The organism is Bacillus sp. FSL K6-3312 (genome assembly GCF_038007485.1).
Classification (GTDB): Bacteria; Bacillota; Bacilli; order Bacillales; family Bacillaceae; genus Bacillus; species Bacillus pumilus.
In genome coordinates this window covers 519,045-633,865 of sequence record NZ_JBBOXI010000001.1, presented here as the reverse complement: position 1 = coordinate 633,865, position 114,821 = coordinate 519,045, and the positions used below count along the sequence as shown (strand labels likewise).

The 114,821-nt window shown below is 41.0% G+C and carries 115 protein-coding genes, 11 tRNA genes, 3 rRNA genes and 3 pseudogenes (2 of these 132 cut by a window edge); 31 read left to right on the top strand and 101 right to left on the bottom strand.

Features of this window, described 5'->3' with window-relative positions:
* The 9 genes and pseudogenes from MHI11_RS03165 to MHI11_RS03125 form a co-directional block, all read right to left on the bottom strand.
* Positions 1–548: the 5' portion of a hypothetical protein gene (locus MHI11_RS03165; RefSeq protein ID WP_340960410.1), read on the bottom strand. Its footprint begins 910 nt before the window's first position; the window shows 548 of its 1,458 coding nt (coding positions 1–548); the start codon lies at positions 546–548; the stop codon falls past the left edge of the window.
* Positions 548–787: pseudogene (locus MHI11_RS20880) on the bottom strand (nucleotidyltransferase domain-containing protein); the annotation flags it as partial. The gene MHI11_RS03165 and the pseudogene MHI11_RS20880, both read right to left, overlap by 1 nt.
* A 693-nt stretch (positions 788–1,480) precedes the next feature.
* Complete coding sequence (locus tag MHI11_RS03155) at positions 1,481–1,948, bottom strand: hypothetical protein (protein ID WP_340960408.1); 468 nt, start codon at positions 1,946–1,948, stop codon at positions 1,481–1,483.
* Positions 1,949–2,504: 556 nt separating this feature from the next.
* A complete protein-coding gene (locus tag MHI11_RS03150) occupies positions 2,505–2,996 on the bottom strand; it encodes a hypothetical protein (protein ID WP_340960406.1) in 492 nt (163 codons plus the stop codon).
* A 507-nt stretch (positions 2,997–3,503) separates the two neighbouring features.
* Positions 3,504–5,045, bottom strand: coding sequence for a glutamine-hydrolyzing GMP synthase (gene guaA / locus MHI11_RS03145; protein ID WP_012009093.1), 1,542 nt, complete (start codon positions 5,043–5,045; stop codon positions 3,504–3,506).
* 186 nt (positions 5,046–5,231) lie between these two features.
* Entirely contained in the window at positions 5,232–7,433 is a 2,202-nt protein-coding gene (locus MHI11_RS03140) for a transglutaminase TgpA family protein (RefSeq protein WP_065099128.1), read from the bottom strand.
* A 9-nt stretch (positions 7,434–7,442) separates the two neighbouring features.
* Positions 7,443–8,528 (bottom strand): DUF58 domain-containing protein, encoded by a 1,086-nt coding sequence (locus tag MHI11_RS03135; RefSeq protein WP_340960402.1) that lies wholly within the window; start codon positions 8,526–8,528, stop codon positions 7,443–7,445.
* Between the two features lie 101 nt (positions 8,529–8,629).
* Positions 8,630–9,592 carry an AAA family ATPase gene (locus tag MHI11_RS03130; protein ID WP_119124491.1) on the bottom strand — a complete coding sequence of 321 codons (963 nt, stop codon included), beginning with the start codon at positions 9,590–9,592 and terminating at the stop codon, positions 8,630–8,632.
* 103 nt (positions 9,593–9,695) lie between these two features.
* Positions 9,696–10,595: a cation diffusion facilitator family transporter gene (locus tag MHI11_RS03125; RefSeq protein ID WP_044141457.1), complete on the bottom strand. Its 900-nt coding sequence runs from the start codon at positions 10,593–10,595 to the stop codon at positions 9,696–9,698.
* Between the two features lie 482 nt (positions 10,596–11,077).
* Here MHI11_RS03125 and gabP point away from each other — a divergent pair, with 482 nt between their 5' ends.
* From gabP to MHI11_RS03110, 3 genes are all read left to right on the top strand, one after another.
* Positions 11,078–12,466: a GABA permease gene (gene gabP / locus MHI11_RS03120; protein ID WP_340960398.1), complete on the top strand. Its 1,389-nt coding sequence runs from the start codon at positions 11,078–11,080 to the stop codon at positions 12,464–12,466.
* Positions 12,467–12,563: 97 nt separating this feature from the next.
* Positions 12,564–14,093, top strand: coding sequence for a multicopper oxidase family protein (locus MHI11_RS03115; protein WP_340960396.1), 1,530 nt, complete (start codon positions 12,564–12,566; stop codon positions 14,091–14,093).
* A 289-nt stretch (positions 14,094–14,382) separates the two neighbouring features.
* Positions 14,383–14,757, top strand: a complete 375-nt coding sequence (locus MHI11_RS03110; protein WP_003214068.1) for a carboxymuconolactone decarboxylase family protein — start codon at positions 14,383–14,385, stop codon at positions 14,755–14,757.
* A 216-nt stretch (positions 14,758–14,973) separates the two neighbouring features.
* On the opposite strand, the gene MHI11_RS03105 is transcribed toward MHI11_RS03110, so the two are convergent.
* Complete coding sequence (locus MHI11_RS03105) at positions 14,974–16,023, bottom strand: hypothetical protein (RefSeq protein ID WP_340960394.1); 1,050 nt, start codon at positions 16,021–16,023, stop codon at positions 14,974–14,976.
* Between the two features lie 73 nt (positions 16,024–16,096).
* Positions 16,097–16,465: a septal ring lytic transglycosylase RlpA family protein gene (locus MHI11_RS03100; RefSeq protein ID WP_044141453.1), complete on the bottom strand. Its 369-nt coding sequence runs from the start codon at positions 16,463–16,465 to the stop codon at positions 16,097–16,099.
* Positions 16,466–16,989: 524 nt separating this feature from the next.
* On the opposite strand from MHI11_RS03100, the gene MHI11_RS03090 reads away from it, so the two are divergent.
* Together MHI11_RS03090 and MHI11_RS03085 are read left to right on the top strand one after the other, a co-directional pair.
* Positions 16,990–18,342: an IS1182 family transposase gene (locus tag MHI11_RS03090; protein WP_340960392.1), complete on the top strand. Its 1,353-nt coding sequence runs from the start codon at positions 16,990–16,992 to the stop codon at positions 18,340–18,342.
* 211 nt (positions 18,343–18,553) lie between these two features.
* Positions 18,554–19,021 (top strand): hypothetical protein, encoded by a 468-nt coding sequence (locus MHI11_RS03085; protein WP_340960390.1) that lies wholly within the window; start codon positions 18,554–18,556, stop codon positions 19,019–19,021.
* A gap of 48 nt (positions 19,022–19,069) precedes the next feature.
* Here the strand turns inward: MHI11_RS03085 and MHI11_RS03080 are convergent, their stop codons facing one another.
* The gene (locus MHI11_RS03080; RefSeq protein ID WP_340960388.1) at positions 19,070–19,507 is read right to left on the bottom strand and encodes a hypothetical protein; all 438 of its coding nucleotides are present in this window, start codon (positions 19,505–19,507) and stop codon (positions 19,070–19,072) included.
* A gap of 240 nt (positions 19,508–19,747) precedes the next feature.
* On the opposite strand from MHI11_RS03080, the gene MHI11_RS03075 reads away from it, so the two are divergent.
* Positions 19,748–20,898, top strand: a protein-coding gene (locus tag MHI11_RS03075; RefSeq protein WP_106030396.1) for an IS3 family transposase whose coding sequence is annotated in 2 segments (ribosomal slippage) — positions 19,748–20,021 and positions 20,021–20,898 — 1,152 coding nt in all. Because the reading frame shifts where the segments join, the coding sequence is not laid out codon by codon here.
* Between the two features lie 470 nt (positions 20,899–21,368).
* On the opposite strand, the gene MHI11_RS03070 is transcribed toward MHI11_RS03075, so the two are convergent.
* Positions 21,369–22,976, bottom strand: coding sequence for an AlwI family type II restriction endonuclease (locus MHI11_RS03070; RefSeq protein ID WP_340960386.1), 1,608 nt, complete (start codon positions 22,974–22,976; stop codon positions 21,369–21,371).
* Between the two features lie 511 nt (positions 22,977–23,487).
* On the opposite strand from MHI11_RS03070, the gene MHI11_RS03065 reads away from it, so the two are divergent.
* A complete protein-coding gene (locus MHI11_RS03065) occupies positions 23,488–24,681 on the top strand; it encodes a DNA cytosine methyltransferase (protein ID WP_340960384.1) in 1,194 nt (397 codons plus the stop codon).
* Positions 24,682–25,100: 419 nt separating this feature from the next.
* Here MHI11_RS03065 and MHI11_RS03055 read toward each other — a convergent pair whose 3' ends face one another.
* The 6 genes from MHI11_RS03055 to groES all read right to left on the bottom strand — a co-directional run bounded on the left by MHI11_RS03055 (position 25,101) and on the right by groES (position 31,287).
* Positions 25,101–25,877, bottom strand: coding sequence for a DUF6339 family protein (locus MHI11_RS03055; protein WP_340960382.1), 777 nt, complete (start codon positions 25,875–25,877; stop codon positions 25,101–25,103).
* Positions 25,878–25,905: 28 nt separating this feature from the next.
* A complete protein-coding gene (locus MHI11_RS03050) occupies positions 25,906–26,769 on the bottom strand; it encodes a hypothetical protein (protein ID WP_340960380.1) in 864 nt (287 codons plus the stop codon).
* On the bottom strand, positions 26,766–28,598 hold the full coding sequence (locus MHI11_RS03045; protein WP_340960378.1) for a hypothetical protein: 1,833 nt from the start codon (positions 28,596–28,598) through the stop codon (positions 26,766–26,768). Before MHI11_RS03045 ends, MHI11_RS03050 begins: the two co-directional genes overlap by 4 nt.
* Positions 28,599–28,618: 20 nt before the next feature.
* The gene (locus MHI11_RS03040) at positions 28,619–28,849 is read right to left on the bottom strand and encodes a hypothetical protein (RefSeq protein WP_340960376.1); all 231 of its coding nucleotides are present in this window, start codon (positions 28,847–28,849) and stop codon (positions 28,619–28,621) included.
* Positions 28,850–29,312: 463 nt separating this feature from the next.
* Entirely contained in the window at positions 29,313–30,947 is a 1,635-nt protein-coding gene (groL, locus tag MHI11_RS03035; protein ID WP_340960374.1) for a chaperonin GroEL, read from the bottom strand.
* Between the two features lie 55 nt (positions 30,948–31,002).
* On the bottom strand, positions 31,003–31,287 hold the full coding sequence (gene groES / locus MHI11_RS03030) for a co-chaperone GroES (RefSeq protein ID WP_003214120.1): 285 nt from the start codon (positions 31,285–31,287) through the stop codon (positions 31,003–31,005).
* A gap of 230 nt (positions 31,288–31,517) precedes the next feature.
* Here groES and MHI11_RS03025 point away from each other — a divergent pair, with 230 nt between their 5' ends.
* From MHI11_RS03025 to MHI11_RS03015, 3 genes are read left to right on the top strand one after another with little or no spacing between them, the layout of a single operon-like run.
* Complete coding sequence (locus MHI11_RS03025) at positions 31,518–32,252, top strand: CPBP family intramembrane glutamic endopeptidase (RefSeq protein WP_126741865.1); 735 nt, start codon at positions 31,518–31,520, stop codon at positions 32,250–32,252.
* Positions 32,249–32,443 (top strand): YdiK family protein, encoded by a 195-nt coding sequence (locus tag MHI11_RS03020; protein WP_034320377.1) that lies wholly within the window; start codon positions 32,249–32,251, stop codon positions 32,441–32,443. Before MHI11_RS03025 ends, MHI11_RS03020 begins: the two co-directional genes overlap by 4 nt.
* A gap of 56 nt (positions 32,444–32,499) precedes the next feature.
* Positions 32,500–33,126: an NUDIX hydrolase gene (locus MHI11_RS03015; RefSeq protein WP_340960371.1), complete on the top strand. Its 627-nt coding sequence runs from the start codon at positions 32,500–32,502 to the stop codon at positions 33,124–33,126.
* 38 nt (positions 33,127–33,164) lie between these two features.
* Here MHI11_RS03015 and tatC read toward each other — a convergent pair whose 3' ends face one another.
* Genes tatC through moaC form a run of 4 tightly spaced genes read right to left on the bottom strand, consistent with a single transcriptional unit; the run spans position 33,165 to position 35,303 of the window.
* Entirely contained in the window at positions 33,165–33,929 is a 765-nt protein-coding gene (gene tatC / locus MHI11_RS03010; RefSeq protein WP_106066622.1) for a twin-arginine translocase subunit TatC, read from the bottom strand.
* Positions 33,930–33,935: 6 nt separating this feature from the next.
* Positions 33,936–34,115, bottom strand: a complete 180-nt coding sequence (locus MHI11_RS03005; RefSeq protein WP_012009077.1) for a twin-arginine translocase TatA/TatE family subunit — start codon at positions 34,113–34,115, stop codon at positions 33,936–33,938.
* Positions 34,116–34,142: 27 nt separating this feature from the next.
* A complete protein-coding gene (locus MHI11_RS03000; RefSeq protein ID WP_012009076.1) occupies positions 34,143–34,796 on the bottom strand; it encodes a redox-sensing transcriptional repressor Rex in 654 nt (217 codons plus the stop codon).
* Between the two features lie 15 nt (positions 34,797–34,811).
* Positions 34,812–35,303 carry a cyclic pyranopterin monophosphate synthase MoaC gene (gene moaC / locus MHI11_RS02995; RefSeq protein ID WP_003214058.1) on the bottom strand — a complete coding sequence of 164 codons (492 nt, stop codon included), beginning with the start codon at positions 35,301–35,303 and terminating at the stop codon, positions 34,812–34,814.
* A gap of 139 nt (positions 35,304–35,442) precedes the next feature.
* On the opposite strand from moaC, the gene MHI11_RS02990 reads away from it, so the two are divergent.
* Positions 35,443–37,365 carry an ABC-F family ATP-binding cassette domain-containing protein gene (locus tag MHI11_RS02990; RefSeq protein ID WP_340960367.1) on the top strand — a complete coding sequence of 641 codons (1,923 nt, stop codon included), beginning with the start codon at positions 35,443–35,445 and terminating at the stop codon, positions 37,363–37,365.
* A 271-nt stretch (positions 37,366–37,636) separates the two neighbouring features.
* Here MHI11_RS02990 and tsaD read toward each other — a convergent pair whose 3' ends face one another.
* From tsaD to MHI11_RS02930, 12 genes are all read right to left on the bottom strand, one after another.
* Positions 37,637–38,665 (bottom strand): tRNA (adenosine(37)-N6)-threonylcarbamoyltransferase complex transferase subunit TsaD, encoded by a 1,029-nt coding sequence (gene tsaD, locus MHI11_RS02985; RefSeq protein ID WP_340960365.1) that lies wholly within the window; start codon positions 38,663–38,665, stop codon positions 37,637–37,639.
* A complete protein-coding gene (gene rimI, locus MHI11_RS02980) occupies positions 38,658–39,086 on the bottom strand; it encodes a ribosomal protein S18-alanine N-acetyltransferase (RefSeq protein WP_003214231.1) in 429 nt (142 codons plus the stop codon). The genes tsaD and rimI overlap by 8 nt, the downstream gene beginning before the upstream one ends.
* Before the next feature lie 25 nt (positions 39,087–39,111).
* Positions 39,112–39,801 (bottom strand): tRNA (adenosine(37)-N6)-threonylcarbamoyltransferase complex dimerization subunit type 1 TsaB, encoded by a 690-nt coding sequence (gene tsaB / locus MHI11_RS02975; protein ID WP_340960364.1) that lies wholly within the window; start codon positions 39,799–39,801, stop codon positions 39,112–39,114.
* Complete coding sequence (gene tsaE, locus MHI11_RS02970; RefSeq protein WP_340960363.1) at positions 39,782–40,258, bottom strand: tRNA (adenosine(37)-N6)-threonylcarbamoyltransferase complex ATPase subunit type 1 TsaE; 477 nt, start codon at positions 40,256–40,258, stop codon at positions 39,782–39,784. The genes tsaB and tsaE overlap by 20 nt, the downstream gene beginning before the upstream one ends.
* A gap of 13 nt (positions 40,259–40,271) precedes the next feature.
* Positions 40,272–41,249: a thiamine-phosphate kinase gene (gene thiL / locus MHI11_RS02965; RefSeq protein ID WP_340960362.1), complete on the bottom strand. Its 978-nt coding sequence runs from the start codon at positions 41,247–41,249 to the stop codon at positions 40,272–40,274.
* Positions 41,250–41,527: 278 nt separating this feature from the next.
* A tRNA-Asp gene (locus tag MHI11_RS02960) sits at positions 41,528–41,604 on the bottom strand.
* 48 nt (positions 41,605–41,652) lie between these two features.
* Positions 41,653–41,729, bottom strand: a tRNA-Met gene (locus tag MHI11_RS02955).
* An 18-nt stretch (positions 41,730–41,747) separates the two neighbouring features.
* Positions 41,748–41,863, bottom strand: a 5S ribosomal RNA gene (gene rrf, locus MHI11_RS02950).
* A gap of 61 nt (positions 41,864–41,924) precedes the next feature.
* A 23S ribosomal RNA gene (locus MHI11_RS02945) occupies positions 41,925–44,855 on the bottom strand.
* 182 nt (positions 44,856–45,037) lie between these two features.
* Positions 45,038–46,586 (bottom strand): 16S ribosomal RNA (locus tag MHI11_RS02940).
* The 16S, 23S and 5S rRNA genes sit together here with 4 tRNA genes alongside, the layout of an rRNA operon.
* A 181-nt stretch (positions 46,587–46,767) precedes the next feature.
* Positions 46,768–46,841, bottom strand: a tRNA-Gly gene (locus MHI11_RS02935).
* An 11-nt stretch (positions 46,842–46,852) separates the two neighbouring features.
* A tRNA-Arg gene (locus MHI11_RS02930) sits at positions 46,853–46,929 on the bottom strand.
* Between the two features lie 369 nt (positions 46,930–47,298).
* On the opposite strand from MHI11_RS02930, the gene gltP reads away from it, so the two are divergent.
* Positions 47,299–48,549 carry a glutamate-aspartate/proton symporter GltP gene (gltP, locus tag MHI11_RS02925; protein WP_034666069.1) on the top strand — a complete coding sequence of 417 codons (1,251 nt, stop codon included), beginning with the start codon at positions 47,299–47,301 and terminating at the stop codon, positions 48,547–48,549.
* Positions 48,550–48,746: 197 nt separating this feature from the next.
* Here the strand turns inward: gltP and MHI11_RS02920 are convergent, their stop codons facing one another.
* Together MHI11_RS02920 and MHI11_RS02915 are read right to left on the bottom strand one after the other, a co-directional pair.
* On the bottom strand, positions 48,747–49,766 hold the full coding sequence (locus MHI11_RS02920) for a S66 family peptidase (protein ID WP_340909093.1): 1,020 nt from the start codon (positions 49,764–49,766) through the stop codon (positions 48,747–48,749).
* A gap of 73 nt (positions 49,767–49,839) precedes the next feature.
* On the bottom strand, positions 49,840–50,715 hold the full coding sequence (locus MHI11_RS02915) for a DMT family transporter (protein ID WP_065097481.1): 876 nt from the start codon (positions 50,713–50,715) through the stop codon (positions 49,840–49,842).
* Between the two features lie 293 nt (positions 50,716–51,008).
* Here MHI11_RS02915 and MHI11_RS02910 point away from each other — a divergent pair, with 293 nt between their 5' ends.
* Both MHI11_RS02910 and MHI11_RS02905 read left to right on the top strand, forming a co-directional pair.
* Positions 51,009–51,734 carry an AzlC family ABC transporter permease gene (locus tag MHI11_RS02910; protein ID WP_340909090.1) on the top strand — a complete coding sequence of 242 codons (726 nt, stop codon included), beginning with the start codon at positions 51,009–51,011 and terminating at the stop codon, positions 51,732–51,734.
* Positions 51,731–52,051 (top strand): AzlD domain-containing protein, encoded by a 321-nt coding sequence (locus tag MHI11_RS02905; protein ID WP_111913392.1) that lies wholly within the window; start codon positions 51,731–51,733, stop codon positions 52,049–52,051. The genes MHI11_RS02910 and MHI11_RS02905 overlap by 4 nt, the downstream gene beginning before the upstream one ends.
* Before the next feature lie 36 nt (positions 52,052–52,087).
* Here the strand turns inward: MHI11_RS02905 and MHI11_RS02900 are convergent, their stop codons facing one another.
* The 3 genes and pseudogenes from MHI11_RS02900 to MHI11_RS02890 all read right to left on the bottom strand — a co-directional run bounded on the left by MHI11_RS02900 (position 52,088) and on the right by MHI11_RS02890 (position 54,227).
* A complete protein-coding gene (locus tag MHI11_RS02900; protein WP_340909085.1) occupies positions 52,088–52,750 on the bottom strand; it encodes an O-methyltransferase in 663 nt (220 codons plus the stop codon).
* Between the two features lie 148 nt (positions 52,751–52,898).
* The gene (locus tag MHI11_RS02895) at positions 52,899–53,084 is read right to left on the bottom strand and encodes a CsbD family protein (RefSeq protein ID WP_065097483.1); all 186 of its coding nucleotides are present in this window, start codon (positions 53,082–53,084) and stop codon (positions 52,899–52,901) included.
* A gap of 152 nt (positions 53,085–53,236) precedes the next feature.
* A pseudogene (locus MHI11_RS02890) lies at positions 53,237–54,227 on the bottom strand (aldo/keto reductase family protein).
* 162 nt (positions 54,228–54,389) lie between these two features.
* Between MHI11_RS02890 and MHI11_RS02885 the strand changes: the two are divergent.
* Both MHI11_RS02885 and MHI11_RS02880 read left to right on the top strand, forming a co-directional pair.
* Complete coding sequence (locus tag MHI11_RS02885; RefSeq protein ID WP_034620209.1) at positions 54,390–55,283, top strand: LysR substrate-binding domain-containing protein; 894 nt, start codon at positions 54,390–54,392, stop codon at positions 55,281–55,283.
* Positions 55,284–55,405: 122 nt separating this feature from the next.
* Positions 55,406–55,957: a GNAT family N-acetyltransferase gene (locus MHI11_RS02880; RefSeq protein ID WP_340960360.1), complete on the top strand. Its 552-nt coding sequence runs from the start codon at positions 55,406–55,408 to the stop codon at positions 55,955–55,957.
* Between the two features lie 4 nt (positions 55,958–55,961).
* Here MHI11_RS02880 and MHI11_RS02875 read toward each other — a convergent pair whose 3' ends face one another.
* Entirely contained in the window at positions 55,962–56,549 is a 588-nt protein-coding gene (locus MHI11_RS02875) for a LysE family transporter (protein ID WP_003214091.1), read from the bottom strand.
* 111 nt (positions 56,550–56,660) lie between these two features.
* Here MHI11_RS02875 and MHI11_RS02870 point away from each other — a divergent pair, with 111 nt between their 5' ends.
* Entirely contained in the window at positions 56,661–57,224 is a 564-nt protein-coding gene (locus MHI11_RS02870) for a helix-turn-helix domain-containing protein (RefSeq protein WP_044140611.1), read from the top strand.
* A 33-nt stretch (positions 57,225–57,257) separates the two neighbouring features.
* On the opposite strand, the gene MHI11_RS02865 is transcribed toward MHI11_RS02870, so the two are convergent.
* The 5 genes from MHI11_RS02865 to MHI11_RS02845 form a co-directional block, all read right to left on the bottom strand.
* Positions 57,258–57,551: a hypothetical protein gene (locus MHI11_RS02865; RefSeq protein ID WP_044140610.1), complete on the bottom strand. Its 294-nt coding sequence runs from the start codon at positions 57,549–57,551 to the stop codon at positions 57,258–57,260.
* 348 nt (positions 57,552–57,899) lie between these two features.
* Complete coding sequence (locus tag MHI11_RS02860; protein ID WP_044140609.1) at positions 57,900–58,952, bottom strand: LLM class flavin-dependent oxidoreductase; 1,053 nt, start codon at positions 58,950–58,952, stop codon at positions 57,900–57,902.
* Positions 58,953–58,969: 17 nt separating this feature from the next.
* Positions 58,970–59,593 (bottom strand): nitroreductase family protein, encoded by a 624-nt coding sequence (locus tag MHI11_RS02855; protein WP_003214133.1) that lies wholly within the window; start codon positions 59,591–59,593, stop codon positions 58,970–58,972.
* Positions 59,577–60,050: a MarR family winged helix-turn-helix transcriptional regulator gene (locus tag MHI11_RS02850; protein WP_065097488.1), complete on the bottom strand. Its 474-nt coding sequence runs from the start codon at positions 60,048–60,050 to the stop codon at positions 59,577–59,579. The genes MHI11_RS02855 and MHI11_RS02850 overlap by 17 nt, the downstream gene beginning before the upstream one ends.
* A gap of 108 nt (positions 60,051–60,158) precedes the next feature.
* A complete protein-coding gene (locus tag MHI11_RS02845) occupies positions 60,159–60,701 on the bottom strand; it encodes a dihydrofolate reductase family protein (RefSeq protein WP_340960359.1) in 543 nt (180 codons plus the stop codon).
* 192 nt (positions 60,702–60,893) lie between these two features.
* On the opposite strand from MHI11_RS02845, the gene MHI11_RS02840 reads away from it, so the two are divergent.
* The gene (locus tag MHI11_RS02840; RefSeq protein WP_003214262.1) at positions 60,894–61,289 is read left to right on the top strand and encodes a VOC family protein; all 396 of its coding nucleotides are present in this window, start codon (positions 60,894–60,896) and stop codon (positions 61,287–61,289) included.
* Positions 61,286–61,825 (top strand): GNAT family N-acetyltransferase, encoded by a 540-nt coding sequence (locus MHI11_RS02835; protein ID WP_003213822.1) that lies wholly within the window; start codon positions 61,286–61,288, stop codon positions 61,823–61,825. The genes MHI11_RS02840 and MHI11_RS02835 overlap by 4 nt, the downstream gene beginning before the upstream one ends.
* On the opposite strand, the gene MHI11_RS02830 is transcribed toward MHI11_RS02835, so the two are convergent.
* Positions 61,822–62,091: a YesK-like family protein gene (locus MHI11_RS02830; RefSeq protein WP_111913382.1), complete on the bottom strand. Its 270-nt coding sequence runs from the start codon at positions 62,089–62,091 to the stop codon at positions 61,822–61,824. The genes MHI11_RS02835 and MHI11_RS02830 overlap by 4 nt on opposite strands.
* A 54-nt stretch (positions 62,092–62,145) precedes the next feature.
* Here MHI11_RS02830 and MHI11_RS02825 point away from each other — a divergent pair, with 54 nt between their 5' ends.
* Positions 62,146–62,619, top strand: coding sequence for a GNAT family N-acetyltransferase (locus tag MHI11_RS02825; protein WP_106066405.1), 474 nt, complete (start codon positions 62,146–62,148; stop codon positions 62,617–62,619).
* Here MHI11_RS02825 and MHI11_RS02820 read toward each other — a convergent pair.
* From MHI11_RS02820 to MHI11_RS02810, 3 genes are all read right to left on the bottom strand, one after another.
* A complete protein-coding gene (locus MHI11_RS02820; protein WP_243632632.1) occupies positions 62,614–62,817 on the bottom strand; it encodes a GNAT family N-acetyltransferase in 204 nt (67 codons plus the stop codon). The two genes, MHI11_RS02825 and MHI11_RS02820, sit on opposite strands and share 6 nt — an antisense overlap.
* Positions 62,818–62,919: 102 nt before the next feature.
* Complete coding sequence (locus MHI11_RS02815) at positions 62,920–64,119, bottom strand: MFS transporter (protein WP_340909058.1); 1,200 nt, start codon at positions 64,117–64,119, stop codon at positions 62,920–62,922.
* A 31-nt stretch (positions 64,120–64,150) separates the two neighbouring features.
* Positions 64,151–64,756 carry a TetR/AcrR family transcriptional regulator gene (locus tag MHI11_RS02810; protein WP_340909055.1) on the bottom strand — a complete coding sequence of 202 codons (606 nt, stop codon included), beginning with the start codon at positions 64,754–64,756 and terminating at the stop codon, positions 64,151–64,153.
* Positions 64,757–64,961: 205 nt separating this feature from the next.
* Here MHI11_RS02810 and MHI11_RS02805 point away from each other — a divergent pair, with 205 nt between their 5' ends.
* Together MHI11_RS02805 and MHI11_RS02800 are read left to right on the top strand one after the other, a co-directional pair.
* Positions 64,962–65,414 (top strand): MarR family winged helix-turn-helix transcriptional regulator, encoded by a 453-nt coding sequence (locus MHI11_RS02805; RefSeq protein WP_065097490.1) that lies wholly within the window; start codon positions 64,962–64,964, stop codon positions 65,412–65,414.
* Positions 65,415–65,470: 56 nt separating this feature from the next.
* A complete protein-coding gene (locus MHI11_RS02800; protein WP_340909050.1) occupies positions 65,471–66,370 on the top strand; it encodes an alpha/beta fold hydrolase in 900 nt (299 codons plus the stop codon).
* Between the two features lie 33 nt (positions 66,371–66,403).
* On the opposite strand, the gene MHI11_RS02795 is transcribed toward MHI11_RS02800, so the two are convergent.
* The 8 genes from MHI11_RS02795 to MHI11_RS02755 form a co-directional block, all read right to left on the bottom strand.
* Positions 66,404–67,552 (bottom strand): type II asparaginase, encoded by a 1,149-nt coding sequence (locus MHI11_RS02795; protein WP_340960356.1) that lies wholly within the window; start codon positions 67,550–67,552, stop codon positions 66,404–66,406.
* A 639-nt stretch (positions 67,553–68,191) separates the two neighbouring features.
* Positions 68,192–69,202: an alpha/beta hydrolase family protein gene (locus tag MHI11_RS02785; RefSeq protein ID WP_340960353.1), complete on the bottom strand. Its 1,011-nt coding sequence runs from the start codon at positions 69,200–69,202 to the stop codon at positions 68,192–68,194.
* On the bottom strand, positions 69,199–69,951 hold the full coding sequence (locus MHI11_RS02780) for a helix-turn-helix domain-containing protein (protein ID WP_340960351.1): 753 nt from the start codon (positions 69,949–69,951) through the stop codon (positions 69,199–69,201). Before MHI11_RS02780 ends, MHI11_RS02785 begins: the two co-directional genes overlap by 4 nt.
* A gap of 105 nt (positions 69,952–70,056) precedes the next feature.
* Positions 70,057–70,818, bottom strand: a complete 762-nt coding sequence (locus MHI11_RS02775) for an SDR family NAD(P)-dependent oxidoreductase (protein ID WP_283924172.1) — start codon at positions 70,816–70,818, stop codon at positions 70,057–70,059.
* A 105-nt stretch (positions 70,819–70,923) separates the two neighbouring features.
* Positions 70,924–71,289, bottom strand: a complete 366-nt coding sequence (locus tag MHI11_RS02770; RefSeq protein ID WP_003213869.1) for an MmcQ/YjbR family DNA-binding protein — start codon at positions 71,287–71,289, stop codon at positions 70,924–70,926.
* 139 nt (positions 71,290–71,428) lie between these two features.
* The gene (locus MHI11_RS02765) at positions 71,429–72,322 is read right to left on the bottom strand and encodes an alpha/beta hydrolase (RefSeq protein ID WP_106066409.1); all 894 of its coding nucleotides are present in this window, start codon (positions 72,320–72,322) and stop codon (positions 71,429–71,431) included.
* Between the two features lie 190 nt (positions 72,323–72,512).
* Positions 72,513–73,952, bottom strand: coding sequence for a DHA2 family efflux MFS transporter permease subunit (locus tag MHI11_RS02760; protein ID WP_340960349.1), 1,440 nt, complete (start codon positions 73,950–73,952; stop codon positions 72,513–72,515).
* Positions 73,953–74,024: 72 nt separating this feature from the next.
* On the bottom strand, positions 74,025–74,603 hold the full coding sequence (locus MHI11_RS02755; protein WP_065097496.1) for a TetR/AcrR family transcriptional regulator: 579 nt from the start codon (positions 74,601–74,603) through the stop codon (positions 74,025–74,027).
* Positions 74,604–74,908: 305 nt separating this feature from the next.
* Between MHI11_RS02755 and bglS the strand changes: the two genes are divergently transcribed.
* Positions 74,909–75,640: a beta-glucanase gene (bglS, locus tag MHI11_RS02750; RefSeq protein ID WP_340960347.1), complete on the top strand. Its 732-nt coding sequence runs from the start codon at positions 74,909–74,911 to the stop codon at positions 75,638–75,640.
* A gap of 42 nt (positions 75,641–75,682) precedes the next feature.
* On the opposite strand, the gene MHI11_RS02745 is transcribed toward bglS, so the two are convergent.
* Positions 75,683–76,084, bottom strand: a complete 402-nt coding sequence (locus MHI11_RS02745; RefSeq protein WP_340960345.1) for a MerR family transcriptional regulator — start codon at positions 76,082–76,084, stop codon at positions 75,683–75,685.
* 188 nt (positions 76,085–76,272) lie between these two features.
* Between MHI11_RS02745 and MHI11_RS02740 the strand changes: the two genes are divergently transcribed.
* Both MHI11_RS02740 and MHI11_RS02735 read left to right on the top strand, forming a co-directional pair.
* Entirely contained in the window at positions 76,273–77,322 is a 1,050-nt protein-coding gene (locus tag MHI11_RS02740; RefSeq protein WP_340960343.1) for an NAD(P)-dependent alcohol dehydrogenase, read from the top strand.
* Positions 77,323–77,570: 248 nt separating this feature from the next.
* Complete coding sequence (locus tag MHI11_RS02735; protein WP_044140588.1) at positions 77,571–78,032, top strand: CarD family transcriptional regulator; 462 nt, start codon at positions 77,571–77,573, stop codon at positions 78,030–78,032.
* A 281-nt stretch (positions 78,033–78,313) separates the two neighbouring features.
* Here MHI11_RS02735 and MHI11_RS02730 read toward each other — a convergent pair whose 3' ends face one another.
* The 4 genes from MHI11_RS02730 to MHI11_RS02715 form a co-directional block, all read right to left on the bottom strand.
* Entirely contained in the window at positions 78,314–78,517 is a 204-nt protein-coding gene (locus MHI11_RS02730) for a cold-shock protein (protein WP_003214229.1), read from the bottom strand.
* Positions 78,518–78,865: 348 nt separating this feature from the next.
* Entirely contained in the window at positions 78,866–79,243 is a 378-nt protein-coding gene (locus MHI11_RS02725; protein ID WP_340909022.1) for a hypothetical protein, read from the bottom strand.
* A 413-nt stretch (positions 79,244–79,656) separates the two neighbouring features.
* On the bottom strand, positions 79,657–80,457 hold the full coding sequence (locus MHI11_RS02720) for an alpha/beta fold hydrolase (RefSeq protein WP_340909019.1): 801 nt from the start codon (positions 80,455–80,457) through the stop codon (positions 79,657–79,659).
* 145 nt (positions 80,458–80,602) lie between these two features.
* Positions 80,603–80,938, bottom strand: coding sequence for a winged helix-turn-helix transcriptional regulator (locus MHI11_RS02715; RefSeq protein WP_044140585.1), 336 nt, complete (start codon positions 80,936–80,938; stop codon positions 80,603–80,605).
* Between the two features lie 308 nt (positions 80,939–81,246).
* On the opposite strand from MHI11_RS02715, the gene MHI11_RS02710 reads away from it, so the two are divergent.
* Positions 81,247–82,083, top strand: coding sequence for an NAD(P)-dependent alcohol dehydrogenase (locus tag MHI11_RS02710; RefSeq protein WP_340960341.1), 837 nt, complete (start codon positions 81,247–81,249; stop codon positions 82,081–82,083).
* Between the two features lie 301 nt (positions 82,084–82,384).
* Positions 82,385–82,729 carry a hypothetical protein gene (locus MHI11_RS02705; protein WP_034620217.1) on the top strand — a complete coding sequence of 115 codons (345 nt, stop codon included), beginning with the start codon at positions 82,385–82,387 and terminating at the stop codon, positions 82,727–82,729.
* Between the two features lie 96 nt (positions 82,730–82,825).
* Here the strand turns inward: MHI11_RS02705 and MHI11_RS02700 are convergent.
* The 13 genes from MHI11_RS02700 to MHI11_RS02640 form a co-directional block, all read right to left on the bottom strand.
* Positions 82,826–82,909 (bottom strand) — tRNA-Leu (locus MHI11_RS02700).
* A gap of 48 nt (positions 82,910–82,957) precedes the next feature.
* A tRNA-Leu gene (locus MHI11_RS02695) sits at positions 82,958–83,040 on the bottom strand.
* Positions 83,041–83,047: 7 nt separating this feature from the next.
* Positions 83,048–83,123, bottom strand: a tRNA-Lys gene (locus tag MHI11_RS02690).
* Between the two features lie 30 nt (positions 83,124–83,153).
* Positions 83,154–83,228: transfer RNA gene (locus tag MHI11_RS02685), tRNA-Gln, on the bottom strand.
* Positions 83,229–83,248: 20 nt separating this feature from the next.
* Positions 83,249–83,320 (bottom strand) — tRNA-Glu (locus MHI11_RS02680).
* Positions 83,321–83,329: 9 nt separating this feature from the next.
* Positions 83,330–83,420: transfer RNA gene (locus tag MHI11_RS02675), tRNA-Ser, on the bottom strand.
* Positions 83,421–83,424: 4 nt separating this feature from the next.
* A tRNA-Asn gene (locus tag MHI11_RS02670) sits at positions 83,425–83,499 on the bottom strand.
* Between the two features lie 209 nt (positions 83,500–83,708).
* Positions 83,709–85,556: a sigma-54-dependent Fis family transcriptional regulator gene (locus MHI11_RS02665; RefSeq protein WP_340960339.1), complete on the bottom strand. Its 1,848-nt coding sequence runs from the start codon at positions 85,554–85,556 to the stop codon at positions 83,709–83,711.
* A 108-nt stretch (positions 85,557–85,664) separates the two neighbouring features.
* Positions 85,665–87,044: a dihydrolipoyl dehydrogenase gene (gene lpdA, locus MHI11_RS02660; RefSeq protein WP_340960337.1), complete on the bottom strand. Its 1,380-nt coding sequence runs from the start codon at positions 87,042–87,044 to the stop codon at positions 85,665–85,667.
* An 18-nt stretch (positions 87,045–87,062) separates the two neighbouring features.
* Positions 87,063–88,208, bottom strand: a complete 1,146-nt coding sequence (locus MHI11_RS02655) for a dihydrolipoamide acetyltransferase family protein (RefSeq protein WP_340960335.1) — start codon at positions 88,206–88,208, stop codon at positions 87,063–87,065.
* 17 nt (positions 88,209–88,225) lie between these two features.
* Positions 88,226–89,263 (bottom strand): alpha-ketoacid dehydrogenase subunit beta, encoded by a 1,038-nt coding sequence (locus MHI11_RS02650; protein WP_340960334.1) that lies wholly within the window; start codon positions 89,261–89,263, stop codon positions 88,226–88,228.
* Between the two features lie 20 nt (positions 89,264–89,283).
* Positions 89,284–90,261: a thiamine pyrophosphate-dependent dehydrogenase E1 component subunit alpha gene (locus tag MHI11_RS02645; protein WP_113768721.1), complete on the bottom strand. Its 978-nt coding sequence runs from the start codon at positions 90,259–90,261 to the stop codon at positions 89,284–89,286.
* A 191-nt stretch (positions 90,262–90,452) separates the two neighbouring features.
* Positions 90,453–90,926: a SprT family protein gene (locus MHI11_RS02640; RefSeq protein ID WP_111913362.1), complete on the bottom strand. Its 474-nt coding sequence runs from the start codon at positions 90,924–90,926 to the stop codon at positions 90,453–90,455.
* A gap of 99 nt (positions 90,927–91,025) precedes the next feature.
* On the opposite strand from MHI11_RS02640, the gene cmpA reads away from it, so the two are divergent.
* Positions 91,026–91,160 (top strand): cortex morphogenetic protein CmpA, encoded by a 135-nt coding sequence (cmpA, locus tag MHI11_RS02635; RefSeq protein WP_113768720.1) that lies wholly within the window; start codon positions 91,026–91,028, stop codon positions 91,158–91,160.
* 19 nt (positions 91,161–91,179) lie between these two features.
* Here cmpA and MHI11_RS02630 read toward each other — a convergent pair whose 3' ends face one another.
* The 14 genes from MHI11_RS02630 to acpS all read right to left on the bottom strand — a co-directional run bounded on the left by MHI11_RS02630 (position 91,180) and on the right by acpS (position 102,372).
* Positions 91,180–93,339, bottom strand: a complete 2,160-nt coding sequence (locus tag MHI11_RS02630; protein WP_044140575.1) for a Tex family protein — start codon at positions 93,337–93,339, stop codon at positions 91,180–91,182.
* A 76-nt stretch (positions 93,340–93,415) separates the two neighbouring features.
* Positions 93,416–94,015 carry a PP2C family serine/threonine-protein phosphatase gene (locus MHI11_RS02625; RefSeq protein ID WP_044140574.1) on the bottom strand — a complete coding sequence of 200 codons (600 nt, stop codon included), beginning with the start codon at positions 94,013–94,015 and terminating at the stop codon, positions 93,416–93,418.
* Positions 94,015–94,803, bottom strand: a complete 789-nt coding sequence (sigB, locus tag MHI11_RS02620) for an RNA polymerase sigma factor SigB (RefSeq protein ID WP_012009000.1) — start codon at positions 94,801–94,803, stop codon at positions 94,015–94,017. The genes MHI11_RS02625 and sigB overlap by 1 nt, the downstream gene beginning before the upstream one ends.
* Positions 94,769–95,257, bottom strand: a complete 489-nt coding sequence (rsbW, locus tag MHI11_RS02615; protein ID WP_044140573.1) for an anti-sigma B factor RsbW — start codon at positions 95,255–95,257, stop codon at positions 94,769–94,771. The genes sigB and rsbW overlap by 35 nt, the downstream gene beginning before the upstream one ends.
* Positions 95,254–95,583 (bottom strand): anti-sigma factor antagonist, encoded by a 330-nt coding sequence (locus MHI11_RS02610; protein WP_044140572.1) that lies wholly within the window; start codon positions 95,581–95,583, stop codon positions 95,254–95,256. The genes rsbW and MHI11_RS02610 overlap by 4 nt, the downstream gene beginning before the upstream one ends.
* A gap of 59 nt (positions 95,584–95,642) precedes the next feature.
* The gene (locus MHI11_RS02605) at positions 95,643–96,650 is read right to left on the bottom strand and encodes a PP2C family protein-serine/threonine phosphatase (protein ID WP_044140571.1); all 1,008 of its coding nucleotides are present in this window, start codon (positions 96,648–96,650) and stop codon (positions 95,643–95,645) included.
* Positions 96,651–96,660: 10 nt separating this feature from the next.
* Positions 96,661–97,062, bottom strand: coding sequence for an anti-sigma regulatory factor (locus MHI11_RS02600; protein WP_003214085.1), 402 nt, complete (start codon positions 97,060–97,062; stop codon positions 96,661–96,663).
* Positions 97,063–97,064: 2 nt separating this feature from the next.
* Entirely contained in the window at positions 97,065–97,433 is a 369-nt protein-coding gene (gene rsbS / locus MHI11_RS02595) for an RsbT antagonist protein RsbS (protein WP_003214235.1), read from the bottom strand.
* Positions 97,434–97,437: 4 nt separating this feature from the next.
* Complete coding sequence (locus MHI11_RS02590; RefSeq protein WP_044140569.1) at positions 97,438–98,268, bottom strand: RsbT co-antagonist protein RsbRA; 831 nt, start codon at positions 98,266–98,268, stop codon at positions 97,438–97,440.
* 113 nt (positions 98,269–98,381) lie between these two features.
* A complete protein-coding gene (gene ndoA, locus MHI11_RS02585; RefSeq protein WP_003214169.1) occupies positions 98,382–98,732 on the bottom strand; it encodes a type II toxin-antitoxin system endoribonuclease NdoA in 351 nt (116 codons plus the stop codon).
* A gap of 4 nt (positions 98,733–98,736) precedes the next feature.
* A complete protein-coding gene (locus MHI11_RS02580) occupies positions 98,737–99,018 on the bottom strand; it encodes a hypothetical protein (RefSeq protein WP_003214273.1) in 282 nt (93 codons plus the stop codon).
* A 294-nt stretch (positions 99,019–99,312) separates the two neighbouring features.
* Complete coding sequence (alr, locus tag MHI11_RS02575) at positions 99,313–100,494, bottom strand: alanine racemase (protein WP_340960331.1); 1,182 nt, start codon at positions 100,492–100,494, stop codon at positions 99,313–99,315.
* A 335-nt stretch (positions 100,495–100,829) separates the two neighbouring features.
* Entirely contained in the window at positions 100,830–101,846 is a 1,017-nt protein-coding gene (locus MHI11_RS02570; protein WP_113754968.1) for a LolA family protein, read from the bottom strand.
* 160 nt (positions 101,847–102,006) lie between these two features.
* On the bottom strand, positions 102,007–102,372 hold the full coding sequence (acpS, locus tag MHI11_RS02565; RefSeq protein WP_044140566.1) for a holo-ACP synthase: 366 nt from the start codon (positions 102,370–102,372) through the stop codon (positions 102,007–102,009).
* Between the two features lie 94 nt (positions 102,373–102,466).
* On the opposite strand from acpS, the gene MHI11_RS02560 reads away from it, so the two are divergent.
* Positions 102,467–103,072 carry a rhomboid family intramembrane serine protease gene (locus tag MHI11_RS02560; protein ID WP_340960330.1) on the top strand — a complete coding sequence of 202 codons (606 nt, stop codon included), beginning with the start codon at positions 102,467–102,469 and terminating at the stop codon, positions 103,070–103,072.
* Between the two features lie 56 nt (positions 103,073–103,128).
* Here MHI11_RS02560 and MHI11_RS02555 read toward each other — a convergent pair whose 3' ends face one another.
* The 7 genes and pseudogenes from MHI11_RS02555 to MHI11_RS02525 form a co-directional block, all read right to left on the bottom strand.
* The gene (locus MHI11_RS02555; protein ID WP_340908970.1) at positions 103,129–104,628 is read right to left on the bottom strand and encodes a PH domain-containing protein; all 1,500 of its coding nucleotides are present in this window, start codon (positions 104,626–104,628) and stop codon (positions 103,129–103,131) included.
* Positions 104,618–105,097, bottom strand: coding sequence for a PH domain-containing protein (locus tag MHI11_RS02550; protein ID WP_044140563.1), 480 nt, complete (start codon positions 105,095–105,097; stop codon positions 104,618–104,620). The genes MHI11_RS02555 and MHI11_RS02550 overlap by 11 nt, the downstream gene beginning before the upstream one ends.
* Positions 105,098–105,409: 312 nt before the next feature.
* Positions 105,410–106,900 (bottom strand): degradosome RNA helicase CshA, encoded by a 1,491-nt coding sequence (gene cshA / locus MHI11_RS02545; RefSeq protein WP_044140562.1) that lies wholly within the window; start codon positions 106,898–106,900, stop codon positions 105,410–105,412.
* A 165-nt stretch (positions 106,901–107,065) separates the two neighbouring features.
* A pseudogene (locus MHI11_RS02540) lies at positions 107,066–107,405 on the bottom strand (n-acetylglutamate synthase).
* A 127-nt stretch (positions 107,406–107,532) separates the two neighbouring features.
* Positions 107,533–108,225, bottom strand: coding sequence for an alpha/beta hydrolase (locus tag MHI11_RS02535; RefSeq protein WP_044140561.1), 693 nt, complete (start codon positions 108,223–108,225; stop codon positions 107,533–107,535).
* A gap of 27 nt (positions 108,226–108,252) precedes the next feature.
* Positions 108,253–109,617 carry a UDP-N-acetylmuramoyl-tripeptide--D-alanyl-D-alanine ligase gene (locus MHI11_RS02530; protein WP_044140560.1) on the bottom strand — a complete coding sequence of 455 codons (1,365 nt, stop codon included), beginning with the start codon at positions 109,615–109,617 and terminating at the stop codon, positions 108,253–108,255.
* 81 nt (positions 109,618–109,698) lie between these two features.
* Complete coding sequence (locus MHI11_RS02525; protein ID WP_044140559.1) at positions 109,699–110,781, bottom strand: D-alanine--D-alanine ligase; 1,083 nt, start codon at positions 110,779–110,781, stop codon at positions 109,699–109,701.
* A gap of 183 nt (positions 110,782–110,964) precedes the next feature.
* Here MHI11_RS02525 and MHI11_RS02520 point away from each other — a divergent pair, with 183 nt between their 5' ends.
* Positions 110,965–111,285 (top strand): thioredoxin family protein, encoded by a 321-nt coding sequence (locus MHI11_RS02520; RefSeq protein WP_034663973.1) that lies wholly within the window; start codon positions 110,965–110,967, stop codon positions 111,283–111,285.
* A gap of 346 nt (positions 111,286–111,631) precedes the next feature.
* Positions 111,632–111,781, top strand: a complete 150-nt coding sequence (fbpB, locus tag MHI11_RS02515; protein ID WP_065097549.1) for a Fur-regulated basic protein FbpB — start codon at positions 111,632–111,634, stop codon at positions 111,779–111,781.
* 99 nt (positions 111,782–111,880) lie between these two features.
* On the opposite strand, the gene MHI11_RS02510 is transcribed toward fbpB, so the two are convergent.
* The 4 genes from MHI11_RS02510 to MHI11_RS02495 form a co-directional block, all read right to left on the bottom strand.
* Entirely contained in the window at positions 111,881–112,216 is a 336-nt protein-coding gene (locus MHI11_RS02510) for a hypothetical protein (RefSeq protein WP_003214381.1), read from the bottom strand.
* Between the two features lie 117 nt (positions 112,217–112,333).
* Positions 112,334–113,101: an ABC transporter permease gene (locus MHI11_RS02505; protein WP_044140558.1), complete on the bottom strand. Its 768-nt coding sequence runs from the start codon at positions 113,099–113,101 to the stop codon at positions 112,334–112,336.
* Entirely contained in the window at positions 113,079–114,005 is a 927-nt protein-coding gene (locus MHI11_RS02500) for an ABC transporter ATP-binding protein (protein WP_044140557.1), read from the bottom strand. The genes MHI11_RS02505 and MHI11_RS02500 overlap by 23 nt, the downstream gene beginning before the upstream one ends.
* A 126-nt stretch (positions 114,006–114,131) precedes the next feature.
* Positions 114,132–114,821: the 3' portion of a dicarboxylate/amino acid:cation symporter gene (locus MHI11_RS02495; RefSeq protein ID WP_044140556.1), read on the bottom strand. It continues 552 nt past the right edge of the window; the window shows 690 of its 1,242 coding nt (coding positions 553–1,242); its start codon lies off the right edge, out of view; its stop codon occupies positions 114,132–114,134.

Here is a 114,821-nt window from a genome sequence, read left to right as displayed (position 1 = left end):
TCCGCTTCACTAAAGTATGTCTTATTATCACTTTCCAAATATTCCATTATTGCTTGATGATAATTTAGTAAAGTATAAAATGCAGGAATAAATAGTTCAGTTTCATCAATATCTTTTTGCACTAATTTCTGCATTGCTCTTAATAAACCACTTTTTCCCCTACTAAAAAAATATTCATCTTCAGAACTCCCCGTAACTTCATCATTTAAAATTTGTAATCTCATAATATTTATATCTAAATTCACCTTAAAAGTAGCTTTTGATATTTCTTCCGCATCTGATTTTTCAAATTTTTTCGGTAAATAATAAAAACTCGAATAGTAAAATATTCTCTCTCCTGTATACAGGATATTATTAAATTTGATAAAAAGTCTTTTTATTAATGCTTTTTCATAAGCTTTAAATTCAAAACTATTAATTATATCCAGTAATAAAAAGGAATATTCATTTAATATTTTGAGGTCATATGAGGATAAATTACTTTTATTTAACATTGATACATATTTGGTTAAAGTCTTTTGAAATGATTGTATAAAAAAACTTTTCATTATAACACCTCTATCATCATTTCTTTTAATAAAATCTCTCTCTTTTCATTTATTGCTTTATTATACTCTTCTTCCGTTAAACAAATACAGTCAATGACATTATCTATTTTATCTTGAAAAATTTTTTTAGCTATTTCTTTTCTTCTAATTATTGAAACACTAATAAAATCACTAGAAATAATCAAGAGGTCAATATCAGATTCTATCTGGTATTCCCCTCTTGCATAAGAACCTCTTAGGTATGCTTTTTGACATTATATGTAATTATTATCCATTAAGATGCATTTTAAATTATATATTAATTCCAACCATTAGCCCTCTATCCTCTTTAATGTATAAGTCATCATTTTCTTTGTATGTATGGTTTTATACAATTATATCACGTTCAAACTCTCTGAACGCTAACGTAACACACAATATTTTAATCTTCCAGTTAGTGTATCTTCTACAATGCCCGTATTTAATACATGTACCTTTACACCTTATACTTGAAGAACAGTTGAAAACCTTGCGTACCCGTATTTCATTGTTATATCCTCGCTTTTCACTACTGATTAATTGCTCAATGTTTTTACGCCATATAAAACCTTATATCAAGATCATAAAATAGTACAATGACTAAAGAATTTGCACTTTAAGTCGTATTGTAACAATATCATTGAATTAGGGATATAATTTTTTAAGGCAGTTCTTATTAGGATATATTTATTATGTTGAGAAATTCACTTCGACAACGTGTCTCGAACAAAATCAGGGTTTCACTAACTCATTTAAATACAGCGATTAATTGAGGTTTCGGACATTTTGACTTGTATTGGACCTTCTCTAATATTTTCGTTACCACAACACAATAAAAAGCGTTCCTGCTTATTACAGAAACGCACCCGTCACTTTATGTATTTCTGTTAAATATGCAAGACGCATTATTTTACTTAACTTCGGTAAATCTTTATTTGCCCATTAACCAATCCACCAGCAATTAATACATCGATATTCCTTACTGGTGCATTACCAAGTAAATAACCGTGGGTTTCGTAACCAACGATATCTCCATTTGCTGCTGCAAATACACACAGTCCACTTCCAGTTATTCTTTGAGCGCCGGAATAATATCCGATTGTGTAATCTAAAGAAAATGTTCCATCGAGACCCCAAGCGCTACGACCCACGAAAAGCCCCTCACTTCCTCCCCAGTCCCCATCATTGCCATATCTAACAAAGCTTTTATAGCCACTATTAATCCCATTTATACGCAATAGTAATCTTCTGTCAGCTCCGTTAGACGCTATTTCACCAGTTACTAGAACTTTAATAAATCCACTTTGATCTTCATTGGCAAGGTCACAAACACAATTCACTACATCAGTTCTCGAGAATTGATTGTCAAATACAAGTTTCATTTATAACATATCCCTCCATATATTTTTTATGGTACAGGATTTATTGTTTACATTAATTCTTTTTTTATGCTTGTATCAGTCTAAAACTGTCCTAGGCCAGAGAAAATGACAAGCTAAAAATCTTAAATCATTCTGAAAAAATTTGTATCAATCTATTCTCATATTCTAATAAAAAAGAAAAAGTAGTTATCTCTAGCAAAGGAGACGTTTGTGAAGCTTGTTTTCAAAGTAATTAGTGAAACTAAAAAAGAATAGCTGTTCAAAATCAAGAAATAGATTTAGCCCATCAAAGCTAACCAAAATTTTAGAAAGAGTTAATCAACTAAACAGCCCAAGTACCTTCTAACACAAACGAGAACTTTCCATAGGGGATTTAAGGAATATCACCATTGGTTATAAAATCACTTTGCATTTTATCAAATAAGTTACCTACCCTTGAAATTACTCAGAAGATGAGGTTTTTATCTTTAGTATTTATGACTGTCATGCGACTGCTCCCTTCAAGTATCAACTATTTCCATTCGAATAACTGATTTGATTTAAAAATGCTATTTATTTATAATTTATATCTGACACCAAATCTTTCATATGTTTCTATTTTGATTTTTTCTTTTATTTTAGATAGGACTGGTAGAATACATTGTTCTGAGCAATATTTATGGTTAGATTCATAATCTGGACCATAAATTCTCCACCAACTTTTATCACTTTTACTCGACATTTTTTTTCCACACTTAATACAAGTAAACCCCCAATCCTTTTTTAAATTCTTTCTAAAAAGTGTCTCTAATACTCTAGGTCCATATGACTGAGAATAATTCCAAAGGTCATTTTCAGCATTATATTTTCTAATGTTATTAATTTCAACATCACTTAAATTTATATATGCCTTGGTCATACCTTCGATTATCACTGTTGCAGATTCTGAACTAATTTCGTAACCATGGTTATCTAGGACTCGAATTTTCCCACTATCTTCTTCATACTCAAAAGAAAACGAAATATATTTTGTATCCTCTATAAATTTTTTTATTATATTTTTATCCATAATTCTCCTTCTCGTCATATTCAACAATTATACATATAGGTCAACGATTATTACAATAGATTATCACCTCTCAATAAGTTTGTCTTGCCTTTATAACTTCCTACGACTTACTTTATGCAAATAATTATGTTTGAATATTCGTTCAATTCAGGAGACTGTACAATCGCCCAATCTCCAATATGCTATCTTCTTAAAGTTTTAGTTGCATTTGAGTATCATGTGCCCTAACAATCTGCTTAAGCTGTACACATCAATTCCAATCCTAACTGTTGCTTAGAACCTTTCCCATGAATCAGAATTTTTTTCACTGATTCAGTTTAAAATCATCAAGTAGTTCTACAATTTTTGTCATAGAAAAAGACCCTCTTTTTTTCACAAACAATGTAATAAAAGAGAGTCTCATTTTGAAATTTTGCGGGTGAATGGCTATCCTAACTAAATACAAGCTGTTCAACCCATTGATACAACTGGTTTTAAAGCATTTTTTATCATTCGTTTTTTGGAAGTCTATTCCCACTCAATCGTAGCAGGCGGCTTACTCGTAATATCATACACCACGCGGTTCACATGCTTCACTTCATTCACGATACGAGTTGAGATCTTTTCAAGTACATCCCAAGGGATTCTTGCCCAGTCACTCGTCATCCCATCAATCGAAGTAACAGCACGGATGCCGATTGTGTAGTCGTATGTTCTTGCGTCACCCATAACACCTACGCTGCGGATGTCTGGGAGAACCGTGAAGTATTGCCAGATGTCGCGCTCAAGGCCGAAGTTGGCAATTTCTTCGCGTAGAATCGCATCCGATTCACGGACGATTTCTAGTTTTTCTTCAGAAATTTCACCTAGTACACGGATACCTAGTCCTGGACCTGGGAAAGGCTGTCTCCAGACGATGTCGTCAGGAATGCCTAGCTCTGAACCTAGGGCACGGACTTCATCTTTGAATAGCGTATTCAAAGGCTCAATCAATTCGAACTGCATGTCTTCTGGAAGACCGCCTACGTTGTGGTGAGATTTGATTGTTTGTGCCGTTGCTGTTCCGCTCTCAATGATATCTGTGTAAAGTGTTCCTTGTGCTAAGTAGTCGATTCCTTTTAGCTTGTCCGATTCATCATCGAATACATAGATGAATTCGTTACCGATGATTTTACGTTTTTGCTCAGGATCAGACACACCTTTTAGCTTGTTTAAGAAACGATCTTTCGCATCTACTTTAATCACGTTCATGTTGAAACCTTCGCTAAATGTCTTCATAACCCCTTCTGCTTCGCCTTTGCGAAGAAGACCGTGGTCAACGAAAATACATGTCAGCTGATCGCCGATGGCTTTGTGGATCAATACCGCCACAACAGATGAATCTACACCGCCGCTTAGTGCGCACAATACTTGTTTGTCGCCTACTGTTTCACGGATTTTCTGCATTTCGATTTCAATGAAGTTCTCCATTGACCATTTGCCATCGCAGTCACACACGCCGAAGACAAAGTTTTTCAATAGGTCATTTCCGTACTCAGAGTGACGAACCTCTGGGTGGAACTGAACACCATAGAAATTCTTCTCAGCTAAGCTCATCGCTGAGTTTGGACAATGTGCACTTGTTGCATCAACTGTAAAGCCTTCTGGTACTTCAACAACGAGGTCACCATGGCTCATCCATACGACTTGATCAGTCGGAAGGTCTTTAAATAAAGCAGGGGTTCCATTAATGTGGATATCTGCTTTTCCATATTCACGCTGGCTTGCCGCTTCTACTTTCCCGCCTAAATAGTGAGTCATGAGCTGCATGCCGTAGCAAATGCCTAGAACCGGAATATCTAGATCAAAAATCTTTTCATCACAGCGGAAAGATCCTTCATCATAAACACTGTTTGGTCCGCCAGAAAGGATGATTCCTTTAGGCGCCATTTCTTTAATTTCTTCAGCAGTTAAAGTGTGCGGATGAAGCTCACTGTACACACCAAATTCACGAATACGGCGTGTGATCAGCTGATTGTACTGACTGCCGAAATCTAGAACCAAAATCATTTCATTGACTAAATTTGTCATGGTGTCACCTCTATGTCCAATATAGTTTTTTATAAACGCACAGAAAAAATGAGAGGAGAAAACCTGCTCTCAGTGTGAATCACGCTTTTGAAGCGCCCAGACTCACATCCGAACGCTTCAATTTCATGTATTTTAGAAGGTTTTAATATTCACCTATTCTAACAACAGGAAGGTACGCGGTCAAGACTATCTCCTGTTTATTAAATTTTCCCATAACTTTGCCGATTGCCGCCAAAGCACCGTCGCATCCTCTCGTCGATAGAGTGCCCGCTCATAGAGCTGCGTCAGATCTGACATGCGATGATCTCCTTCGTTGTCATCGATCAAAGAAGCAAATTCTCTTAGCGTCATGCCAGGTTTTTTCTCAATTCCCCTGCGCTTCAGCTGCTTTAATAGAGCAGCATACGCATAGAAGAATGCTTCCTCCTCTGGCAGACGTTTCACCTTTCTCACAATAAAGAATGGTAGCCATCTTGCTCTGAATCGATAAAGAAGCCAGCTTATCAATCCTAGAAGGACCATAGCTCCTATCGCGAAACCCAAGATTGAACCAACATGCACCATATTAGGCTTCGCTTGCGCTGTTTGTTTCTTTGGTTCTGCCGGCTGCTCTGTCTCCTGCTGTGGCTGTTCTGCCTGCTGATCTTCGCTTGCATCAGAGCTAGACTGATCTTCTTCCTTTTGATCATCATCTGTCTGATCGCTAGAAACAGCTTCATTCGTAAATGTTTCTGGGTTCGTAAATCCTTTTGTCGGTTCGAAGGTCACCCAGCCTCTGTTTGGAAAATACACCTCTACCCATGAATGCGCATTGTTATTGGTTACTTCATACACATTGTTTCCATCCATCTGTGTTTCATATAATTGACCTGACGTGTACCCTTTCACCCATCTCGCCGGAATCCCGATCGAACGGAGCATCACAATCATAGAGGATGAAAAATTATCACAGTAACCGATCATCGTATCAAACAAAAATTGATCCACATAATCTTCATTACGACTAGGCACAGCGACATTTTGCGTTTCATATGAAAACTTCGCTGACCCTAAGTAATCCTCAATCGCTTTAGCCTTATCGTACATATTATCCTTCGTTTCCGTTAAGCTGTTTGCCAATGTTTTCACTCGCTCTGGCAATGAGGAAGGAAGCTGCAAGTATTCACGGCCAACCTCCTGATTGACCTGCTTCTTTGTCGGTACTTTGATTCTCTGCAAATCCTCAAGGATAAATGTAGGAGACAAGAAGGTGACTTGGTAGTTCCCTAAATTTTTCGGCGGATTTTGAATGGATGGGACAATTTTCTCCGTTTTCCCCATCATTTGCAACGGGATGTTTTCCATTGGCATCAGCATGATCGTCCCAATCGGATAGACGGCATGATTAAATCGATAGTTTGATTCCAGATCGACTCTCGTTTCGTGCACCTCTGTTTTTACACGCTCGGTAAACCAACGATTCCGCACACTGTTCTCTTTTAGCCGCGTAGGCTTCGTATCATTTGAGGCATCCTCCCAGCCCTTTCCGGTATAGATACTTTTTGTTTCAACACGAAAGTAAGACGGCTCCTTTCCGCTCCATTTAAAGACCGGTGTGCGGTCCTCACTAAACGGTCCGCCAAGCGACGAATCATCTGTACTATATCCCACCTTATTCTGTCCGGCAGAGCCATCTTGATTCGTCACCGCCTTAAAAAATGGGACAGGATCAGGCCATTTCGGATCAGACTTTGGTAAAGAAGCGCCGAGTGTCGCTGACAGAAGAACGAGCGCCAGCATGGGCAAAAACCACTTTAGGCGCGCCTTCTGCGACACCCGAATACCTTCAGCCGAACGCAGTCGGTCGAAATACAGCAACCCAAGCAAACAAAAACCAAACACCATAATGCGAACGATCGCAAAGGTTGCATCATATGGCGTAAACGTATCCAGAATGGTGACATACACAATCGTCATGAGTAAAAAGAAAAAGATACGCTGCTGATAGACCACCCAATAATGAAGCAAGTAGACAAGCAGCCATAGCAAAATATAAAACAATAATGTGCGGAAGGAGGGGTACATGTCACTCCACATGCCTGTGCTCATGAAGGTGATATTATCTTTGATATCAGCAAATAAAGCAGCCGGATAGCTTGGCTCTGCTTGATAAAAGATCAAATATAAGGCGAGCAAAATCAAGCCAGTACAAATAGGAAATGTCACATACCACTTCAAACGAAAGAATGTAAACAAACATGTAAGCCCTATAAAAATGATGAAATAAGACGTATGACTCGTCTCTGTAAAATCTTGAAGCGGTCGAAGCCACTCCCAAAGCAGCAGAAATGCTACAGCATAATAGATGAACAACTCAAAACGGCTTTGCCGCTGATGCGTATGCAGCATAAATGTTTGTCACCTCACAGTTCTTTCGTGTAGCCGGTCTTCAAATAAAACGGTCGTGCGTATTCCAGATGCCTTGAGCCGGTCTACAAGCTGTTTTTCTTTTGTCGTGAATCGATCCACTGCTCTCTTCACTAAAAGAACAATGATGTTCTTTCTGTTTCGATTCCCAAAGAGACTCGCAGCAAGCTCCTCATGAAGCTGACCCGTGACGACATATTTTCCAGAATGCTGATACTCACTCGCTGCTAACGCCTTATATTCTTGTACGCGAGAAGGTTGATGCTGCACTCTTGTTAAATAATAAAGCATGTCCTGTAAATGAAGTTCTCCTTGATCCACTCGAAAGGCATGCGGATCTCCTAGAGGTACAAGACCTGACGGTAACCCTTTTTTCACTGCCGATTGTAGAACAGACGCTGCAATAGACACGACGGTCTCAAATACCGCTTCGTCGGTAAAATCAGCAAACACGACAAGATCCTTTGTTTGATTCTGTTCAAATTCCTTCGTCATCAGCTGACCCCTTCTAGCCGTCGTCTTCCAGTCCACCCAGGCAAAACGGTCGCCTTGCTGATATTCCCTTACGCCTGTTGTCACATGGGTCGGTTCATTTAACCACGAGTGAACCGCTTTGCCTCCATTTTCATTCAATGACTCAGCAGACTCCACCTGAAGATCGAGCATTTTCGGATAAACAAGCAGCTTTTTTTCTAACGGAATGATGACTTCTTTCTCCACAAAACCAAACATATCACCCGTTTTGATTCGAACTGCTGACAAATGATGTTCCCCGCGCATGACATCATTCAATTGATAGGAAAAACGCCACGTTTTCCGAAACCAAGGAAACAGCATTTGCTTCATCTCAATTTGTTCCTTTAAATGAAAGGTGTCTGGTGGATCATCCTCAATCAAGACGTAAACGTATGGAAATGGATTTGTCCGCTTAATTTCAAGGTCAACGGACAGTACGTCTCCCGCCTTCAAGCGGGTTTGCTGTAAAGTCCTTTTCGCTGTCACTTTCAGCGGAACGAGCGCAAACAGCAAAGCATACAAAGTATATGGTAAAAATGCATAAAAAAGGAACCAGCTCACAAACCCTCCCTGAAACATGGCATAACAAAAGACTGTCGTAGTGAGGATGATGAGCATCATCACCCGTAACCATAATGAAAAAGCGAAACGATGACCTAATTTCATTGAGTCATCGACTTTTGAACTGGCACGCCAATTTGCTCAAGCATTTGTCGCAGCAGTGTCTCCGCCTTCTTCCCTTCGTACGTCGCTTCTGAAGTCAAAATCATTCGATGCGGCAATGTATAAGACGCCAAATACTGTACATCATCAGGAATCACATAATCGCGCCGATTCAACAGTGCATACGCCTGAGCCGCTTTCATGAGGGCGATCGATCCCCTTGGACTCACACCTAGATAAACAGATGGATGCTGCCGCGTCGCTTGTGCAATTTCCACAATATATTCTTTAATGGATACATCCACATGAATGGTCTGAACCGCTTGCTGCAACGCATGGATATGATCCTTGGTCATGACTGCTTGGAGCGTATCAATCGGGGACTGCTTTTCCTGCAAGTTGAGCACCTCCAGCTCCTCCAGCATGGTCGGATACCCCATTTGCAGCTTGAATAAAAACCGGTCCATTTGTGCTTCTGGCAGCGGATAAGTCCCTTCATATTCCACTGGATTCTGCGTAGCCATGACGAAAAAAGGATCAGCAAGCAGCATTGTTTCTCCGTCCACTGTAACACTGCCTTCCTCCATCGCTTCGAGCAATGCAGACTGTGTTTTGGGAGAGGTTCGGTTGATCTCATCAGCCAAAATAATCTGCCCCATAATGGGTCCTTGCCTAAATTCAAATTCATTTGTCTTTTTATTATAAATCGACACACCTGTCACATCTGAAGGCAAAAGGTCAGGAGTGAATTGGATTCGCTTAAACTCACAGCCAATGGATTTTGCCAAAGCACGAACCATCATCGTCTTCCCAACGCCAGGCACATCCTCTAGTAGCACATGCCCCTTCGCCAAAATCGCAACAAGGCTTAATATCGCAATGTCTTTCTTCCCAACCATGACTTTATTGATGTTATCTACGATTTTTTGTAAATCTGAATGCATCGGTTCATCAAATGCCATCCTGATCCTCCTATCACGTTTCCGTTAAATTTCATATAGTCTAACTTTACCATACAACGCGCACTTGCATAAAACATCAACACGTAGAAAAAAAGAAGCCTTCTCACGATGGAAAAGACTTCTTCTCTTCTTTTGGCTCACCTGCTGGCTCCATATGAACATGAGAGTGTAAAATATCATGTTCCTTCTTCATTCTACGTTCGATCTCATCTGCAATATCATGGCTTTCTGCAATGTTCAAGTGCGGCTCGACCTCCACTACTACATCCACATGGACCGTACTTCCGAGATACCGTGCCTTAATATCTTTCAAATCGCCCACCCCAGGTGTTGCTTCAATGGTCTCTTTATATTTGGACATATCTTTTATATGAAAACCGTCCGTTAACGAATGAGAAGCATCTCTGAAAATCTCCCACGCCGTTTTACAAATAATGAGGCCAATCACAAACGCTGCAAGCGTATCAATCCATGCCAGTTGAAATTGAGAGGCGATAATCCCTACAAATGTTCCGATACTCACATACGCATCTGATTTATTATCAGCTGCTGCTGCATGAAGAGCTTGGCTATTGATCCGTTTGGACAGATTGCGGTTGTAAATATACACACCATACATCACCACAGCACTTCCTGCTGCCGTCCAAGCTGCGATCATATCAGGCGTTTGATGCTCAGATGAGAAGAGCGACTGGCCTGCACTCAGCAGAACCTGAAGTCCAACAAGCATCATAATAAAGGACGCCACAAGAGACGCAATATTCTCTGCTCTAAAATGACCGTATGGATGATCTTCATCAGGCGGCTTTTGAGAAATACGCAATCCAATCAACACTGCAAGGGATGCAATAATATCCGTCGTATTATTCAATCCATCTGCCGAAAGAGCCTCTGAATGAAACGTATACCCAATTAGAAGTTTCACCGCAGATAAGATCACATAGGCAATGATGCTGACCCAAGCACCTGTTTCACCTTGTCTTAATTCGTTATAGCGCTCCATGTCGAACCGCGCCTCCTCACACATCACTTTTCTATTATTTATCTTACAAAGCAAAGCCCGTGTGGGTCTACAGCAACATGATTCGCTTGTGTCAGCAAAATAGGATACATAGAAATGTGTTGACCTAAGTAAACTTATTTTTATAAGGTCAATTGACCTCAAGACCTACTCCCATCAACCTTTTTCCAATTCACTCTGTGATGATCATATTTGCAATATCACTCTTTCCGGTAAATTATCAGAATAATTTTATTTTGAGACACAACTTCTCCCCATCCGATCTTATGCTATTTTTAAGAATGAACAGCGGAAAAAGAGGGAACATAATCTCTCAAATCCTTTTTACTTTTTAACATCATGTTAAGAGGTTTGAAATGTCAGTTTGATAACCTGTCCAATGCTGAATGACAATTCAGTATGATAAAATTTAAAATATTCTAAAAACAAATTCTCTATGAAGAGAAATGTTTGGAGGTAAAGACATGTCCAACATGACAAACGGTCTTCAAAAAAATCTTAAAACAAGACATATTTCAATGATCTCCATTGCTGGGGTTATTGGCGCAGGGCTATTTGTTGGTAGCGGCGCTGTCATTCATTCTGCAGGACCTGGATCCATTCTTTCCTATTCTTTTGCCGGACTTCTCGTGATCTTTATTATGAGAATGCTTGGAGAAATGGCATGCGCCTATCCGACAAGCGGTTCCTTCTCACAGTATGCGAGCGATGCCATCGGTCCATGGGCCGGTTTTACAATTGGCTGGCTTTATTGGTTCTTCTGGGTGATTGTCATCGCCATCGAAGCCATTGCTGGTGCTGCCATTATTCAGTATTGGTATGGAGATGCACCTGTTTGGCTCACAAGTCTTATCCTCACTATCCTCTTAACATTAACAAATATCTTTTCTGTTAAATCTTTTGGCGAATTTGAATACTGGTTCTCATTAATAAAAGTCGTCAGCATTATTCTCTTTCTACTCATCGGTTTTGCATTTATCTTTGGTTTTGGTGATCATCATACTGTAGGTCTTGCCAATTTAACGGGGAACGGTGGTTTCCTTCCAAATGGATTCAGCTCTGTTTTACTCGGAATTGTCGTCGTCATCTTTTCCTTCATGGGAACCGAGATTGTGGCAATAGCTGCCGGAGAATCAGCAGACCCGGTCAAGTCTGTGACCACAGCTACCCGTTCTGTTGTATGGCGTATCATCGTGTTCTACGTCGGATCCATCGCTGTCGTTGTGACCTTGCTTCCATGGAATTCAGCGAATATTTTAACAAGCCCATTCGTTGCGGTATTAGAATACATCGGCGTTCCATCAGCTGCTCAAGTCATGAACGTCATTGTTTTAACAGCTGTTCTATCTTGCTTAAACTCTGGGTTGTACACAACGTCCAGAATGCTTTATTCATTGGCTGAAAGAGGTGAAGCACCGAAACGCTTTATGAAAATCAGCAAACGTGGTGTTCCTGTAGCGGCTACAGTCGCAGGCACCTTCTTTTCCTACATTGCCGTCATGATGAACTACTTTTATCCTGAAACCATCTTTTTGTTCTTAGTCAACGCATCCGGCGCCATTGCCCTTCTTGTCTATTTGGTCATTGCTGTTTCACAATTAAGAATGCGCCGTAAAATCGAAAAAGAAAATCCAGAACAGCTCAAAATCAAAATGTGGCTGTTCCCATATCTCACGTACTTTACCATTTTGATCATTTGCGCCATCTTGGTATCGATGCTGTTTATCGAATCAATGAGACCGCAGCTCATTTTGACGAGTATCATTACCTTCGGTGTGCTTGCCGCTTATTTCATCTTTAAACCGAATAAAAAAGTGCCTGCAAATGCAGCGCTTGAAAATAAACATCCGTAAAGTTCCCGCTGAAAAGCGGGTTTTTTATTTTATTCACCTATTTTGATGTCCGCACTTATACTGTATCAAATTGGATTTTAAGTGAGGATTAGATAACATGAACCTAGAAAAATTTGTTGACGAGCTGCCAATTCCAGAAATTGCGGAGCCCGTCAAAAAGAACCCAAAACAAACGTATTATGAAATCGCAATGGAGGAGGTATTTCTAAAAGTTCATAGAGACCTGCCCCCAACCAAGCTATGGACCTATAATGGCAGTTTGCCTGGTCCAACCATTCATGCGAATCGAAATGAAAAAGTCAAAGTGAAATGGATGAACAAATTGCCACTTAAGCATTTTCTACCGGTCGATCACACCATTCACGAAGGCCATCATGATGAACCAGAAGTCAAAACCGTCGTTCATTTACATGGCGGCGTCACACCAGCAAGCAGTGACGGCTATCCAGAGGCTTGGTTTTCACGAGACTTTGAAGCAACCGGCCCCTTCTTTGAACGAGAGGTGTACGAATACCCAAATCATCAGCAAGCCTGCACATTGTGGTATCACGATCATGCGATGGCATTGACACGATTAAATGTGTACGCCGGATTAGCTGGATTTTATTTGATTTCAGATGCGTTTGAAAAATCGCTAGAATTACCGAAGGGTGAGTATGATATTCCGCTAATGATCATGGACCGTACGTTTCAGGAGGATGGCGCACTGTTTTATCCAAGCAGACCAAACAACACGCCAGAAGACAGTGACATACCAGATCCGTCCATCGTGCCCTTCTTTTGTGGAGAAACCATTTTGGTCAATGGAAAAGTATGGCCGTATTTAGAAGTAGATCCGCGAAAATACCGTTTTCGTATTTTAAATGCGTCCAATACAAGAACTTACGAGCTGCATCTAGACAACGATGCGACGATTTTGCAAATTGGATCTGATGGCGGCTTTTTACCAAGACCTGTTCACCATCAATCCTTTAGCATTGCTCCTGCTGAACGCTTTGATGTCATCATCGATTTTTCAGCTTATGAAAACAAAACGATCATCCTTAAAAATAAAGCCGGCTGCGGACAGGAAGTGAATCCTGAAACAGATGCGAACATCATGCAATTTAAAGTCACACGTCCGCTAAAAGGGAGAGCACCTAAAACTTTACGGCCGATTTTCAAACCGCTTCCACCGCTTCGTCCTAGTCGAGCTGATAAAGAGCGTACGCTCACACTTAGCGGCACACAGGATAAATACGGCCGCCCCATTTTATTGCTAGATAACCAATTTTGGAATGACCCTGTCACGGAAAATCCTCGTCTTGGTAGTGTGGAGGTTTGGTCTATCGTCAATCCAACAAGGGGCACACATCCCATTCATTTACATCTTGTTCAATTTAGGGTGATAGACAGAAGACCATTTGATACAGAGGTCTATCAATCGACAGGAGACATTGTGTATACAGGACCGAACGAAGCCCCTCCTTTACATGAACAAGGCTACAAGGACACTATTCAAGCGCATGCCGGTGAAGTCATTCGGATCATCGCTCGCTTTGTTCCATACAGCGGTAGGTATGTGTGGCATTGCCATATATTAGAGCACGAGGATTATGACATGATGCGGCCGATGGATATTATTTAATAACATGAAACCGATCTCCCGTCACATGCGTAAACACATGTATTGAGTAACATCATTGGGAAGGGCTAACAGACAGCGATATATTAGCCCTTTCCTTCCTTTTCATTGAATCATTCTAAAATAAAACAATGCATGACTTGAAATGGCATTTATTTGTACATTCAACACTTAAAAAATTGACGCAGCAAACCGATAATACTACTATATACCCATTGCATCTATCAAAAGGCACATAAGCCACAATGAACGAACAAATGGAAAATTGCGATAAAAAACGGAGGAGTTCAATTTGAATGAAGAAAAAGAGACTTGCCAGATCACACAAGAAACAACGGCAGGTAACATAGAGAAGCTTTCAATTCAGAAAAACGAGAGCATTCGGTCAAATATTGAACAGCTAACAATTGAACTCGGTGAACAAAAAGAATTCAACCACTTCATTTTAGATGAAAAACAAAAGGCCATCAGTACATTATCTGCCCTTATTACAAAAGGCGATTGTGATGAAGAATTAAAGACTCATTTTGAACAAGCATTACATATCGGACTTTCTGTCATAGAGATCATGGAGATTATTAAGCACTGTACAAAAGTTGCTGGATTCCCTCACTCCATTAATGCCCTGTTTATCTTTCAAAACTTATTAGACAATAACACCAAATAAATCAGTGAAAACGAGAAGCCATCTGTCCTCTCGTTTTTTTATGTCCACTCATATTACTCTCTTTCCTTTCCTCTGTCACATAAGCAAAATATGAAAATACCACACGTTTCCCACCTTAAAAACTGATTTCCCTTACATAAATTCCTCAATTTCTGCAACATGTCAAACGGTAAAATAAAAAACGTCCAGTTATATAAAAATAACTGAACGTACCTTTTATCGATTGACAGTGAAATTGTTAACAATCCCGCCATCCTTCTCCCAAACGGCTTCCACTGTTTTCTTCTTGATATTGTATTCAAATATCGTTCTTACCTTTGCTTTTCGTCCGGTGTCATCCTTTAATTCCTTTGCGTTTTTAGCAACACCTAAGAAATAAACAGAAGACCCATCCGTAGAAAATTGCGGCTGTGCGGCACTTAAAATATGCACATCCTTACTGTTCTTAACGAGTGTCGCCTGTTTTCCTGTTTCTACATCAAGCATTTTAATAGAGGCTACTTCTTTTTCGTTTCGCACCTTCACTTCTGTATAAATCAATGTCTTATGATCTGGTGAAAATGAAATATCATTAATCGTTTGCGAGATACGTGCAATTCGCTTCCCTTTCGTGCCTGTTTGAACGGTGATCTTCATGGTCGTTGGTTCAGGGTCTCTTCCCTTCTCATTCGCTTCATCGGTTTTCTTGTAATCTTCTTTTAAGGAATAATGCTGGATTGCGAGAAGGTTTGATGCCGGTTCATATGCAAAAGAACTTACTGTGTCATCCTTACTTTTCTCTGGATACAATACCTTCACTTTGTGTGTGTTGACATCAAACATAGCAACATAAAATTGTTCCCCAGAATCCTTATTATACCTAAGATATAACTGTTTCCCGTCTCCAGACAGCCTCATACTGTCGATGGAATCATCACTCGTAAATAGCGTTTTTTCTTCATCCGTTTTTACATTCAGTTCTCGAATACTCACTTTTTGCGTGTCTTCATCCGTATACGTGTAATATAAAAGCTGTTTCGTAGAATCATAAGCAATCGAAGGATAGGCTGTCAGTTTCTCCGTATGAAGCGCCCGGTCATGCAAGTAATACGTATTGTTTAACTGTTGATCTGTAAATGAAACGAGTAATTCGTCTTTTGCATCCTGATTTGTTTTCACTTTTACCGCATGCTTCGGCTCTTGCCCCGGCTTCATCATAAAGAAAATGATGGCCGCAACCACTGCGACTCCGATGACCGTGATGATCCACCATGTTGATTTTTTCATTGTCTTTCAGACCCTCTCTACAAGAAAAGAAGCCAGAAAATGAACTTTTCCCGCTTCTTTGCATGCCTATGTATTAATAAGTGTAATGTCCTTTTACGACACCTTTACTTGTTTTAAACCCTAGTGCTTTGAATGCTTTTGGGCTGACGTCTAATACAGCGTTTGGCATTCTACCTACATCATATTTATATACTGTAATCACTTTATGTGGTTTCGCTTTTGTTGTCACTCTTAGTTTTGTACCTTTTTTTGGTACGTCAAATCCCATTTTAGTTGCTGCATCCCAATGACCGAGTTTTTTTCCATCTGCGCCTTTTTTACCGACACCATTATACCAAGTAATATTGCCGCTTACTTTTTTTGCACTTGCTCCATGTGAGAAACTAAACGCCAAAAATAAACTAGCTACTGTTACGATTGTCGCGATAAGCTTTTTATTCATTAAAAAATCCTCCGTATTTGGTTTCTGCACTTATTATACATGAAGATGCCCCCAGTTATTTTACAGTCACATTACAATTCGAATACAAATTGACCACTTTTTTATGACCGATTTTGTTCACAAAAAATACCAAAATCAGTCAGAACAATGTAAGTAGCCCCTCTCTTTCATTTTATATAATAAAAGGGAATCCAATATATGGAACGAATAGCTATTCACAAGCAAGCTTCTCAAATGTACAGCTTCGTGCGAATACATCAGGAAGTGTCTATAAAAAATGGGATGGGTCCATCAAATCAACGCTTTTACGTAAAAATTTAGAATCTGGTGCTGCAGTTCCTAAATTCACCGTCATTTCTTCTGTTCCATTAAGTACAAGCCTGTCAGCACAATAAGAAATAAAGCACCCGATAGAGGGTGCTCAGGCTGTCGAGAAAATCTTGACAGCCTTATTTTTTCCTTAAAGTTTCCAACTCCTCATTTTATAATAGAGAAAAGCATATTAAAGGAAGGTGTTTTTTCTCATGTTCCACACTAGAAATTCTTCTCAGCACGAAGCCGAATTTGTATTACTAGATCAACTGGTCGAAGAGGATCACCTACTTCGTAAAATTGATCAATACATTGATTTTTCATTTATCGTAGATAAAGTAAAACCGTATTATAGCGAGAATAAAGGTCGTCCTTCTCTTGATCCGCTTATTTTGTTCAAAATGATGTTTATCGGATACCTGTACGGTATCCGTTCTGAAAGACAACTCGAAAAAGAAATTTACTATAACATGGCGTATAGATGGTTCTTAGGTTTGAACATCAATGATCCCGTTCCCCATCACTCCACTATTAGTTGGAATCGTCGTACTCGATTTAAGGATACAACGATTTTTCAAGACATTTTCGATGAGATTGTGCTTCAAGCCATCAATCATGACATGGTAGGAGGCCGCGTTCTTTTTACTGATTCAACTCATCTTAAAGCCAATGCGAATAAACATAAATATACGAGAAAAACGATTGAACAAGATACCCAGAACTATATCAATGAATTAGAAGAAGCAGTCCAAGAAGATCGGGAGGCACATGGAAAAAAGCCCTTAAAGGTAAAAGAGGAGGTGAAAACGGAAAAAGACATTCGTCAAAGTATGACTGATCCTGATAGTGGCTATCTTTATCGCGAAAACAAGCCTGAAGGCTTTTTCTACCTAGACCACCGTACAACAGATATGAAGTACAATATCATCACTGATGCTCATGTCACGCCTGGCAATGTCCATGATTCTGTTCCATATCTTGATCGATTAGATCACCAAATCGCACGATTTGGTTTTCAAGTAGAAGCTGTTGCGCTTGATTCAGGTTATTTGACAACACCAATTTGTAAAGGTTTATCTGATCGACATATTTTTGGTGTCATTGCCCATAGACGTTTTCATCCAACAAGAGGATTATTTGAGAAGTGGAAATTTCAGTATGACTCTGAACATGATCATTACATATGCCCAAAGGGTGAGAAGCTTTTATATACGACAACTGATCGGAAAGGTTATCGATTCTACAAATCAGATCCTAAAAAATGTGCATCGTGTCTTTTCCTTGAAAGATGCACAAGGTCGAAAAATCATCAAAAAGTCATCTCAAGACACATATGGGAAGAATATAAAGAAAAGATCAGACAAAATCGTCTAACTGTCTCTGGAAAAGAGCTGTATAAAAAAAGAAAAGAAAAAATAGAGCGAACCTTTGCAGATTCAAAACAATTGCATGGGCTTCGCTACTGCCGGTTGAGGGGGAAACAAAATGTGAGTGAACAAGTTCTCCTCACAGCTGCGTGTCAGAACATGAAAAAGATTGCCACACACCTAGCAAAGCTGGGCTAGGTGTGTGGGAGGCCTTTTCATTAAATCTCATCCATCATAATTACGATGTAAATAAAAAAGATTGTAGAAAAACATGGATTTCTCTACAATCTGAGCACCCGATAGAGGGTGCTTTTTATTGTTCACAGCTTATCAACACTTCTCTTTTAATCAAAACAAGGATTCGTGGTAACATAAGCATACATACTTCGAAGAAAAAAGGAGATCGAACGTGAAAAAAAGTCTACTTGTTTTCATGAGTCTAGCTGTAATTCTCTGTATCCTAGCAGCTTGCTCAAATACGACGAAAGAACAAAAAACAGAAACTAAGGCACTTCCAACAATTAATGAACGCATTCAAAAGGAAACGAAAGAAGTGATGGAGCAGTCTAAGCTCATCAAAGACACTGACATCACCGTTGATCAAAAGAAAAAAATCATTTCTTTAAACGTAACGGCTTCCTCTGATACCAATAGTGATTACGCTGAAGTCATCGGTTTAAACTTTGCCAAAACACTGGCCATTGGAGCATCAACCGAAAAAGAAAACAATCTTCATAAACCAGAAAACGACAGCCTCGGCGCCCTCTATTCCTTTTATGACCTAAACATCACCGTGAAACAAGAAAACGGCAAAGTGCTCGCAAAAGGAAAGAAAAAAACAAATGAAACAAAAATCACCTGGGAAAGAGCCCAATAACTCCTTTATGGATTTTCTTACAACTAAAAAAGCTTGCAGAGAAGCACTCTACAAGCTTTTTTTAATGTTCATCTCGGTTAAATCGTCTCTCATAACATCGACCAGTTCGTGAATATCTAAGTGAGTTCTTGATGCTAATCGTACCAGTAAATCCTCTAAACACTCATACAAATGATGATCTCTCATTATATACTCCTCATATAACGGAATGACAAAGAAATAGAGCAAATCAGCGAATTCAAGTGCAGCGTCATCTTCATCCTCATCGTCTAACGCCTCTCCAACACTATGAATCAACCAATTTAAATCTTCTTTCTTTTCAATCGGAACATACATCAGCTGATGAATATAATCCGTATCCTTCGCTTGTAAAATCCGCTCCGCTGTTTCTTTTGATAGCGCACCAATCTCTGTAGAAGAAATATTCACAACCGTTAATTCGTCCACTGATCTTACTTGATTCATTTGCAGCAAGTTTTGGTCCATCTCGACTCACTCCCCATTCTCAGATACTCTTATTATAAGGAATTGATCTGATTTTTTATGGAAATAGTGGATTTTTTTATGTAATTTTAAAGAAAAGGTGACAGTATGATCGATGGTATCTCAAAACAAAAAAGCACTCTTGATCGGGACTGACCCCATAAGATGAGACAAATAAAAAACACCTTCAAGTTTGAAAATGGATCGTTGTGATCCGAAATAAAACATGGAGGTGTTTTTTCTATGGGGACAAGAGTGAGTTATCCGGTTGAAGTCAAACAGAAGGCTGTAGAAATGAGATTGGCAGGCGTACCTATGAAAGAGATCATGCAGAAATTGAATATCAAGAATAAGACGCAGGTTCAGACATGGGTGAGGTGGCATAAGGCTGGGGATACACACCGGTTCGAACAGCCTGTTGGAAAACAATATACCTATGGAAAGGGTCCCGAGTACTCTTCCGAATTAGAGAGACTGCAGGCAGAAAATCGCTATTTGAGTCAACAGAATGAAGTTTTAAAAAAGTACAACGAATTGGAAAGGAAGTTGATAAGGAAACGTCAATCAAACTGGTAGAAGAATTGTGCAAAACGATGACGGTACAGGACATCTGTGTCCATTTAGGCATCTTACGTACTTCGTATTATAGATGGAAAAAGGATTTGACTCAGAATCATTCTAAAAGACAACTAGAGAAACAGGTCGGCACGTTGTGCCGAAAGCACAAATATCGATATGGTTATCGAAAAATCACAGCCATACTAAAAAGGAGAATGCGTATTAACCATAAAACTGTTCAACGTATCATGCAGAAAAACCAGTGGCAATGCCGGGTTAAAATGAAAAAGCGTAAGAAGAATGGGCAGCCCTATGCCGTGGCCGGTAATATACTGGATCGGAACTTTCAGTCTGATCGCCCTCTTGAAAAACTAGTAACGGACATCACGTATTTGCCTTATGGACAGAAACAATTGTACCTTTCCAGTATCTTGGATTTATATAATGGAGAAGTGATTGCTTTTACGATTGGTGATAAGCAGGACACAGACTTTATCTTAAACACACTTAATCAGCTCCCAGCACTGCCTGAGAATTGCGTGTTACATAGCGATCAAGGTTCTGTGTATACATCTTACGAGTATCAGAAAGCTGTTCATATAAAAGGCATTACCATGAGCATGTCCCGTAAAGGGACGCCCGCTGATAATGCCTCCATCGAATCGTTTCATTCCTCACTAAAGTCTGAAACGTTCTATCTTAACAGGATTGACCGCACTACGACCAGCATCGTAGAACGCACTGTCAAAGAATACATTTATTATTATAACAACATTCGTATTCAAACGAAACTAAACAACCAATCACCGATAAACTATCGGCAATTGGCTGTATAAAGGTGTTTTGATCCCTGTCTCAAAAACGGGGGTCAGTCCCATCTTAAGAGCGCTTTTTCATTCTGCGCTTGTCCTTGATTTCTTTTGTCGGGATTCCTGCTAATCTCATTTGAACGGCCTCTTCTTTTATGCTAATTGGATAACTAACTCTTTTTCCCATACATAAACACCTCCAAATTGTTTTCAGGTATGCTATACCCGATTTTCAACTTAAAGGTGTTTTTATTTGTCTCACTTTATGGGGTCAGTCCCATTTGGAAGTGGGGTTTTAACTTGTTCTTTAATTATCACGCTTTTTCGCTCCAAACAATCCGAACACGATTGCCAGTGCAACAATAATCGCCACCCAAGTAGTCAAGCCCATATGATCACCGCTTTTCTTTTTTTAAAATAGGAATTGTGTCCATATGATCTCTTATTAAAGATTTTTTACAGTTGTGATAAAAGTGGATCGCTCTGCACTACTCTCATTAATTATGATTCAAAAATATTTGTAAGTCACTAAAACCTTTGTTTTGTATCTTTTCAATAAAGAGTTCAATACGTCTATTTTTTTGAATTTCATTTTCCATACAGTAATCAAGAAAACCTATTAATACTTCTCTTGTCATCATAATCCCCTCAATCTCTGTATTTACTAGTTTACTGCTAAGAGTTGTAATGGATTTAAGCTTTTTGTCTCCTGATAACTTACCGGATGTGACATATCCATAAAAAGATAATTTCTTTCCTTCATATTGAAGGTAATTTGGAATATACTCTGAGGCCATATAATTAGCTAGATTTTGTGAAAGTACAAAACCATTTGGATAATACTTTGTATCGATAATACCACATTTATCCTCATATTTTAGCAAAATTTCAATCTCTGTCTTTTTTCCATTTGCTTTTGGCTGATATAAGGCTTCAAAGCCGATAGCTTCAAATATTTTCAATGTTTCTTTTTCAAATTCTGCTGGTGTTAGTTCACCAAGATACCTCTCCACAAACTCTTCAGGTATGCTTGCAAATTTGTATGTTTCAGAACGAAGCCTATCTACAGCTTTCCGAGCTTCATTTGGCCCTATAGCTGGAATAAAATACGAAAGCAGTTCTTCACGTACCAATTCAGATGCATTTGGAATGCTATTTAGAACAGATTCAATTTTCCTCTGCATCTTGACATTGTTACTCGCAGGTTTCTCATCCCCAAAATCGCTCACTTTATAACTATCTACATCAAGTCCATTATTTTGTGCCATACGTTCGATTGAAATTAGATATCGTGTGTTATAAGGATAGCGGCTATCATAATAATTTAAAATACTCTGCGCTTCTCTCGCTAATGCAGGATCAGTCTTCAAAAATGCCTCTCCACGCTGATATTCGACAAGCGCAGTGTACTCGCATAATAGCATAAACGTATGTGCTACATCAGAATGAGCCTGGTAATAATCACGTGCTGATTTGTCATTTCTATCGCGATGATCATATTCAATAGCAATCTTTTGCTTCATCATCTCTTTTTCATTCTCACAGGCATTACGATAAGCAATAATCTTTTGAGCTATCTCTTCTAGTTGACTGTCCTGCTGTGCCGTCAGAACAAAATAGGTGATTTCTTCTTTTGTCAGACGGTAATTTAAATCAGGACGCTGCACAAGCTTAACTAAAAATCTAGCAGGACGTATGCGGAAGCTCTGATCGAATTTGGGACGGAAGCCAGCTTCCATAAAGTAAGCGTTTGGAATCTGAAGTGTTAAAATCTGCTTTTTTACGTTCTCATATTCTTTTATTCCTTTAATCAATGCCTGTCCTGATTTAGTTGGTTTAACCAGCCCCTCACTATTTATATAGCAGTAGGCAAAAGTCTTTAACATAGCACACCAAGTACGGCCTCCTGATCCATCAGCACTAATATTGTTCCTCTTTAATCCTTTAGAGGCTAATACCGCCTCATAGTGTTTATGTATTTCCCTATTACCCTGCCATTTTACAGTAAATTTTTGCGTTGCTTCAGCCAATGCTTTTATGGCGTCCGCATGAAATTTCGGATCTCTTTCTGGTCTTGTAATAAACCATACTTTTCGTTCTGCCAATTTCCCATCCTCCTTACAATTTTCATTTTAATGCACTTAGAATATCTTTTCTTGTTTTTAAGTTTTTTTGCTGTTTAACCTTTATAATATTTCAAAAATAACCTTTTAATTGCAAGCCTTTTGCTTCCACAGCTAAACCTAGTAAATCTAATTTTAATACATTTCCAGAAGGATTTATATGGAAAATATATGCCATCAATTTAATTGTGGATGCTTATACGATTAATGAAAGAAGCACTGTAATATAAAGGTAATAATTATCTAAAATAAACAATAGTGTTATCGCCATCTTTGATAGCTAGGTTATTGCCTCCACCTAAGTTTTAGTTTTTAATCAGTATGCACATATCTAATGTAGTTTAATTATAGTGAAAAATCTCTAATTTTTTATAAAGCACTTCTTTAGACTTTATTTTTTAAAAAAAACGTGTAAAATAAATAGCGTATCAGTATGCAAGAACATACTTTCGTAAAACGTTGATTATATAAAAATATGAGAAGAGGTTTTGTTATGATTTTTAAAAAGGGCGAACTCTTTAATGGACCCGGCGGCCTCAGTCTTGGTGCTAAATTAGCAGGATTTACACATCCAGAAACGGGCAAAGAATGGCGTATAGAGCATGTCTGGGCAAATGACTTTGATCCAAATGCGTGTAGCACATTTCGTTACAATATTTGCGGTGATTTAGAAGATCAATCTGTCTTTTGCGGACCAGTACAGCAGCTTCCTATTGGCGATAAAACAGTTCTAGAGGAAATTGATTGTTTCGCGTTTGGATTTCCCTGCAACGATTACAGCAATGTTGGTGAAAAGCAGGGATTAAACGGTACATACGGTCCTCTTTATTCATACGGGGTAAAAGTGCTGGAAGAATACCAGCCGAAATTCTTTGTAGCAGAGAATGTTGGTGGACTCCAAAGCGCTAACGAAGGAAAGGCATTCATTAAAATCTTAACAGAGCTTGAGGAATGCGGTTACAAATTAACGCCTCACCTGTACAAATTTGAAGAATACGGTGTCCCACAGGCACGGCACCGTATTATCATTGTTGGTATCAGAAATGACTGGGCTGCAAAAGGTGTAGAGTTCAGAGTACCGGCGCCAACTACACTAGCCTCTACAGACTATGTTACGTCTAAAAAGGCAATTACTGAGCCGCCGATTCCTGAAGATGCACCAAATCATGAAATACCTAAACACACTAAGAAGGTACAGGAAATGCTGAGCTACATTCCGCCGGGCGAAAATGCCTGGTATGCTGGAATTCCAGAAGATCTTCAGCTTAATGTAAAGGGAGCACGCTTAAGTTCAATTTACAAACGTCTTGACCCGGATCGGCCGGCTTATACAGTGACTGGCAGCGGCGGCGGCGGAACTCATATGTATCATTGGAAAGAGCTTCGTGCGCTTACAAATCGGGAACGTGCCCGCCTGCAGACTTTTCCAGATGACTTTGTATTTCAGGGAAGCAAAGAAGCAGTCAGAAAGCAGATTGGCATGGCAGTACCAGTTAAGGGAGCGAAGATTGTATTTGAAGCCATTTTGAAATCATTCGCTAAGATAGATTATGAATGGATAGAACCCGCAAAAAAGCTACAGCTTGAAAATTTACGCGGACAGAGAAAGGTAACAATTGATGAAGTGAAGAATTCACAAGATAAACCGGTTGAAAAATTAGATAGTCAAATAGAACTGAATATATAACAAAAAAGACGGCGCCGATATTAAGGTTCCGTCTTTTGAGCTTTTTATCCCAGTATTCCTGATTGCTTTTTGGACGATTTCATTGTATCTAGTAGCCATGCCAAAAACACGAATCGATGAAAATGACAATCTTATATTTTTATATGGAGATATCTGATTTACCAAATATTTTATATTATTTATGATATAACAAAAACCCAAATATTTTGCCCGTTCATTTTGCTATTAAAATACTAAAAAACAAAGATTGATGCTTTTGAATCAGCGTTCATAAAAATAGAGTGAAAAGAAGACAAACAAGGGAACAAGTAATTTAATCAAAAGAATATCAGAGTTGGACACTCACAAGGTACCCAGCATCATCCATTTCCATCACTTTTATTTGCCCTTTCTTACTTACATTTTACAAGAAAAGACGTTTAAAAAGTTTTTTGAGTTGTAGGCGAAATATAGACATCAATTTCTTTAAGATAAGCATTTACCCACAAAGTCAATTTCTCTTGCGCCTCTTTTGATGATAATATATCCCACATTTCGACAACTCCTGATAAATTAAAGTATTGAGCGGCATCTCGAACAAGATTACGCCGCTGTTTTCCAGTTAAGATTTGAATTATGCCAGCTTTTTGTTGTTTACCAACGTAATCTAGTATTTCAAATAGAGCCCGCATTGCAACTTTGTTACGAGATAAATATTTGTTTTCTATTGTTTGTCCTGCTAAGTCCTGATCTTCTAACAATAGTTTTGTATATTTATAAGGGTCAGCCATTGCTTCGTCATAAGTTAACTCTACATACCACCATAGTCGTGATAAACCATTTCGATACATTCCTTTTTGTCCAAAGAAATATCTTGTTTTTATGAATTTTTCTGGATCTCCTTGAGCTTCTTCGATAGGCCAACGTTCTCGCATAAACTGCCAATATTCAATATGTGTTAACAAAGCCCAATAGTTTTGATCTGAAGCTAAAGTATATGGTAAATCTTTATAGCATGTGTATATTCGAATAGCATTATCTAAGTCATCTGCACTACGTTTTTTAAAATCAGTAACTTTTAATTGAGCAGAATTAGAAGGTGTGACACTTAATTCCTGTCCTAACCAAGATTCATCCGATTTATACAATTCCAAATTTGTTTGTATATTTCCTTTTAATTCTAATAGTTTGTTGTGTTCTAAGTATAATTTTGGCATTCCTATCATCCATTCAAATCAAGATATTTTATTCGCTAACAATTAAATCACTTAACGAATTAAGAGCCTCATCTACAACATCTTTCAAAATTTTATGAGCAATTACAGATGCGCCAGTTTCATTAATTTTTTTTGGCTCTATTTGAAGTTGATCTAGTTGATATAAGATCGAGTTATACCATTCACAGTCCTGCACTGGATCTTCAACATTCCCTTGCTCAACTTCGCATATATAAGTTAATGCATCTATTACCGCCGGTAAATAATACATCGTTATTAATAATGGATTAACTTGTTCATATCGCTGAATATCTGATATTTGGTCATAGACATTTGGTGGCAAATAGATATCAATGATTCCGTTACTAAATGATAATTCATATGGTTCTGGATTCTCGTCTTCTGAAGCACGTAAGTTAAAAATTGATTTTGCAGATACAATAGGATCTTTTTCAATTGGTAAAGATACACCAGGGTCTAATGCTAAGTACGTACCTTTTTTGATAGTTAGTGCTACCCCGTTATAATCTTCATGTAACAGCTCATTCTTATAGTTATTGATAGTTGTATTAGAAACTACCATAAAACTAACATCTACTTGTTTAGTTAGCTTCTTTTGAGGAATGTAGAAAATCACTTCTCTATTTGTTGTTGTGAATACGTCACGGTACATACTAGCTGCACATTCTATATGTGTAACAAATATCGCTTCATGATTATTAATTAGCTCCTGTAAGCGAGTATTATTGAGTTCAAACTTCACTTTAAATTTAACAATTCCTTCATTTTGCGGAGTTACTTCAAGAAGCGTGGCTTTAAAAGAGCTATTTGTATAATCGTCATTAAATTCTGCCAATACAGGATGAGGATAAGCTGTCTTCTTTATTCTCATACTGTATGAACCTCCAATGAATAAGGTGCTAATTCATTCAATGTTACTTGTAATTCACAACGTTCATCTTTTGCAAGCTCTAGTGGACCAATCACATTATCTGTCAATGAAACAGTCGTTAGTTGATTACCTTTTCTCAGCTTTACATCTTTCAATGAAATATCTACATATCTCCCGTTTTCACCCATTGCTTGAATTTGTAACTTTACTTTTCCAGCGACTTTTGGTGTAATTACTACTTTATAAAATTCATTAATCTCATCATAAATTGAGCGTACCTTGGAAATATCAACTTTTTTCTCTCTAGACGACTTTGGAGTTGGGTTTGTTGATTTTGAGGTTGAATTTGGATTATTCTTACGTTTCCTTTTCTTAGTTTTTATTAGTTCACGTTGAGAAAATGAACGAGGTACTATTTTAATAGACTTAATTTTCTCATTTAAAGATTCTTCGCTAATCTCAGCCAAGGGTCTTGATTTGTCACTTTTTTTAGGTAAGATTTGTTCTAAGCCTATTAAATCAATTGATTCCTTTTTAATTTTAGGAGCTAGTCCATGTATATTTTTAGAGATCCATTTGTAAATTGTTTCAATAATATTTTTGATTTCCTTAAGTTTTTTTACTTCTCCATCCTCTGAGTTTTCATTAATATTCACATGCCAACCTTTATGTGTAGCTGTTTCAGTCTCAGATAATATTTCATTTAAGACAGGCCCTTTGATAGTGAAGAAACCTGCAAAGCACACAGGTGGTTTTCTAAAGTTATTTTTATTGAAAATCTTCATACCCGAAGATCGATTCATTGATATAGTGTTACTAAACTCGTCGCCTTTAGTTAAATATAGAAGCACTGGCTGCTGGTCAACTACACCTTTAATATTTATATCAACTTTAAACAACTGTCCCTCAGTTAATGCGGTATAAAACTCTTTAATAATATGGTGTCCAGAAGGTTCAGCCTGACAAATCTCTTCAATAATGTCAGGTAGAGTTTCTTTAGAAATCTCTTTTCCATCTACTTTAACTATTAGTTTTTCTTCATAAAATGCTAAAAGAAAGTTTTCAGAAATAACTTTAACAAAATGATCTTTCCAATTTGCATCAAATTTGAATCCAAAAATAAACTTGTCTGTACCCACTTTTTTCCGTTTAAAATCATCCGGTAAAAAAGATAAATCAGTAATCGGTTTATAACCACTTTTTATCCCATAGTAAATATTTTCACGATATTTTATTCCATCCTTTTTATAAGTGGCAAGTTTTGCTACTCCTTGAAAACCCGTTTCGTCTTGTTTATTAACTGTTCCATACAAAACCATGCTATATTTAGACGCTAAGAAGGGAGCGTGTTTGCCCAACCCGCGTGATCCATTAGAACCGGCTACTTTATCAGAATATCCGCTACTTTTCACTAAGGAATTCCATTTCCCTTCGTCGTCACTAGTAACATCACTTAACCCAATCGTATTAAAATCCCGAACGGCTAAAATCACTATTTCCTCTTCATTTTTTAATGTATTATACACTTTATCGAAATGCCTATAGGTTTTCGGATCATTTTCCCATGAGTCTCGAATTGCTTCGATGATTCCAGTGAATTTATCTAATTCAAACAAGTTCTCGTCTTTTTTCTCTGTAAACATTTTAAATTCTAATAGAACCGGTCCATCTTTTTCAGGATCTTTAGCATCAAGCGCATCTTGCGTCAATTCTCGCGGAACATGATATAAAGGATTGTCTTTAAAATTTTCCATTCCTGCATGATTCAATCCACTGCGTGAGTTATCAGTATTTTCAGCAGAATTCCATCCAATTTTATTTTGTAGCATTTCATACACCTCTTTAATTATTAACGAAACTTAAATGCCGTAGCTTTTTCTTTTTCTCCATCATTAAATTTAATTTTCAATAAACGTAACTCTTCATCTAACTTAGATAATATTTGCTTTACATGTTCATCGGTATAGTCATAATTGTTTCGATTCGCTAGGTTACCAATTAATCGTATTTTCTTTATTATTTCGGTAACCCTCTTTTCAGCAAGTTCTTCAAACTTATCACGTTTTTTATTTTCCGTCATATTATATCCACTCCTAGCCAATGAAATATAAATATTTGTAAATATCTTATTATTCTAACAATAACTAATTATATAGTCAATTATATCTAATATATTTATATATATAATTTTAATATTTCGTTTAAGGAAAAACACAACAATAAATAATGTAAATACAGTACTGACAACAAAAAGAAGATCAATAATGACCTCCTTTTTTCAAGCTTCAGACTTCGTTGATTCTTTATACGAAATAATAGCCTTTTTATTATTGATTGAAGTTGGAGTTGGCTTTAAAGAAATACAACAGCGGCTTGAATTACAGACTACTACAATGAATATCTATGCTCATATGACGGTCAAATGGAAAAAGGCCTCCAACAGTTTAGCAAACTGCTGAAAGACCTTCTCCTATAGTTAGCTTTTTTTGTCAAAAGCATATTATCATTTTAGACGTTTATATCATAAGGTTTTGACACCTTGATTACATCATGCCACCCATACCGCCCATGCCGCCCATATCCGGCATTCCGCCGCCTGAGCCGCCTTCTTCTGGTTTGTCAGCAACGACTGCTTCAGTTGTTAGAAGCATTGCTGCAACAGAAGCTGCGTTTTGAAGTGCAGAGCGAGTTACTTTTGTTGGGTCAACGATTCCTTTTTCGATCATGTTTACCCATTCGTTTGTTGCTGCGTTGAAGCCTACGCCAATTTCTTCGTTTTTCAAGCGCTCAACGATGACTGATCCTTCAAGACCTGCGTTGTGAGCGATTTGGCGGATTGGCTCTTCAAGAGAACGTAGAACGATGTTTACACCTGTTTGAACGTCACCATCTGCTTCGATTGAAGCGACTTTTTTGTATACATTCACAAGTGCTGTACCACCACCGGATACGATACCTTCTTCAACTGCTGCACGAGTTGAGTTGAGTGCATCCTCGATGCGTAGTTTACGCTCTTTTAGTTCTGTTTCAGTTGCAGCACCAACTTTGATGACAGCGACGCCACCAGCTAGTTTTGCAAGACGTTCTTGAAGTTTTTCTTTATCGAATTCAGAAGTTGTTTCTTCAACTTGCGCACGGATTTGGTTCACGCGTGCTGCGATTTGAGCAGAATCTCCTGAGCCTTCTACGATCGTTGTGTTTTCTTTTGTCACAACAACTTTAGACGCGCGGCCAAGCTGACCGATTTCAGTTGATTTTAGATCAAGTCCTAGGTCTTCTGTGATTAACTCTCCGCCAGTTAGAACAGAGATGTCCTCAAGCATTGCTTTACGACGATCACCGAATCCAGGTGCTTTTACTGCCACTGCGTTGAATGTTCCACGAAGTTTGTTTACAACAAGTGTTGCAAGTGCTTCGCCTTCTACATCTTCAGCAATGATCAACAATGGTTTTCCTTGTTGTACAACTTGCTCAAGTACAGGAAGGATTTCTTGAATGTTTGTGATCTTTTTATCAGTGATTAAGATGTAAGGATTTTCAAGAACCGCTTCCATCTTATCAGAATCCGTCACCATGTATGGTGAAGCATATCCGCGGTCAAACTGCATTCCTTCAACCACTTCAAGCTCAGTTGTGAATCCTTTAGATTCTTCGATTGTGATCACGCCGTCATTACCTACACGCTCCATTGCTTCAGCAATTAGGCTTCCCACTTCTTCATCTGCTGCAGAAATAGACGCAACTTGAGCAATTGATTCTTTGCCTTCGATTGGTTTAGAAATCTCGTGCAAGCCTTCAAGTGCTATTTTCACTGCTTCTTCGATCCCTTTACGAACGCCAACAGGGTTTGCACCAGCTGTTACGTTTTTAAGACCTTCACGGATCATCGCTTGAGCTAGAACTGTTGCAGTCGTTGTACCGTCACCAGCTACGTCGTTTGTTTTGCTTGCAACTTCAGCCACAAGTTTTGCACCCATGTTTTCAAATGCATCTTCTAATTCGATTTCTTTTGCGATCGTTACACCATCATTTGTGATAAGTGGAGAACCGAATTTTTTCTCAAGAACCACGTTACGTCCTTTAGGTCCTAAAGTTACTTTTACAGCATCTGCAAGTGCATCTACACCACGTAACATCGCGCGACGTGCTTCTTCACTGAACTTAATATCTTTTGCCATAATAACGAAACCTCCTCAGTCTTTTTAAAAATGTATTTCAATGTTTTTTATGTGATTAACCAATAACAGCTAAAATGTCGCTCTCACGAAGGATTAAATATTCTTTGCCTTCATATTTCACTTCAGTGCCTGCATATTTTGAGAAGATAATGCGGTCGCCTGTGTTTACTTCTAACGCAACGCGCTCACCACTTTCAAGTACACGACCTGAACCTGCTGCAACAATTTTACCTTCTTGCGGTTTTTCTTTTGCAGAATCCGGTAACACAATACCGCTAGCGGTTTTTTCCTCAGATTCAACGAGTTCAATGATTACGCGATCGCCTAATGGCTTTAACATAAGAAACAACCTCCTCAATTTTTATATGTAGTCTTTTTTTAGCACTCATCACCAGTGAGTGCTAACACATTTATTATAATAAAGAATGTCTTCTGCAATTTCAAGTAAAAACCTTTAAAAATTTTTACGCTTTCATGATCTTTTTTCAACTGAGATTCTTTCCTTTTCATCGAAAAAGAAGACTTGTGTTACAATAAATCTAGTTCTTTTAGTAAAGGGGTTTTCGTTACTTGAAAAAACAATATTGGTACATCATCTTAACGTATATATTGGTGCAGGTTTCTGCGATTCCGTATGTGTTCATTATGAAATGGTTAGGTTACATTCAGACACCGATGACACAAGCAGAGCTCTCTAAATTGTCAGGAACATGGACAATCATTAGCTTCTGTGTCGGATTAATCATTATTCTGCTCATTCTTCGGACTGTGCCAAAAGCTTCACTTCGAAATGAAGCACCGGCTCCAGTCGGCGCGGCAATCGCTTGGATCATTGGCGGTTTCTTTCTTTCCCTCTTTGCACAATCAATTGCGGGGGCGATTGAACAATATGCATTTGGCATTGGCCGAGAATCCGAAAATACTCAAAACATTTTATCCATTATGGATGCAGTTCCATGGCTTGTGATCGTCATCGCCCTGATTGGACCGATATTAGAGGAAATCATTTTTAGAAAAATCATCTTTGGTGTGGTTTATGAAAAAACGAATTTTTTCATTGGAGCACTTGTCAGTTCAGTGGTTTTCGCTGCTGTACACAATGATTTTCCCCATATCTTGCTTTATACCGCAATGGGCTTTACCTTTGCCTTTTTATATGCGAAAACAAAACGAATCATTGTTCCAATCGGTGCTCATATGCTGATGAACTCACTCGTCATTCTTGTGCAGATTGAGCCAGTAAGAAAAATGATTGAAGAACAATCTCAAACAATGCAAATGATTATTGGAGGCTTTTTCTCATGAGAAACCCTGTTGTATGGGGCATTATTTATTTTGCCGTAGGTGTGGCTTTCACCTATATGGCCATTCAAAATCCAGGTGACATGTGGTCATTTTACAGCATTTTGCTGATGGTGTTTGCGGCCTATAATATTAATATCGCGTTTAAAATGTTTGCCTTCTCTGTCAAACTCAAAAAACAGCAGCAAAAATAAATCAAAAACCATTTTCCGCACTTGGAAAATGGTTTTTTTATGGAGGACAAGTTTTCATGGAACAAGAAAAACTGAACATCTTAAATGAGCAGCATGAAACGATTGGAGTCGCTGACCGATCAGATATCCACGCCCAAGGCCTTTGGCATGAAACCTTTCATTTCTGGCTTCTCAAAAAAGAACATGACACCATGTATCTCTATTTTCAGCTAAGAAGTCCCGCAAAAAAGGATTTCCCTTCTCTTTTTGATATCACCGCAGCAGGTCATCTTCTTGCAAATGAACAGCCTTCTGACGGTATGAGAGAGGTAGAAGAAGAGCTTGGTCTTACTGTCCCTTTTGAAGATCTAGCCTTTGCAGGTGTTATACAGGATGAAATCCATCTACCCAATTTTACTGATCGTGAATTTTGTCATGTCTATCTTTACGTCCATCAAGAAGAGCAGATGAACATTCAATTACAAAAAGAAGAAGTCGCTGGACTTTACAGAGCAAAACTAATGGATGCACAGCAGCTTTTCACAAGAAAATGTGACAACATGCAGCTGGAGGGCTTTGAAGTTGATGAAGCCGGAGAACGACGTAAGGAAAGCAAAGTAGTCTGTGTACAAGATTTTGTCCCGCATGAACCCGCCTATTATCAGCATCTATTTCAAGCAATCAATCAATTCCTGTCAAAATAGAAAAAACATCGTGACCCTTATTTGGATCACGATGTTTTTTATGAGACATCATCATTTTCTTTCTCCTCTGTCTCTGTTTGCTGCATTTTGCGATAGGTCACTCTCGATATGACAATACTCACTTCGTACAATACGAGCATCGGCAAGGTAACCATGAGGTGAGAAACGATCTCTGGCGGTGTAATCAGTGCGGCAATGACAAGGAGGACAAAATAGGCATACTTCCGTATTTTTGATAAAAACATCGGTGTGATGATGCCAAGTCTTGTGAGAAACATCAACACAACGGGCATCTGAAACAAAAAGCCAAATGGAAGTGTTAACTGCATCAGAAATGTAAAATACTCATGAATCCCAATGACTTGCTCTACATTTAAATCATTCGACATCCGTATCATAAAATCGACGACAAACGGAAACAAAATAAAATAAGAGAATGCCACACCGCTCAAAAATAAAAGCAGTGCAATCGGAATATAAGCAAGTGTCACCTTTCTTTCTTTATCATATAAGCCAGGACTCACAAACGCCCATAGCTGATACAAAATCACGGGACACGTCAAAACCAAAGCAATGACAAATGCGAACTGCATAAACACGTACAGAGGATCTGTGAGCTTAAACGCGTTCAGCGTCAGTGTTGCCGCTTCATCCGTATTTTGTAAATACACAATGACCGGCTTAGCGAGAAAAAAACCTGCCACCATAAAGGCAACAAAAAACATCGCAATGATCACTAAACGTTTTCGCAGTTCCACAATATGCTCCATAAGCGGCATATCTTTGACATTCATGAAGCTCATCCTATTCTACTGATCTTCTTTTTTCTTATTTTCTTCCTGATCATCAGCTAAACCTTTTGTGGCATTTTTGAATTCACGTAATGTATCTCCTGCTGCTCTTCCTAATTGAGGAAGCTTTTTCGGCCCAAAAATAATGAGCGCAACAATCGCAATCAGAACCAAACTTCCAGGACCAATCGGACCCATTTGCTCCACCCCCTTTACCCCTTTTCGTCAATCCTCCTGCGTAATAGAGTAATGCTTTAAGAAATACACAAGAGACTGAAGTTCAACCGCCAAATCTATATGATGAATTCGAATGTGTTCCGGCACATTCAATCGGGCCGGCGTAAAATTAAGGATCCCTTTGATGCCAAGGGCAATCAAACGATCTGTAATGGGTTGAGCTGCTACGGCAGGTACTGTCAAAATAGCAACAGGTATATCCCCTACCTCTTGAACATGCTCTTCAAGCTTATCCAAATCATAGACAGGCACGCCGCCTATCTCACTTCCTATTTTACTCTCATTGACGTCAAAAGCCATCGAAATTTTTGTATTATTGTTTTTGATGAAATTATAGTGTAAAAATGCAGTCCCTAAATTCCCGACACCGATGAGCATGACATTGGTCATTTCATCTTGGTCAAGTGTCTTTCTGAAGAAGGTCAAAAGGTAATCGACATTATAGCCATACCCCTTCTTCCCAAGTGCACCAAAGTATGAAAAATCTCGGCGAATGGTAGCAGAATCCACTTTGACTGCATCACTAAGCTCTGCTGATGACACCCTTTGTTTTCCTGATGCATGCAGATTTTTTAAAAAACGGTAATATAGCGGCAAACGTTTGGCTGTCGCTTGTGGAATTTTTGACTGATCTATATTCATATAAGGTCCTCCAACTTAAATATCAGATGCTCTGTGAAAATCACCGTTTTTCCCGCCTGTCTTTTCAATTAAATAGGTAGGACCGATGATCATGCCTTTATCAATCGCTTTGCACATGTCGTAAACGGTCAGTGCACATACTGAAGCAGAAGTGAGCGCTTCCATCTCAACACCCGTACTTCCTTTTGTTTTCACCTGTACTTGTATGTTCAGAATGTGCGCATTTCCGTCTTCCTCCCAATCAAAGGAGATATCCACGCCTTTTAGTGCAAGCGGATGACACATTGGAATGATGGTAGATGTTTGCTTTGCTGCCATGATGCCAGCAACCTGTGCAACAGACAGCACATCCCCTTTTCCAATTTCACGTTGCTCTATTTTATGAAACACTTCTTTTATCATACGAACACTTGAAGCAGCAACAGCGGTTCTCACGGTAGACGATTTGTCACTAATGTCGACCATCTTTGCTCTTCCCTGTTCGTTAAAGTGGCTAAATTGACTCATCTTTTCAACGCTCCCTCACTCAAATGATACACTATTTTTTCCTATCTGTCTTTCATTTGAATATGGCGATTGTATGTAACATTTGCCGGTTTACTGCTGATAAGCTACACTTAACATATTATAGCAGAGGTGAAGTTACATGATGATTCTACAAGTGAATCAGCTATCCAAATCGTTTGGTGCTGATACCGTTTTAACGAATATAAAATTGGAAGTCAAAGCAAGGGATCGGATTGCCATTGTAGGTCGTAACGGCGCAGGCAAATCCACCCTTTTGAAAATCATTGCCGGTCAATTGTCTTACGAGCAAGGTGAGATCATCAAACCGAAAGACCTATCGATCGGCTATTTAGCACAGCATACCGATGTGACGTCTACACGTACGTTAAAAGACGAATTATTATCGGTTTTTGATCATTTGAAAAAGATGGAACAAGAGATGAGAACCATCGAGGAGAAAATGGCTTCCTCCACAGGTTCTGAGCTGGATTCCCTCATGAAAACCTATGACAGGCTACAGCAGGAATTTAAAGATCAAGGCGGCTATCAATACGAAGCAGACGTCCGCTCCATTCTTCATGGGCTCGGCTTTAGTCACTTTGAAGATGGGACAACCGTTCAATCCTTAAGCGGCGGCCAGAAAACCCGTCTAGCGCTTGGAAAGCTCTTATTAATGAAACCAGAACTCTTAATTCTTGACGAGCCGACCAACCACTTAGATATTGATACCTTATCATGGCTGGAGCAGTATTTGCAAAATTATACAGGCGCCATTTTGATCGTGTCCCATGACCGCTACTTCTTAGACAAAGTGGTGAACCATGTATATGAAGTTTCAAGAACTGCCATGAAAAAGTTTGCAGGCAACTATAGTAAGTATCTTGATCTGAAAGCTGAGCAGCTAGAGCGTGATATGAAGCTTTCCGAAAAGCAGCAAGAAGAAATCTCAAAGCTTCAAGATTTCGTAGATCGCAATCTAGCAAGAGCCTCAACCACAAAGCGCGCTCAGAGCAGACGCAAGCAGTTGGAACGGATGGATCGTTTAGATAAGCCATTAGGTGATGAAAAATCTGCAAACTTTCATTTTGATATTACGAGACAAAGCGGCAATGATGTGCTGAAGGTACATGATCTCGACATTCGTTATGATGAAAAAACACCACTTCTATCCTCTCTTTCATTTCAGATCAAACGCGAGGATAGCGTGGCACTCATTGGTCCTAATGGGATCGGGAAATCAACCCTTTTAAAAACGTTAACGAACACATTAAAGCCTGTAAAAGGCGACATCACCTTTGGATCTCATGTCACAATCGGCTACTATGACCAAGAACAAGCCAAACTGACATCCTCCAAAAAAGTGCTCAATGAGCTTTGGGATGACTATCCTCATATGAATGAAAAAGAAATTCGGACATGTTTAGGGAACTTCCTCTTTTCCGGTGACGACGTCTTAAAGCCCGTTCATGCATTAAGCGGTGGAGAAAAAGCGCGCCTTGCCCTGGCAAAGCTGATGCTCCAAAAAGCCAATTTCCTGATACTTGATGAGCCTACAAACCATTTGGACTTAGATAGTAAGGAAATTTTAGAAAATGCACTGATTGATTATCCAGGAACCATCTTATTTGTCTCGCATGACCGTTATTTTATCAACCGTCTGGCAACGAAAGTATTCGAGCTGTCGCCTACAGAAACAAAAGAGTATCTCGGTGATTATGACTACTACCTTGAAAAGAAAAATGAACAATTAGAGCTTGAAGCGATTCAAGAAAATGAGGCGCTGAAAAAACAAGCAGCAAAGCCAGTTGAAACGGCAAAGCTTTCATATGCGGAAGAAAAAGAACTGAAAAAGAAAGAAAGACAAAAGCAGCGCAGAATCGAGGAAATTGAAGAACGGATTGCTGTCATTGAAGCGAAGCTTGGTGAAAATGAAGAGCTTCTATGTGATCCTGCTATTTTTCAAGATCACGAGAAGGTCCAAAACATTCAAACAGAAAATGATACGCTTCATCAAGAGCTGGAATCCCTTTTCGCAGAGTGGGAAGAGCTATCCGAATCGTAAAGAGTGCCCTAATGGGTGCTCTTTTTTCTTTTAGTGAAGATTTCTTATCCACATTAATATCCACAATAACTTCTTTATTATTCTTTTAAAAATCGGACTTATCCACTTTATCCACAGAGATTTAATCACATATCCACATAAAAGAACGTATTTGTGCACATCCACTTCATTTTAAAACGAAATTTTCTAACAATTGTGGATATATCATGTTTACTTGTGAATAAATCGCTTTCATTAAAAATGAAAAAAACCTGTGTATCCACAGGAGTTTTCATTCATATGAGACAAGTGGTAAGCCCGGCTGGCCATTCATCGCCATATCGCCTCTTATACCTTTTTCAAACGCAATGGTTCCAGCAGCAGCGATCATGGCTGCATTGTCTGTACAAAGAGATAATGGTGGAATAATGACCTTCACGTCAGGAAGCTTTGTGAATGCTGTCGTTAAGGCTTCTCTCAGTCCTTTATTGGCAGCGACTCCACCAGCTAGGACAACCTGCTTGACGCCATAGGCCTCTGCCGCTTTTAATGTTTTCCCAACAAGCACCTCAATGACACTTGCTTGAAAACTTGCTGCCAAATTCTCTGGAGCAATTGTTTCTCCTTTTTGAGATGCATTGTGTAGTGTGTTAATAACAGCTGATTTTAATCCACTAAAGCTAAAGTGATAGGAACCTTCTTCAAGCCATGCACGTGGAAGCTTAATCGTTGGCTCTCCTTCATGTGCTAACCGATCAATATGAGGTCCGCCTGGATACGGAAGACCCATCGTCCGGGCCACTTTATCGTAAGCTTCTCCAGCCGCATCATCTAATGTTTCTCCGATAACCTCAAAAGACCCGTGCTCTTTCATTAGTACAAGATCAGTATGTCCACCAGAGACGACAAGAGCCAAACATGGAAACTCCAATTCATCTACAAGTTGGTTTGCATAAATATGCCCCGCAATATGATGTACACCAACAAGAGGAATTTGATGAGCAAAGCTCAGTGCCTTTGCTGCATTGACACCGATTAGAAGGGCACCGACTAAGCCTGGTCCTTCTGTGACAGCAATGGCATCTAAATCCTGAAAGCTCATACCCGCCTGTGCCAGTACTTCTTCTAACACGATGGTGACTTGCTCCACGTGATGCCTTGAAGCGATTTCTGGGACAACTCCGCCAAATCGTTTATGGCTTTCTATTTGCGATGCGACAACATTCGCTACAATTTCTTTCCCATTTTTCACAATAGATGCAGCTGTTTCATCACAGCTTGTCTCTATACCTAATATGAATCGATCAGTTTGTTCACTCATTTATATTCACCCACATGACCAATGCATCTTCCCCATTATCCGTATAATAATTCTTTCGAATAGAAGCTGGTCTGAAACCAAGCTTTTCATAAAGGGATTGTGCGGGTGTATTTGAAACCCGCACCTCTAAAGAAAGATGATCTGTCTTTTTTTCTTTACAAAATTCCATGACATATCGCAGCAACGCTTCCCCGTAACCCTTTCCTCTATGCTCAGGGAGAATCGCAATGTTCGTAATTTGTGCATCGTCCATGACGATCCAGACCCCGCAATACCCAACAGGCTGCTCATCTTCTTCAATGAGAAAATAATGGCTGTACTGGTTATGAAGAATCTCATAGACAAATGATTCTTTTTTCCAAGGGGCAGTAAACGAATGCACTTCAATCGTATACACCTCTGGAATGTCCGCTACTGTCATTTTTCGAATCTCTGTTATGTTGAGATTATTTTTGTCCTTCAAGCCATTTCACTTCCGCTTCTGCCAAACGAATATAGTTAGGAACAAGCTGATGGACATCTTCAGCAGGACGATCTGCCCCTAAAAATGCAAGCACTGAAGGTCTTGGGTTATGAAAAGCTCCCTCCGCTATCACAGCCGTTTCTCCTAAAATGGAGCGAATGCTCTCTTCATGAAGATGCACATCCTGTCCAAGAAATAGGACAGGCTTTCCTGTTTGCTTCAGCTCATGAAGCCAATCCGTGAGCAAGATATTTTGGTCTGGTTTGATCTCTTTGATCTTTCCTTCTTCAAACGTATATAGCCCAGTATAAACTTGTCCTCTTCTCGCATCAAATAGTGGCGAGATCCATCCGTAAAAGTATTGACCATTTGCCGCAAGTGTTTCTAAACTCGAAACAGCCGATATCGGGATAGATAGCGTCCATGCGAGTGTTTTTGCAATGGTCACACCGATTCGGACGCCAGTGTAGGAACCAGGTCCTTTTGCTACAACAATTTTACTTAGTTCACTTGGGGCTACACCACATTCTTTCATCAATGCCTCAACAGTCGGCATCGCTCGGACGGAATGGTTCTTTTTTAAATACGTAATGCTCTCACCAATCACTGTGGAATCTTTGACAAGGGCAATTCCTAGTGTATGGTTCGACGTATCAATTGCCAGTATGGTCAAATTCTTTCATCTCCTTACAAAGGGTCTCATAGCGTTCCCCTTTTGCACTAAACGTGATATGACGTTCTTCTTCACGTTCTGTTCTCAGCATTTCTATTTTCAAATAGGAGGAAGGCAATTGAGGTCCAATGAGATGTGCCCACTCAACCAAACATACACCTTCACCCTCAAAATATTCTTCGAGCCCGATATCTTCTTCCGCATCTTCCATGCGGTACACGTCCATATGATAAAGTGGCAGTCTGCCATCGGTATATTCTTTAATAATCGTAAAGGTAGGGCTGTTGACGATACGGGTAATCCCTAAGCCTTCTGCAAAACCTTTTGAAAAAGTCGTTTTGCCTGCGCCTAAATCCCCTTCTAATGTCAAAACATCGCCTGGCATCACAAGTTTGGCCAAAGCAGCGGCAATTCGTTTCGTCTCATCCGCACCTTTTGTCGTCCATGTTAATTTCACAGTTGATGTCACCTCATTTCTTAAAATGATTATATCCTTTTTTCATTAACATTGTTTGCTGCTCATTGTCTTTTAATAGAACGCTTGCTGCTTGATCACCTTTGACTTGTCCAATGCGTTTGACTTGAATGTCTTTTTTTCTACATTGCATTTCAAAGCTTTCCCAATCAGCCTCTGGAATCGCACCAGTTAATACAAAGTCTTCCCCGCCAAATAACACCCATTCCAGCCAGTCTTTACGCAGCACTGGTAAATCTGGATGTACAGGGAGCATGTTTGCTTCTATCTCTATCGTCACATGACTCGCTTCGGCTATCTCATTCAGCTCACTCGCTAATCCATCACTCATATCATTCAAAGTGACCCGAGGGAAGCTTGAGCAAATGATACCAGCAGCAATATGAGGCTGAGGCTTTTTATGACGCTCAAGAAAAAAGGCTGTGTCGACTGCCTTGGGAGGGACTATTTCGTTCATTAAAAGTGATAAGCCAGCAGCTGATGAACCAAGCTGACCTGTGACAAAGACGACGTCTCCTGTCTGAGCACTGTGACGATAACAAGCTTTCCCCTTTGGTACCTCGCCAATGACCGTCACTGTAATGACATAGTCACTGCGAGTGGCAACCGTATCTCCACCAATCAAATCCATTTGATAAGTATCAGCCAATGCTTTCATTCCCTCGTAAAGGGCTGAAACGACCGTCTCATCACCATGAGGCGGGATTGCAATTGATACAAGATAATACTTTGGGGTTCCTCCCATTGCGGCGATATCACTGACATTGACCGCTAGTGCTTTAAAGCCAATCTCAAAAGGTGCGGAAAAATCAAAGCGAAAATGAACATGCTCCACCATTGTATCAACACAAACGACCTCTTCACAATGTGAATGAGGTTGATAAACACTTGCATCATCACCGATGCCCATAACCAAAGAACGCTGATGTGTTTCTTTTGGTGTAATTCGGCGAATAAGATCAAATTCATCCATAAAAAGACAGCCCCTTCATGCAATCAATTGATTGAATAGACACGATGTCAGACATAATTAGTATTAGTGTAAGCCAATATGAGTTTCAGTTTCAATTAAAAATGATATAAATAAAGCCTGGTATGAAAAAAACCAGGCTGGGTTAAAGTGATCTATCTTTTCTTTTTACATAACATGTAGCCAAACACAAAGCCATTCAATGTATCTTGGATACGTATGAAAAGAAAAAGACATAAAAAAAAACGTAACTATACGTTTTCGTTTACAAGTCATAAAAATGGCGGTCCGGACGGGACTCGAACCCGCGACCTCCTGCGTGACAGGCAGGCATTCTAACCAACTGAACTACCGGACCATTTTGGTTGCACTCACTGAGCACTACCTATTGGTATATAAAATAATTTGGTTGCGGGGGCAGGATTTGAACCTGCGACCTTCGGGTTATGAGCCCGACGAGCTACCGAACTGCTCCACCCCGCGACGATATAAATATAACAAGCTTGGCGGCGTCCTACTCTCACAGGGGGAGACCCCCAACTACCATCGGCGCTGAAGAGCTTAACTTCCGTGTTCGGTATGGGAACGGGTGTGACCTCTTCGCTATCGCCACCAAACCTGATGGAGAGAATGTTCTCTCAAAACTAGATAACAATGTTCAAGCTTCACATTAGAATATAGGTTAAGTCCTCGATCTATTAGTATCTGTCAGCTCCACGTGTCACCACGCTTCCACCTCAGACCTATCAACCTGATCATCTTTCAGGGATCTTACTTCCTTGCGGAATGGGAAATCTCATCTTGAGGGGGGCTTCATGCTTAGATGCTTTCAGCACTTATCCCGTCCGCACATAGCTACCCAGCGATGCCCTTGGCAGAACAACTGGTACACCAGCGGTGCGTCCATCCCGGTCCTCTCGTACTAAGGACAGCTCCTCTCAAATTTCCTGCGCCCGCGACGGATAGGGACCGAACTGTCTCACGACGTTCTGAACCCAGCTCGCGTACCGCTTTAATGGGCGAACAGCCCAACCCTTGGGACCGACTACAGCCCCAGGATGCGATGAGCCGACATCGAGGTGCCAAACCTCCCCGTCGATGTGGACTCTTGGGGGAGATAAGCCTGTTATCCCCGGGGTAGCTTTTATCCGTTGAGCGATGGCCCTTCCATGCGGAACCACCGGATCACTAAGCCCGACTTTCGTCCCTGCTCGACTTGTAGGTCTCGCAGTCAAGCTCCCTTGTGCCTTTACACTCTGCGAATGATTTCCAACCATTCTGAGGGAACCTTTGGGCGCCTCCGTTACATTTTAGGAGGCGACCGCCCCAGTCAAACTGCCCACCTGACACTGTCTCCCTGCCCGATAAGGGCAGCGGGTTAGAAGGTCAATACAGCCAGGGTAGTATCCCACCGATGCCTCCACCGAAGCTAGCGCTCCGGTTTCCAAGGCTCCTACCTATCCTGTACAAGCTGTACCAACATTCAATATCAGGCTGCAGTAAAGCTCCACGGGGTCTTTCCGTCCTGTCGCGGGTAACCTGCATCTTCACAGGTACTATAATTTCACCGAGTCTCTCGTTGAGACAGTGCCCAGATCGTTGCGCCTTTCGTGCGGGTCGGAACTTACCCGACAAGGAATTTCGCTACCTTAGGACCGTTATAGTTACGGCCGCCGTTTACTGGGGCTTCAATTCGCACCTTCGCTTACGCTAAGCGCTCCTCTTAACCTTCCAGCACCGGGCAGGCGTCAGCCCCTATACTTCGCCTTACGGCTTCGCAGAGACCTGTGTTTTTGCTAAACAGTCGCCTGGGCCTATTCACTGCGGCTTCTCGGGGCTTTAACACCCTAAGAAGCACCCCTTCTCCCGAAGTTACGGGGTCATTTTGCCGAGTTCCTTAACGAGAGTTCTCTCGATCACCTTAGGATTCTCTCCTCGCCTACCTGTGTCGGTTTGCGGTACGGGCACCTCTCACCTCGCTAGAGGCTTTTCTTGGCAGTGTGGAATCAGGAACTTCGCTACTAAATTTCGCTCGCCATCACAGCTCAGCCTTCACGGGAAACGGATTTGCCTATTTCCCAGCCTAACTGCTTGGACGCGGATATCCAATACCGCGCTTACCCTATCCTCCTGCGTCCCCCCATTGCTCAAATGGTGAGGAGGTGGTACAGGAATATCAACCTGTTGTCCATCGCCTACGCCTTTCGGCCTCGGCTTAGGTCCCGACTAACCCTGAGCGGACGAGCCTTCCTCAGGAAACCTTAGGCATTCGGTGGACGGGATTCTCACCCGTCTTTCGCTACTCATACCGGCATTCTCACTTCTAAGCGCTCCACCAGTCCTTCCGGTCTGACTTCACAGCACTTAGAACGCTCTCCTACCACTGTTCGTAAGAACAGTCCGCAGCTTCGGTGATACGTTTAGCCCCGGTACATTTTCGGCGCAGAGTCACTCGACCAGTGAGCTATTACGCACTCTTTAAATGGTGGCTGCTTCTAAGCCAACATCCTGGTTGTCTAAGCAACTCCACATCCTTTTCCACTTAACGTATACTTTGGGACCTTAGCTGGCGGTCTGGGCTGTTTCCCTTTCGACTACGGATCTTATCACTCGCAGTCTGACTCCCAAGGATAAGTCATCGGCATTCGGAGTTTGACTGAATTCGGTAACCCGGTAGGGGCCCCTAGTCCAATCAGTGCTCTACCTCCGAGACTCTTACCTTGAGGCTAGCCCTAAAGCTATTTCGGAGAGAACCAGCTATCTCCAGGTTCGATTGGCATTTCACCCCTACCCACACCTCATCCCCGCACTTTTCAACGTGCGTGGGTTCGGGCCTCCATTCAGTGTTACCTGAACTTCACCCTGGACATGGGTAGATCACCTGGTTTCGGGTCTACGACCACGTACTCATGCGCCCTATTCAGACTCGCTTTCGCTGCGGCTCCGCATCTTCTGCTTAACCTTGCACGGGATCGTAACTCGCCGGTTCATTCTACAAAAGGCACGCCATCACCCTTTAACGGGCTCTGACTACTTGTAGGCACACGGTTTCAGGATCTATTTCACTCCCCTTCCGGGGTGCTTTTCACCTTTCCCTCACGGTACTGGTTCACTATCGGTCACTAGGGAGTATTTAGCCTTGGGAGATGGTCCTCCCGGATTCCGACGGAATTTCACGTGTTCCGCCGTACTCAGGATCCACTCTGGAGAGAACAACATTTCAGTTACAGGGCTGTTACCTTCTTTGGCGGGCCTTTCCAGACCTCTTCGCTTATATCGTTCCTTTGTAACTCCGTATAGAGTGTCCTACAACCCCAAGAGGCAAGCCTCTTGGTTTGGGCTGTTCCCGTTTCGCTCGCCGCTACTCAGGGAATCGCATTTGCTTTCTCTTCCTCCGGGTACTTAGATGTTTCAGTTCCCCGGGTATGCCTTCTCATACTCTATGTATTCAAGTATGGATACTACTCCATTACGAGCAGTGGGTTTCCCCATTCGGAAATCTCCGGATCAAAGCTTGCTTACAGCTCCCCGAAGCATATCGGTGTTCGTCCCGTCCTTCATCGGCTCCTAGTGCCAAGGCATCCACCGTGCGCCCTTTCTAACTTAACCATTTCTTACTTTAGAAAGAATCACTATGTGTGATGAACTTTGCATTGCATTCAATGTGAATGTATTACTTATTGTTATCTAGTTTTCAAAGAACAATCCTGTCTCGCTAGAGACATGTCTTGAAGGAATGATCCTTCAAAACTAAACAAGACGAAAACGCACACTGCTCCATATATCCTTAGAAAGGAGGTGATCCAGCCGCACCTTCCGATACGGCTACCTTGTTACGACTTCACCCCAATCATCTGTCCCACCTTCGGCGGCTGGCTCCATAAAGGTTACCTCACCGACTTCGGGTGTTACAAACTCTCGTGGTGTGACGGGCGGTGTGTACAAGGCCCGGGAACGTATTCACCGCGGCATGCTGATCCGCGATTACTAGCGATTCCAGCTTCACGCAGTCGAGTTGCAGACTGCGATCCGAACTGAGAACAGATTTATGGGATTGGCTAAACCTTGCGGTCTCGCAGCCCTTTGTTCTGTCCATTGTAGCACGTGTGTAGCCCAGGTCATAAGGGGCATGATGATTTGACGTCATCCCCACCTTCCTCCGGTTTGTCACCGGCAGTCACCTTAGAGTGCCCAACTAAATGCTGGCAACTAAGATCAAGGGTTGCGCTCGTTGCGGGACTTAACCCAACATCTCACGACACGAGCTGACGACAACCATGCACCACCTGTCACTCTGTCCCCGAAGGGAAAGCCCTATCTCTAGGGTTGTCAGAGGATGTCAAGACCTGGTAAGGTTCTTCGCGTTGCTTCGAATTAAACCACATGCTCCACCGCTTGTGCGGGCCCCCGTCAATTCCTTTGAGTTTCAGTCTTGCGACCGTACTCCCCAGGCGGAGTGCTTAATGCGTTAGCTGCAGCACTAAGGGGCGGAAACCCCCTAACACTTAGCACTCATCGTTTACGGCGTGGACTACCAGGGTATCTAATCCTGTTCGCTCCCCACGCTTTCGCTCCTCAGCGTCAGTTACAGACCAGAGAGTCGCCTTCGCCACTGGTGTTCCTCCACATCTCTACGCATTTCACCGCTACACGTGGAATTCCACTCTCCTCTTCTGCACTCAAGTTTCCCAGTTTCCAATGACCCTCCCCGGTTGAGCCGGGGGCTTTCACATCAGACTTAAGAAACCGCCTGCGAGCCCTTTACGCCCAATAATTCCGGACAACGCTTGCCACCTACGTATTACCGCGGCTGCTGGCACGTAGTTAGCCGTGGCTTTCTGGTTAGGTACCGTCAAGGTGCGAGCAGTTACTCTCGCACTTGTTCTTCCCTAACAACAGAGCTTTACGATCCGAAAACCTTCATCACTCACGCGGCGTTGCTCCGTCAGACTTTCGTCCATTGCGGAAGATTCCCTACTGCTGCCTCCCGTAGGAGTCTGGGCCGTGTCTCAGTCCCAGTGTGGCCGATCACCCTCTCAGGTCGGCTACGCATCGTCGCCTTGGTGAGCCATTACCCCACCAACTAGCTAATGCGCCGCGGGTCCATCTGTAAGTGACAGCCGAAACCGTCTTTCATCCTTGAACCATGCGGTTCAAGGAACTATCCGGTATTAGCTCCGGTTTCCCGGAGTTATCCCAGTCTTACAGGCAGGTTACCCACGTGTTACTCACCCGTCCGCCGCTAACATCCGGGAGCAAGCTCCCTTCTGTTCGCTCGACTTGCATGTATTAGGCACGCCGCCAGCGTTCGTCCTGAGCCAGGATCAAACTCTCCGAGGTATGCAGGATGCATATCACACATGCGTTGCTACACGATGTAGCGAACTTAGCATGTGATCATTTCCTGCCTCGTCAGCGTTTGACTGACTACCTATGATATAACATAGGATTTTTTTATAAAAACTCGAATTAACAGGTACGTTTTGTCTTGTTTAGTTTTCAAAGATCATATTTCAAAAAATGGAGCGGGTGATGAGAATCGAACTCACGACATCAGCTTGGAAGGCTGAGGTTTTACCACTAAACTACACCCGCGTGGTTTGTATTGGCGCGCCCGAGAGGAGTCGAACCCCTAACCTTTTGATCCGTAGTCAAACGCTCTATCCAATTGAGCTACGGGCGCTTAATCAGGCGACTTAATTATCTTAACATATCGTTTTTATCAAGTCAACATCTTTTTGAGATTTGTTTATCGCATGTGTTTGAATGTCTTTGTTTCAAATACGTCATCAGCGACGATTAAAAATATACCATGGATCATATAAAAGGGTCAATACATTTTTCTGAAAAAGTTTCATATTTTTTAAGAAGTGGTTTTTCCTTAGATAAATAGAGATGCAATAGCCCTATTTTCTTCCCTTTCTTCATAATTCCAATGATTCTTAAATAAAATCTTTCTAAATCCAAAGGAGGACAAAACATGGTCACATAGAATTTTTATTTATTGGAAAATTCTTAAAATTTTCCAAGCATTTAAAGGGGGTAGGAGATGATGAAAAAGTTCGTCGCTTTTCAAATCATGATCGCTTTGGTGATAGGAGCTCTTATCGGCCATTTCTTTCCTGACTTCGGGATGGCTCTCAGGCCAATTGGAGATGGATTCATCAGGTTGATTAAAATGATCGTTGTTCCTATCGTTTTCTCTACCATTGTTATTGGTGCAGCTGGCAGTGGTGGTATGAAGAAAATGGGAAGCCTAGGATTAAAGACGATCATTTGGTTTGAGGTCATCACAACCATCGTTCTAGGAATTGGTCTATTGCTGGCTAATGTTCTAAAGCCTGGCGTTGGCCTTGATTTCTCTAAATTAGCTAAGAAAGATATTGGTGAATTAGACGGTTATACGCAGAAAGTCGTCGACTTTAAACAAATGGTACTCGATATCATTCCAACGAATATCGTCGATGTCATGGCTCAAAATGATTTACTTGCTGTCATTTTCTTCGCCATATTATTTGGTGTAGCCGCAAGCGGCATCGGTAAGGCATCCGCTCCTGTTCTCACCTTCTTTGAATCAGTGGCACAAATTATGTTTAAGCTAACGCAGATGGTCATGGTGACAGCACCTATTGGAGTGCTTGCATTAATGGCTGCTTCCGTTGGTCAATATGGCATTGTGTTATTAATCCCAATGATGAAGCTTGTTGGGACTGTATTTTTAGGATTATTCATTATTCTCTTTGCTTTGTTCCCTCTAGTCGCACTGATCTTCCGTTTTAACTACTTCGAAGTTTTAAAAATGATTTGGGATTTGTTCTTGGTTGCCTTCTCTACTACAAGTACAGAAACTGTCCTTCCTCAGCTTATGTCACGAATGGAGAAATACGGTTGTCCGAAAAGAATTGTCTCCTTTGTCATTCCATCTGGTCTTTCTCTCAATTGTGATGGGTCCAGTTTATATTTATCGGTTTCCTGTGTGTTTCTTGCACAAGCGTTTGGTGTCGACATGAGTTTGTCACAGCAGCTTTTGATGATGCTTGTTCTTGTGTTAACGAGTAAAGGGATTGCAGCGGTGCCATCCGGTTCACTCGTCGTACTTTTGGCAACCGCCCATGCAGTAGGTCTTCCAGCAGAAGGCGTCGCCATTATCGCCGGTGTTGACCGAATTATGGATATGGCACGAACAGGTGTGAATGTTCCAGGTCATGCCGTTGCATGTATTGTCGTATCGAAATGGGAAAAAGTATTCCGCGAGTCTGCTTGGGAAGTTCCAAAAGCAGGTGAAGAAACAAAAGGAATGTAGTGTTATATGAAGGAAAGGGCTTCCCCTTTCCTTCAGCGTGTAGACAAACCCTCGCATTCTTTGTCAGGTCTGTGTGCCGGTGCTCACGAATGTCAAATTCGCTCCGCTCCGGTACTCGTCCTTCCTAGACTTCAAAGGTTTTCTATCACGCTGAGCTGAAAAGAAGACAAAAGGAATGGGCTTCCCCTTTCCTTTTCTTATGATAAAAATGATTGCTTTAGGACTGCTTTGCCTTGAGGTTGCAGCTGCACTTCTGCATATGCGCCATTAATCAGCGTCATTTGCGGCGGGACATGCCCACAATCTATATCGTAAAAAATGGGGATTTGTAATTCCTTTTGTAATTCTTCATATACATCCTGATATTCATATCCTTCCACAGGCACATCTACTGCACTTCGCCCAAACATAATACCTGAACAGTGGTCAAACCACCCGGCTAGTTGTAATTGAACAAGTGATCTCTTCACGCTTGCAGCATTTAATTCGCAGTTTTCGAAGTACCAGAGAATTGGTTCATCTTTTAAGAATGTTTTTTGAAAAGCTTTGACGTCTCCAAAAGGCGTCCCCGCTAAGTGGCGTATGACATCAATACAGCCGCCCATTAGCCTCCCCTTTACCATCTTTTCTTGTCGATCAACCGTATGCCATGCGGTCGGTTCTGTTAAATGAAAAACATGTTCAATCGGATTGTCAAACTGCCATTCCTTTTGATACATAGATGAAGAATATTGGCTGATGTCCATTTCCCCTTTTGTTGAAAGTACGTCTTCCCACATGACAGTCGTTTGATCAAGCTCTTCTCCCTGAAGATCTACTAGGTTCGGCCCATGCGCAGTGGCAATGCCTGTTTTGAATGTCAACGCCAGCAGGAGTGCACTCGTATCTGAGTAACCAAGAATCCACTTTTTTTGCATCGATGAGAAATCAAGGTGCTCTAGCACTTCCATAAGAAGCTGCCCTCCCCATGGCGGGATGATGTGATCAATCTCATCACAAGTCATCATGTACTGAAGCTCCTTTGCTCGTTCTACGGCAGGAGCTGATTTTGCCTTTTCCTGGTGCCATACCGTATCTCCACATATGACATCATAGCCTCTTTTTTTCATTCGCTCGCATGAGAGCTGAAACATGTCATGCAAAGACGGCTGTACACCTGAGGAAGGTGCTGTGACGCCAATTGTTTGTCCTTTTTGTAATTGTGGAAATTGTATCATCCTATTTCCCTCCATCCTCTCTCAATCTCTCATTTATAAAGAAGATGCCCCCTATTACAAGGGACATCTTCTTTTATTCCTTTTGACGCAGCACAGTATAGACACCTGCAAAGATACATAGAATGCCAATGAATGAGCGTAATCCCATTTCTTCTCCCAAAAGCAGCCAGCCAAGAACGGCACCTACGATCGGTTGAAAGAAAAAGAACAAACCGCCGCTTGAGGCATCCATTAATTGTAGCCCTCTATTCCATAAAAAGAATGCTAGAGCTGTTGAGATGATGCCTAGATAAAGAATACCGCCCCAAATCTCCGGCCTTGCCATCTGTTCCACTTCTAGGTGAGGTAAACGAAATAATACAGGCGGTGTTAAAACAATGAATGCAATGATGATCGCATATGTGGTTGTCACCACCTGAGGGTACTTTCCTGGAACACGTTTGAGTAAAACAGACATCAGCGCCCATGTTAAAGCAGCGAAGACCAATGAAAGACCACCAACAAATTCATCTGTCTGTACTGCAACTGGTCCAATCATGAGCCATACACCTGCTGTAGCAAGCAGGATGGATGCGCACTTTCGAACAGTCATGGCTTCTTTTAATAGAAAGAAAGCAAACAGCACCATAAACGCAGGAGTTGCAGATGTAATAACAGCCCCCATTTGTGCAGAGGTATACATCGTCCCAATTTCTTGGGTCACGATTGAAAGGAAATTTCCGATCAGCCCAATCAACACCATAAGTGGGATATCTTTTTTATCTAAGCGAAAGGAATAGCCCAAGCGCCAAATGGTGAACACCAAAACGACTCCTGCTACAGCATATCTCATCCAGACGAGCTCAAGTGGCGGGACAACTGCTACTGTTACTTTGACAACAACGTACATGCCGCCCCAAATACTTGCTGCGATTGCTAGGTAAAGGGCGCCTATATATTTTTCATTCATCATTTTCCCTCCGTTATTGGATATTTTGAATACCATATCTACAAACGGAGATCACTCTCCGTTATGGACGGAGGGCATTTGGAACATCATGTTCAAACAAAGGTTTGCACAGCATTGTCGTCACTCCAATTTTTTTATTTTCTGATACTTTATAACAGATTCTGGATGACTTCAATCCTTTTTGCACCTTTTTTCTTTATATAATAGAAGATAAGGGGCTATTGACATGCTAAATTCGTTTTCATATAGTAAGTAAAACTATAGGTCGTCACGCAGAAAAGGAGTAGAGGTCGTTGGATATTGAAGCTAGAAAACATATTCCCGGCACGGAACACGAACCATTTCTCGAGGGAATAAAAGATTGTGTGCCAACCCTGCTTGGTTATATGAGTATCGGGTTTGCCTTTGGAATTGTTGGAATTAGCGCACAGTTGAGCCTATGGGACATTGCGCTTCTAGCAATCTTTATTTACGCAGGTGCTTCACAGTTTATTATCTGTGCACTGCTTGTCACGGGAAGCCCCCTTTCCGCTATTATTCTCACTACATTTATTGTGAATCTGCGTCATTTATTACTAAGCCTGACGCTGGCTCCTCATTTTACACGCTACTCTTTAAAACAAAATATTGGATTCGGTCTATTGCTGACTGATGAATCCTTTGGCGTAGCCATGAATAAATTAGCTCAGCATGGAAAGCTGAATAACCGGTGGATGCACGGGCTGAACATAACGGCTTATTTGTGCTGGATTGCTGCCTGTATACTTGGCGGCATTTTTGGACACTGGATCTCAAATCCTGAAGCACTTGGTCTTGATTTTGCCCTTTCCGCTATGTTTGCTGCACTGCTGGTTCTTTCTTTGCAAACTGTGCCTAAAAGTAAATTAACCCATCGCCTGTCACTTGTTTTGTATATGGTCGTTGCGATGTTTGCCCTGCTTCATTTTGTTCCATCACACGTGGCTGTTCTGTTAGCCACCATGATTGTCGCAACCATTGGGGTGGTGACAGATAAATGATCAGCAGTTTTATGATGTGGCTCATTCTCGGCTGTATGATTGTCACTGTGATTCCAAGGGTCGTTCCCTTTATATTTGTACGAAGTATCGAGCTGCCTGAAGTGGTGCTCAAGTGGTTATCGTTTATTCCCATTTGTATCTTTACGGCTTTGATTGCAGAGCATTTGTTCATTCATAATACAACAGGTGTCACCATTCACTGGATGTACCTTGCTGTCTTGGTTCCGACCGTCGTGATCGCTGTTTGGACAAAGAGCTTATCACTTACTGTTCTTGTAGGCGTCATGCTGATGGGGACTGCCAGATGGTTTTTTTAAAAGAAAAAGCTTAACCGCATGTGGTTAAGCTTTGTTTCATTTTACGATTCCGTATACAAATCCATCGTAACCCTTTTCACCAACAGTTTGAATGGCTGTAGCCTCTATTCTTGACTCTTGTTTGAGTAAATTGAAAAATTCACGAGTTCCCTGCACTCGCTCATCCCCATCAGAGTCATGAACGACTGCTCCATTTCTGACGACATTGTCTGCAATAATGACTGTTCCCTTTTTCGAGAAATGTAACGCCCACTTTAGATATTTCGGGTTGTTCGGTTTATCTGCATCAATGAAAATCAAATCGAACGGAAGCACATCCCTCTCTTTTAACTGAGGTAGCGTATCCAATGCCTTTCCTTGCAAAATGCTCACCCGTTCCGATAAGCCCGCTCTGCTAATGTTTTGCTGCGCAATCTGTACATGATGGCTGACAGCCTCTAATGTGATGAGTTCTCCATCCTCTTCAAGAGCACGCGCCAACCAAATGGTACTGTATCCACCGAGTGTCCCGATCTCTAAAATGCGCTTTGCATTCTTGGTTTTTGCTAATAAATAAAGCATTTTCCCTTGAGCTGGTGACACATCAATTTCTGGCAGGCCTGCTTGCTTATTATGAGTAAGAGCTTGCTCCAAAACATCATCTTTAGGAATCAACTTGTCTGTGATATACTCGTCAACTTTCTCCCACACTTGCTTCATCTCAACCATCTCCCTTGATCATGTCTTCTGTCTCAAGTCTACATGATGATAGCGAGCGCGTATAATCAATTCTTTTCACACATCTATTCATTTTATTGATGAAAGACATGTCATGATGGAGACATGAAGCAGTGCCATGTTTTCGGATTTACTGGTTCAGGTGATTTTTCAAATCCCCTTTTTTATCTTGAAGCTTTCCTTTGGCTTGATCCTTTTCCCCTTCTGCTTTCAGGTTTTGATGATCTGTTGCTTCGCCAAGCTTCTCTTTCAATTGACCTTTGGCTTGATTTGTTTTTCCTTTCGCTTTATCCATATGTCCTTTTTCTTCACTCATTTGTTCCACCTCCACGTTTGATACTATTCATTTAGCCTTTTTCACAGATACAAAACATCTGAGTGTGCGATCCAAGAAACTACAGCAACAAGAAAATCCAGCCAAGGTCGGCTGGATTAAAAATAATGATCTATAAGATAGACTTAAAAGCTTTAACCTGTTTTACTCTGATCGTACTCAACAAGATCACCTAGAATTTCGTCAATCTGATTCATCATATCAGTTTCAATTTTCACCTCAGATGCTAAAGCATTCTCCCTCACCTGTTCTGGACTAGATGCACCGATAATTGCTGCAGAAACGTTCTGATTTTGCAGTACCCATGCTATTGCAAGCTGAGCGAGAGTAATGATCAACCTCTTGTGCGATGGGCTTAAGCTTTTGGATCGCCTCTAAGGTATTATTATTCATCCAGCGTTGAGCAAGGTTTTTAAAAAAAGGTTTTCCAGCAGGTGAGTTAGCACGCGAATTAGTCGGAAGTGATTTTCCTGGGAGATACTTTCCAGTAAGGATTCCCTGGGCCAAAGGCGACCATACTACCTGGCCAAGTCCTTCGCGCTGACAGGTCGGTATTACATCACTTTCAATGATTCTCCATAACATGGAGTATTGAGGTTGGCTGGCAATTAGGGGGACTTTTAGCTCTCGTGCAAGCGCTGCCCCTCGAGTAATTTGTTCTGCTGTCCACTCACTTACACCAATATAGTTCACTTTACCCTGTCTTACTAGATCTGCGAAAGCTAACATCGTTTCTTCCAGAGGTGTAGTTGGATCAAACCTGTGTGCATAGTAAATATCAATATAATCCGTTTGTAAACGTCGCAAAGAGGCATGACAGTTTTCCAAAATATGCTTGCGTGATAATCCTCTATCGTTTTTCCCAGTACCGGTTGGATGACATACTTTTGTACATAGTTCAATGCTCTCCCGCCGGATCCCTTTTAAAGACCTGCCTAGTATCTCTTCAGCCTTGGTGTCTGAATAAACATCAGCAGTATCAAACGTCGTAATACCAACATCAAGAGCAGCTTTCACACAATCATGGGCAGTTTCTTCATTTATCTTACCACCATGATTAATCCAGTTTCCGTATGCAAGTTTACTAATTGTTAATCCACTATTTCCAAGTTTACTATACTCCATAATAATGCCCTCCTTTTGAAAGAATACTTTCATTATAAAAAGAGGTCGTTAATATGTATAATATATATATTCAGATAAATATATATATATTTTATATAATTAAAAATATTTCCATTAAAAAAACACAATAAGCAAGGTTGAAATTTATAGGGGGCATAAAAAATGGATCTGAGACAAATACGTTATTTTATCATGGTTGCTGAAGAACTAAATTTTAGCCGGGCAGCTGAACGTCTTAAAATGGCACAGCCTCCATTAAGTCAAGAAATCCGCAAATTAGAAGAAGAGTTAGGTGTTACGCTTTTTCATAGAACGAGAAGACAGGTTGAACTTTCAGATTCGGGGAGAGTATTTTTAGAAGAAGCCCGCCGTACGCTTCTTCAAGTAGATAGAACGATTAAAGCAACACAGCTTGCAGATGACGGAAGAATAGGTCATTTAACGATTGGTTTCGTTGATTCTACTGATATTGTGATTGATATTATTAAAAGGTTTCGAGAAAGTTTCCCTAACATCCATCTTGTCTTATGTGAAATGGCTACAGAACAGCAGTTAAAAGCACTATATAAGAAAGAAATTCAAATAGGATTTATTCGTTCTAACCAAAATAATAAGATACTTACCTCAGAAATTTGTTGTGAGGAATCATTAAGCTTGGTTTTGCCAGAAAATCATCCTTTAGCTTCATTTCCCAAAGTTCCAATTCATTTATTAGCCAATGAACCATTTATCATGTTTCCACGTCATCTAGGTGCAGCATTTTATGATTTAATTATCAGCTACTTTTGGGAAAATAGTATAAGTTTAAACGTAGTTCAGGAAGCTATTCAAATGCATACGATTGTGAATTTAGTTGCTGCAGGAATGGGAATCTCTGTGGTTCCATCCTCAGTAGAAAGCGTAAAACGCTCAGGGGTTGTTTATAGAAAAATCCAAGAAACTACACCAAAAGTAAATTTATATGTTTCATGGAGACAAGATGAAACATCAACCGTCGCTGACCACTTTTTAACAGTTGTGAGAGAAGCCTATTTAAGTTCTCAGTCTAAATCATGAAAATCCAGCCAGGGTCAGCTGGATTAAAAAATAATGATCTATAAGACAGACTTAAAAGCTTTCACCTACTATGTACACGTTTCAGGTATGATAGACATAATAGAAAGAAGGGTTGGTGTTCTATGGTTATCTCTGAAAACATATTCACCGTTCGTGGTTTGACCTATCGTATTCGGTCTGCTGCAATTGGCGATGCCAAGCAGTTATCAGCTCTCAGACTGAAAATTGATGGTGAAACAGAATATTTAGACCGTGAGCCAGGCGAAGCCTTTCTTCATGAAAAAGATTTTCAGGTGTTGATTCAAGATGACACCAAGCAAAGCAGGCATTTATTTTTGGTCGCTGATATTGAAGGAGAAATTGTTGGTTTCTCCAGGTGTGAGGGACATTCACTCAAACGCTCTGCTCACAAAGTGACTTTTGGCGTCGCCATACAAAAGGATGCTTGGGGCTATCACATTGGCAAAGAGCTTTTAGCCGCTTCTATTGACTGGGCTGATCAGCAAGGCATCCAGAAGATGTCACTTCAAGTGCTGGAAACGAACCAAAAAGCCATTCGGTTATATGAGCACCATGGCTTTCTGACTGAAGGGGTATTAAAAAATGATAAACGTCTGGCAGATGGACTTTATTACAATACTGTTGTGATGGGCAGGCAGCGGCCAAGCTTCTGACTACTTACATCACATAGCCCCATACCATTGAAATCGCACTGTATATTAGAAGCAGCCCCATGACATACTGGAACGGTCTTTCGTAAGCAGTCAAAAAGCGCTTATACAAAGAACCAAATAAGCTCCAGCTAAATGTACCGAGAAATCCAATAAGTGCGAGAATCAGCGTCCATATGACATACTGCATATTCGATTGTCCATATGGCAAAACAAATGTTGAAATCACAGTCAATCCATACAAGATCGCTTTTGGGTTGATAAATTGCAGCATCATACCAGGGACAAAATGATTGTAACGATCAAGTGTTTCGTCATCCCCGCCTTTACTTTTCATGATTTTGACTGCTAAATAAATCATGTATGCAGCTCCGATGAACGCCATGACCCAGCCTATTTTCGGCATCACTTGATAAAGAATGATATTAAAGAAGCAACTCAAACACAAAATAACGAGAAATCCGATACCCACACCTAAACAAAATCGAAATGTTTGCTTGACCCCATATTTATTCGTAAAAACCATGGCCATGATGTTGTTTGGCCCTGGGGTAAAGCTGCTCACAAAAGCATAGATCAACATAGAAAGAATCATAGTTGCCGCCTCCCTTGTACGTTATTAAGACTTTAATTACTTTATTGCGTATGTTACGTTTTATTGTAACGTTCGGTCTTTATAAAGTAAATAGAGAAAGGAGTTTTTTTCATGGAAGATGTACAATCGATTATTTCTAAAAATGTGAGGTTTCTTAGAGACCAAAAGAAATTAAGCCTCGAAAAGATGGCAGAATTAACAGGTGTCAGCAAAACCATGATTGGACAAATTGAAAGAGGAGAATCAACCCCTACCATCACGACTTTATGGAAAATCGCCAACGGATTAAAGGTATCTTTTAGTGAGCTCATTCACGCACCACAGCCTGAAATCAAAGTAGTACGCAATGAAGATGCACAGATTTTAACGGAAGATGATGGGCGATATCGCGTATATACGACTTTTCCTTTTGATGACCGGGGGAAATTTGAAGTGTACCGAGTAGAAATTGATCCTGGCGGGTCGCTGCATGCAAATGAACACATTGGCGGGACAGAGGAATTGATCACTGTTTTTGAGGGGACGCTTGATGTATCGATTGGTGATGAGCAATACAGCTTAAAAGCCGGCGACTCCATTCGTTTTAAAGCGGACCGTACGCATGCATATAAACAAACCGGAGAACAAATGGTACGGCTGCAAATGATTCTTTATTATCCTCATGAAAAAAGCTGACAGGCTTGTCCACCTGTCAGCTTTGCATTTTATTTAATTAAATCCTGGATCGCGTACCACTGTTCCAGTAAATGTGACACTATATTTTCCTAATCCTAATTCTTTAATAGAGGTTTGTTTTAAAATACCGACCCAGCCATCCTCTGCATATACAATACTTTCTGGGATGTTTGATGTCGTATATGTTCTTGTTACTGAAACAGTTCGACTGGCCTGAGCCGTTATTTCACTGTTTGTTTGCTCCTTTGCTTCCACTGGAGTAGTTGTGACCCCAGCACCCGTTAAGACAATTGCTCCAACCAAAACAGAAGACATGACCTTTTTCATAAAAAAATCCCTCCCTTTTTTTGTAGAACATAATAACCATACCATAATTCAGTACTTATATAAGATATTTTTTCATTTTTTTGAAAATTATGATATGATTGTCTTATGTTGGATAGAGAGTGTTTTATACTTCTATGCTTTTATCCTCATCTCATTCCGTCAAACAATTGTGAACGGAGGTGATTTCATGAAAAAATGGCTCATCTGTTTTCAACTTGTTTTCCTCTTCACCTTGACGACCACACCACTTGCTTCTGCTGCTTCATGCCCTACAGTGAAACCTTGTGTCATCGATCCTTAAGCATCAAAAAGGTCGATCAAGCCTATTCACTTGATCGACCTTTTTCGTTATGCTTGCTCTGCTTCCCAGCGGGCAACCTCTTCTCTTACTTTAGGAGCGACTTCTTTTCCAAATAGCTCAATGGCTTTTAATACTTGATCATGCGGCATTGAACCAACCGGTACATGAAGCATAAAACGCGTGATTCCCACATTTTTTCTAAGGTGAATCACTTTCTCTGCCACGGTATCTGGATCTCCTACATACAGCGCGCCTTCTAACGTTCTCGCTGCATCAAATGTAGAACGAGTATATGGTCCCCAGCCTCGCTCTCTTGCTAATGTGTTCATCACATGCTGTGTGGAAGGGAAGAATTGGTCTGCTGCCAGTTCTGTTTCTTCCGCAACAAACCCATGCGAATGTGACGCCACGGTTAATTTCTCAGGGTCATGTCCAGCGTGCACTGCCGCTTGCTTGTACAGCTGTACAAGCGGTGCGAACTGTCTAGGACTTCCGCCAATGATGGCAAGTACTAAAGGCAGTCCCAATAATCCAGCACGTACGACAGATTCACGGTTTCCCCCACTGCCGATCCAAATTGGAAGCGGATCTTGAACAGGTCTTGGGTACACCCCAACATCCTGGATAGCTGGGCGATGCTTTCCGCTCCATGTAACTCGCTCAGACTGCTGTAATTTGAGCAACAAATCGAGTTTTTCTTCAAATAATTCTTCATAGTCATCAAGGTCATAGCCAAAGAGCGGGAATGATTCAATAAATGAACCACGACCTGCCATAATTTCTGCACGCCCGTTTGATAGTCCATCTAGCGTTGCAAAATCCTGAAAGACACGAACAGGATCTGCTGATGAAAGGACTGTCACTGCACTTGTCAGGCGGATATTCTTTGTCTGTGTTGCTGCAGCCGCTAAGACAACAGCGGGATTCGATGCAGCGAAATCTTGTCGATGATGCTCACCTACGCCAAATACATCGAGACCGACTTGATCTGCTAAAATAATTTCTTCTACTACTTCTCGAATACGCTGTGCGTGACTGACTGTTTTTCCTGTTTGAAAATCAGGTGTTGTTTCTACAAATGTACTAATTCCTAGTTCCATGAGTGGAACCCCCTATCTTATAAATATGTCACAAATTCAGAGACAGGCTTTCGGTAGCCTCTCGGTTGTCTGCTCTCTACTTTTTCTTTTCCTAGTGTGATCATTAACACAGGAACCAAATCCGAATCGATGTTGAGCACCTTTTTCATTGCTTCAGGGTCAAAGCCGATCATTGGGCACGTGTCCCAGCCCTTGTTTTTGGCGGCGAGCATAAATAGCATCGCAGATAATGAAGCATTGCGGATTGCCTCTTCTTTCTGAAAATCCGCTCCTCTCTGTTCATAAAAGCTCATCGTCTCTCTGACCATTTCTTCGTATTGCTGCGTGTTTAAAATGCCAAGCATTTTCAGACCTTCATAAATGTTCGCCGCTTGCTGATAAGCCTTTGGGTCTCCCAGTACAATGATCGCTGCTGAGGCGGAATGCACTTTATATTGTCCAAATGCGGCTTCTCTTACTTGTTCTTTGAGACCTTCTGTTTGGACGACGACATATTGTGTGTGCTGTAAGTTAAAAGCAGATGGTGCCATTTTGACCTCTTCAAAAATGCTGTTAAGCTCTTCTCTTGAAATCGAGATATTTGGCAAAAAATTTGATGCGGATCGTCTTTCACGTACCAATGTATCAAAGCTGAGTGTCATCTTGTTTCCCCTTTTCGTGAAGTTGTTCTGCACCTAAACCAATTTTTTTTAGTAATTCAATGAGCTGTTCTTTTTCTTCTTTTTCAATAAAGGATAGGTTTTGTGAAATGACATCTGTGTGTTTAGGAAAAATGTCGTCAAACAATTGCTTTCCTTTTTCCGTCAGTAATACATGAAATACACGTTTATCAGAGGGCGCACATTGCCTTTTCACGAGCTCTTGTTTTTCTAGTTTGTTCACGACATATGTCATACTTCCACTTGGGATTGACAGGATGTCGCTGATTTTTTGGACGGGATGTGGCCCCTTACTATAAAGCAATTCAAGGATCTGAAAGTTTTCAAATCCGATATCATAACGTTCAATGTCTGTTTGGATATTTGTAAAAAGGGCTTGATAGGCTTTCATCCACACGCGGAATAGCCTTAAGTCTAATTCATGTTCATGCTGCACCATGGCAACTACTCCTTTTTCAAGAAATCCTAAAACTAGGATAAATTTATCCTAACACTAGGATATATGATTGTCAACGAGTTTGTTTCATAAAAAAAAGACCACCTCAGGTCAGTGATCCTCTTCTTTTAAGACAAAATGCAATTCAGCTATCTGCTTGTATTGTTTGACTTCTTTTAATGAAAACTTGGATTCTATATCCGCTGGGGAAAACAGGGGAATGCCTCTCCCAATCATGACAGGAGCAATTTGAAGATAAAGCTCATCAACCAATCCTGCTTTGATGAAAAACTGAAGCAGTTCCCCGCCGCCGGCAATCCAGATATGCTGACCTTCTTCATGTTTTAATTTTTTCATAAAAGATAAGATATCTTCACGAATGATATGGGTTCCTTTCAAACTGTCTTGTAAAGTACGTGACATGATATAACATGTCTTTCCTTCATAAGGAAACTCATGTGGTGACAGCTGTAGAACCTGCTCATATGTATTTCGCCCCATGATCAGCGTATCAACTGACGCATAAAACTCATCATACCTCGTTTCTTCTTCGCCCTCTGTTCCTATTAACCAATCGAGCCTGTGATCCTCTCTCGCTAAATAGCCATCGATACTCATTGCCCCATAAAAAAGCAGCTTCCTTTTCTGACTCAATTCCATCACTCCTTACCCTATATAAGAACATACATTCTATTTTAATTGTATCAGAAAGGAAAGACAAAGTATACATGGATTTTTCATCATCCGTTTTCATATCTTCAACACCGTGATTCAATAAGGTATCCTCTTCAGGTAATGATATAATAAAATCAGTTCAATCAATGATCATACTTGGAGGAGAGACTGATGATACGACGACTTGATCATATCGTGTTGACTGTACAACATATGGAGGACACCATTCGCTTTTATACAAACGTATTAGGAATGAAGGAAGAAACCTTTGGAGAAGGCCGTAAAGCGCTTCGTTTTGGTTTACAGAAGATCAATCTTCATGAAGCTGGTCATGAATATGAGCCGGCAGCGGCTCACCCACTTCCAGGCTCTAGTGATTTGTGCTTTATCACCGATTTAGATATGGACAGTTTGCTGCTGCACCTTCGCAAGCAAGTCGTTCCTATTGAAGAGGGACCCGTCAGGCGCACAGGCACATTAGGTCCGGTTGAATCTGTTTATATCCGTGATCCTGATCTGAATTTAATTGAAATATCTCGATATATAGAGGAGGGTGATCCGTCATGACCCGCTTATTTTTGAGACCGATTGAAGAACAGGATTATCCGGGGATTCAAAGAGGATGCCAGCATGCAGAAACACTTTACATGACTGGCACACGCAAAACGTTCACACTAGAAGAAATTCGTTCAGCCTACACCCGATTTTTACAAGATGACAGCAGACGAGATTTCGCCATTTGTCTGTTAGACACGAAAGAAATGATTGGGGATGCGGCGATTGTGGATATTGATTTAATCAATCATACGGCAAGCTTCCGCATTGCGCTTCATGGACCAGAACATTTCCAAAAAGGCTATGGCACTGAAGCTGTCCGAATGGTTCAAGCATTCGCCTTTGAGACGTTAGAACTCAATCGCCTTGAGCTCGAAGTCTTTTCCCACAATCCGAGAGCCTTCAGAAGCTATGAGAAAGCCGGATTTCAATATGAAGGAAAAAGACGTCAAGCGCTTTATTTCAATGGTACCTACTCAGATGTGATCATCATGGGCATCCTTCGTGAAGAATACAATCAGATGAACAGTGGAGATGCCCCTGCTTAAGAAGGGACATCTTTTTTTAAAAATTGAATCGCTGTGACGATGATCAAACAAATCATGGAAGAGAGAACGATAGAGACGCTTGATATACTAAGTGCCATGCCTTCCCATCTGCCAATGAAGAAACTGGCTATCAATAAAACCAATCCAAATAGAATGAAGCATATAGGGAGGATCAGCCCTGCATGACGGTTTCTGCCTCTTCTCCCTGCCCACCATGAGAGACACAATACAACAATTGTAAAAATAGCGATTTGCGGCCAAAACATGTTGTTTCAACTCACTTTCTCTTTTTTTATTTTATGATGATGGAGGTACTTCCAATGAACATGAGACCCATTGAGCAAAAAGACAACCCGTATATCGCAGCGATTATCCGCCAGTCACTAGAATCGGCGAATCTGGCGATTGAAGGAACCGCCTACACTGATCCCCACCTTGACCAGCTGTTCGAATACTATCAATCATTGACTCATGCAGCCTATTGGATTGCTGAAGAGAATGGCGATATTATGGGCGGCGTTGGCATTGCTCCATTTACTAACGGAATATGTGAATTACAAAAGCTTTATTTAAGTCCAAAGGCACAAGGAAAAGGTGCGGGCAAAAAACTGATGGATACGGCGCTGCAATATGCCTCTACATACTATGAAGCATGTTATTTAGAAACCCGCCAGGAATTAACTGCGGCTACAGGCCTTTATCAGCGATATGGCTTTTCTCTTCTTTCAGAACCGATTGAAGGCTCTGAGCATTCTGCAATGGATGCTTGGTATCTTAAAACTTTTTCATCATGAACAATAAAACAATCGATAGGTTTTTGTCCGCTGAAAGCCTAGCTTTTCTGCCAGTTTGATCGAAGTTAGGTGATGGACATCGCAATCCCAATGCGGTGTCCTCTTATTTTCAAGACAACTCTTGATCATCAGCTGACCTGCCAGCTGCGCTAAACCTTTCCCCCGGCAGGCTTCCTCTGTCCAAATATCTATCTCCACACGATCTTCACTTGAAAAAAAAGAAGACAAAGGGCTAAAATAAACATCATTTTAGCCCTTTGTCAACAATCTAAAGAGACCTCAATCAAGGTCTCTTTTCTGTTATTCTGCCGCAGGCTCTTCTGCCTTCCCCTTCCAAATAAGGGTTAAGCCTAATCCGAGAAATAAGACAACACCTGCGAATAGAAATGGGAAATGTATATTTTGATCGAATAAAATCCCGCCAAGGGCTGGGCCGAAAATCGTACCTAGGCTTGTGTAGGTAGAGTTCATCCCTGCGACAAATCCTTGCTGATTGCCAGCGATTTTTGATAAAAAGGTCGTTAATGCTGGACGCAATAAATCAAACGCTAAGAAAATTACACATGTGACAATGAGGACTACCATAAAGCCTGAGACGACAGTTGAAACAAAAGCGAGCACCGCTCCGACAATCAAGCATAGCTGAATGACTCTTTTTTCCCCAAGGGTATTTACGAGTTTCCCAAACACCAGCACTTGGATGATGACCGCCACAATCGAGCTGACCGTAATAATCACCGCAATATCTTTTGGACCAAATCCAAACTTATGATTTGTAAACAAGCTGAAGACCGTTTCATACGCAGACAGTCCAAACGCGAGGACAAACACAATGATAAAAGCGATGAGATAGCTTGGATGGATCGATTTTTTCAAATCTTTAAAGAAGGTCGATTCCTTCACTTGATCCATCTGCTTCGCTCGCTCTTCTTTTGTTAATGGCTCCTTCAGCAAAAGCATAGACGAAATGACAGCTATAAAGGCAATCCCTGCTGCAAAGAAGAATGGCAGGCGTACGCCGTATTCTGCGATAAAGCCACCAATTCCCGGACCAATAATAAAGCCGGTATTAATGGCCGCTGACACATATCCCATTGCCTTTGATCTTTCTTGAACGGTCGTGATATCAGCGACATAAGCAGTGACAGCTGGCATAACTAATGCCGCACTAATACCGCCTAGCAGCCTTGCAAAATACAGCACATACACGTGTGTCCCAAGACCGAAGACAAGTTCTGATAACGCAAATAGAAATAGTCCTGACACAATCATAATCTTTCTTCCATAGCGGTCTACCCATCTCCCTGCAATAGGTGATGCAATGAGCTGAGCCACAGCAAACGCTGCCACAAGGTATCCCATCGTACTCCCTGTTAGATGCATCACATTCATGAATAGCGGCATGACAGGAATAATAAGACCAATGCCTAAAAACGCAATAAATATGTTACTTAATAAAATAACGAGTACAGCTTTTTGCTCACGAATCGGTTTTTGCATGATGTTTGTTTCCCCTTTATTGATTCAATTGTTACTCATGAGGGTTGATTCCGTGAATAATCAATGAGATCGCTTGTTTTTGTAATTCTTTTTTCTCTTCGATTGGATCATTTTTATACAACACGTCTAATCCGTAAAAAACGGATAATAATATTTTCACCGTTGACTCGACATGCTGGATCGACCAGCTGCCATCTTTGTTACCTTTAAGTATGATGTCTCTCATCACATCATCAAAGTCGACATCAATCTTGTTCAGCCGTTCCATGACCTCGTCTGATGTAAAGGCACTTGCACAAAATTCCTCACTTGCTCTCATTAATGGGTAGTTAATGCCCATTTGACTGAGCAGCTCTGCAAATCCTGCGAGCTGATCAATGGCCAGGTGCATCGTTTGTTTTTCCTGATGCCACGTCTCCATCATCAAGAGGTGATCCTCTTCCATGATATGAAGGAACAAAAACTCTTTTCCTTTAAAATGGTGATAAAGATTGCCTTTACTCACTTCAGCCGCCTCTAGAATATCTCGCACAGATGTTTCTGAATATCCCTTTTTTGCAAATAAATCACGTGAAGCGGTGACAATTTTTCGCTTCGTCTTCTCGCTCTTTTCAGCCCCGCTTTGTGTACTTGTCATCTTTCACAATCCCTTCTATCTTGCTTTTCTTCATCAGGAAAATTCAAAACCGACCAGTTGGTTTATTTTTTTATTATAAATGGATCTTATTCAAAATACAATGAAAAAGTCATCGAAACAATCACTTATGCCATCTCTTCATTTAAATTACCTTAATATTTAACTTCACTTAACTATAAACATTGCCTATAATGGAATAGAGGTGATGTCATTGGATGCAGAAATCATTCATTACAGTAAAAAAATCATTGAATACTCGAATGCACTAGGCTCCATCTATGTAGAAGAGTATCAACGATTTTTAAAACATGAATATGCAGATTTATCAGCCAAACAAGAACTGACACTTGAATTATTACGGACAAAAACAAGAACAATCAACGAACTAGCTGATTACTTTTCAATTTCGGCAAGTGCCGCTAGCCAGCTTGTATCAAAGCTTGAACAACTTGGCTATGTCAAGCGAGAAATTAATCCACATAACCGACGGGAAATCATTGTTGATTTTGCTCAAAAGGGTCATGACTTTCACAAGAATACAGAAGAAATTCAATTGCACCTCATTCAAAAATATTATGCAAAGCTTCCAAAAGAAGATTTAAAAACATTATTGTCTCTATACGAAAAAATCTATCAGATTGCGAAAGAAGCGCCTTAATACGGTGTTTCTTTCTCCAACATTTAAGTTAGATAAACTATTAAGGAGATGAAAGTATGGATAGCATTCTTTTAAAAGATGGTCGTCATATTGGTTTGTGTGAATACGGGGATCTTGAAGGGTTTCCAGTATTCTTTTTTCATGGAACTCCTGGATCAAGAGTGATGTTTTTAGATGATGACCCCATTTCTAAAGAGCTCGGTGTTCGTCTCATCTGTTTAGACAGACCAGGATTTGGTTTATCTACCCCTCAACCTGACCGTACGATTTTAGATTGGGCAAAAGATGTGTTGGAAGTAGCAGATTATCTCGGCGTTCACCATTTTTCAGTGATGGGTGTATCTGGAGGCGGCGCATTCGCTGCTGGCTGTGCTTATCAATTGCCGAATCGAGTCCTTTCAGCCGCTCTGATTTCAAGTACAACGCCATTTCAAAACGGAAAACCGCCTAAAAGTATGCTCAAAGAAAACAAATTGGCTTTTTTCCTCAGTAAGAAGTTTCCTTGGCTATTAAGAGCAAGCTATCGTTCCCAGAAGAAAATGATTGAGAACAAACCAGAGAAATTTAAGAAGCTGGCTAAAAACGGGAACAAGCATTTACATCCGTGGGACCGTCAATTCCTTCAAACCGATGAGCAGTTAGAGATGATGATGACACATTTACACGAAGCCACTCGTCAATCGGTGGATGAATGTATTCATGAACCAGATTTACTCTCGCGTCCGTGGGCATTCGATATGAAAGATATTCAAATCCCAGTTGATGTATGGCATGGAAAAGAAGATTCCATGGCTCCGTTTGTCGAAATAGAAAAAATGGCTCCTAACATTCCAAACGTCAAAACCTATTATATCGATGAAGCGGGACATTTTCTTACGGATGTAGACGATATTTGGCGAGATATTTTACTCTCTTTAAAAACACGTGCAGAAGAGCATCATCAGGAGCACGTATAAAAAAAGACCCGAAGCTTCGGGTCCCTTTCTTCATTAATACTTTTCATAATATGCCTGCACTTTACTTGGATCTTTTGTCTTCGTTAGAGCGAGCATAAGCAGAATGCGTGCTTTTTGTGGATTCAATGAATCCGATGAAACAAAGTGATGTTCATCATCCATTTTTTCATGGGTCACAATTCCATTTCCTGCACGGCTTGATCTCACGAGGACCACGTCTTTCTTCACGGCATCTGTTGCCCCTTTGATGGCTTCTGTTGACATCGTTCCATTTCCGGCTGCGGCAACGACAATGCCTTTCGCTCCTGCTTTTACTGCTGCATCATACATGTATTTTTGATCATTTTGATAGCCGTATAAAATATCGACTTGTGGTAATTCTTTTATGTTTGATACATCAAATTCACTTTCAGACGTATGTTTTCTTGTTGGTTCGTTATAAAAGGAAACCACTTCACCAGCAATTTCTCCAATGTAGCCTTGCTCAAGAGACTTGAAGGAATCGGTTGTGGTCGTGTTTGTCTTTGTAATAAATCGAGCTGATGCAATTCGGTCATTTAATGTGACCATGACCCCTTTGCCTTTGGCTTCTTTTGTGGATGCAATTTTCACAGCATGATACAAGTTTAGCGGGCCATCCGCACTGATAGCAGACGCTGGTCTCATTGAGCCAACGACCACAACTGGCTTATCACTTTTGACAACCAAATGTAAAAAGTAAGCGGTCTCTTCAAGTGTATCTGTTCCATGTGTGATGACAATCCCATCGACTTGATCATCGTTTAAGAGTTTATTGACTCGTTTAGCTAATTTTAAAAGAAGAGCATCATCCACATTTTCACTACCTACGTTCGCCACCTGCTCACCTGTTACGTTTGCAATATCCTTGAGCTGAGGAACTGAAGCAATGACTTTATCGATGCCAAGTGAACCAGATTTATACCCTGTCGTATCTGTATCACTGTCTGAACTGCCAGCAATCGTCCCGCCTGTCGCTAATACCTTAATATTAGACAAGGACTTATTACCTGTTTCTACGGCTGTCGTTTTGTCTTTTGATTCCTTAGATGCGGTTTCGTTTTCGCTTTGATTTTTCTGTTGAGTACTTGTATTGGCACAAGCTGCTGTCGACATTAATAAAACAGAAAGAAGGACAGCACCTAACCATTTTGTTACGTTCATTCGATCATCTCTTTTCTTAAATGTGATGGATTCAAAGCTATATCTCTTTCTATAGGGTTTACTTTATACCAATCCTTCATTCATCAGCATGAGGCGAAAGTTACAGAACCAAATAAAGGCAAAAAGGTCATTATCACAATCATTTCTTTACATCTAAATACCTAACTTTTTTTAAAAAAAGGGAATATTGAGGTTGTTCAATTATTAACAGTAAACGATGCTAGATCATCAATTTATGATAAAATATAGTAAATTTTACAAAAAGGAGTATACATATTGCAAAAGCTTCAATCATTTCACAAAACTAATAACACTATTCCTTAGTTCGATTTTACTCAGTCTGTTCGTATGCTTCTATCCACCGATTCAGGGTGAGCCTACGTTTATGGTATTTTACGTTCCCATCTTTTTTGTTTATTATTTCGTCTTTGCGGTACCTTTGCAGTTGTTGTTTTCTTTGCAACCAAAGGTTTTCCATCCACTTTATCTAGCTGCTTATTTACTGATTGCAATGGTTGTCATGCTTTTTGTGATTGATGGAATTGGGAGTTCAGTATCTATACCTATCGTCATCATGAGCAGTCTCATCTACTGGATCTTTGATTCTTTGCTTTATCAAAGAACTTATGAAAAAAACACCTAATGTGAAGGTGTTTTTAGCTGCTCGAGTATATGCTCACAATGATCCAAGTACGCTTGGCTCAGTAGGAAATCTTTCGGTGCGGCGATCGCTGCTAATGTGATCAGGGCATTGGAATGATGAATGAGCGGATTCAGCATTGAATGCTCTACGTCTCTTATTGTTTGAATATGCAACCATTGAGGTGCTACTTCTTTCTCGTAGATCGTTTTTGTTTCAGCGGAATCTACGTTTCGGTCATTTTGTGCCAAAACCAAATAGATCGGTGATTGGATGCGCTTGATATCTGAAGTGGCATCGGCTTTCATGTTCTTTTGTATGAATTCAAATCGATCTTTTGTCATCTCTTGATCGTCCGTTTTCTTTTGATATGTGCGAAATGCCGCGCCTTCTTCTAATAATTTGTTTTGCTCATCTTCTTTTTCGATTGTTTTTTGAATTTGTTCTTGAGATGCATTCGTTTCTTTTAATGTTTGAAGTGTATTGTACCTTCCCTGTCTCATCCAATTGATAGCAGGCCCGACAAGGATGGAGGCTGTGATATCGGTTCGATCTGTCATTACTTTTGGGATCACCCAGCCCGCTTGGCTTGCTCCCCATAAGATGATTTGTTTTGATTGAAGATTATGCTCTTTCTTCGCCCATTTGATCACATACTCTACTTCCTTTGCACGATCATTCATGGATTGATGCAGCCAGTTTCCTTCTGATTGACCCACCCCGGGCTTATCCCATGATATAGACGCATAGCCTTGCTTTGCAAAGCGTTCCATTAAAGGTCTGTATCCTCCGTCATATGTGGCATTTTGTGGACCATCTCCGTGTACAAAAAGGACAATTCCTTTTACCGACTCCTTCTTAGGTGTTGTGACGATACCTGATAATGTCCCATCCGCAGTCTCCATGACGACTTCCTTTTCATTCATAGCAAAGCTGTTTTCATAAAATACAAATGCTGTGATAAAAATGAATGCCGATGCAGCGATGATCAGCCAAATCCTTTTTTTCAAGTTCTATTCCCCGCTCTCTGTTCAACTGTATACACCATGGAATCTTGGTACGTGACAGAGACTGGTACATTCTCATATAAGATCATATAAGAAGGCTGGTCAAACGGAGCTTCGTGTAGAAAAGCCTCAATTTCTTCAATGACTTTCTCTTCATCTTCGGCTAAAAAACTTTTAACCGCGTAAGAACCTGCATCCAGTCTCACATCGTAATCCTGTTCATTTGATACATAATAAGAAATGGTTGAGTCATCTTGCAGATTGATCACATAATATCTCTCCTCAAAAAGAGACAGATCCAGATCCTTTTGTTGAACGATTTGTTTAAAATCGAGCTCTGTTTCAGTCTTTAGAAGATGATCTGGGATCTGTTTTAAATAACGAATTGGCCGATCTTGAGTGGTTGTTTGATGAAGCTGAAGGTTGTTTTGAATCGACAGCATATGCTCCAGACGCTGTTTCACTTCACTCAATTCCTGTAATTGCTTCTCGACCTGATCCAGCATACCTTGATAGGACAGAGTCATATCGGGTTCTTTCGAAAAGCTCTCGCTGATATCTTTTAAAGAAAACCCCGCCTTTTTTAAGAAGAGGATTTGATAAAGGGTGTAAATTTCTTTTTCATCAAATAATTGGTACCCATTTTGAGCGACCTTCGCAGGGCGGACGAGATCCTGTTCTATATAATGACGAAGCGTATACTTTGTGATGTTTAATAGCTTACATACTTCTCCACTTGTTACATACGTCACTAGATTCCCTCCTTGTGTACACATTCTAAACCATGTGGTTACCACACAGTCAATCATGCCATAAAAAAATCACCGAGGACATCTTCCCTCAGTGATGTGTCATTTCTATTTCATACTTGGACCAGCATGTGAAAAAATCGGATCTTTCAATTCAAAATCAAATGTCTTGCCGTCAACAATACCGACTGTTTTTTCATGGTCATAAAGCTCAAGCAGACAAGCTGCCATTTCTTTTGATGTATGATATTTCTTGATATTGCCTTCATATTCGAATTGATCTACATCTAATGAACGCTTTGCAAATTCTGATTCTGTTGCAGAAGGTGCTAATATTTTTGCCTGTAACTTAGCTCCCTTTTCTTTCAACTCTAGTGCCAATCCTTCTGTAAAGGCACTCACGTAAAACTTTGTGGCCGAATAGGTGACGGCATTGCCGACGACTGTATAGCCCGCTCTTGAAGAAATGTTGATCAGCTGAGCCCCTTCTACTTGCTCATAATCACGAACAAATAAAGTGGATAAAATCGTTAAGGCTTCGATATTCAGATGAAGCATATCTCCAATTTTACTTAAATCCTGTTCTCCTATCGAGCCGAAATGGCCGAATCCTGCATTATTAATGAAGGTGTCGAGCTCATATTCAGCCAATGATTCATAAAATGAATACACTTGCTCCATGTCGGTTAAATCGACAGACTGTATATTTACTTTGATATCGGGATATTGATCAAGAATCTCCTTCTTCAGTTCTTGGAGTTTCTCGAGCCGGCGTGCAGCTAAAATAAGGTTTTTGCCTCGTGCTGCAAAGGCCAGTGCCGCCTCATATCCAATACCTGAACTTGCTCCTGTAATGACTGTATAGCTCATTTTATATCCCCCTATGAACGTCTTCTAACTAGTCAAATTATAACGACAGCACTTTGCTCTAGTCAATTTTGAAGAGAATCACAGGGGTGATTAACTTGTCTAGCTTCATTCATCATGTTGGAGGATGTCATGTTGAGATTTTTTTGTTAATTTGTGAAAAACCAATTGGTAGGAATGTTCGATTAACTCCTCTACAAATGAAGCTGGAATGTCTGCATCAAGGTAAATGGAATTCCAATGAGTCTTATTCATATAATAGCCCGGAATAATCCCCTCATGCATCTCTCTTAGTTCTTCAGCACGTTGAGGGTCACATTTTAAAGTGATAACAGGCTTTCGATTCGCATCTCCTCCCATCATAGCAAACATCTTTCCACCAATATGATATCGATCTGCCTGCCATTCTGGCTGATAATCATGGGTGACTCCTTTTAAAGAAAGACAAAATGCCTGTAGATTCTCTTTTTCCATTAGATTCGCTCCTTTTTTAAGTCTACTATTCTTTCTATTATATCGACTATAAAGGCATATATCTGATCTTTTTCATTCACTTCACAACAATAAAGCACAGACCCGCTGGGTTCTGTGCTTTTCTATCAATGTTTCTTTCTTATTCAAACGCCTTCTTCAATTGATCACTCATGAGATGCCAAGCTTCTTCAGCTATTTCTAAATCTCCGGCATGCGTGAAGGCGTGAGGGACTCCTTTAAACTGTCTGTACGTGACGTCTATCCCTGCTTCTTTTAACTTCTCCGCATATTGTTCGGCTTCTTGAGCTAGCGAATCTCTTTCAGCTGTGATAACGAGAGCTGGTGGCATTTGTGCCAAGGATGAACGATCGGCAAAGATCGGAGAAACGAGCGGATTGTTCGGATCTTGGCCTTGCAGATAGAAGGCATTAAAGAGCCTCGCCATTTCAACAGGGATCGCTTCTTCAAATGCTGGCTTTTGTGCTGGATCAGTGGCTAAATCAAGTGGCGGATAATCAAGCACTTGATAGACAATCGGGAGTTGGTTCCCTTTTTGGATATTTAAGAGACAAGCAGCCGTTGCCAAGTTCCCTCCTGCGCTATGTCCGCCAATGGCTACTCTATTAGGATCTATTTGAAGTTCATCAGGGTGTTCATACAGCCACTTCAGCACATCGTAGCATTCATGAAGAGCGGCTGGGAATGGGTGCTCTGGGGCAAGCTGATACTCGACATTGACGACAATACATTGGGCTCGGTCAGCAATGACCGGACACCAGTGGTTATCCATTTCAGCACTGCCTAGGATAAATCCTCCGCCATGCAAATTCACAAAAACGGGCAGCGGCTGCTTTGAAGTGTTAACTGGCTTAAATACCCATACCTTTGTTTCGCCAGCACTTGTTGGAATGTCATATTCCATTTTATTCACTTCAGGAGGATGGACTGGTTTTAGTTCCGATTGACTCGGTAATGAACCTTCAGCCGGTTGACGTAATGACTCAGCGATTTTGATTTGTTCTTGTAAGTTCATGATCTCAGTCTCCTGTCTTATATATTTCTTCTTAACTCATTCGTTTCTTTTTCATCTTTTCCTTCTACTGAATCAGCAGCACATTCTCATTGGTTCACTTTTTATCTATCTCCCCATTTTCGCCCTCTTTGAAACAAGTATTGTGAAAAAAAGCACTGCGGCGCTAAGTCCTCAGTGCTTTTCATCTGTTTTATGAAACTTGCTGTTCTACCTTCACTCGTTTAATAAAGAAAGCGATGATCAAACCAATGACGGTCACGATCACAGCAAAGATAAATGCATGCTGGACGCCATTTGTAAAGGCGAGCAGCTTGTTCATCGGATTTGCAGGATCAGCCACATTTTCCATAAAGCTGCGGGTTCCTGATGAAAGGATCGAAATACCAACCGCAGTACCAATGGCTCCTGACACCTGCTGCAATGTATTCATAATCGCTGTACCATGCGGATATAGCTCTGGCGGCAGCTGATTTAATCCATTTGTTTGTGCAGGCATCATGATCATCGCGATGCCGACCATTAATGTAATATGAAGGGTCACAATGTATCCAATCGATGTATTCACACTTAGATTGGTAAAACCTAACATCGTCACTGCGACGATAGCAAGCCCTGGAATCACAAGCCATTTCGGTCCAAACTTATCAAATAAACCACCCATGATTGGAGATAGCAGACCGTTGATAATTCCACCTGGCAATAGCATTAAACCTGCTGTAAAGGTCGTTAGTGCCAAGGATGTTTGCAGATACAATGGCAAAATCATCATAGCAGACAGCATGACCATCATACAAACTAAGATCAGCAGTAACCCAATGACAAACATCGGATATTTAAACGGGCTTAAGTTCAGCATCGGTTCCTTCATATTCAACTGTCTGAGAGAGAATACAAGAATCCCAATGACACCTACTACAATTGCAACGATCACATGCATACTGCTCCAGCCGCCGCCTTCACCGGCACTACTAAAGCCATACACAATTCCTCCGAAACCAATGGTTGAAAGCACAATCGATAAGATGTCGATTTTTGGTCTTGTTGGTTCTGTGATATTTTGCATAAAGATAAAACCAAAGACGAGTGCAGCTATTAATAGCGGAAGTGAAATCCAGAAAATCCAATGCCACGTCAGCGATTTCAAAATAAGACCAGAGACTGTTGGACCAACAGCTGGTGCAAACATGATCACAAGACCTATAATCCCCATAGATCTGCCTCGTTTATGAGGCGGGATGATTACCAAAATCGTATTGAACATTAATGGAAGAAGCAATGCTGTTCCGACTGCCTGTACGACACGTGCCACCATTAAAATACTAAAGGCTGGTGCAACTGCTGCGATAAAAGTTCCAATGATCGAAAAGACGAGCGACGTCATGAAAAGCTGTCTTGTTGTAAACCATTGAAGAATGAGTCCTGAAATTGGTACGAGAATACCAAGTGTTAATAAATATCCTGTTGTTAGCCACTGAGCTGTCGTCGCTTCAATTCCAAAGTCTAACGTTAAGCTTCTCAGCGCCATATTTAGTGCCGTTTCACTGAACAGGCCAATAAAACCGGCTGTAATAAATGAGATAATAATGGGCAGCGTTCGAATATGAGAAGCTGCTGCTTGCTGTTTGTTCATAGTAGGCTGGCTCCTTTTCTTTTTCAATTTAAATCAATCATAGGAAGTGAGGACGGTTAGAAATGAGCCACTTCAATGTCTATTGAAAACAGATAAAATCTGTTTTTCTGCAGCGAATTGAGCGATTTTTTCGATTGTATAACCAGATTCATGAATATAAAACATCATTTCAGGCGTCATCGGAGAGGACATACAAAGTGTCGTCAGTTCAATATCCTGTATATTCGCTTCCCCTTTTTCATCTGCTTCTTCTAGCAAATCACGAATCATTTGCCTAAGCGATTGACTGTAATGACAGTCATACACTTTGCTTGTCTGCTCTAAATTCCCAGATATCGTAAGCATCCGAATCCAGTCTAAATGATGACCGACAATGAGATGAATTTCTTCGAGCACATAACGCAAACGTTCACGAACCGGCTGGTCACTGATTTTGCTCAAGTAAAGATGCAAAGCAGGGATCAGCTGTTCAAATTTTTCTCCAAGGATCGAAAGGCACAAATCACTTTTATTGGCATAACGGCGATAAAGAGTACCCTGCCCAACACCAGCTGTTTTGGCAATTTTATGCATGCTGACATTTTCCACGCCAAATTCCTGAAACAAAGTAAAAGCGACCTCTTCAATTTCCTTCCCAATATCCTTTTCCATGATGCTTCACCTTCTTTACCTTCATCCATATTGCACTTCTCTCTATGTGTTCAATCAAAACTTTTTGGTTTTCATTAGGACAATTGTACCGGTATTATCTTACGGACAACTGTCCGCTTTGTCAATCATTCTTTAGTAAATAGCCTGAAAAAGATCATTTTCTTTCGTAACTTCTTATGAAATAAGAGAAAAATCTAGTAAAAAATCCTCTTTAATACTATATATTAGACCGATTTTCCATTTCGAGAGAATCATGTATGATCAATTAAGAAATCGCTTTCAAAATAAGAGAGGGGAATGCCTACATGTCTTACCGTATGAAACGAATGTTGATGCTGCTTGTCACTGGAATAGTATTGAGTTTATCCACATTTACTGCGGGTGCCTCGGCCCAAACAGGCGGATCGTTTTATGAGCCTTTTAACAACTATAATACGGGGTTATGGCAAAAAGCCGATGGGTACTCGAATGGAAACATGTTTAACTGTACGTGGCGTGCAAACAATGTCTCCATGACGTCGTTAGGGGAAATGCGATTATCGCTCACAAGTCCTTCCTATAATAAGTTTGACTGCGGAGAAAACCGTTCCACTCAAACATATGGCTACGGGCTTTATGAAGTCAGTATGAAACCAGCCAAAAATGTTGGGATCGTGTCTTCGTTCTTTACTTATACAGGACCGACTGATGGTACGCCTTGGGATGAAATTGACATCGAATTTCTTGGAAAAGATACGACAAAGGTCCAGTTTAACTACTATACCAATGGTGTAGGAAATCATGAAAAGATCGTCAACCTTGGTTTTGATGCAGCAAACTCTTATCACACGTATGCATTTGACTGGCAGCCTAACTCGATTAAATGGTATGTGGACGGACAATTAAAACATACTGCCACTACTCAAATCCCTCAAACTCCAGGAAAGATTATGATGAACCTCTGGAATGGTGCAGGTGTCGATGAATGGCTCGGATCCTATAACGGTGTTACACCACTCCACGCGCATTATAACTGGGTGCGTTACACAAAAAGATAACCACATCACAAAACCTGTGACAAGTCACAGGTTTTTCTTCATTTAAATAGAGCTGGTTTTTAGTTGATGAACTAGCTTTTTTTCATAACTGTGGATAATATCTTCATAACTTTCTATCTTGTAATCTAATCGCTTAATCGTCTCTTCGATTTCCTTTTGCTTTTCTACAAGTCTTTCTCTCTCATTGACCAAAATACTTTTTCGCGAGGACAGGGTATGATCCTCGCCCTCGATAAATAAAGCCGTATATTCTCGAAGTGCATCAATTGAGAGACCCGCATTTCTCATACATTTGATAAATTCAATCCACTGAATATCCTCTTCTGCATAATCACGAACACCGTTTTCATCACGACGGATCGGTCGAATTAAACCAATATTCTCGTAGTATCTGAGCGTAGCAGTAGATAAATTGAGCTGCTTGGCGGCTTGTGCTATTTTCATTGTTTTCACCCTTCTCTTCTTCTTCTCATCATCTCCAATTTGATAGAGAACGCAAGATGCTTTTGGCTCAATTCTTTATTTAAGGATGTTGAAAAGCCTGAAGAGGGTTCTCTATTGACTTAGAGTTCACTTTAAGACGTACAGTATAGAAGTAGAACAGAATCTTACTTTTGAAAGGATGATTTAGAATGTGTCAGACGCACCAATCAAACGTTTTAAGTGTTTCACATGCAAAAGCGAACTTTGAACGGACAACCATTGAACGAAGAGCGCTTCGTCCACATGATATTTTAATTGATATTCAATTTAGCGGGATCTGTCATTCAGATATCCACAGCGCCTTTGATGAATGGAGCGGTGGTATTTTCCCAATGGTTCCGGGTCATGAGATTACTGGAGTCGTGGCCGATACCGGCGATGATGTGACGAAGTTTCAGATCGGAGACCGCGTAGGTGTTGGCTGTTTTGTTGATTCCTGCGGCACCTGTGAATATTGCCAAAATGGAGACGAGCAATATTGCAAGAAAGGAGTCGTCCAAACCTATAATAACCTCAATTATGACGGGAAACCAACTTACGGCGGCTATAGTCAGAAGATTGTCGTGACAGAGCGCTTTGTCGTCAGCATTCCAGATCAACTATCCCTTGATGTCGCAAGTCCTCTTCTCTGCGCTGGCATTACCACTTATTCTCCGTTAAAGCACTGGAAGGCAGGTCCTGGCAAAAAAGTCGCCATCGTCGGGATGGGCGGGCTCGGTCATGTGGCCATTCAATTCGCACGTGCACTTGGTGCTGAAGTGACGGTATTGAGCCGCTCTTTGAATAAAAAAGAAGAGGCACTGTCATTTGGTGCAAAAGACTATTTTGCTACAAGTGATCCTGATACATTTAAAACACTATCCGGCCAATATGACCTCATTCTCAATACGGTCTCTGCTAATATCAATGTAGACGCCTATTTGTCCTTACTTCGAGTGGACGGAACCTTGGTGAATGTCGGTGCACCACCTGAGCCAGATCAGTTCCATGTCTTTTCATTAATCACCGGGCGCCGCAGCATTGCTGGTTCACTCGTTGGCGGCATCCAAGAAACACAAGAAATGCTCGATTTCGCAGCTACTCACCATATCGCACCACAAATTGAAGTGATCAACGCAAGTCAAGTTGATGAAGCGTATGAACGCGTGCTGAAAAGTGATGTGCGTTATCGGTTTGTCATTGATATTTCGACATTATGATCGGATTCTATCTGGAAAGACCAGCTCAACGGCTGGTCTTTTTTAATGGTGGATATCCTGTTTTTCTTGTAGTGAGATTCTAGAGGATAAGTTCAAAAATCATCCAACATTTTCATGGAATCATCTCTTTTTTTTAGAACTAAATTTATTGACAAAAAATAAATAAACATGTTATTATTAAAAATTTGATTATTTTCCTCCTAAGTGTGGTACCCTTAAAGTAGATACATGATATGGAGGCGGATGATATGTTTCAAATTGGTGATAACATTGTTTATCCAATGCACGGAGCAGGTATAATTGAAGCCATAGAAGAAAAAGAATTTTCTGATGAAAAACAACAGTATTATGTGATTAATATGTCAATCAGTCATATGAAAGTGATGATTCCAACACGGAAAATATCGGGTTCACGCATTAGACCTGTTACAGATATACTGGCATTAAACAATGTGATGGACATTTTCCAGCATGGCGAATCAGTTCAAATACCGACATGGAAAGAACGGCATACAATTAATACAAACAAAATAAAAACGGGTAGCATCCAAGACGGTGCTGAAGTTGTACGTGACCTGATGCGTATGAAAAAAGAGAAAGCACTAAATGCAAGTGAAAAGAAAATGCTAGATGATGCCCATGAATTTTTGCTAAGTGAATTAGAGGTCATCGAAGGGATTACAGAAAAACAAATCAAAAGTTTCTGTTAAGAACTCTGCCGCTCTTTTGGGCATCCCTCACCATTTTTGAATTCAAGTTCTCTGACCCACCCTTCAATTAATGAAAGAAAAAAGAATTTATTTAGGCAAATTCCGCATATTGTAAATCCAATATGCTATACTGTTGATAAACCTTTGAAGCATGAATTTTTTTTACGATTACCTTGTAACAACTCCCTACTTGTACGCTGAGTAGGGTTTTTTATTGAAGAAATAAATGAAAGCACAAAAAAACAGGCTCTCTACAGAGAACCTGTTTTAAAAAATGAAGATTAAGCAGTTTTTTGAACGTTAGCAGCTTGAGCTCCACGAGAACCTTGCTCTACGTCAAATGTTACTTTTTGACCTTCGTCTAAAGATTTGAATCCGTCACCTTGGATAGCTGAGAAATGTACGAATACATCGTCGCCTTCTTCACGTTCGATAAATCCAAAACCTTTTTCTGCGTTAAACCATTTTACTGTACCTTGTTCCATGTTTGTTGCCTCCTAGTGCGTTATCACACAATGTATTATACTATCCTTGCCCAAAGTATCCTCAAGACGAAAAGTCTTTCTTCATGCTATCCTTTACGCCGAACAAAAATAATTAACCTTATTGTAACATGATTCGGAAATAATTGCAATTTAGGATTTAAAAGAACAAAATCAACGATTATACTCAATTTTGTTCTTCACTGACTTTAAAATATTTTTTTGCAAAAAGGGTGTTCAATCCGAAGGGAATAAGCAAGTTTATAACGTCAATCCATTTTTCAGTTTTATTTAAAAGTAAGGAATAACGAAACATTACTGTACTCTTAGAAAATTGATGTCATTTTTATTTTAGTTAAGATTAGCATCTTTATTCCTATCAATTCTTAAAGTGACTATAAGACTAGCTACACTGGCTAAAGTTCCTACAACAGAAACAACAATTGTTAAAAAATCTGGAATAAGAAATCCTATTGGAATGAGCCCCAGAAAAGATAGAACAATAAAACATTGGTATACACTAGATATAGTTCTCACAATCAAGTGACTGAAAAAGGACATCACTAACGGAGGAATGAATAAACATACCATTATTACAATTGATATTATTAAGATGTGAGGCTGATCAAATGAAATGACATGATCCCCAGAGGAATTTTTGGCAGCCGCTAGCAAAACAACTATAGACATCATGAGAGTAAGTAAAACTAGAGAAAACCTTTTTATCATGTTATAACTCCTTTGGTTGATCTTATGCGACTTAATTTCTTTTTATCAAATTATCTCATTATAACCTTTATTTAACAATATGAAAGATGAAAGGAAACTAAAAGCTGAATAAAAGAGCTTATTCAGTTCTTTTATGGACATTAATTAAAGTTGCAATATGATTTCGCACCTAAGATAATCTGATGTGGAATCGTTCATTCAAAAGAGAAATTTATATTAAAATGACCGGGTATGTTTCCACTTAGCATACTATCGATGTATCTTGTTATCACTTTATAGTAAAAGAGCACACAAAAAAAATACCAAGGGTACACGACCCTTGGTATTTTTTAGAGATGCCCGAGAGGACTTGAACCTCCACGGGGTTATTCACCCCTGACTCCGATTTGCACATATTTTGCACAAAACCTAATCTATTTCTTTACATTTTCCGACTCAAGTCTGATTAACCAGTTATGAACTAATGAGTTAAATACATCGGGTTGTTCGATTTGCAGGTTGTGGCCAGCCATATCAAGCACTGCAAAGGTTGCCCTTGGATAGTCTTCGATCAGCCGCCACGCATCGTGATATCCAACTACATTGTCTTGACGCCCTGTGATAATGAGCGTGGGATACTGAAATTCAGATGTAATGTCGAAGGTATAGCCATATCCATTTTGAAGAATGTTATTGATGAATTCATGATTTGTTTGTTTTGAAGGAAGGTAAATTTCATCTCGAAACCTCTCCCATTCCGGTTTTCCTTGCACAACTGCCATGGAGCAAAATTCATCCGTCTCCTCTGGAGAGAGTTGTGATATCAAGCTGCTGTCACTTTTTAGAACGGTCTTCTCTGGCACGACTCTTTGATCGAATACAGGTATAGTCATTGGGGCCACAAGTAGTAATCCACGAACGGTTTCTAGGCGTGAATGAACAATACCTCTAGCTATGTACCCTCCATACGAATAACCACAAACAATAAACTGTTCATCAGGGATAATTTCGTCCAAAAGACGGAATACCGCTTCTAACATATCATCAGAATTCTGAATAGATGGATGCGGCTCGGAACGTCCCATACCCGGTAAGTCTATGTATATTCTCTTCCAACCGCTTTGTTTTTCAAATACCGGTTCAAATGCATGTAACATCACTTGATGGTCAAGTGTCCAACCATGTAATATAACGATCGGATATCCTTCTCCAATGACTTTATGGTAAATTGACATGTATTTGCATCCCCTTTTCTAGCGCTTCCCTAGTAATCTCAAGATTTTTTGTTGTTTTTCTTCATCATAGCTTAAAGTGAATAAAATCTTTGTTAGGAAGCTATGCTATGATTCCCTAACGAACTTCTCACGTAGATGGATTTTATTATGACTTTGATTTTTCTAATTGGTTTTCGCCCCATAAAAAAAGTTGTTCAAATATAGGGATCAGCTCTAGTCCTGCCCCAGTCAATGAATATTCTACTCTTGATGGAACTTCATTATACTGAACTCGTTGAACAATTCCGTTTTCAATCAGGTCCTTTAATGATTGATTGAGCATTGTTCCTGTAATTCCATACACTTTACGCTTTAACTCATTATATCGAATCTCATTGTAACTACATAGTACAGCTAAGATTTTTAAATTCCATTTTCCCGCTAATATATTTAATGCATAACTCGCTGGAGCTATCGCTTTATTCAGCTCACTTTCAGTCATATTTTATCCACCCCTTAGTCAGTTTTTCCTTCCTTAAGCAGTTTATATTGCGTACTTGTTAAATCAATTCCATTTATTATAATCAAATATGTAAACCGTGTCATCCAGGTATTAGAGAGCCAAATTGATTATAAAAAACCTTCAAGTCAATACTTTTTCAAGGAGATGGAGTGAGTAAATGAAAAATGAACAGATGCGCGCTGCACAATTATGGATCACCGAATGTTCTTTTTGAAGATTCTATATCAAAACCTGTTATAGAGTCTGGAGAAGTACTCATTCGTGTACATGGTTCGAGTGTAAACTCTATGGATACGCTGTTTCGATCAGGCAAGTTGAAACTATTAACGGGTAATCAATTCCCTAAAGGGACAGGGGCAGATTTTTCTGGAGAGGTTGTTGAAGTAGGATCGAACGTAAAAAGTTATCAATTAGGTGATAAAGTGTGGGGGGTTCTTCCTATGAATCTCAGGAGCCAAAATGGTAGTGCCGCTGAATATGTAGCTATATCACCTGAGAAAATATCTAAAACTCCTACAAAGATTGATCTCATACAAGCCGCGGCATTGCCTGGCGTAGGTGCTACTGCAATTATTGCCTTAAAATATCAAGCTAAACTTAGAAGAGGCGAAAATTTACTTGTACGTGGTGCAAGTGGAGGAGTCGGAAGCATTGCGATTCAAATTGGAAAAATGTTAGGTGCTCATGTAACTGCTATTGCAAACGAAAAACATCTCACTTTTCTTCAAGAGCTAGGTGCAGACGAAGTACTTGATTATAAAAAGACGTATCCTACTGATCTTAAAAAGTTTGATGTAGTCATGGACACAGTTGGAACTGACCTCAAACATTATAGGCGCCTGCTTACAAAGAACGGAAGAATGGTTACTATTGGATTTCCTAGTTTTTCGTCTTTCATATATATATTAGCTTCAACTACTTTCGGTTCTCGTAGAGTTCGCACATTCAGCGCAAACCCAAAAAATGAACTTTTAAAAGAATTAGCATCTTATGTAGATTCCAACAAGGTCAGACCAGTTGTTGATAGCATTTATCTTTTATCTGATGTTGCCAAAGCTCATCATTCCTTAGAAACTGGAGGTGGACGAGGAAAACGTATCATAAATTTACTTGATAACAAATAAACCATCAAATGACATGACATTATTCAATTTTTCTGTTGTAAGAGGTACATGCTTGGTAGCCATTTCAAATCTTCCAGCTCTTCTAAAGTATTCAGCTGCTTCTAATGCAAAGTCTTCAATATCACTATACATTTTCCTACTTTTTAAGAACCCAAAACATCGGTCTAACAAATGCTTATCTTCTTTTAAATACAGACCTTGAAGAATGTTAAATTTCGAAATATACTCGACATCCATACAATTCAAATATTTTACATGTTATGATGAATTTGTAATAAAACCAAACTGAGGGGGAAGTATTATGAATAAACTTTACAAGGGATTAATTGTTTCAGTATTATCAATTTCTTCATTAGCTCTTCCAGCTTTAACAAATCAAGCTTCTGCGCAAGAACCTGCAAAAATTCACAATATAGCAAAGCCTACAAATGAAATTGGAACGGTCGATTTCCATATGCTAAGAAACTCAAACGTTGGATTGCTGTATGGCTATACAAGATGGGAAATCATCTCTGGCAGTCACCTTATTAGCATTAGTTCTAGTGGTGTCGTATCTTCTTACTCATCACTGGGCACGGCGTTGGTTTATGCCTATGATATAAACGATAATTACGTCATTTTTAAGATTACAGTTGAACCTCGATAATTAAAAAAGTCCACTTACTTAAGGTAAATGGACAAATTCATTTAAAAGTGATAAAAAATTAAAAAACCAAAGGTTTACCACCTTTGGTTTTTTAGATGCGGCCGAGAGGACTTGAACCTCCACGGGTTATTCACCCACTAGGCCCTCAACCTAGCGCGTCTGCCATTCCGCCACGACCGCGTGTATGATGTGCTCATATATTCATAAGTGCACTGTTTGAAAAAACAATGCGGGTGAAGGGACTTGAACCCCCACGTCATAAAGACACTAGATCCTAAGTCTAGCGCGTCTGCCAATTCCGCCACACCCGCGTGACAATGGTGAGCCATGAAGGACTCGAACCTTCGACCCTCTGATTAAAAGTCAGATGCTCTACCAACTGAGCTAATGGCTCATCTGCTATGCAGAAAAACATATAAAAAAATGGCTGGGCTAGCTGGATTCGAACCAACGCATGACGGAGTCAAAGTCCGTTGCCTTACCGCTTGGCTATAGCCCAACGAATCAAAAAACAAAACATGACCCGTACGGGATTCGAACCCGTGTTACCGCCGTGAAAGGGCGGTGTCTTAACCGCTTGACCAACGGGCCATAAAATAATGGCGGAGAAGGAGGGATTTGAACCCTCGCGCCGCTCGCGCGACCTACACCCTTAGCAGGGGCGCCTCTTCAGCCACTTGAGTACTTCTCCATTATGGCTCCGCAGGTAGGACTCGAACCTACGACCGATCGGTTAACAGCCGATAGCTCTACCACTGAGCTACTGCGGAATAATAAGACATGTTTCATTATATATATGCCAGAAAAATGTGTCAAGAATTTTAAAGCGTTTCATTCCTGCTTCATTTGCGACGGCTTTTATAATTTAACATATACTAATATAACAGTCAAGCCTTTTTCCATGCCATTTGTTTAACTTGGCAGAAAGCCCCCGACCTCTTCAAGTAGACCAAGGGCATTGATGCAGCCTTCCATGAGATTAAGACAGATGAAACTTTCTCATCCATTTATAAAAAGTACTTCTTGGCACTCCTGCTAACCTCGCTGCTTCTGACACATGACCTTTTGTTTTATGCAGTGCTTCTATCACTGTTTGCTTTTGAATGCGTTCCCTGAATGTGAGTTCTTTTGGAGTTTCAGTACACTCTGCTGGATGCAGCTTCTGCTTTTTCTGATCAATCGCCTCTAATACTGAAGCATATTGCGATTCACCAATCCATCCGCCTTGCGGAAAGAGGACCCTTAGATGTTCAAATAGGTTAAAAAGCTCTCGTATGTTTCCTGGCCAATGATACTCCTGTAATTTCTGAAAAAATGATTCAGGAAACGCCGCATTCCAGTGGTGCTTCTTTTGGTAATAACGATATAAATCATGAATGTCTTCTTTTCTTTCTCTAAGCGGCGGGATGTTGATTGGATAGACATGAAGACGGTAATACAAGTCTTCTCGTATTTTCCCTTCCTTCAGCAGTTCGTTCATATTACGGTGTGTCGCTGTAATGATTCTAATATCCAAAGGGGTTTCGTGTGTCCCGCCGAGCGGTACGACTGCCCTTTCTTCTATCACTCTAAGAAGCGCTACTTGCATCGCATATGGGATTTCGCCAATTTCGTCTAAAAAGAGTGTTCCTTTATGAGCTTGTTCAAATTTCCCTTTAGCTCCATGACGTTTTGCCCCTGTAAAAGCCCCTTCAGCATAGCCAAATAATTCGCTTTCTAAAAGGCTTTCAGGAATGGCTCCGCAATTAACAGCAATAAACGGTCCTTTATGCCTTTCACTGGCAGAGTGAATAGCTCTAGCGGTCAGTTCCTTTCCTGTACCTGTTTCTCCCCAAATATATACATTTGCATCTGTTTGTGCCGCTCGTTTCATTTCGCTGAGCGTCTGTTGAAATACCTTACTTGTTCCGGATTCCCCGGGAAATTGAGCAAAAGAAATGGTTATGCTGCTTTTCGCTGCTTCTTCAAGGGAAAGGGATATGCCTAGCATCTTTCCATCTTGCTCTGATTGAATGATCTGCTTTCCTCTGATAACAAATGGATGATCCTTAAGCCGCTCGACATCCATTCCATACCAGTCTGAAAATCGTTCTCTAATCGACCGGCTGGCAGAAACAATTTGCTTTTTTTCATTACAGACCACATACGGTTCGTCTGCTTCCACCTGCTGGTGACAGTGAGTGATTAGCTCCATCTCCCTCCTTTTTTGCTGGACTTGAATTTCTCTCTCGATGGCATAAGCAACCGTTGATGCCATTCCAAGCATAAAAGGGTGCTTGTTATCCGTCATACAGGAGATGTCAATCACCCCTATGATTGTACCGTCTGCATCGCGAATAGGAGCGGCTGAACAACTCCAATGATGAGAGGCGATAGAAAAATGCTCAGTTCCATTGATCGTCACCGCTTCTCCGATGACGAGTGCCGTTCCGATCGCGTTTGTCCCTACATCTGTTTCGGTCCAGCGCGCCCCCTCCATAAAATTAATTTTTCTTGCTTCCACCATCGTTCTTTCGCTTCCTGTCAGACTTAGCACATAACCGTCTGCATCGATGAGTAAGGCCAACATGTCAGATTCTTTTAATTGCTGACTGATTTTATTTAAGTAAGGAAGAGCGGTATTGAGGAATAATGAGTATTTCTTTTTTTGAGCACTGAATAATTCCTTTTCTAACAACGACTGTCCTTTATCTAAATACGGATTCACATTTGCCTGTTTACACCTGTGCCATGATTCCACCACTCTCTTATTCAGACGAGACTGATCAAGCAAACCTTCACGAACAAAACGTTTCCACGTATTTAAATAACAAGGCGTCGGATTCATTCCATCCTCTCCTCTAGGGGCTTTTTATTCATTATAGATAATTATAAAAGCGCTTTCAATTATCATTAGCTAACCCAAGAAGTCAATCGGATAGAAAAGAAGCCTTTTTCAACAGTGTACCGCTCGTCCAATGGTTTGCAGCAAGGCTTCGTGTATCGCCTCTGAAAGTGTCGGATGTGCCGTAATAAACTGCTCTAAAGTATCAGTGGTCAGCTCTGTATGCATCATCATCGCCGCTTGTCCAATCAGTTCTGTTGCATTTGGTCCGATGATTGAAACACCTAATATTTCTTGATATTGCGGTTCTACAATGACCTTTACGTGACCGGTTGGTTGATTTAAGATTAATGCTTTTCCATTTGCAGAAAATGCACATGTCCCTATCCGAATCTCCTCATATTGTTTTCTAGCACTCTCTTCATTTAAACCAACACTGGCGATTTCTGGAGAGGTGTAGATGCACCTCGGAATCACTTGCTCATTCATCTTTACATGTTCACCTGATGCATGGGATGCCGCAACCGTTCCTTCATGAAAAGCAGCATGAGCAAGCTGGACCCCACCTGTTACATCACCGCACGCATAGATATGCGGGTGATTGGTTTGCATATGTTCATTAACGTAGATGCCGTTTCTATCAAAATCAATACCAACCTGATCAAGATTCAATTCTCCAAGCTGCGGATTTCTGCCAATGGCCACTAAGCAAAGATCCGACTGGATTTCACACCGCTCTCCTTGATTATTCTCCACCCCTACTTTTCTTGAAGAGGAATCAAGCTGTTTGACTGCGGCGGACGTCAAAATGTCTACACCCGTTTCTTCGAGTTGCTCGTGAAGACATTGTGCTGTATCACGATCTTCTTCAGGTAAAATGTGCACTGCCCGTTCAACCATGACAACCTTTGATCCCATTCTGCTAAAGATGCTCGCAAACTCACAGCCGATCACCCCGCCCCCAATGATGCAAAGCGAATTTGGTATTGAAGAAAGTGACATGGCATCCTTGCTGTGAATGATCCATTCGCCATCAAAAGGTGCAAAAGGTAAAGCAGCAGGCGCTGCCCCTGATGCAATAATGATTTGTTTTGCTTGAATGATGTCAGACTTCCCTTCACTTTCTATCAATAGCTCATGTGCTGATAGAAATGAAGCCTTCCCATTTACCACGGTGACTTTGTTTTTATTCATCAAGTAGCGAACACCATCAGTGAGCTGCTTGACGACAGACTGCTTCCGTTTTTGGACAGCATTCCATTGGATGATAGGCTCATGTTCTGGAAGCTCAATTCCAAAATGTCCAGCCGATTTCACATGCTCATACATATCGGCACTTTGCAAAAGTGCTTTGGTCGGAATACAGCCTTCATTGAGGCAGGTCCCCCCCAGCTGACCTTGATCAATTAACACAACCTCCCTGCCGAAACGGGCGGCTGTTATGGCTGCCACATAACCTGCTGGTCCGCCTCCTATAATGACCAGTGTCATGGTACGTTCACCTTCTTCCTATAAAAGAGTGGATATTGGTTCTTCTAAATGTGCTTTGACCGTTGATAAAAATGCGGACGCCGGCGCTCCGTCCAGCACGCGGTGATCAAACGTAAGACTGAGAGGCAGGATGGTCCCTTTGCACAATTCATCCTCTCGATAAACCGGGGTGTCATACATTGTTCCGACGCCCAGGATACCTGCTTCCGGCGGATTCAAAATTGGCGTGAAATACTCTACACCATAGGCTCCAAGATTGGTCAATGTAAAGGTCGAACCTTGGATTTCATCATGGAGAAGCTTTCCTTCACGTGCTTTTTGGCCATACAATTTAATGCTCTTCGCTAGCTCTATCAGCGTTAACCGCTCCGCATGCTGAATGACCGGTACAGCCAATCCGTTATCTAACGCAGCAGCAATCCCAAGATGAACATTCTCAAAGGTTTCCACAACTCCGTTATGATATTGACTGTTCATCGCAGGATGTTCTAACAACGAAAGGATCGCTGCTTTGGCTACAAAATCGGTGATGGTCAACTTTGTATCGTAACGTGCTATGGCTGTTCCATTTAGCTGTTGTTGTAAGTTTGTAAGTTGTGTCACGTCCGCTTTCATCGTAATGGTTAATTGTGCACTTGTTTGCAGGCTCTCCATCATTCTTGAGGCAATTGTTTTCCGCATCATGTTAATCGGCTGATGCTCTGTCTCATTTTGTTTTTTCTCTTCTTGTTTTTTCTCTTCCCGTTCAGGAAGCGCATGAAGCACATCCTCTTTCGTAATTCTTCCACCTGGTCCTGTCCCCACGAGCGTATCAATGTCTAGGTTTGCGCTATTCGCCATTTTACGGGCAACAGGTGAGATTTTCTTTCTCTCTTTCTTTGATTTTGACTGGATGTCTCTTTCTTTCTTTTCCTCCACTTGTTCATTTCCTTCACCGATATAGCAGATGACCGTGCCAGGCGGTACACCTTCTCCCTCTGACACTTTTATATCCAATATGGTTCCTTCAGCAGGTGATTCAATCTCCATTTCAATTTTTTCGGAGTTGATGCTTGCAATGCTTTCCCCTTTATTTACGGTCTCACCAACCTCCTTATTCCAGACAGATACCGTTCCTTCTTTCATCGACATGCCCAATTTAGGCATCACAACTTCGACAGCCATCTCCCTCTCTCCTTTCTCTAGTTCAAGATCTTGTCATGACTCTTGCCAATCATCTCTAATACAGTGTTCACAACTTTATCAGGTGTTGGTAGATATATATCTTCAAGAGGTGGTGAAAATGGTACCGGCGTATGAGGAGCCGTCACTTTTTTGATTGGCGCGTCAAGTAAATCAAATCCTTTATCCGCAATCAAAGAAGAAATATCAGCGGCAATTCCGCACCTTGGATTTGCTTCATCGACAATGACAAGTCGATTTGTTTTTTCTACTGAAGTCAGAAGGGCCTCTTCATCAAGCGGCGACAAGCTTCTTGGATCAATCACTTCCGCTTCAATACCTTGTGCAGACAATTGCTCTGCTGCTTCGAGTGCTGTATGCACTTGTTTGCCTACTGCAAAGATGGTTACATCAGATCCTTCTCTCTTCACATCTGCTTTACCAAGCGGCAGTGTGTAATACCTCTCCGGCACATCTCCTGTGATATTGTAAAGCGTCTTGTCTTCAAAAAAGATGACAGGGTCCTGATCCTCGATGGCTGCCAGCAGCAGCCCTTTGGCATCATATGGTGAAGAAGGCACAACTACTTTCAAACCAGGGATGCTTGTAAATAGTGCATACAAACTTTGCGAATGCTGGGCAGCTGCTCTAAAACCCGCCCCATGTGTCGTTCTAATTGTGATTGGCACCTCTGCTTTTCCGCCAAACATGTATCGAAATTTTGCGCCTTGATTCAGCACTTGGTCCAGACAAGTACCGATAAAATCATTAAACATAAGCTCCGCAATTGGCCTTAGCCCTGTTGACGCAGCTGCCATAGCCGCACCAACATAGCCAGCTTCACTAATCGGTGTGTCAAGGACACGCTCACGTCCAAATTCCTGTACGATTCCTTTCGTTACACCAAGAACACCGCCCCATGCTTCATCATCCTGTAAGTGATCTACATGAGCGCCTCCCGCAACATCTTCTCCCATTAAAATGACATCTTCGTCTCTTCTCATCGCCAGTTTAATCGCTTCATTCAAAGCACTAGACATGCTGATTTCTCTTATCATTTCCCTCTCCCCTTTCTGATTTATTGATACGAAACATACACGTCGGTCAATAATTCGGATTGATCTGGATATTCACTTTCTTCACTGAATCTAACCGCTTCATCTATCGCTTCTGCTACAGCCGCTTCAATACTTGATATCTCTTGATCCGTCAGCAGCTGCTCCTTTAATAATTCATTTTTAAAAAGCGTGATGGCATCTTTCTCTTCTTGGTGTTCTGTTTTTTCTCGGCTTGTTTTGTAGCGCTGGGCGTCTCCTTCAAAATGACCATAATTCCGATATGTCATGCATTCAATCAATGTCGGACCTTCTCCATTTTTTGCTCGTTCTATCGCTTGTTCTGCTGCTTGATAAACGGCTGTCACATCTTTTCCATCTACTTGAATACCCGGAATACCATAACTGGCGGCTCGATCCACAATCGATTTGCAGCTTGAAGCATAGGAAAATGGCGTCGCTTCCCCGTAACCATTGTTTTCTGCGATGAAAATGACTGGCAGTTTCCAGATAGCGGCGAGGTTGATTCCTTCGTGAAAAGTCCCTTGATTGTTTGCACCATCCCCAAAAAAGCAAACGCTTACATTATCTGTCTTTTTATATTTAGCTGTGAGGGCTGCCCCGCACGCAAGTGGAAAGCCGCCTCCAACAATTCCGTTGGCACCGAGCATTCCTTTATCAAAATCTGCAATGTGCATAGATCCACCTTTTCCTTTACAAAGGCCTGTGGCTTTTCCATAGATTTCTGCCATCATTCCTTTTAGATCACAGCCCTTAGCGATACAATGACCGTGGCCACGGTGAGTACTTGTAATACTGTCTTGTTCATTCAGATGAGCGCAGACTCCGACAGCAACAGCTTCTTCACCAGCATAAAGATGGACAAAACCTGGCAAGATCCCTTTTGTAAAAAGCGTGTGTACTTGATCTTCAAATTGGCGGATTTCCTGCATTTTTTGATACATCCAAACGGCTTTTTCTTTTGTGAGTGCCATTTCCATGATAAAACCTCCTATCTTTTTTACTTGCACTTCTATACAAGCAAAAAGCGTGCCAACATCATGGCGCTTGAAAGCCTAGGCTTTGAGCGATTCACATCGATCAAAAAAGAGACAAAATGAGACTTGCGTCTCTATTTGTCTCAATGTGTCTACTTCATCTCACAAAAAAAGCATCCCTAAAGGAATGCTTATCACTCTGAACCGATTGTACGCTGCCATTTTAATTTTCCTTTGCAGACGCCGCACACATAACGAGAGGTATCAAACCGTCTTTTCCTGATAAAATACTGACCGCATCCTGTGCAGACATATTCATGCCGTTTCTGTACACGCCGTTTATTTTGTACGGTCTTTAGCGGTGTACAAAAACGCGGGGCTCCTACTTGTTTTAATAACTCTTTAAAGGAACGGTCACGATGCTGATAGCCTTTCCCCTCAAGATGCAGATGATAATGACACAGCTCATGCTTAATGATCCCGATTAATTCTTCTCGTCCATGTTCCTCTAGGTATCGGCGGTTCAGTTCGATATTGTGTGTACCAAGTAAATATCGCCCGCCTGTCGTTTTGAGACGGTCATTAAAAACAGCCTGATGGCGGAATGCCTTACCAAAGAAATGCTCAGAAATATGCTCTGTTAACTGCTGTAACTCGCTCTCCTTCAATCAAGATCGTTCCTTTCTATAAAAATATCGAACAGGACAATTTCCCCTTTGCATACATTGAAGGTACACCCACTGTTTTGATCAAAGGAGGAATGGGCGATGCCCAACTGGCTGAAAAATCAGATGCAGAAGGCTTTTTTCGAAAAAAATCATTACCAAATCAAGTTGCTGAATCAATGCTGGTACTTCTACAGAAAAAAAAATTCAGTCACATCAAGGCACACCCCATCCTAAGGTGCGCCTCGTTTTTTGTTTACTCTGGTTTCAGCATGGAGAGGGCAACGCGGCCTTTTACCTGATCAACGGAGTCCACCCATACAGTCACAATGTCACCAACTGATACAACGTCAAGCGGATGCTTCACAAAACGGCTGCTGAGCTTAGAAATATGGACAAGCCCGTCCTGTTTCACACCAATATCAACGAATGCGCCGAAGTCTACGACGTTTCTTACCGTTCCTTGCAGCTCCATTCCTTGCTTCAAGTCCTCCAATTTCAACACATCTGTTTTTAAAAGAGGTTTTGGTACTTCATCGCGCGGATCACGCTCGGGTCTTGTCAGCTGATCGATGATGTCCTGAAGTGTAATGATACCAATATCAAGCTGCTCTGCTGCTTCATCCAGTTTGACCTCTGCGATTTTCTCCTTTAACTGCTCTGTGCCAAGATCATTTGGTGTCATCTTGATCATGCGTAAGAACTGTTTTGTTTCTTTATAGCTCTCTGGGTGAATGCCTGTCCGATCAAGTGGATCTTGTCCATCTGCGATGCGCAGGAAACCGATACACTGCTCATAAGTCTTTGCCCCAAGTCTTGGAATGTCCTTTAGCTCTTTTCTGCTTGTGAATCTCCCAATCTCTTCGCGGCGCTTGATGATATTCCCTGCGACGGCTTTTGAAAGACCTGACACATATTGCAGCAGCGCCTGTGAGGCCGTATTGACGTTCACACCGACTTGGTTGACGACCGTCTCTACCACGAAGGTTAACGAGCTGTTTAATTGCTTTTGGCTCACGTCATGCTGGTATTGGCCCACTCCGACAGACTTCGGATCAATTTTCACGAGCTCTGCTAAAGGATCTTGTAATCTTCGAGCAATGGATATGGCGCTTCGTTCTTCGACTTGCAGGTCTGGAAACTCTTCTCGCGCCAGTGCAGACGCAGAGTATACGCTTGCTCCTGCTTCATTCACGATCAAATAGGAGACCGGCTGATCCAACTCTTGAATGAGGTCTGCAATGAATTGTTCAGTCTCTCTTGAGGCTGTTCCGTTTCCAATCGCAATGACTTCAATATTTGACGATTGAATGATCTCTTTCACTTTTTGTTTGGCTTCCGCTTTTTTCTGCACAGGCGGATGCGGGTAAATGACGCCGATATGATGGACTTTGCCCGTATCATCCACGACGGCTAATTTACAGCCTGTACGAAACGCAGGGTCCACTCCAAGTACACGTTTCCCTTTCATCGGCGGCTGAAGTAGTAGTTTTCTTAAGTTTTCAGCAAAAATATGAATCGCTTGTTCTTCTGCTTTTTCTGTCAGCTCTTTGCGTATTTCTCGTTCGATGGAAGGCTGAATGAGGCGTTTATACGCATCGTCAATTGCCGCTTCGATAAACGGTCTCGCCGTCGTCTGTTTGCCTTTTATGACTTGTTTGTCGAGATAGAAACGAATATTTTCAGCAGGTGGCTCGATGGCTGCCTTTAAGATGCCTTCTTTCTCTCCACGATTAACCGCTAGTACACGGTGAGGCACTATCTTTTTGATGGGCTCTTGATAATCGTAATACATTTCATAGACATTTTTTTCATCGCTTTCGATGTCTTTTCCTGATGTGACTAGACTGCCCTTTTGGTACGTTTCGCTGCGAATCCATTTCCGCATATCAGGATCATCTGCCAGCTGTTCAGCAATGATGTGCTGCGCGCCTTCCAGTGCCTCTTCTACACTTGTTACTTCCTTTTCTTCGTTGATAAAAGAAGCGGCCTTCTTTTCGATCTCATCGTTTGGCAGCGTGAGTACATATTCAGCCAGCGGCTCGAGCCCTTTTGCTTTGGCTACATTTGCTTTTGTTTTACGTTTTTGTTTGAATGGCCGGTATAAATCTTCGACCTCTTGCAGTTTATGAGCCTGCTCAATTTTTTGTTTTAATTCATCCGTCAGTTTGTCTTGTTCTGCGATTAATCGGATGACTTCTTCTTTTCGGTTCATGACATTTTGGATATATGTATAGCGCTCTGAAATGGTTTGAATTTGCACCTCATCCAGTGAGCCTGTCTGCTCTTTCCGGTAACGGGCAATAAACGGGACGGTGTTGCCATCCTCTAAGAGCTTGATGACACTTTCAATTTGTTTTGTTGAAAGCTTTAATTCTGTTGCAATTTGTTTCAATAAAAAGTCAGATGTCTTCATACTTTGCATCCCCTCACTGTGTCTTCTCTTTTAGTGTATCAAAAAAACCGGCAAAACAGAAAAAAGGTCAGCTATTTTACGTGAGCTGACCAAGTACATAGGTGAGATCGTCCTTCTTGTCTTGTGTGTATGTTTCAAGTTGTTTGGCAATGTCTGCAACTGAATGACTATGCTTTAAACACATTCTCATGTTTGGCACATTCAATCCGTCTGAATACATAATGAATGTTGATCCTTTTTCGTAGGAATAGGTGTATGTTTTATATTTTCTAGGTTTCCCTGATAAGTATCCTGATGTCGGAAGTGGATAAATATAGTCGCCAGAAGGGGCATTCAAGATGAACCGAATATTACCAACCGAACAATAGGTAAATTGCTGCTGGGAAAAATTCACCTTTAAGATCGCAACTGTGGCTCCGCGTTTATTTTTCATCGCCTGATTGCATCTTTCGATGAGGGTCGTCATATCCTCATGTCCATATTCTTCGACAATTTCGCTGACTAAAGAAGATGATTCATTGGCGAACTGACCGCTGCCTAATCCGTCTGCCACAGCACAAATTAGTTCTTCATCATCTGCTTTAATAAAAAAACTGTCCCCGCAGCATGATTTCCCTTCTTTATTCGATTGATAGATAATGGCATTCACATGCTCGTGCTGTTCAATCTGCTTCATTACCCTAGCTCCATAGACGCATCTTCTGATAATGCATCTCGTAGCTTTTTAACTGCCTTCCGTTGCAGTCTCGATACATGCATTTGGGATATCCCTAGTAAATCGCCTGTTTCTTTCTGACTCTTATTTTGCAAATAAGTCAGGTTGATAATCTCTTTTTCTCGATCTGTCAGAACATGAAGCACACTCTCAAGCATCATTTTTTGGTTTACACGTTCGTAGCCCTCTTCTTGTGAGCCGACAACGTCTAAAATGGTGACTGTACTTCCTTCAGAATCAGCCTCTACGCCTTGGTCAACAGACAGTGCTTGATAGCTTTTGCCCATCTCCATGGTTTCCAGTACTTCTTCCTCTGTCACATCTAGGTACTCTGCAATTTCTTGGACTTTCGGTGATTTTTGCGTCTCTGTTGTTAGATGATCAACGGCCATCTTGATTCTTGGTCCAAGCTCTTTGATTCGCCTTGGTACATGGACACTCCATGTTTTATCTCGTAAAAAGCGTTTGATTTCCCCGATGATGGTTGGAATGGCAAAGGCTTCAAATGATTTACCGACGAGTGGGTCATATCGCTTAATAGCGCCAAGTAAACCAATCATTCCAACTTGTCTGAGATCCTCATGAAAGCTTTTTCCTTTTGAATATTTTTTTGCCAACATATCGACCAAGTTTGTATAGCATTCGACCAGCGTGAGCTGCGCCTGCTCATCTTGATTGGATTGATAGCTTTGGATAAGGCGATCCACTTCATCTTTAGTTAGTTTCATAGTTTTGGATGGTTGTGTCATGGTCAACTCGCTCCCTGTTTAAAAACTTTGTCATCGCAACGGTAACTCCGGAGTTTGCTTGCACCTCGACTTCATCCATCAATGTTTGCATTAAGTATAAACCAAGACCTCCTTCTGCCAATTGATCCACCGTATGAGCAGATGTGTAAGGCCCTAATCCTTCCTGCTTTTGCTTAAAGTCAAAGCTACCGCCTTTGTCAGCAACAATGATTTCTAGACGATCCTCATAGACAAGAAAGCGAACTGCTACCTCTCCATCTTCGCCATGTTCACCTTTATAGGCATGCTGAACTGCATTTGTACAGGCCTCACTGACGGCAATTTTCAAGTCTTCAATCTCTTCGTAAACATAGCCCATTCGGCTTGCTACGCCTGAAAGAGTCAGGCGAATGATGCCTACGTATTCTGGTTTCGCTGGGATTTTCATCTCGATTAGATCTACTGATTCGTTCATTGTACCCCACCCTCTGTTTTTGCAGAAATGTCAATGATGTCCTTTAGTCCAGTAATTTCAAACAACCTTACAAGCCGTTCTGACAAGTTCTCAAGCTTTAGTGTTCCACCTGCTTTTTGAGCCGCTTTAAACAGCCCAACAAATACACCTAATCCTGTACTATCCATATACGTAACATCCTTCAAACAAATTTCAAGATGCTCTCCCGCCTCGGCTTTAGGCATGAGTGTTTCTCTTAGCTGAGGAGCAGAGTACACATCGATTTCTCCGCTGACACTAATTTTCGTTTTTTGATCTATTTGATGCTCTTTCACTGTCATATTCATTATGCATTCACCTCGAAATTCTTGTTTCCTAGAATTTTATATACCCGCATCTTCACTTTCTAAACCTTTCTTTTGAGCACAAGTAAAGTGAAGTCATCGTGAAGCTGAAAATCTTGTAGCTTGAGTAAGCTGGCATAGATGGCATCGACCATTTCCTGAGCTGAGTAGGATAGGTGCTCTGCTATAAGCGCTTTGATATCCTCCCGCTCTAAAAAGCCGTCCTCCGACTTAGATTCTGTGACACCATCAGAGAATAAGATCACCATATCTCCTACGTCCAAATGCTTCTCATACTGCTTATAATCAAAATCTGGTGCGATTCCAAGTACAAGCCCTTTTGCATCTAAATCGTAAAATTGGTTCTCTTGATTGCAATAGAAAAAGCCCGGCTCATGACCAGCCGATGCATATTTAAATTCATGCGTTTCTTTATTATAACTGCCATAAAACATGGTGATAAACATACTTGGGTCTACGTTTTGCTCGACAACACGATTAAGGGTTTTCAGCACTTTAGTTGGGCCGCTCCCTGACTCAGGCAAGGAATCCATCGCATATTTAATCATCGACATACAAAGCGCAGCTGGGATTCCCTTTCCAATGACATCTGCGATCGCAATATTAATCGTATCGTGATCTGTTACAAAATGGTAATAATCTCCACTCATCTGTTTTGCCGGTACACTGATCGCCCCAATATCGAACGTATCTCCTTCTGGAATTTTCGTTTCCAGAAGGGTTTGCTGAACATTTGCAGCAATTTCAATTTCAGATTTAATTTCTTGCTGGATGCCTCTAAGTGTTAAATGTTCCTGATAGGCAAGTCCGTACCCAATCATGACTTCAATTAAGAAGTCTAGTGAATGAAAAACATCTTCCGGCAAATCAGGGTAAAGCTCCTGAATCACTTTTCGGTGAACACTCACTATTTCTTCAGGAGGTATTTGATGCTCAATGGTTTTACGGCTAAATTTTTGAGCTTGATAAAGCGATGTTTCAGTTAAATCACTGATATAACGACTGAGCAGCTGATGGTACCGCTGCTCCATTACCTCCTTAAAATCCATGGTTTCCCTCCTAGCGAAGCCACTTAACAGCTTGTATCTCCGTTCCTTGTTCTGGTGCAGAATCTAATTTAAATTCATCCATCAGTCTTCTGACGCCCGGCAAGCCTGCTCCGAGTCCGCCTGATGTAGAAAATCCGTCTTCCATCACTTTACGTATATCCATGATGCCAGGCCCCTCATCGGCTGCGATGACCTTGAGTCCACGCTTTCCGCGCTCCATCACTTCTTCTATACAAATCTGACCTTTACCAGCGTATAAATAGATGTTTCGAGCTAATTCTGAAATGGCCGTCGTAATTCTTGCTTGGTCAACTGTTCCAAAACCAAGTTCTTTTGCAACATTGCGCCCCAATTGTCTTGCTGCGACTATATCCCATTCCGTCAATATTTTCACACAGGATTGGTCTTTCATATCTATTCCCCCAATTCCCGCTTCAGTGTCTCAAGCCCTTGTTCAAGATCTAGTGCTGTCTGAATTTCTTCCAGTGATATACCAAGTTCAATAAGCGTCACAGCGACTGCCGGCTGTATTCCTGTTAATACAACTTTTGCCCCCATGAGCTTGGACATGGTGATCACATCACCTAATACCTTTGCGATAAATGAATCAATCATATCGACAGATGTTAAATCAATGACAACACCGTTTGCTCCTGTTTCATGAATTTTATTCAGTAAGTCTTCTTGAAAGTGAAGAGCTGTTTGATCATCAAGCTCCCACTGTATTGAAATCAGAAGACAGTTATATAGTTTTAAGATTGGAATCTTCGGGTGATTTCTCAATTGGTTATCCCTCCAATGAAACAATTTTTCGATTTGTCATTTCCAAAGCAGTTTGAATTCCTTTTTGAAGGGTATTCTTTGTTGTAACCTGTGATAAATCAATTCCAAGGTTAACGATCGTTTGGGCTATTTCTGGGCGAATACCGACAAGTAAACACTTCGCTCCTACTAATCTCACAGCCTCTGACGCTTGAATGATATGGTGGGCCACCATTGTGTCCACGACAGGTACACCCGTGATATCAATTAAGACGACCTGTGAGCGATGTTTGACAACACCATTGAGCAGGTTCTCCATAATTTTTTTCGCACGATCTGTATCAATTGTTCCAACAAGTGGCATGACGGTGATGTGCTCAAATACAGGAATTAGCGGGGCAGAAAGTTCCTGCAGCGCCATTTTTTGAAGGCTGACGGTTTTTTCCCATGAGATGGAGTACTGGTTTAAGATCTCGTTATGGATGGGTGTGATGAATCGATCGATTTGCCAAATGAGGTCATGACTTTCTTGTGTTGTATCTTTGTCATCGTTCATTTTTTCATATAAATGTGTACGGATTTCCGTTAGACCGTTTGCCAGTAACTTAAGTGATATACCCATTTGAACAATTTTTAAAGCAAAATTTTGCACTTTTTCTTCAAAATCCTCACTATACCCCTCTGAAAGAGATGTAATGATTAGTTGAACATATTCCGAACAGATGGTTTCATACATTTTGTCGTTCAGCATCATGTCCGTTTCTTTTTCTCCGAGTCGTTTTAAAATGTCCGTCCACTCTTTTTCTAATTCCTTTTGATGCTTTCTTGCAAAAGCTAACACGATATGATTCGACATGTTTTACCCCCTACTTACATTTAAAGCTCTTCTTTAGTCTTTCTTCATTATAACGTTAATAAAAATTGAACACAAAAAAAGTTGCTCCAGTAGAGCAACCATATCTCACCATATTAAAAATCAATAAGAGCCAAACTAACTTGTAAGGCTTCATCAACCTTCTCCATCATCTCATCATCAAGATGTGTGATTTTATCTGTCAATCTTTGTTTATCGATTGTACGAATCTGTTCCAAAAGAATGACAGAATCTCGTTCAAAGCCGTAGCGCTTTGCATTAATTTCGACGTGAGTCGGTAATTTCGCTTTTTGTATTTGGGCTGTTATGGCTGCAACGATAGCAGTCGGGCTAAAGCGATTTCCAATGTCATTTTGAATCACCAATACCGGGCGAACCCCGCCCTGCTCGGAGCCAACAACAGGAGATAAATCAGCAAAGTAAACATCACCGCGTTTAACAATCAAATGTTTAACCCCCGCTGACTAATCGCTCAACTGTATTCTCAGCCTCAAACTCTGCGTATTGTGCCTCTGAAGAGATATTCAGATTAATTTTCGCCATCTCCATGTAGCCGCGTCTCATCGATTCACGATTTTGTCGAATATTACGTTCACGAATATACGTTTTTGTCGCTCGGTAGATCAATTCATTTCTTGTTACCTTATCCTGCTCTGCTACTCGTTCGATCTCAGACATTAAAGCCTCCGGCAGTCGAATCTTCATTTCATTTGTTGCGCTGGATTCAGACAAAAAACATACACCTCCACAAAACTTACGGATACCGTATCGATCCATTCCAAGACTAATCATACCATTATTCAATGCACAAGCAAAGCTGTTTCATGATTTCTTTTTTAGATGATGATATTACGTTCGGCCACCCGTAAATCAAGATGATAATGGAGTTCCTCTTTCCCATTATACGCTTTTTTCCGAAAATCATACGGTATTTCCAAAATCTCTAAAAAAGGGAGAATGTTTACCCTACTTTTGTCGAATAAAAAAGAACGAAGTCAGTTTGACTATCGTTCTTTTGAATGTTGTTTATAAAAAACTTGGCCCGCCTTGAAGGAGCGGATTCCGCACATGCACTCTTTCGCCGTCCTCTATATATACTCTTGGGACGCGGTGGCCAATCGAGCAAGTGACTTCATAGTTAATGGTTTCAAGCCTTTTGGCGATTTCATCGACTGATACCATGTCTTCTCCTTGCTGACCAATCAAAACGACCGGCTCCCCTACTGGAAGCTTGTCTTTCAGTTCAATCATGAATTGATCCATACAAACCCTTCCTGCGATCTTCCGGCGCTTTCCGCCAACAAGCACTTCCGTTCCTGCCAGCTTCCTGATCCATCCATCTGCATAGCCGACTGGAACCGTGCCGATCCACGTATCTTGATTGGCTGTATACGTCGCCCCATAGCTGACACTCTCACCCTTTTGAATATGCTTTACATGGGCAAGCTTTGTATGAAGAGACATGGCTTCTTCGAGCTTGAAAGGCAATTCATCTTTGATTTCTTCAGACGGTGACAGCCCGTACATACTGATGCCGAAGCGAACCATATTAAACAAAACGTCTTTAAACCTTAAAGCTGCAGCACTGTTGGCGCAATGAACGAGCAGCTTGTCCGTATGAAGCGGCTCAAGCAGTGTTTGAAGGGTGTCGACCTGCCGATCAAAGTAGGCTTCATCCTTTTCATCTGCTGTCGCAAAGTGAGTAAATACGCCTTCCAGCTGTAAATAAGAGTGCTCGCTGACAAGCTTTTTCACTTCGTTCACTTGCTCGATCGTTTTCACACCTAATCGGTTCATTCCGCTGTCTATTTTCAAATGAAAACGTATCGGTTGTCCCATCTGCCCTTTCACCATTTTGGTGACGTCTCTCAGCCAATCGATGGAGTAAGCGGTCATGATGACATTGTATCGAACGGCTGCTTTGACATATTCCGGCGGTACAGCGCCGAGTACAAGTATTTTTGCTGTGATGCCTTTATTTCTTAAAGAAACGGCCTCATCTAAAAAGGCGACGGCTAATACGTCTGCTCCTGCTTTGAGAGCAGCTCTTGCCACTTCTATATCTCCATGTCCATATGCATTGGCTTTCACCACAGCCATCAGTTGAACACTTTGACCGATATGATCTTTCATATGTGAAACATTATGCTTGATTGCTGATAAATTAATTTCTGCCCATGTGTCTCTATAAAAGGCATTTGTGTCCATCCGTCACACTTCCCTATTGAATGATTCAATCCTCTCATATGATACTAAAAATCAAGAATAAAGTGAAACAAATCAAAGAAAATCAGCCCTTGCATAGGGCTGATTTAGATTGTTGACAAAGTGCTAAAATGATGTTTATTTTAGCACTTTGTCTTCTTTTCAGCGTGATAGAAAACCTTTGAAGTCTAGGAAGGACAGCTACTTTTGCGGAGCGAATTGAACATTCGTGAGCACCAGCGCGCAGACCTGACAACGAATGCGAGGGTTTGTCTACACGCTGAATCAGCCCTTGCATAGGGCTGATTTTTCATTTCTAAGGCTCTCGCCTGAGGTATTTATTTAGCTGACTGACCTTCTACACTCTTTGCAACCATCAACAGCTCTTCCTTCGATAGATCACTTGAAGAAATCAAGTAGTCCACTCCGTCAGATGTCCATGAAAGGGATTGATCTGTAAGAACCCCAACTGTCATGCCAAGGTCGACTGGCTCGCCGTTCATTGTCACAGGCGTAGACGCTTCAGCGACTCTCGCTTTTTCCTGAATAAGTGTGAAGGATTTCTTTCCGCCATACGTCATGACATAACGCTTCCCGGCATCTGTCATCATTTCTTTCTCTTCCATCTTCTTCACACCCTCTGGCATGTCAACTGGCGTTTTCACCGCAAAGCTGTCAGATGGGTCTGCACTTGTGGCAACATCCATTTGAGAGAGTGTCATGTTTTTCTTCTCATCAAATGCATCTTTGCCAAAGGATTTATTGAATTCAAAGTGAGAGAATTCCACTTTCACCATTGGCTTTTTGTCACTATCCAGCACTTTCACACTGGCAGGCGCCATCGTTTTTTTATGAAAGGTAATCTCTTGGGTAGGCAACATTTGGTTGTGCTGATAATTGGTTTTCGTTTCGAACACATACTTTGAATCTTTCGCTTTGAACTGAGCGGCACTGTCATTTTTAATGTCCTTCACGAGTGACTCAAATAAGTAGACCTGACTGCTATTATTCGGCCAATCACTGTGGAAACGGAAGCTCTTGTTCAATGAAGGTGTCAGCACAAACACACCATTGCCATTTCTTAAAATGACTTGACTCTGATCCTTTTTCGGATTTTCTAAATAGACACGGTAAAGTTCCGGCTTCTTGTACCAAATTTCTACTTGATACTCCTGCGGGTCATTTCCTGTCTCAATGGTCATTTTTGCTTTGGCTTTGTATGATGTCATTTCCTCTGCCTTTTTGTTTAAATCTCCAACGATATCCTGCTGAGATTTTTGACCGCATGCGGAGAGAATCAGTACAAAAAGGATTCCCGTTACAAGCAAAACAAAGCTTTTTCTCACCCTTTTCAACCCCTTCGTTAATTGTGTTAAAAGGAAGAAACCGCTTGTTTGACTTTAACAGTACGCCTCAAGAGTTAACTGCGTACCGCGAACCATCAAAGCCTGTTAGCAACACGCCCTTCCTTATCGCACTACCCAATATATGAAGGGGGGACAAACAATATGCAGACTAGCTTGACAACCTTTCAATTAAAACTTGTGCAGCAGCATATTCGTTCGTGTGAGTGATGGACACATGAACCTGGTCACCCTTCGTCTTTTCGCTTTTGATGAAGGGTTTTCCAAGTTCGTCTTTATGGATTTCCATATCATGAAAGCTTAAATGCCGGCCGATTCCCGTTCCGTATGCTTTAGCGAAAGCTTCCTTTGCTGCAAAACGTCCTGCCAAAAATTCCAGCTGCCTCTTTTCACTGAGTGTGTGAAAGATGTCTTGTTCACTTATCGTTAAAATTCGTTCTGGTAAACGAGGCTGTCTGCTAAGCACTCGCGCGAGCCGGTTGATCTCTACTATATCAATACCTATTCCTTTGATCATGAGGTACCTCCTATGATACTCGTACTAATTTGGATGTTCTCTTCATAAACGTGTTACTATAAACTTACCATTATCTAGTCAAAAGGGGTTTGTTATGTTTATTCGAACGGAGAGCTTTCAACAATTTATTAGATCGTATCCAATCGTCACAACGATCCTTGCTTTGCAATTTGGTCTATGGCTTATATTTGCGCTTCCTATCCCTCTTATACAGCTTGGTCACGACCATCTCGTCGGTTTCAATTATGGTGTAGCTACTGGAGAATGGTGGCGGCTCGTCACACCTGTTTTCCTTCACGAAAGTCTGACCCATATTTTGTTCAATTCTATGTCTTTGTTCTTATTCGCTCCAGCGCTTGAACATTTGCTTGGGAAGGTTCGATTTCTCATTATCTATCTTGGTGCAGGATTCATTGGCAATCTCGGAACCTATTGGGTGGAGCCTTTAGAGTATGTACATGTCGGCGCTTCTGGTGCCATCTTCGGTTTGTTTGGCGTTTATTTATACCTTGTTCTATTTAAACCGCATATGATGGACCGCGGTAATTCTCAGGTGATCTTAACGATTCTTGCAGTCTCTGTCATCATGACGTTCGTCAACTCAAACATCAATATTATGGCTCACTTATTTGGATTAATCGGCGGCATGCTCCTAGCACCTCTTACGCTACTTTTCCATACAAAAAAAAGACGCTACTAACCTCATAAAAAATGTCGATCACTCCTATGAACAGGAAGCGGATCGACATTTTTTGTTTAAGAAGATTTATTTTTTTCATATGAATACCAATCCATTACACGTGCTGCATCTTCTTCCTCAAGGTGATGAACACCAAAGGAATCAAGCAGCGCAGAGGATTTCACAAAGGTGTGAATACTCGCCACTCGGCCTTTCTTTTGAAAGAAAGATTGCGTCATCGTATAGTTTTGCATTCGTTTCCTCAAGACAATGCCGGTGGTTTTGCCAATGCCTCTTGATGTCAGTTGAATCAATGGATCTTTGATCGTATAGCCTGATTGTTTATAAGCTAAATAGCCAAAAACCAAAGCAATAGGAAGCGGAATGAGTGCCAAATACCCCCATGGCGGGAAACGGACAGATAGGATCACGCCGACAAGTAATGGTACAAAGCCGAAAGAGATCAGATAGCGCTTGAGTGAACGCTTTGGCACCTTTTTCAGTTCAGCTTCTGGCTCCAAATGATAATCATCTGTGAATTGAGAGAGCAGTTCGTTGATTTTTTTCTTCCGAATCAGTGGAAATAAGACGGAAGAGGTTTCTTTTTCGGTAATAGAACCTCCTGCACTCACAAGCATCACCGTCGCAAAACCAAAGGGTTCACGGAGAATATTTTCTTTGATTTTCACTGCTTGAATTCTCGCAAGTGGAATGGTCATTTGATGCCTCTCAATGAGCCCTCTTGTGATGATGATGTCTTTCCCTTTTCGTTTTGCGGTAAAATTTGCATATTGAAGGGCCGTTACCCCAACACTAAGAATCCACGCAATCAATACGGCAATAAATATGAGAATCGCATAAATCTCAACACTCGCATGACTTAAAAAAGAGAACCGCTTGAAGAATCCGTCCAAAGGAAGAATTTCATCTATTTGTGTGTAAATGGCGAGACACCCAGAAATAATGACTCCGATCCCACTTGAAGTGGTCGCAGCCAAAAGCAGCTCTGGTATACCCATTCGGTAGGAAACATTGATTTCTTTTTCTACAGGTTGCTGCGCTGTCAGAGTATCATGCGGGACATCCCCATTTTCATCCACCATTTCTTCTTGCTGCAAGCTTTTCTTCCGGTTGAAAATCGATTGCTTTAATTGTTCCGCTTCTGCTTTTGTAATTGCCGTCAGACTCACTTCCGGACCGTCTGTTCCGCCAGCTGTTTCAATTTGGACACGCACCAAACCAAAAATCCGCTGGAAGATACCTTCACTTGTATTCACCGTTTGAATTCGTTCTAACGAAATATATTTTTTCTTTTTTGTGATGACGCCCGATTCCACGCGAAATTCATCCTCTTCCATCCGGTAGGTAAATCGCCTCCATGCTAAAACGGTTGAAACAGCTTTCCATAAAAGAAGCACACCAAGAATGATAAATGCATAAAAACGAATGCTCGAGTTCGAGTTCACAAAAATAAGTACGAAAAAAGGGATAATGAAGTTTTTGATCATGGCTACGGCATCTGATATAAAATCAATGAACATCGAGATTGGATGTACACGTTTTGGTTCAGACATCATCTTCCGTCACCCTTGCTAAACGAGATATGTAATCACGAAGCTCATCTGCTTCTTCTAATTCTAGCGCCGGTATATCATGAACTGTGGCAGCAGTCGATATTTGAACAGATGCCAAACGGTAGCGCCTTAAAAGCGGCCCTTGTGATGTATCGACATGCTGGACACGAACCATGGGTACAATCACACGTGTAACGCGAATGAGTCCATGCTGAATTTCAATTTCATTTTCGAATACTTCGTAGCGCCAGATACGATGACGGATTTTCGGTATAAGCCAAATGCCAAAAATGACCTGTAAGACCCATAAACCGGTGAGGATGGCGCCAATCCAATATGGCCATTGAAGATAATAACTAGCAACAAATACCCCAATGATGATGAGTAAGAAAATCAATGAGATAATTCCATTTTGAAGACGCCATACCTTTAAACCATTTAAACTAATTTGACGTTGCGGCTGTTTTCTCACATTCTTCCCCCATTCTCTTACTTTTCTATCAATATATTACGAAACAAATCCTAAAAAGTTTCAGCAAACCTGTTAAAAAAAAGCGAATCCTGCAAAGGATTCGCTTTAGATTGTTGACAAAGTGCTAAAATGATGTTTATTTTAGCACTTTGTCTTCTTTTCAGCGTGATAGAAAACCTTTGAAGTCTAGGAAGGGCGAGCACTGGCGCGGAGCGAATTGAACATTCGTGAGCACCAGCGCGCAGACCTGACAACGAATGCGAGGGTTTGTCTACACGCTGAAGCGAATCCTGCAAAGGATTCGCTTTTGAATTAGCTATTATAAGATTTCTTTTGACGACGATCGCTAGAAGAACGATTGCGGTCATTTGAAGAGCGCTTTTTATCACCGTAAGATGAGCGGCTTTTCCCGCGATAGCCGCCTCCGCCGCCACCGTCTCTACGTTTAGAAGAGCTGCGGTTGTTACGATTGTGTTTTGAAATCATTGGTGCTTCATCTGTCAAACGAACAGGTGTTGCATCTGGCTCTTTTGTCATCATTTTGATGGCAGCCGCAACCACTGTGACAGAATCATGATCTTCTAGCAATTCAGCAGCAGCTGTCATGTAGAAGTTTAAGTTGTTTTCACTGATGATTGTGCGCAGCCGATCAATGGTTACTTGCTGTTGACCTTCAATTGCTTCATCTAGAGTTGGTTCTTTCATACGTTCCATTTTACGGTTAGTCGTTTTCTCAATCGCACGAAGCATATCTTTTTCACGCGGTGTGATGAATGTCACCGCCATACCTGTACGTCCAGCACGGCCTGTACGTCCAATACGGTGGACGTAGCTCTCTGGATCTTGTGGTACGTCAAAGTTATACACGTGTGTTACGCCTGAGATATCAAGTCCACGTGCTGCAACGTCTGTTGCTACAAGCACATCGATTGAACCTTCTTTGAATTTGCGAAGCGCAACCATACGTTTCGCTTGAGTTAGGTCACCATGAATCCCTTCAGCTGTATAACCTCTAAGGTTAAGCGCTTCTGACAATTCGTCAACACGGCGTTTCGTACGACCGAAGACAATTGAAAGCTCAGGTGATTGAATGTCAAGAAGACGTGTCAATGTATCAAACTTCTTACGTTCGTGAATATCCAAGTAGAACTGTTGGATGTTAGAGACAGTCATTTCTTTCGCTTTTACTTTTACGTGTTCTGGGTTGGTCATGAAACGTTCCGCAATGCGCTTAATTGGTGCAGGCATTGTCGCAGAGAATAAAAGGGTTTGGTGTTCACTTGGTACATTTGAAAGGATCGATTCAATGTCTTCGATGAAACCCATGTTTAGCATTTCGTCTGCTTCATCAAGCACAACAGTCTCAACATTTTGAAGACGCATTGTACGACGGTTAATGTGATCGAGTAAACGTCCTGGAGTCCCTACGATGATATGAGGATTTTTCTTGAGCGAACGGATTTGGCGGCTGATATCTTGTCCACCGTAAATCGGAAGTACGCGCGCACGCTTGTCTTGGCCAATTTTGTATAGCTCTTCAGATACTTGAATCGCTAATTCTCTTGTTGGCGCAATGATAATCGCTTGGATATTTGGAGACGCTGGGTCAATTTTTTCTACAAGAGGAATACCAAATGCTGCAGTTTTTCCTGTTCCTGTTTGTGCTTGTCCAATGACATCTTTATTCTGAAGACCGAGAGGAATTGTTTCCGCTTGAATCGGTGTTGCTTCTTCAAATCCCATGCGGTTAATAGCTTTCATGAGACTTTCGCTTAATTGAAAATCTTGAAACGTTATAGTCAAATTATTCAAACTCCTTCTAATTGCTGTTTCAGTAATCTCGTGAATGATCATTAAAAACTGCCCTTTTCCGAAAGGACAGGTCCATTATATACAAAGCCCGAATTACCCTACCTTATATCTTACCATTACACTATTTGTTTTTCAACAAGACAGAAATGGATATATCTACTGTTCCACAATGACAGATTCACCATCACTTTGATCTCCATCCATCCATTTCCACTTTTCGAACAGTTGAATTTTTCCGTTATCCAACTGCTTAGGTGTAGAATTGCAAGACCCGTCTTCTCATGCTACCGTCTTTGCTGACATGGTGGTACCTAAAATGAAGTGTTCCATCCTCATTTACAGTTCCTACAAGTACACCAGATACAATACTGCCGCCTTGATATGTGCCCGTTAATATATTCCCGTCCTGACGATATTGAAATATGGTGCCTGCCGATACTTCTCCGTTACTCGAATTAGACTGCGGGACAAAGGTTTTTCCGTCATATTGAAACAACCGAATCAGCCACCTTTTCTTTCCTATTGTACCATAGGCTTGTCACTCATTCGACAAAAATGATGCAATTTTTAACAAGTGGGATTCAATTTATATTAGTTTAGCCACATTTTCGCTTTTCTATAGATTAAATTGTTTTTTTTAGAAATTGCTCTACTTTTTCAAACAATTGCTGTGCACACGGCTCGTGACAAACGTGGTGTTTACAGTCAGGTAAATAAAATATTTCTTTCTGTCGAGACGGGATTTTATGATCAATAAATTGTGCACTTGAAGCTGGCACAATCCCATCGCTTTCCCCTTGAACAATTAACACAGGGAGGTGAAGCTTCTCAAGGGAGCTCTTTGTTTGCTTCACCAGCTTCATAAATTCTACAGCGGCTGACAGCGGTGTGCTCGTTAGCTTATGACGGTATCTATCATACAAAGGATTCGTATCAATCAATCCAGACAATGATTGCTTCACCATCTGCCTTGTGTCTTGAATCATTTGTTTTGGATTCACATATTTCGCCGCAGCACTTAAAAGGACGAGACGAGCAACTGGATACTTCGCTGCAAGATAAGAAGCAATCATTCCTCCCATAGAAAACCCGATCAAAAAAATGGTATCACATGTTCGGTAAAGAGAAAGAAGTTCTAATTCAGCTGTCGCAATCCATTCTTGATAGAGAATGCCTTTTAGTTGAAGTTCATCTCCATGCCCCGGAAGCGTGACAGACTGAACGTTCCAATCTGTCTTCTGCTTTAAATATTGCGTTAGCGGTTCCACTTCATAGGGGGCGCCAGTGAATCCATGTATACATAGACAGCCAATCATTCTGTCACCTTCTTTGCCGCTCTCTTTTTATAGTGCAGTAATGACTTCTTCTAATCTCATGCCGCGAGAGGCTTTGACGAGAACAACATCGTCAGGACCTGCTACGTCAGCAAGTTTTTTCTTCAGTTCCTCTTTGTCCATAAATGAGAACACGCGCGCGTCACCGAATGATTTCTTTGCTCCTTCAGCGATGAATGCACCTAGGCGGCCATACGTCATCACATGATCAATAAATTCAGGCTTGATATAGCGGCCTAGTTCATAATGATACGTTTCTTCTTCGCTGCCCATCTCAAGCATGTCTCCAAGGACAAGAATGCGATTTGCGAAGCCGTCCATATCTCCTACAAGATCAATGGCAGCTTTCATGGAAGTAGGGCTTGCATTATATGCATCATTGATAACAGTGATTCCTTTTTCCGTTTTAAACAGTTCAAGACGCATCCCTGTCAACTTTGTTTGCATGAGTCCTTGGGCGATTTGTCTTTCATTCAGTCCGAAATGCTGGCCTATGGCAATGGCAGCAAGGGCATTCTTTACATTATGTTTCCCTAATACAGGAATGAGAAAACCCTGGGCATACCCTTCGACCTGAAATTCAGTTCCTTCTGCAAGCTGGTTGATATGCGTTACCTTGATATCACAGTCCTCTGCTTCTCCAAAGGTTTTCACTTGCTGCGAAAGTAGAGTCGCTCTCTCTCGGATCAAAGGTTCATCTCCTAAATAATAAAAGGTCCCATCCTCTTTTAGCCCTTTTGTGATCTCACATTTTGCATCAGCAATGGCTTCTCTTGATCCTAAATCTTGCATATGAGATTCTCCGATATTAGTGATGACTGCTGCATCAGGCTCAGCTAGGTTTGACAAGAACTCGATCTCGCCTTTTGCACTCATGCCCATCTCCAATACAGCTATCTCTGTACCTTCTGGCATCGCAAGAATGGTGAGCGGAAGACCGATATGATTATTAAAGTTACCGTCTGTTTTATGAACTTGATACGTTGTTTGTAAGACGGAATGAATCATATCTTTCGTTGTCGTTTTCCCGTTACTTCCTGTAATACCGACAACACGAGGGTTTTCTTCTTTTAAATATGATTTTGCCAATTGCTGAAGTGCTGCCAGAGTATCGTCGACAAGAATGACAGGTACACCGAACGGTGGATTGGCTTCTTTTTGATTCCAAAGAACGGCTGCGGCTCCAAGCTCCACTGCTTTAGAAGCAAATGTGTGACCGTTAAAATGTTCTCCAATTAAGGGGATAAACAATGCACCTTTTGATACTTTTCGTGTATCTGTCGTCACTCCGTAAATTTGCTCTTCGCCAAAAGCTTGATTAGATAGTGTCCCACCAGCCATTTGGGCGATTTGATTCACTGTACGTTTGATCATGATTTTTTCGCCTCTCTTTCTCATTTCACGTTTGAAGGAAAAGAGACACTACCTAAGGATAGTGTCTGCTTGTTGCTCACATTAAAAAGTCGTTTTAATGGTTTGTTTTTCTTGATGGCGTTCAATTGCAAGTGACACTAGCTTTTCAATTAGCTCTGGATACTCTACACCAGTGTGCTTCCAAAGCAGCGGGAACATACTGAATGGTGTGAATCCAGGCATTGTATTCACTTCATTGATCAACACTTCGCCTTTTTCTGTGAGGAAGAAGTCTGCACGTACAAGACCAGAACCGTCTAGGGATTTAAATGCCTTAATCGCCATATCATGAATCGTCTTGTATTCATCTTCTGACACACTCGCAGGAATGATCAAATCTGTATCGCCATCTTCATATTTTGCTTTGTAGTCATAAAAATCTGTTTTAGGTGCAATTTCACCAACGACAGAGCATTTCGGCTCGTCATTTCCTAATACACCAATCTCGATTTCTCTTCCTACAACGCCTTCTTCTACGACCACACGACGATCATATTGGAAAGCCAAGTCGAATGCGGTTTGTAGCTCTTCTTTGCTGCGGCATTTGCTTATTCCAACACTTGATCCCATGTTGGCAGGTTTCACAAAGCATGGATAGCCAAGTACTTGTTCCACCTGTTCTAAGCTGTCTGCCGTGGCTTTCTCATAGTCTTTTTTATTGAAGGAAAGGTGCTTTGCTTGTGCAAGTCCTGCTTGAGCAAAAACATCTTTCATCATGACTTTATCCATACCCGCGGCAGAAGCAAGAACGCCGTTGCCGACATACGGGATATTTAGCAGTTCAAGTAATCCTTGCATCGTTCCATCTTCACCATTTGGCCCGTGCAATAATGGGAAGACAACATCAATCTTCTCATCAGCGGATGCAGGCTGTGGAAACATGCTCTCATTTAAAGAAGTTGGTAAAAACGTCTTTGCGCTCTGTTCAAATTGAAGCATTCTGACGTTTGATACTGGTTCAGTGAGTTTTTCTCCTCTTAGCCATTCGCCCTCTTCTGTAATATAAATTGGATGTATATCGAACTTCTCAGTGTTAAGTGCTTTTGTAACTGCAAGGGCTGTTTGCAGTGATACATTATGTTCGGCTGACTTTCCGCCGTAAATCAATCCTAAACTTATTTTCAATGGATACTCCCCCCACTAAAATTCATCTTTACTATCTTATCACTTTCAAGCAAAAATGCTCTAATTAATTTTTGTTGTTACGGAATTGAAATGATTTGTAAAGTTGTAAGCGCCTCCCGAGCATTTGTATGTCATTCGCCTTTATTTTATATTAAAATGACATTGAAAAGGAGTTGTGACAAATTGAAAAAAATCACAAGTACTGAACAATTCAATGAAATCATTCAATCTGACAAAGAAGTCATCGTTAAATTCTTTGCAACATGGTGTCCTGACTGTACAAGAATGGACATGTTCATTCCAGACATCTTAGAGGCGTATGCTCACCATGAATGGTTTGAAATAAACAAAGATGATTTCCCTGAATTAGCAGAAACGTATCAGGTCATGGGTATTCCAAGCCTGTTAATTTTCAAAAATGGCGAAAAAACAGGTCATTTACACAGTGCAAACGCAAAATCACCTGAAGAAGTGACAGAGTTTCTTCAAGGGCACGTTTCTTAAATCGTGAAACGAAGGACATCAGCAAACACTTGCTGGTGTCTTTTTTTCTCCATCTCTTACATCAAATCTCTTCATAAGACGAATTGTTCAGTCAAAACGTTTCAATGAGCGAAAGAATGTTTTATATAGATGCTTCTCTTACGACATGAAATGACAGGAATTATTTCCTGGGAAAGAATGAGCGTCGACTAGGCTTCGAATTTGTCGATTACGTGAATTTTCTGAATATAATCTTTACTTCCGGCATCGCGCTTTGTATAATAGAGGTGCTAATTGAAAATGATTATCAATTTCATCTATACGGAATCCTATAGACGTTTATTCTTATAAAGGAGCGATGAGTCACATGTCTAAGAAGAAAATCAAAACGTATCAGCAATTGATTGAAGAAAACAAGAAAGCCATCATGCGCGATCCTAAAATGATGGAAAGTATATACGAAACCATCGACAAAAAGCATCAGAAGCAGCTTGCAGTTGCTGGACGTGAATCATAAACATAAGGGGGAGCAGTCAAAGCTGGCTGCCCCTCTCTTTTGTCTTTTTCAACAAAAAAAGCCGATAAAATCTATGCTGTGATTTTATCGGCTTTTGTTTTAATGTGATTTCGCTACACGGTCCTGCTTCATTCCTAAATAAATGAGCATATATGTGAGATAACCCATGGTCATTGTTAAACCACCGAAGAAGAACTGAGAAAAGACAGGCTCCTCAAATGTTGTGACAGCAGCAAGAATGATCCAGCTCGCATATAAATAAACCATGAACCATTTCATGTTTCTTTTAAGTGTATACAGAAAGAAAAGACCCGCTAACGAAAAGATCCCCAGCGCTAGCCTGAAATAAATAAGATGATCAAACTGGAAGGCAAAAGACACAAACGAAAACGACAGCAACAACAAAATGGGTAAAGCCGTAATGAAATTTTTCACGATAGTGCCACCTCCAAAACTCCCTCTTATTATAAGACAAAATCAGACGGTTATCGTGAAATGCAGACTCGTTTTCACAAAGATGTCACGAATTTTCCTTGTTATTTGACACAATTTTTACACATTTACATCACGCTTCCAAAAAAGAACCCAAGCCGTGCCAACAAAGAAAACAAAATGCGCCCCTACCATAAATAGAGAAAACAAAGGGCTCATGCCTTGGAAGGGCGGCGGTCCTTGAAAGCTGTACTGAGTAAAGTCCGTATTAGCAAAAAGCAGAATTTTCCCCCACTGATTTTCTAAAAGAGACATAATAGGCACAAGTGATTTAGCCGCATATAAAACAAAAAACGAGGTCACAAGCGCAACGAAGCTGTTCCTAAACAAGCTGGAACACATAATAGCGAAACTTGCCATCATGATCACTTCCACCCACTGAGATCCGATCACAGCAAATGTATGCTGAAATAATCGTCCCGTACTTTCATCAAATGCAGTACCAAAGAAAATAAGGCCAAATAGGAAAGCAATGACATAATAAAAAACAAACAAATAAATGACCATAAGCACAAGGGTGATGTATTTTGACAGGAAAATTTGCAGCCTTGTTTTGGGCCGTATCAATAAAAACTTGATCGTCCTTTTTTGAAATTCTGTTGAGATCAAGGTCGCGCCAATGACAACTGCGAGCACCTGTAAAATAAACACGACATTCGTGGAATAAGCAAAATAGTTGGCGACAGTGTCTTGTCCACCAAAGCTGGAAATGACTCGTTTCAACACTAAAGCCATCGCCAATTGAAACACAACGATCAATCCAAGTGCAATGAACGTGATCTTTTTCCTCATCATTTTCTTATGCTCATTCTTGATGAGTTGAAGCATCTGCCGTCCCGCCTTCCGTCCATTTCATAAATGCCTCTTCAATTGATGGCTTTTGAGGCGTCATTTCAAGTACATCAAATCCAGCCAGAACAAGCTGTTTGTTCAGCTCAGGCACTTGGTCTTTGTTCAATTGAAGTAATACATGTGCTCCGTTTCGTTCATATGTATAGGCATGTGTATCGAGCCACGAAACCGCCTTTTCCACTGGCTGAATATTCATGAGCATCTGTTCTTTCCCCTCTATGTCTCGAAGCATGGCACTAGCTTTGATCTGTCCTTTTTGAATGATGATCATGCGGTCACATAGCTCTTCAACCTCATGCAATAAATGTGTGGCGAATAATACGGACGTTCCTTCTTCTCTTACTAGTGTTTGCAAGTGCTCCCTGAATTCCTTCATACCTGCAGGATCAAGTCCATTTGTCGGTTCGTCTAAAATGAGCAGGTTCGGCTGATGTAATATGGCTTGTGCAATCCCAAGCCTTTGTTTCATCCCCAGTGAATATGTCTTCACCTTTTGATGAATGGCGTGCTCCAGACGAACTCTTTTCACCACTTCCTGCATTCGTTCCTCCGTCACTGCATCGTGCATCGCCGCATACAGTTCAAGGTTTTCAAAGCCTGTTAAATAAGAATAAAATTCGGGATTTTCTATGATTGCACCAACAGATGACATCGCATGTCGAAAATCCTCATCCTGTGAATATCCATTGATCATGATTCGGCCATTGTTTTTTTTCATCAAGCCAACGATCAAACGAATCAAGGTTGTTTTTCCAGACCCATTTGGTCCTAGTAAGCCGACGATTTCCCCATTCCTTATTTCTATAGATATATCTTGTAAGATCATTTTCCGGCCAATTCGTTTATCGACTTTCTCTACTTTTAAAACAGCAGACTCCAACGTGGCTCCTCCTTCTGATGTAAAACCTTTGGCGGCAAATAAGACCGCTCATTCTGTTAAAAGTATATCACGCAAGACAAGGGACTCCATGAAAAAAAGGCTGATCGAGTCAGCCCTTCTTTTACATTACATGGATAGGTTCGGTGATGCTGCGTCTTTCTCGTGTTTTTTCTCCGTTTCTGTCACAATCACCGCACATGCGGCGTCACCTGTAATATTGACAACGGTTCTTGCCATATCTAATAAGCGGTCTATGCCAAGGATGAGCGCAATGCCTTCAACCGGCAGATTCACAGAGTTCAGTACCATAGCGAGCATGATGAGCCCAACTCCTGGCACACCCGCTGTACCGATACTTGCTAAGACAGCCGTTAAGACAACCGTCAGCATTTGGACAAGCGTCAGTTCAACTCCATACACTTGCGCGATAAAAATAGTCGCGACCCCTTGCATAATCGCTGTACCATCCATATTAATGGTTGCACCAAGCGGCTGTACAAAGCTTGAAATCGGCTCTGGTACCTTCAAGCGTTTCTGGGCTGTTTCCATCGAGACTGGGAGGACTGCGTTACTGCTTGACGTACTAAATGCGACAACCATTGCTGGAGAAAACCCTTTGAAAAATGCCATCGGATTTCGTTTCGCTAAGATGGCGACAGTTGACCCATAAGTCAGGAAGAAATGCAGCACGAGCGCAACTAACACGACCGAGAAATAGAGGCCCATCGCTTTCATCGCATCAAATCCCTGGCTGCCAATGGCAGTTGCGATCAAACCGAATGTTCCGTATGGTGCGAACTTCATCACTATGCCGAC

What these genes read in the sequence shown, in the direction of transcription:
- lpdA (WP_340960337.1), bottom strand. Translation starts at nt 87,044, where the DNA reads ATGACACTGGTCATTATAGGAGGCGGACCAGCAGGTTATGTGGCAGCC.
- sigB (WP_012009000.1), bottom strand. Translation starts at nt 94,803, where the DNA reads ATGACACAACCATCCAAAACTATGAAACTAACTAAAGATGAAGTGGAT.
- MHI11_RS02725 (WP_340909022.1), bottom strand. Translation starts at nt 79,243, where the DNA reads ATGATAAAAAGGTTTTCTCTAGTTTTACTTACTCTCATGATGTCTATA.
- MHI11_RS02530 (WP_044140560.1), bottom strand. Translation starts at nt 109,617, where the DNA reads ATGATCAAACGTACAGTGAATCAAATCGCCCAAATGGCTGGTGGGACA.
- rsbW (WP_044140573.1), bottom strand. Translation starts at nt 95,257, where the DNA reads ATGAACGAATCAGTAGATCTAATCGAGATGAAAATCCCAGCGAAACCA.
- MHI11_RS03105 (WP_340960394.1), bottom strand. Translation starts at nt 16,023, where the DNA reads ATGAAAAAATCAACATGGTGGATCATCACGGTCATCGGAGTCGCAGTG.
- MHI11_RS02795 (WP_340960356.1), bottom strand. Translation starts at nt 67,552, where the DNA reads ATGAACGTAACAAAATGGTTAGGTGCTGTCCTTCTTTCTGTTTTATTA.
- MHI11_RS02765 (WP_106066409.1), bottom strand. Translation starts at nt 72,322, where the DNA reads ATGAACTTACAAGAACAAATCAAAATCGCTGAGTCATTACGTCAACCG.
- MHI11_RS03045 (WP_340960378.1), bottom strand. Translation starts at nt 28,598, where the DNA reads ATGCTACAAAATAAAATTGGATGGAATTCTGCTGAAAATACTGATAAC.
- MHI11_RS02665 (WP_340960339.1), bottom strand. Translation starts at nt 85,556, where the DNA reads ATGAATCCGACGCCTTGTTATTTAAATACGTGGAAACGTTTTGTTCGT.
- MHI11_RS02850 (WP_065097488.1), bottom strand. Translation starts at nt 60,050, where the DNA reads ATGGTGCAGCATGAACATGAATTAGACTTAAGGCTATTCCGCGTGTGG.
- MHI11_RS02880 (WP_340960360.1), top strand. Translation starts at nt 55,406, where the DNA reads ATGGTTATCTCTGAAAACATATTCACCGTTCGTGGTTTGACCTATCGT.
- MHI11_RS02805 (WP_065097490.1), top strand. Translation starts at nt 64,962, where the DNA reads ATGTCATTGGATGCAGAAATCATTCATTACAGTAAAAAAATCATTGAA.
- fbpB (WP_065097549.1), top strand. Translation starts at nt 111,632, where the DNA reads ATGTCTAAGAAGAAAATCAAAACGTATCAGCAATTGATTGAAGAAAAC.
- MHI11_RS02870 (WP_044140611.1), top strand. Translation starts at nt 56,661, where the DNA reads ATGGAAGATGTACAATCGATTATTTCTAAAAATGTGAGGTTTCTTAGA.
- MHI11_RS02555 (WP_340908970.1), bottom strand. Translation starts at nt 104,628, where the DNA reads ATGATGTCTGAACCAAAACGTGTACATCCAATCTCGATGTTCATTGAT.
- MHI11_RS02730 (WP_003214229.1), bottom strand. Translation starts at nt 78,517, where the DNA reads ATGGAACAAGGTACAGTAAAATGGTTTAACGCAGAAAAAGGTTTTGGA.
- rimI (WP_003214231.1), bottom strand. Translation starts at nt 39,086, where the DNA reads ATGACAGTAGCGGACATTCCAGAGGTGTATACGATTGAAGTGCATTCG.
- MHI11_RS03080 (WP_340960388.1), bottom strand. Translation starts at nt 19,507, where the DNA reads ATGGACCAAAACTTGCTGCAAATGAATCAAGTAAGATCAGTGGACGAA.
- MHI11_RS02920 (WP_340909093.1), bottom strand. Translation starts at nt 49,766, where the DNA reads ATGATACAATTTCCACAATTACAAAAAGGACAAACAATTGGCGTCACA.
- MHI11_RS02710 (WP_340960341.1), top strand. Translation starts at nt 81,247, where the DNA reads ATGGATACGCTGTTTCGATCAGGCAAGTTGAAACTATTAACGGGTAAT.
- gltP (WP_034666069.1), top strand. Translation starts at nt 47,299, where the DNA reads ATGAAAAAGTTCGTCGCTTTTCAAATCATGATCGCTTTGGTGATAGGA.
- MHI11_RS02830 (WP_111913382.1), bottom strand. Translation starts at nt 62,091, where the DNA reads ATGTTTTGGCCGCAAATCGCTATTTTTACAATTGTTGTATTGTGTCTC.
- MHI11_RS03115 (WP_340960396.1), top strand. Translation starts at nt 12,564, where the DNA reads ATGAACCTAGAAAAATTTGTTGACGAGCTGCCAATTCCAGAAATTGCG.
- MHI11_RS03130 (WP_119124491.1), bottom strand. Translation starts at nt 9,592, where the DNA reads ATGGCATTTGATGAACCGATGCATTCAGATTTACAAAAAATCGTAGAT.
- MHI11_RS02560 (WP_340960330.1), top strand. Translation starts at nt 102,467, where the DNA reads ATGTTTATTCGAACGGAGAGCTTTCAACAATTTATTAGATCGTATCCA.
- MHI11_RS02625 (WP_044140574.1), bottom strand. Translation starts at nt 94,015, where the DNA reads ATGAAGCAGATTGAACAGCACGAGCATGTGAATGCCATTATCTATCAA.
- MHI11_RS02990 (WP_340960367.1), top strand. Translation starts at nt 35,443, where the DNA reads ATGATGATTCTACAAGTGAATCAGCTATCCAAATCGTTTGGTGCTGAT.
- MHI11_RS02875 (WP_003214091.1), bottom strand. Translation starts at nt 56,549, where the DNA reads ATGATTCTTTCTATGTTGATCTATGCTTTTGTGAGCAGCTTTACCCCA.
- MHI11_RS02855 (WP_003214133.1), bottom strand. Translation starts at nt 59,593, where the DNA reads ATGACACTCAGCTTTGATACATTGGTACGTGAAAGACGATCCGCATCA.
- MHI11_RS02535 (WP_044140561.1), bottom strand. Translation starts at nt 108,225, where the DNA reads ATGATTGGCTGTCTATGTATACATGGATTCACTGGCGCCCCCTATGAA.
- tatC (WP_106066622.1), bottom strand. Translation starts at nt 33,929, where the DNA reads ATGAGCTTCATGAATGTCAAAGATATGCCGCTTATGGAGCATATTGTG.
- MHI11_RS03015 (WP_340960371.1), top strand. Translation starts at nt 32,500, where the DNA reads ATGGAACAAGAAAAACTGAACATCTTAAATGAGCAGCATGAAACGATT.
- MHI11_RS02905 (WP_111913392.1), top strand. Translation starts at nt 51,731, where the DNA reads ATGATCAGCAGTTTTATGATGTGGCTCATTCTCGGCTGTATGATTGTC.
- cmpA (WP_113768720.1), top strand. Translation starts at nt 91,026, where the DNA reads ATGCCCAACTGGCTGAAAAATCAGATGCAGAAGGCTTTTTTCGAAAAA.
- MHI11_RS02720 (WP_340909019.1), bottom strand. Translation starts at nt 80,457, where the DNA reads ATGTCAATTTACCATAAAGTCATTGGAGAAGGATATCCGATCGTTATA.
- bglS (WP_340960347.1), top strand. Translation starts at nt 74,909, where the DNA reads ATGTCTTACCGTATGAAACGAATGTTGATGCTGCTTGTCACTGGAATA.
- MHI11_RS02600 (WP_003214085.1), bottom strand. Translation starts at nt 97,062, where the DNA reads ATGAAAGACCAATCCTGTGTGAAAATATTGACGGAATGGGATATAGTC.
- MHI11_RS02840 (WP_003214262.1), top strand. Translation starts at nt 60,894, where the DNA reads ATGATACGACGACTTGATCATATCGTGTTGACTGTACAACATATGGAG.
- MHI11_RS02825 (WP_106066405.1), top strand. Translation starts at nt 62,146, where the DNA reads ATGAACATGAGACCCATTGAGCAAAAAGACAACCCGTATATCGCAGCG.
- MHI11_RS03100 (WP_044141453.1), bottom strand. Translation starts at nt 16,465, where the DNA reads ATGAATAAAAAGCTTATCGCGACAATCGTAACAGTAGCTAGTTTATTT.
- MHI11_RS02900 (WP_340909085.1), bottom strand. Translation starts at nt 52,750, where the DNA reads ATGAAGCAAGTGTGGGAGAAAGTTGACGAGTATATCACAGACAAGTTG.
- alr (WP_340960331.1), bottom strand. Translation starts at nt 100,494, where the DNA reads ATGGACACAAATGCCTTTTATAGAGACACATGGGCAGAAATTAATTTA.
- groES (WP_003214120.1), bottom strand. Translation starts at nt 31,287, where the DNA reads ATGTTAAAGCCATTAGGCGATCGCGTAATCATTGAACTCGTTGAATCT.
- acpS (WP_044140566.1), bottom strand. Translation starts at nt 102,372, where the DNA reads ATGATCAAAGGAATAGGTATTGATATAGTAGAGATCAACCGGCTCGCG.
- MHI11_RS02655 (WP_340960335.1), bottom strand. Translation starts at nt 88,208, where the DNA reads ATGGCTGTCGAAGTTGTGATGCCTAAATTGGGCATGTCGATGAAAGAA.
- MHI11_RS02835 (WP_003213822.1), top strand. Translation starts at nt 61,286, where the DNA reads ATGACCCGCTTATTTTTGAGACCGATTGAAGAACAGGATTATCCGGGG.
- MHI11_RS02915 (WP_065097481.1), bottom strand. Translation starts at nt 50,715, where the DNA reads ATGAATGAAAAATATATAGGCGCCCTTTACCTAGCAATCGCAGCAAGT.
- MHI11_RS02895 (WP_065097483.1), bottom strand. Translation starts at nt 53,084, where the DNA reads ATGAGTGAAGAAAAAGGACATATGGATAAAGCGAAAGGAAAAACAAAT.
- MHI11_RS02760 (WP_340960349.1), bottom strand. Translation starts at nt 73,952, where the DNA reads ATGAACAAACAGCAAGCAGCAGCTTCTCATATTCGAACGCTGCCCATT.
- MHI11_RS02885 (WP_034620209.1), top strand. Translation starts at nt 54,390, where the DNA reads ATGGATCTGAGACAAATACGTTATTTTATCATGGTTGCTGAAGAACTA.
- MHI11_RS02770 (WP_003213869.1), bottom strand. Translation starts at nt 71,289, where the DNA reads ATGGAAAAAGAGAATCTACAGGCATTTTGTCTTTCTTTAAAAGGAGTC.
- MHI11_RS02810 (WP_340909055.1), bottom strand. Translation starts at nt 64,756, where the DNA reads ATGACAAGTACACAAAGCGGGGCTGAAAAGAGCGAGAAGACGAAGCGA.
- MHI11_RS03000 (WP_012009076.1), bottom strand. Translation starts at nt 34,796, where the DNA reads ATGAATATAGATCAGTCAAAAATTCCACAAGCGACAGCCAAACGTTTG.
- MHI11_RS02590 (WP_044140569.1), bottom strand. Translation starts at nt 98,268, where the DNA reads ATGTCGAATCATATCGTGTTAGCTTTTGCAAGAAAGCATCAAAAGGAA.
- MHI11_RS02630 (WP_044140575.1), bottom strand. Translation starts at nt 93,339, where the DNA reads ATGAAGACATCTGACTTTTTATTGAAACAAATTGCAACAGAATTAAAG.
- MHI11_RS03050 (WP_340960380.1), bottom strand. Translation starts at nt 26,769, where the DNA reads ATGAGAATAAAGAAGACAGCTTATCCTCATCCTGTATTGGCAGAATTT.
- MHI11_RS02800 (WP_340909050.1), top strand. Translation starts at nt 65,471, where the DNA reads ATGGATAGCATTCTTTTAAAAGATGGTCGTCATATTGGTTTGTGTGAA.
- MHI11_RS02865 (WP_044140610.1), bottom strand. Translation starts at nt 57,551, where the DNA reads ATGAAAAAGGTCATGTCTTCTGTTTTGGTTGGAGCAATTGTCTTAACG.
- MHI11_RS03040 (WP_340960376.1), bottom strand. Translation starts at nt 28,849, where the DNA reads ATGACGGAAAATAAAAAACGTGATAAGTTTGAAGAACTTGCTGAAAAG.
- MHI11_RS02755 (WP_065097496.1), bottom strand. Translation starts at nt 74,603, where the DNA reads ATGGAAAAGGATATTGGGAAGGAAATTGAAGAGGTCGCTTTTACTTTG.
- MHI11_RS02775 (WP_283924172.1), bottom strand. Translation starts at nt 70,818, where the DNA reads ATGAGCTATACAGTCATTACAGGAGCAAGTTCAGGTATTGGATATGAG.
- MHI11_RS03140 (WP_065099128.1), bottom strand. Translation starts at nt 7,433, where the DNA reads ATGCTGCATACGCATCAGCGGCAAAGCCGTTTTGAGTTGTTCATCTAT.
- MHI11_RS03020 (WP_034320377.1), top strand. Translation starts at nt 32,249, where the DNA reads ATGAGAAACCCTGTTGTATGGGGCATTATTTATTTTGCCGTAGGTGTG.
- MHI11_RS02610 (WP_044140572.1), bottom strand. Translation starts at nt 95,583, where the DNA reads ATGAATATGACAGTGAAAGAGCATCAAATAGATCAAAAAACGAAAATT.
- guaA (WP_012009093.1), bottom strand. Translation starts at nt 5,045, where the DNA reads ATGACAAATTTAGTCAATGAAATGATTTTGGTTCTAGATTTCGGCAGT.
- tsaD (WP_340960365.1), bottom strand. Translation starts at nt 38,665, where the DNA reads ATGAGTGAACAAACTGATCGATTCATATTAGGTATAGAGACAAGCTGT.
- MHI11_RS03125 (WP_044141457.1), bottom strand. Translation starts at nt 10,595, where the DNA reads ATGGAGCGCTATAACGAATTAAGACAAGGTGAAACAGGTGCTTGGGTC.
- thiL (WP_340960362.1), bottom strand. Translation starts at nt 41,249, where the DNA reads ATGGATGAATTTGATCTTATTCGCCGAATTACACCAAAAGAAACACAT.
- MHI11_RS02745 (WP_340960345.1), bottom strand. Translation starts at nt 76,084, where the DNA reads ATGAAAATAGCACAAGCCGCCAAGCAGCTCAATTTATCTACTGCTACG.
- MHI11_RS02650 (WP_340960334.1), bottom strand. Translation starts at nt 89,263, where the DNA reads ATGATAAGAGAAATCAGCATGTCTAGTGCTTTGAATGAAGCGATTAAA.
- MHI11_RS03005 (WP_012009077.1), bottom strand. Translation starts at nt 34,115, where the DNA reads ATGGGTCCGATTGGTCCTGGAAGTTTGGTTCTGATTGCGATTGTTGCG.
- MHI11_RS02505 (WP_044140558.1), bottom strand. Translation starts at nt 113,101, where the DNA reads ATGCTTCAACTCATCAAGAATGAGCATAAGAAAATGATGAGGAAAAAG.
- MHI11_RS02605 (WP_044140571.1), bottom strand. Translation starts at nt 96,650, where the DNA reads ATGGATTTTAAGGAGGTAATGGAGCAGCGGTACCATCAGCTGCTCAGT.
- MHI11_RS03155 (WP_340960408.1), bottom strand. Translation starts at nt 1,948, where the DNA reads ATGAAACTTGTATTTGACAATCAATTCTCGAGAACTGATGTAGTGAAT.
- MHI11_RS03150 (WP_340960406.1), bottom strand. Translation starts at nt 2,996, where the DNA reads ATGGATAAAAATATAATAAAAAAATTTATAGAGGATACAAAATATATT.
- MHI11_RS02705 (WP_034620217.1), top strand. Translation starts at nt 82,385, where the DNA reads ATGAATAAACTTTACAAGGGATTAATTGTTTCAGTATTATCAATTTCT.
- MHI11_RS03065 (WP_340960384.1), top strand. Translation starts at nt 23,488, where the DNA reads ATGATTTTTAAAAAGGGCGAACTCTTTAATGGACCCGGCGGCCTCAGT.
- MHI11_RS02645 (WP_113768721.1), bottom strand. Translation starts at nt 90,261, where the DNA reads ATGGAAATGGCACTCACAAAAGAAAAAGCCGTTTGGATGTATCAAAAA.
- moaC (WP_003214058.1), bottom strand. Translation starts at nt 35,303, where the DNA reads ATGAGTCAATTTAGCCACTTTAACGAACAGGGAAGAGCAAAGATGGTC.
- MHI11_RS02735 (WP_044140588.1), top strand. Translation starts at nt 77,571, where the DNA reads ATGTTTCAAATTGGTGATAACATTGTTTATCCAATGCACGGAGCAGGT.
- MHI11_RS02715 (WP_044140585.1), bottom strand. Translation starts at nt 80,938, where the DNA reads ATGACTGAAAGTGAGCTGAATAAAGCGATAGCTCCAGCGAGTTATGCA.
- groL (WP_340960374.1), bottom strand. Translation starts at nt 30,947, where the DNA reads ATGGCAAAAGATATTAAGTTCAGTGAAGAAGCACGTCGCGCGATGTTA.
- MHI11_RS03090 (WP_340960392.1), top strand. Translation starts at nt 16,990, where the DNA reads ATGTTCCACACTAGAAATTCTTCTCAGCACGAAGCCGAATTTGTATTA.
- MHI11_RS03055 (WP_340960382.1), bottom strand. Translation starts at nt 25,877, where the DNA reads ATGCCAAAATTATACTTAGAACACAACAAACTATTAGAATTAAAAGGA.
- MHI11_RS02740 (WP_340960343.1), top strand. Translation starts at nt 76,273, where the DNA reads ATGTGTCAGACGCACCAATCAAACGTTTTAAGTGTTTCACATGCAAAA.
- MHI11_RS02860 (WP_044140609.1), bottom strand. Translation starts at nt 58,952, where the DNA reads ATGGAACTAGGAATTAGTACATTTGTAGAAACAACACCTGATTTTCAA.
- MHI11_RS02815 (WP_340909058.1), bottom strand. Translation starts at nt 64,119, where the DNA reads ATGCAAAAACCGATTCGTGAGCAAAAAGCTGTACTCGTTATTTTATTA.
- gabP (WP_340960398.1), top strand. Translation starts at nt 11,078, where the DNA reads ATGTCCAACATGACAAACGGTCTTCAAAAAAATCTTAAAACAAGACAT.